Source organism: Methylobacterium sp. 391_Methyba4 (assembly GCF_029691625.1).
Classification (GTDB): Bacteria; Pseudomonadota; Alphaproteobacteria; order Rhizobiales; family Beijerinckiaceae; genus Methylobacterium; species Methylobacterium fujisawaense.
This window is the reverse complement of sequence record NZ_CP121475.1, coordinates 4985066-5097492: the sequence shown is the minus strand read 5'-3', so window position 1 is coordinate 5097492 and position 112427 is coordinate 4985066. Positions and strand designations below refer to the sequence as shown.

At 69.0% G+C, this 112427-nt stretch carries 105 protein-coding genes, 4 pseudogenes and 1 riboswitch (1 of these 110 cut by a window edge); of the genes and pseudogenes, 54 read left to right on the top strand and 55 right to left on the bottom strand.

All coding sequences use genetic code 11. The features are described from left to right. The first annotated feature begins 290 nt into the window (after positions 1–290). Positions 291–440 carry a hypothetical protein gene (locus P9K36_RS24085; protein WP_164706362.1) on the top strand — a complete coding sequence of 50 codons (150 nt, stop codon included), beginning with the start codon at positions 291–293 and terminating at the stop codon, positions 438–440. 142 nt (positions 441–582) lie between these two features. On the opposite strand, the gene P9K36_RS24080 is transcribed toward P9K36_RS24085, so the two are convergent. Then, positions 583–804, bottom strand: coding sequence for a heavy-metal-associated domain-containing protein (locus P9K36_RS24080; protein ID WP_278306106.1), 222 nt, complete (start codon positions 802–804; stop codon positions 583–585). 85 nt (positions 805–889) lie between these two features. Continuing rightward, positions 890–1762, bottom strand: coding sequence for a MipA/OmpV family protein (locus P9K36_RS24075; protein ID WP_051976115.1), 873 nt, complete (start codon positions 1760–1762; stop codon positions 890–892). Positions 1763–2047: 285 nt separating this feature from the next. On the opposite strand from P9K36_RS24075, the gene P9K36_RS24070 reads away from it, so the two are divergent. Continuing rightward, positions 2048–3520 carry an EAL domain-containing protein gene (locus P9K36_RS24070; RefSeq protein ID WP_278306104.1) on the top strand — a complete coding sequence of 491 codons (1473 nt, stop codon included), beginning with the start codon at positions 2048–2050 and terminating at the stop codon, positions 3518–3520. Positions 3521–3561: 41 nt separating this feature from the next. Here the strand turns inward: P9K36_RS24070 and P9K36_RS24065 are convergent, their stop codons facing one another. From P9K36_RS24065 to bla, 5 genes are all read right to left on the bottom strand, one after another. Then, on the bottom strand, positions 3562–4812 hold the full coding sequence (locus P9K36_RS24065; protein ID WP_278306103.1) for a porin: 1251 nt from the start codon (positions 4810–4812) through the stop codon (positions 3562–3564). Between the two features lie 251 nt (positions 4813–5063). Then, on the bottom strand, positions 5064–5912 hold the full coding sequence (gene panC, locus P9K36_RS24060; RefSeq protein WP_043356904.1) for a pantoate--beta-alanine ligase: 849 nt from the start codon (positions 5910–5912) through the stop codon (positions 5064–5066). A 140-nt stretch (positions 5913–6052) separates the two neighbouring features. Beyond that, positions 6053–6409 carry a hypothetical protein gene (locus P9K36_RS24055; RefSeq protein ID WP_043356906.1) on the bottom strand — a complete coding sequence of 119 codons (357 nt, stop codon included), beginning with the start codon at positions 6407–6409 and terminating at the stop codon, positions 6053–6055. A 67-nt stretch (positions 6410–6476) separates the two neighbouring features. Next, positions 6477–6962, bottom strand: coding sequence for a YbaK/EbsC family protein (locus P9K36_RS24050; protein ID WP_043356908.1), 486 nt, complete (start codon positions 6960–6962; stop codon positions 6477–6479). 11 nt (positions 6963–6973) lie between these two features. Continuing rightward, complete coding sequence (bla, locus tag P9K36_RS24045) at positions 6974–7852, bottom strand: class A beta-lactamase (RefSeq protein WP_278306102.1); 879 nt, start codon at positions 7850–7852, stop codon at positions 6974–6976. A gap of 123 nt (positions 7853–7975) precedes the next feature. On the opposite strand from bla, the gene mnmE reads away from it, so the two are divergent. After that, complete coding sequence (gene mnmE, locus P9K36_RS24040; RefSeq protein ID WP_278306101.1) at positions 7976–9301, top strand: tRNA uridine-5-carboxymethylaminomethyl(34) synthesis GTPase MnmE; 1326 nt, start codon at positions 7976–7978, stop codon at positions 9299–9301. A gap of 101 nt (positions 9302–9402) precedes the next feature. Here mnmE and P9K36_RS24035 read toward each other — a convergent pair whose 3' ends face one another. Beyond that, positions 9403–9882, bottom strand: coding sequence for a hypothetical protein (locus tag P9K36_RS24035; RefSeq protein ID WP_278306100.1), 480 nt, complete (start codon positions 9880–9882; stop codon positions 9403–9405). A 104-nt stretch (positions 9883–9986) separates the two neighbouring features. Continuing rightward, positions 9987–11609 carry an ABC-F family ATP-binding cassette domain-containing protein gene (locus tag P9K36_RS24030; RefSeq protein ID WP_075380955.1) on the bottom strand — a complete coding sequence of 541 codons (1623 nt, stop codon included), beginning with the start codon at positions 11607–11609 and terminating at the stop codon, positions 9987–9989. Between the two features lie 237 nt (positions 11610–11846). On the opposite strand from P9K36_RS24030, the gene P9K36_RS24025 reads away from it, so the two are divergent. Then, positions 11847–12107, top strand: coding sequence for a hypothetical protein (locus P9K36_RS24025; RefSeq protein ID WP_043384142.1), 261 nt, complete (start codon positions 11847–11849; stop codon positions 12105–12107). A gap of 87 nt (positions 12108–12194) precedes the next feature. On the opposite strand, the gene P9K36_RS24020 is transcribed toward P9K36_RS24025, so the two are convergent. Both P9K36_RS24020 and P9K36_RS24015 read right to left on the bottom strand, forming a co-directional pair. Further along, positions 12195–13106, bottom strand: a complete 912-nt coding sequence (locus P9K36_RS24020; RefSeq protein ID WP_043384038.1) for a neutral zinc metallopeptidase — start codon at positions 13104–13106, stop codon at positions 12195–12197. A gap of 143 nt (positions 13107–13249) precedes the next feature. Then, positions 13250–14140 (bottom strand): uracil-DNA glycosylase, encoded by an 891-nt coding sequence (locus P9K36_RS24015; protein WP_182592713.1) that lies wholly within the window; start codon positions 14138–14140, stop codon positions 13250–13252. A gap of 312 nt (positions 14141–14452) precedes the next feature. Here P9K36_RS24015 and P9K36_RS24010 point away from each other — a divergent pair, with 312 nt between their 5' ends. The 4 genes from P9K36_RS24010 to P9K36_RS23995 all read left to right on the top strand — a co-directional run bounded on the left by P9K36_RS24010 (position 14453) and on the right by P9K36_RS23995 (position 21389). Further along, positions 14453–16126 (top strand): electron transfer flavoprotein-ubiquinone oxidoreductase, encoded by a 1674-nt coding sequence (locus P9K36_RS24010; RefSeq protein ID WP_043353371.1) that lies wholly within the window; start codon positions 14453–14455, stop codon positions 16124–16126. A 154-nt stretch (positions 16127–16280) separates the two neighbouring features. Then, on the top strand, positions 16281–18149 hold the full coding sequence (locus P9K36_RS24005; protein ID WP_278306099.1) for a tetratricopeptide repeat protein: 1869 nt from the start codon (positions 16281–16283) through the stop codon (positions 18147–18149). Positions 18150–18497: 348 nt separating this feature from the next. Further along, positions 18498–19457: an OmpA family protein gene (locus P9K36_RS24000; RefSeq protein WP_278306098.1), complete on the top strand. Its 960-nt coding sequence runs from the start codon at positions 18498–18500 to the stop codon at positions 19455–19457. Between the two features lie 258 nt (positions 19458–19715). After that, entirely contained in the window at positions 19716–21389 is a 1674-nt protein-coding gene (locus P9K36_RS23995) for a formate--tetrahydrofolate ligase (RefSeq protein ID WP_278306097.1), read from the top strand. 33 nt (positions 21390–21422) lie between these two features. Here the strand turns inward: P9K36_RS23995 and P9K36_RS23990 are convergent, their stop codons facing one another. Next, entirely contained in the window at positions 21423–22790 is a 1368-nt protein-coding gene (locus P9K36_RS23990) for an 8-oxoguanine deaminase (RefSeq protein ID WP_043353330.1), read from the bottom strand. Positions 22791–22969: 179 nt separating this feature from the next. Here P9K36_RS23990 and P9K36_RS23985 point away from each other — a divergent pair, with 179 nt between their 5' ends. Further along, positions 22970–23524, top strand: coding sequence for a MarR family transcriptional regulator (locus P9K36_RS23985; RefSeq protein WP_043353328.1), 555 nt, complete (start codon positions 22970–22972; stop codon positions 23522–23524). Beyond that, on the top strand, positions 23515–24228 hold the full coding sequence (locus P9K36_RS23980) for a response regulator (RefSeq protein ID WP_107088733.1): 714 nt from the start codon (positions 23515–23517) through the stop codon (positions 24226–24228). Before P9K36_RS23985 ends, P9K36_RS23980 begins: the two co-directional genes overlap by 10 nt. A 16-nt stretch (positions 24229–24244) precedes the next feature. Here P9K36_RS23980 and P9K36_RS23975 read toward each other — a convergent pair whose 3' ends face one another. The 4 genes from P9K36_RS23975 to P9K36_RS23960 form a co-directional block, all read right to left on the bottom strand. Further along, complete coding sequence (locus P9K36_RS23975; RefSeq protein ID WP_043353327.1) at positions 24245–24481, bottom strand: hypothetical protein; 237 nt, start codon at positions 24479–24481, stop codon at positions 24245–24247. A gap of 102 nt (positions 24482–24583) precedes the next feature. Beyond that, on the bottom strand, positions 24584–25408 hold the full coding sequence (locus P9K36_RS23970; protein ID WP_043384026.1) for a hydratase: 825 nt from the start codon (positions 25406–25408) through the stop codon (positions 24584–24586). A gap of 28 nt (positions 25409–25436) precedes the next feature. Then, positions 25437–25910, bottom strand: a complete 474-nt coding sequence (locus P9K36_RS23965; RefSeq protein ID WP_043384134.1) for a VOC family protein — start codon at positions 25908–25910, stop codon at positions 25437–25439. A gap of 314 nt (positions 25911–26224) precedes the next feature. Beyond that, positions 26225–26554, bottom strand: a complete 330-nt coding sequence (locus tag P9K36_RS23960; protein ID WP_075382010.1) for a CsbD family protein — start codon at positions 26552–26554, stop codon at positions 26225–26227. Between the two features lie 630 nt (positions 26555–27184). Between P9K36_RS23960 and P9K36_RS23955 the strand changes: the two genes are divergently transcribed. The 4 genes from P9K36_RS23955 to P9K36_RS23940 all read left to right on the top strand — a co-directional run bounded on the left by P9K36_RS23955 (position 27185) and on the right by P9K36_RS23940 (position 31252). Next, positions 27185–27934, top strand: a complete 750-nt coding sequence (locus tag P9K36_RS23955) for an NAD(P)H-binding protein (protein ID WP_182592716.1) — start codon at positions 27185–27187, stop codon at positions 27932–27934. 31 nt (positions 27935–27965) lie between these two features. Next, complete coding sequence (locus P9K36_RS23950; protein ID WP_043384020.1) at positions 27966–28382, top strand: cupin domain-containing protein; 417 nt, start codon at positions 27966–27968, stop codon at positions 28380–28382. Positions 28383–28443: 61 nt separating this feature from the next. Then, a complete protein-coding gene (locus P9K36_RS23945) occupies positions 28444–29421 on the top strand; it encodes a sigma-70 family RNA polymerase sigma factor (protein WP_274926649.1) in 978 nt (325 codons plus the stop codon). Positions 29422–29560: 139 nt separating this feature from the next. Continuing rightward, a complete protein-coding gene (locus tag P9K36_RS23940) occupies positions 29561–31252 on the top strand; it encodes a HAMP domain-containing methyl-accepting chemotaxis protein (protein ID WP_278306096.1) in 1692 nt (563 codons plus the stop codon). 322 nt (positions 31253–31574) lie between these two features. On the opposite strand, the gene P9K36_RS23935 is transcribed toward P9K36_RS23940, so the two are convergent. Beyond that, positions 31575–32996 carry a voltage-gated chloride channel family protein gene (locus P9K36_RS23935; RefSeq protein ID WP_278306095.1) on the bottom strand — a complete coding sequence of 474 codons (1422 nt, stop codon included), beginning with the start codon at positions 32994–32996 and terminating at the stop codon, positions 31575–31577. Positions 32997–33037: 41 nt separating this feature from the next. Continuing rightward, positions 33038–33110, bottom strand: a riboswitch (Fluoride riboswitch). A gap of 230 nt (positions 33111–33340) precedes the next feature. Beyond that, positions 33341–34087, bottom strand: a complete 747-nt coding sequence (gene arsH / locus P9K36_RS23930; protein ID WP_043353686.1) for an arsenical resistance protein ArsH — start codon at positions 34085–34087, stop codon at positions 33341–33343. 50 nt (positions 34088–34137) lie between these two features. Between arsH and P9K36_RS23925 the strand changes: the two genes are divergently transcribed. From P9K36_RS23925 to P9K36_RS23895, 7 genes are all read left to right on the top strand, one after another. Continuing rightward, positions 34138–34497, top strand: coding sequence for a metalloregulator ArsR/SmtB family transcription factor (locus tag P9K36_RS23925; protein ID WP_043353685.1), 360 nt, complete (start codon positions 34138–34140; stop codon positions 34495–34497). Then, on the top strand, positions 34490–34927 hold the full coding sequence (arsC, locus tag P9K36_RS23920) for an arsenate reductase (glutaredoxin) (protein WP_043353683.1): 438 nt from the start codon (positions 34490–34492) through the stop codon (positions 34925–34927). The genes P9K36_RS23925 and arsC overlap by 8 nt, the downstream gene beginning before the upstream one ends. 34 nt (positions 34928–34961) lie before the next feature. After that, positions 34962–36257, top strand: coding sequence for an arsenic transporter (locus P9K36_RS23915; protein ID WP_043384014.1), 1296 nt, complete (start codon positions 34962–34964; stop codon positions 36255–36257). 7 nt (positions 36258–36264) lie between these two features. Next, a complete protein-coding gene (locus P9K36_RS23910) occupies positions 36265–37434 on the top strand; it encodes an MFS transporter (protein ID WP_053609601.1) in 1170 nt (389 codons plus the stop codon). Between the two features lie 536 nt (positions 37435–37970). After that, positions 37971–38288, top strand: coding sequence for a hypothetical protein (locus tag P9K36_RS23905; protein WP_236952735.1), 318 nt, complete (start codon positions 37971–37973; stop codon positions 38286–38288). Between the two features lie 57 nt (positions 38289–38345). Beyond that, a complete protein-coding gene (locus P9K36_RS23900) occupies positions 38346–39524 on the top strand; it encodes an efflux RND transporter periplasmic adaptor subunit (RefSeq protein WP_051976111.1) in 1179 nt (392 codons plus the stop codon). A 147-nt stretch (positions 39525–39671) separates the two neighbouring features. Next, complete coding sequence (locus P9K36_RS23895) at positions 39672–42845, top strand: multidrug efflux RND transporter permease subunit (protein WP_053609600.1); 3174 nt, start codon at positions 39672–39674, stop codon at positions 42843–42845. A 160-nt stretch (positions 42846–43005) separates the two neighbouring features. Here the strand turns inward: P9K36_RS23895 and P9K36_RS23890 are convergent, their stop codons facing one another. Further along, positions 43006–43824 carry a hypothetical protein gene (locus tag P9K36_RS23890; RefSeq protein ID WP_043384002.1) on the bottom strand — a complete coding sequence of 273 codons (819 nt, stop codon included), beginning with the start codon at positions 43822–43824 and terminating at the stop codon, positions 43006–43008. Positions 43825–43952: 128 nt separating this feature from the next. Here P9K36_RS23890 and P9K36_RS23885 point away from each other — a divergent pair, with 128 nt between their 5' ends. Beyond that, the gene (locus tag P9K36_RS23885) at positions 43953–44408 is read left to right on the top strand and encodes a hypothetical protein (RefSeq protein ID WP_043353674.1); all 456 of its coding nucleotides are present in this window, start codon (positions 43953–43955) and stop codon (positions 44406–44408) included. 104 nt (positions 44409–44512) lie between these two features. On the opposite strand, the gene P9K36_RS23880 is transcribed toward P9K36_RS23885, so the two are convergent. After that, positions 44513–45088, bottom strand: coding sequence for a phospholipase A2 family protein (locus tag P9K36_RS23880; RefSeq protein WP_107059924.1), 576 nt, complete (start codon positions 45086–45088; stop codon positions 44513–44515). 103 nt (positions 45089–45191) lie between these two features. Continuing rightward, on the bottom strand, positions 45192–45443 hold the full coding sequence (locus P9K36_RS23875) for a hypothetical protein (protein WP_081948690.1): 252 nt from the start codon (positions 45441–45443) through the stop codon (positions 45192–45194). Between the two features lie 293 nt (positions 45444–45736). On the opposite strand from P9K36_RS23875, the gene P9K36_RS23870 reads away from it, so the two are divergent. The 3 genes from P9K36_RS23870 to P9K36_RS23860 all read left to right on the top strand — a co-directional run bounded on the left by P9K36_RS23870 (position 45737) and on the right by P9K36_RS23860 (position 47513). Next, positions 45737–45997 (top strand): hypothetical protein, encoded by a 261-nt coding sequence (locus tag P9K36_RS23870; RefSeq protein ID WP_043353670.1) that lies wholly within the window; start codon positions 45737–45739, stop codon positions 45995–45997. Positions 45998–46254: 257 nt separating this feature from the next. Then, positions 46255–46506 carry a hypothetical protein gene (locus P9K36_RS23865; protein WP_043353668.1) on the top strand — a complete coding sequence of 84 codons (252 nt, stop codon included), beginning with the start codon at positions 46255–46257 and terminating at the stop codon, positions 46504–46506. A gap of 311 nt (positions 46507–46817) precedes the next feature. Beyond that, positions 46818–47513, top strand: coding sequence for a VIT family protein (locus P9K36_RS23860; RefSeq protein WP_043353666.1), 696 nt, complete (start codon positions 46818–46820; stop codon positions 47511–47513). Positions 47514–47603: 90 nt separating this feature from the next. Here the strand turns inward: P9K36_RS23860 and P9K36_RS23855 are convergent, their stop codons facing one another. Further along, positions 47604–47810 carry a hypothetical protein gene (locus tag P9K36_RS23855; RefSeq protein ID WP_043353665.1) on the bottom strand — a complete coding sequence of 69 codons (207 nt, stop codon included), beginning with the start codon at positions 47808–47810 and terminating at the stop codon, positions 47604–47606. A 940-nt stretch (positions 47811–48750) separates the two neighbouring features. Here P9K36_RS23855 and P9K36_RS23850 point away from each other — a divergent pair. Continuing rightward, positions 48751–49152, top strand: a complete 402-nt coding sequence (locus tag P9K36_RS23850) for an EF-hand domain-containing protein (RefSeq protein WP_043383999.1) — start codon at positions 48751–48753, stop codon at positions 49150–49152. Between the two features lie 672 nt (positions 49153–49824). On the opposite strand, the gene ftsH is transcribed toward P9K36_RS23850, so the two are convergent. The 7 genes from ftsH to P9K36_RS23815 form a co-directional block, all read right to left on the bottom strand. Continuing rightward, entirely contained in the window at positions 49825–51723 is a 1899-nt protein-coding gene (gene ftsH / locus P9K36_RS23845; protein ID WP_075380941.1) for an ATP-dependent zinc metalloprotease FtsH, read from the bottom strand. A 401-nt stretch (positions 51724–52124) separates the two neighbouring features. Continuing rightward, complete coding sequence (locus tag P9K36_RS23840) at positions 52125–54416, bottom strand: glycosyl hydrolase family 65 protein (RefSeq protein ID WP_043383996.1); 2292 nt, start codon at positions 54414–54416, stop codon at positions 52125–52127. Further along, complete coding sequence (locus P9K36_RS23835) at positions 54413–55138, bottom strand: HAD family phosphatase (RefSeq protein WP_043383993.1); 726 nt, start codon at positions 55136–55138, stop codon at positions 54413–54415. Before P9K36_RS23835 ends, P9K36_RS23840 begins: the two co-directional genes overlap by 4 nt. Before the next feature lie 223 nt (positions 55139–55361). Further along, a complete protein-coding gene (locus P9K36_RS23830) occupies positions 55362–56387 on the bottom strand; it encodes an NAD-dependent epimerase/dehydratase family protein (RefSeq protein ID WP_043383989.1) in 1026 nt (341 codons plus the stop codon). A gap of 144 nt (positions 56388–56531) precedes the next feature. Then, the gene (locus tag P9K36_RS23825) at positions 56532–57752 is read right to left on the bottom strand and encodes a hypothetical protein (protein ID WP_043383986.1); all 1221 of its coding nucleotides are present in this window, start codon (positions 57750–57752) and stop codon (positions 56532–56534) included. Between the two features lie 308 nt (positions 57753–58060). Continuing rightward, positions 58061–58807 carry an ABC transporter ATP-binding protein gene (locus P9K36_RS23820; protein ID WP_051976110.1) on the bottom strand — a complete coding sequence of 249 codons (747 nt, stop codon included), beginning with the start codon at positions 58805–58807 and terminating at the stop codon, positions 58061–58063. After that, the gene (locus tag P9K36_RS23815; RefSeq protein WP_043383985.1) at positions 58804–59934 is read right to left on the bottom strand and encodes an ABC transporter permease; all 1131 of its coding nucleotides are present in this window, start codon (positions 59932–59934) and stop codon (positions 58804–58806) included. The genes P9K36_RS23820 and P9K36_RS23815 overlap by 4 nt, the downstream gene beginning before the upstream one ends. Before the next feature lie 274 nt (positions 59935–60208). Here P9K36_RS23815 and P9K36_RS23810 point away from each other — a divergent pair, with 274 nt between their 5' ends. Further along, positions 60209–60430: a hypothetical protein gene (locus P9K36_RS23810; RefSeq protein WP_251982472.1), complete on the top strand. Its 222-nt coding sequence runs from the start codon at positions 60209–60211 to the stop codon at positions 60428–60430. A 386-nt stretch (positions 60431–60816) separates the two neighbouring features. Here P9K36_RS23810 and P9K36_RS23805 read toward each other — a convergent pair whose 3' ends face one another. From P9K36_RS23805 to P9K36_RS23795, 3 genes are all read right to left on the bottom strand, one after another. After that, entirely contained in the window at positions 60817–61062 is a 246-nt protein-coding gene (locus P9K36_RS23805) for a hypothetical protein (RefSeq protein WP_043356801.1), read from the bottom strand. 141 nt (positions 61063–61203) lie between these two features. Next, positions 61204–61791: a phasin family protein gene (locus P9K36_RS23800; RefSeq protein ID WP_043356803.1), complete on the bottom strand. Its 588-nt coding sequence runs from the start codon at positions 61789–61791 to the stop codon at positions 61204–61206. Between the two features lie 987 nt (positions 61792–62778). Next, positions 62779–63270, bottom strand: coding sequence for a response regulator (locus P9K36_RS23795; protein ID WP_075380933.1), 492 nt, complete (start codon positions 63268–63270; stop codon positions 62779–62781). 729 nt (positions 63271–63999) lie between these two features. Here P9K36_RS23795 and P9K36_RS23790 point away from each other — a divergent pair. From P9K36_RS23790 to P9K36_RS23775, 4 genes are all read left to right on the top strand, one after another. Continuing rightward, the gene (locus P9K36_RS23790) at positions 64000–65448 is read left to right on the top strand and encodes a DUF1254 domain-containing protein (RefSeq protein WP_043383978.1); all 1449 of its coding nucleotides are present in this window, start codon (positions 64000–64002) and stop codon (positions 65446–65448) included. A gap of 516 nt (positions 65449–65964) precedes the next feature. After that, positions 65965–66441: a BLUF domain-containing protein gene (locus tag P9K36_RS23785; protein WP_051045092.1), complete on the top strand. Its 477-nt coding sequence runs from the start codon at positions 65965–65967 to the stop codon at positions 66439–66441. A 397-nt stretch (positions 66442–66838) separates the two neighbouring features. After that, on the top strand, positions 66839–67780 hold the full coding sequence (locus P9K36_RS23780; protein WP_278306094.1) for a cobalamin B12-binding domain-containing protein: 942 nt from the start codon (positions 66839–66841) through the stop codon (positions 67778–67780). Between the two features lie 446 nt (positions 67781–68226). After that, positions 68227–68616, top strand: coding sequence for a TIGR02300 family protein (locus P9K36_RS23775; protein WP_043356817.1), 390 nt, complete (start codon positions 68227–68229; stop codon positions 68614–68616). Here the strand turns inward: P9K36_RS23775 and P9K36_RS23770 are convergent. Further along, positions 68591–68944, bottom strand: a complete 354-nt coding sequence (locus P9K36_RS23770) for a hypothetical protein (RefSeq protein ID WP_043383977.1) — start codon at positions 68942–68944, stop codon at positions 68591–68593. The two genes, P9K36_RS23775 and P9K36_RS23770, sit on opposite strands and share 26 nt — an antisense overlap. A 335-nt stretch (positions 68945–69279) precedes the next feature. Here P9K36_RS23770 and P9K36_RS23765 point away from each other — a divergent pair, with 335 nt between their 5' ends. Continuing rightward, positions 69280–69495 carry a hypothetical protein gene (locus tag P9K36_RS23765; RefSeq protein WP_244538926.1) on the top strand — a complete coding sequence of 72 codons (216 nt, stop codon included), beginning with the start codon at positions 69280–69282 and terminating at the stop codon, positions 69493–69495. Between the two features lie 144 nt (positions 69496–69639). On the opposite strand, the gene P9K36_RS23760 is transcribed toward P9K36_RS23765, so the two are convergent. After that, positions 69640–69849: a cold-shock protein gene (locus P9K36_RS23760; protein WP_043356824.1), complete on the bottom strand. Its 210-nt coding sequence runs from the start codon at positions 69847–69849 to the stop codon at positions 69640–69642. 272 nt (positions 69850–70121) lie between these two features. On the opposite strand from P9K36_RS23760, the gene P9K36_RS23755 reads away from it, so the two are divergent. Further along, complete coding sequence (locus P9K36_RS23755) at positions 70122–70400, top strand: hypothetical protein (RefSeq protein WP_043356826.1); 279 nt, start codon at positions 70122–70124, stop codon at positions 70398–70400. Positions 70401–70501: 101 nt separating this feature from the next. On the opposite strand, the gene P9K36_RS23750 is transcribed toward P9K36_RS23755, so the two are convergent. From P9K36_RS23750 to P9K36_RS23735, 4 genes are all read right to left on the bottom strand, one after another. Beyond that, the gene (locus tag P9K36_RS23750; protein WP_043383975.1) at positions 70502–71563 is read right to left on the bottom strand and encodes a YihY/virulence factor BrkB family protein; all 1062 of its coding nucleotides are present in this window, start codon (positions 71561–71563) and stop codon (positions 70502–70504) included. 292 nt (positions 71564–71855) lie between these two features. Beyond that, positions 71856–72671: a transglutaminase family protein gene (locus P9K36_RS23745; RefSeq protein WP_043383973.1), complete on the bottom strand. Its 816-nt coding sequence runs from the start codon at positions 72669–72671 to the stop codon at positions 71856–71858. A gap of 295 nt (positions 72672–72966) precedes the next feature. After that, positions 72967–74610, bottom strand: a complete 1644-nt coding sequence (gene groL, locus P9K36_RS23740; protein ID WP_091994949.1) for a chaperonin GroEL — start codon at positions 74608–74610, stop codon at positions 72967–72969. Between the two features lie 98 nt (positions 74611–74708). Continuing rightward, positions 74709–74996, bottom strand: a complete 288-nt coding sequence (locus P9K36_RS23735) for a co-chaperone GroES (RefSeq protein WP_043356833.1) — start codon at positions 74994–74996, stop codon at positions 74709–74711. Positions 74997–75346: 350 nt separating this feature from the next. Between P9K36_RS23735 and rsgA the strand changes: the two genes are divergently transcribed. The 6 genes and pseudogenes from rsgA to P9K36_RS23705 all read left to right on the top strand — a co-directional run. Next, positions 75347–76381: a ribosome small subunit-dependent GTPase A gene (gene rsgA / locus P9K36_RS23730; RefSeq protein WP_043388147.1), complete on the top strand. Its 1035-nt coding sequence runs from the start codon at positions 75347–75349 to the stop codon at positions 76379–76381. Between the two features lie 248 nt (positions 76382–76629). Beyond that, complete coding sequence (locus P9K36_RS23725) at positions 76630–77601, top strand: NAD(P)H-binding protein (protein WP_278307324.1); 972 nt, start codon at positions 76630–76632, stop codon at positions 77599–77601. A gap of 437 nt (positions 77602–78038) precedes the next feature. Then, entirely contained in the window at positions 78039–78539 is a 501-nt protein-coding gene (locus P9K36_RS23720; RefSeq protein ID WP_043388146.1) for a hypothetical protein, read from the top strand. Continuing rightward, positions 78536–78808 carry a hypothetical protein gene (locus P9K36_RS23715; RefSeq protein WP_043346403.1) on the top strand — a complete coding sequence of 91 codons (273 nt, stop codon included), beginning with the start codon at positions 78536–78538 and terminating at the stop codon, positions 78806–78808. Before P9K36_RS23720 ends, P9K36_RS23715 begins: the two co-directional genes overlap by 4 nt. A 39-nt stretch (positions 78809–78847) precedes the next feature. Beyond that, positions 78848–80005, top strand: coding sequence for an L-dopachrome tautomerase-related protein (locus P9K36_RS23710; protein ID WP_043388145.1), 1158 nt, complete (start codon positions 78848–78850; stop codon positions 80003–80005). Positions 80006–80416: 411 nt separating this feature from the next. Continuing rightward, positions 80417–80779, top strand: a pseudogene (locus tag P9K36_RS23705) (transposase); the annotation flags it as partial. Positions 80780–81579: 800 nt separating this feature from the next. Here the strand turns inward: P9K36_RS23705 and P9K36_RS23700 are convergent. The 6 genes and pseudogenes from P9K36_RS23700 to P9K36_RS23675 all read right to left on the bottom strand — a co-directional run bounded on the left by P9K36_RS23700 (position 81580) and on the right by P9K36_RS23675 (position 86123). Beyond that, positions 81580–82653: pseudogene (locus P9K36_RS23700) on the bottom strand (IS630 family transposase). Between the two features lie 104 nt (positions 82654–82757). Continuing rightward, on the bottom strand, positions 82758–83525 hold the full coding sequence (locus P9K36_RS23695) for an amino acid ABC transporter ATP-binding protein (protein ID WP_278306092.1): 768 nt from the start codon (positions 83523–83525) through the stop codon (positions 82758–82760). Further along, the gene (locus tag P9K36_RS23690; protein WP_043759967.1) at positions 83518–84174 is read right to left on the bottom strand and encodes an amino acid ABC transporter permease; all 657 of its coding nucleotides are present in this window, start codon (positions 84172–84174) and stop codon (positions 83518–83520) included. The genes P9K36_RS23695 and P9K36_RS23690 overlap by 8 nt, the downstream gene beginning before the upstream one ends. Further along, entirely contained in the window at positions 84171–84824 is a 654-nt protein-coding gene (locus P9K36_RS23685) for an amino acid ABC transporter permease (RefSeq protein WP_043346416.1), read from the bottom strand. The genes P9K36_RS23690 and P9K36_RS23685 overlap by 4 nt, the downstream gene beginning before the upstream one ends. A 45-nt stretch (positions 84825–84869) precedes the next feature. Then, positions 84870–85700, bottom strand: coding sequence for a transporter substrate-binding domain-containing protein (locus P9K36_RS23680; protein ID WP_278306091.1), 831 nt, complete (start codon positions 85698–85700; stop codon positions 84870–84872). Between the two features lie 3 nt (positions 85701–85703). Beyond that, positions 85704–86123, bottom strand: coding sequence for a RidA family protein (locus P9K36_RS23675; RefSeq protein WP_051044636.1), 420 nt, complete (start codon positions 86121–86123; stop codon positions 85704–85706). A 213-nt stretch (positions 86124–86336) separates the two neighbouring features. Here P9K36_RS23675 and P9K36_RS23670 point away from each other — a divergent pair, with 213 nt between their 5' ends. Next, positions 86337–87743 carry a PLP-dependent aminotransferase family protein gene (locus tag P9K36_RS23670; RefSeq protein WP_278306090.1) on the top strand — a complete coding sequence of 469 codons (1407 nt, stop codon included), beginning with the start codon at positions 86337–86339 and terminating at the stop codon, positions 87741–87743. A gap of 466 nt (positions 87744–88209) precedes the next feature. Then, positions 88210–89238 (top strand): IS110-like element ISMmg2 family transposase, encoded by a 1029-nt coding sequence (locus tag P9K36_RS23665; RefSeq protein ID WP_043758515.1) that lies wholly within the window; start codon positions 88210–88212, stop codon positions 89236–89238. 426 nt (positions 89239–89664) lie between these two features. Here P9K36_RS23665 and P9K36_RS23660 read toward each other — a convergent pair whose 3' ends face one another. The 6 genes and pseudogenes from P9K36_RS23660 to P9K36_RS23635 form a co-directional block, all read right to left on the bottom strand. After that, entirely contained in the window at positions 89665–90024 is a 360-nt protein-coding gene (locus P9K36_RS23660; RefSeq protein WP_043387783.1) for a DUF305 domain-containing protein, read from the bottom strand. A gap of 336 nt (positions 90025–90360) precedes the next feature. After that, positions 90361–90876, bottom strand: coding sequence for a cytochrome P460 family protein (locus tag P9K36_RS23655; protein ID WP_244539017.1), 516 nt, complete (start codon positions 90874–90876; stop codon positions 90361–90363). A gap of 142 nt (positions 90877–91018) precedes the next feature. After that, entirely contained in the window at positions 91019–91447 is a 429-nt protein-coding gene (locus P9K36_RS23650) for a DUF302 domain-containing protein (RefSeq protein ID WP_043387782.1), read from the bottom strand. After that, positions 91444–91782 carry an SH3-like domain-containing protein gene (locus P9K36_RS23645; protein ID WP_043387781.1) on the bottom strand — a complete coding sequence of 113 codons (339 nt, stop codon included), beginning with the start codon at positions 91780–91782 and terminating at the stop codon, positions 91444–91446. Before P9K36_RS23645 ends, P9K36_RS23650 begins: the two co-directional genes overlap by 4 nt. Positions 91783–91890: 108 nt before the next feature. Continuing rightward, positions 91891–92106, bottom strand: a pseudogene (locus tag P9K36_RS23640) (alpha/beta hydrolase); the annotation flags it as partial. A 29-nt stretch (positions 92107–92135) separates the two neighbouring features. Next, a complete protein-coding gene (locus P9K36_RS23635; RefSeq protein ID WP_043387780.1) occupies positions 92136–93023 on the bottom strand; it encodes an alpha/beta hydrolase in 888 nt (295 codons plus the stop codon). Between the two features lie 121 nt (positions 93024–93144). Between P9K36_RS23635 and P9K36_RS23630 the strand changes: the two genes are divergently transcribed. Next, positions 93145–94113 carry a LysR family transcriptional regulator gene (locus P9K36_RS23630; protein WP_244539016.1) on the top strand — a complete coding sequence of 323 codons (969 nt, stop codon included), beginning with the start codon at positions 93145–93147 and terminating at the stop codon, positions 94111–94113. A gap of 69 nt (positions 94114–94182) precedes the next feature. Here P9K36_RS23630 and P9K36_RS23625 read toward each other — a convergent pair whose 3' ends face one another. Together P9K36_RS23625 and P9K36_RS23620 are read right to left on the bottom strand one after the other, a co-directional pair. Then, positions 94183–95625 (bottom strand): aldehyde dehydrogenase family protein, encoded by a 1443-nt coding sequence (locus P9K36_RS23625; protein ID WP_244539015.1) that lies wholly within the window; start codon positions 95623–95625, stop codon positions 94183–94185. A 274-nt stretch (positions 95626–95899) separates the two neighbouring features. After that, positions 95900–96559 (bottom strand): TetR family transcriptional regulator, encoded by a 660-nt coding sequence (locus P9K36_RS23620; RefSeq protein WP_244539014.1) that lies wholly within the window; start codon positions 96557–96559, stop codon positions 95900–95902. A 136-nt stretch (positions 96560–96695) separates the two neighbouring features. Between P9K36_RS23620 and P9K36_RS23615 the strand changes: the two genes are divergently transcribed. Next, positions 96696–97664, top strand: a complete 969-nt coding sequence (locus P9K36_RS23615; RefSeq protein WP_043387778.1) for an SDR family NAD(P)-dependent oxidoreductase — start codon at positions 96696–96698, stop codon at positions 97662–97664. A 322-nt stretch (positions 97665–97986) separates the two neighbouring features. Here the strand turns inward: P9K36_RS23615 and P9K36_RS23610 are convergent, their stop codons facing one another. Beyond that, positions 97987–99240, bottom strand: coding sequence for an FAD-dependent oxidoreductase (locus P9K36_RS23610; RefSeq protein WP_043350446.1), 1254 nt, complete (start codon positions 99238–99240; stop codon positions 97987–97989). Positions 99241–100776: 1536 nt separating this feature from the next. Next, a pseudogene (locus tag P9K36_RS23605) lies at positions 100777–101136 on the bottom strand (transposase); the annotation flags it as partial. Between the two features lie 35 nt (positions 101137–101171). Here P9K36_RS23605 and P9K36_RS23600 point away from each other — a divergent pair. From P9K36_RS23600 to P9K36_RS23555, 10 genes are all read left to right on the top strand, one after another. Then, positions 101172–101360 (top strand): hypothetical protein, encoded by a 189-nt coding sequence (locus P9K36_RS23600; protein ID WP_051976278.1) that lies wholly within the window; start codon positions 101172–101174, stop codon positions 101358–101360. Then, a complete protein-coding gene (locus P9K36_RS23595) occupies positions 101360–101563 on the top strand; it encodes a hypothetical protein (RefSeq protein ID WP_170867529.1) in 204 nt (67 codons plus the stop codon). Before P9K36_RS23600 ends, P9K36_RS23595 begins: the two co-directional genes overlap by 1 nt. After that, positions 101527–101916: a DUF302 domain-containing protein gene (locus P9K36_RS23590; protein WP_244539013.1), complete on the top strand. Its 390-nt coding sequence runs from the start codon at positions 101527–101529 to the stop codon at positions 101914–101916. Before P9K36_RS23595 ends, P9K36_RS23590 begins: the two co-directional genes overlap by 37 nt. An 85-nt stretch (positions 101917–102001) precedes the next feature. Next, a complete protein-coding gene (locus P9K36_RS23585) occupies positions 102002–102958 on the top strand; it encodes a GlxA family transcriptional regulator (protein ID WP_043387777.1) in 957 nt (318 codons plus the stop codon). A 103-nt stretch (positions 102959–103061) separates the two neighbouring features. Next, positions 103062–103508, top strand: coding sequence for a (2Fe-2S)-binding protein (locus tag P9K36_RS23580; protein WP_043352353.1), 447 nt, complete (start codon positions 103062–103064; stop codon positions 103506–103508). 10 nt (positions 103509–103518) lie between these two features. Further along, positions 103519–105741: a xanthine dehydrogenase family protein molybdopterin-binding subunit gene (locus tag P9K36_RS23575; RefSeq protein WP_043387776.1), complete on the top strand. Its 2223-nt coding sequence runs from the start codon at positions 103519–103521 to the stop codon at positions 105739–105741. A gap of 13 nt (positions 105742–105754) precedes the next feature. Next, positions 105755–106549: an SDR family NAD(P)-dependent oxidoreductase gene (locus P9K36_RS23570; protein WP_043387775.1), complete on the top strand. Its 795-nt coding sequence runs from the start codon at positions 105755–105757 to the stop codon at positions 106547–106549. A gap of 41 nt (positions 106550–106590) precedes the next feature. After that, positions 106591–107646, top strand: a complete 1056-nt coding sequence (locus P9K36_RS23565) for an SLAC1 anion channel family protein (RefSeq protein WP_043387774.1) — start codon at positions 106591–106593, stop codon at positions 107644–107646. Between the two features lie 359 nt (positions 107647–108005). Further along, complete coding sequence (locus P9K36_RS23560) at positions 108006–108434, top strand: hypothetical protein (RefSeq protein ID WP_139239577.1); 429 nt, start codon at positions 108006–108008, stop codon at positions 108432–108434. Between the two features lie 370 nt (positions 108435–108804). After that, positions 108805–109911 (top strand): ring-opening amidohydrolase, encoded by a 1107-nt coding sequence (locus P9K36_RS23555; RefSeq protein ID WP_278306089.1) that lies wholly within the window; start codon positions 108805–108807, stop codon positions 109909–109911. A 392-nt stretch (positions 109912–110303) separates the two neighbouring features. Here the strand turns inward: P9K36_RS23555 and P9K36_RS23550 are convergent, their stop codons facing one another. Next, complete coding sequence (locus tag P9K36_RS23550) at positions 110304–111332, bottom strand: IS110-like element ISMmg2 family transposase (RefSeq protein ID WP_043758515.1); 1029 nt, start codon at positions 111330–111332, stop codon at positions 110304–110306. Positions 111333–111739: 407 nt separating this feature from the next. Between P9K36_RS23550 and P9K36_RS23545 the strand changes: the two genes are divergently transcribed. Beyond that, positions 111740–112427, top strand: the 5' portion of a protein-coding gene (locus P9K36_RS23545) for a DUF6065 family protein (protein ID WP_043352361.1). The gene runs 26 nt beyond the window's last position; 688 of the gene's 714 nt are visible here — the first part of the coding sequence; its start codon is at positions 111740–111742; its stop codon lies off the right edge, out of view.

Sequence of the window (112427 nt, the reverse complement as noted above, 5' to 3'; positions counted from 1 at the left end):
GTCAACGCATCCCCGTCGTCCTTCGCCAGACGCGGCCTTCATCCGGGTCGCCGGTCGAAGCCGCAAATGGATACGATATTCGGTGCGATCGAGGCGCCGAGATCTATCGTGACCTCAAGCATTGCTCGTGAAGGATGCGTGAGGACTTGGCTATCGTCGCTTGCCAGTCACCCCGGAGCGTGCAAGTCTTGCGCCGTGACTTCATCCTGAACGGACAGCGCCGTCCGGCAGGCTCACGAGAGGGGCTGTTTCGCCGCGTTGCGGGGCGACGCGGGATGAGGAGATTCGACATGTCGTCCCTGACGATCGGTCTGGGGGCCGCCTGCTGCGCGGCCGGCGCCGCCGCCCATTTCCTCGACCGCACCCAGCGCAAGGAAGGGCTGTTCGGCCTCGCGGGCTTCGCCCTGCTGCTGACGGGAATGTTCCTGAGCCGCTCCTGAGGGGGGTTCCTCGGAGGCCGGCCATCATCGTCCCGATACCTGCTTGGCCAGGATGACGGCTTGGCCAGGACGATGGAGCGCCGCGACATCTGCCGCCGCAGCCCGACACCCCGGATCCGGCGTTCCGGGACCCGACTCGGCGTCAGCCCGTCAGGGCCGTCGCGGTGTAGCCGGCCTTGGTCAGCGCCTCGGCGAGGGTGAGCGCCTGCGCGCCGGTGCGGATCGCCACCCGCCCGGCGTCCCGGTCGACCTGCACGTCGGCCGCGGGATCGATCCGCTTCACCGTGCGGGTCACCGCGGCGGCGCAGCCGTCGCAGGTCATCCCCTCCACCCGCATCAGCAGGTCGGTGCGCGTCTCGTCCATCCGGGCCTCCATCAGCCGTATCGCCTTCCGTCGTATCGCCGGGATGTCGGGCCCGGGTGCGACCGGTGCAAGCCGTGCGTGCGGCTCAGAACAGCGCAGGCATCCGGAAGGCGTAATCGATCCGCAGGCCGAACTGGTACTGATTGGGATTGCCGAAGGGTCGACGCACGAGCGGGCTGTTGCCGGAGGCGCCCAGGATGCGGGTGTAGCCGGCATAGGCCGTGTAGGCCCAGGTCTCGCTCTGCGTGTAGGTCACGCCGCCGAGCACGCCCGCCGAGTAGAAGCTGCGCGGGTCGTAGGGGGTGACGCGCCCGTTCAGCGCCGCCTCGATCGGGGAGACGCCGAAATACTTCCGGGCGTAGCTGGCATCGCCGATGTTCAGGCGCGGCCCGATGGAGAACAGGAATTTCTCCGCCGGGATCAGGTAGTCGGCCGCCACCGAGCCGACCGTGCCGTGGTGACCGTAGAGGCCCTGGCGCACCTCGACGCGGGTCCGGATGAACGAGACCGGGTAGAATTCCGCGAACACGCCCGGCTCCACCGCGAAGCGTGCGTCGCGGAAGCCGTACAGGTGCCGCCGGTCGTCGCCGTAATAGCGCCCCGGCACGAAGCGCGCGGTCGGGCCGATCCGGAACGACTCGGTGTCGAACAGCGACAGGCTGAACCCGTCATCCGGCGTCGAGAAGCGGCGCGGCTCGCCCACCCGGCGGATATCGATCGAGGGATAGCCGACGGCCGTGTAGTCGCTGGCGCCGGGATAGCGCGGCACGGCCTGGATCGAGCCGCTCAGCGTGACGATCCACGTATTGGGATCGATCATCGCGAAGGTCGGCGTGGTGCGCGGAAGATCTGCGCCGAGATCCGCGGCCTGCGGCGCCGTCGCGCCGAAGGCCGCGAGGAGCGCGCCGGCGCCGAGAACGGCGCGAAATCGGGAAGTACGCGGGGGGACGAACGTCATGGCCACGCTTTATGACCCTTTTTCATCCCCTCCGCATTCGCAAGCCGCGCAACCCTCCCCGGAGCGCCTCGCAATCGGATCCGCCGTGATGATTCCGCAACGTTCCAGCGGGCGCCGGCGTCACACCGCCCGGAATTAACAGGTGATGGCGCATCATCCTCATCCCGGAGCCTTGCCGGGCCCGGTGCGCCCGGCCAATGATCCAGTGATTCGGTTCGCGCCCGGTGGGGTTCGCTCGGGATGTCCCCCGGCGACCGGCGCGCGTTCCCGGCAGGTGGTTAGACGATGGTCCCGGTCCTCGGCCGGTATGCGGGGCTGTTGACGGTCGGCCTTCTCGGGCTCGTCGTGTTCGGGCCACTCGCGGTGTTCCTGCCGCTCTGGAGTGCCATGACGCTCGGCGCCGCCGCCGCCCTGGCCGGCGGTCTCGCCCTGACCCGTATCGCCACCCTGAAGGCGCGCTGCGAGAAGCTGTCCGGCGAGGTCGATCTGCTGTCCCGGCGCCTGCTCAAGGTCGAGACGGCGGGAGCCGGCGCCGCGGCTCAGCCGCGCCCCGAAGCCGCCGAGGCGGCGTTGCGGGCGCAGATCGAGGAATTGACGGTCGAATTCGGGTTGCTCAGCGGCATCGTGCGCGACCTCACCACCGTGCTGAGCGCGCAGGATGCCGAGATCGCGGCCCTCAAGGCCCGGCCGGCGGAGGCGCTCCGGCCGCAGCCCGAGGCGGCGCCCGGCGCGGCCCTTCCGGACGCCGCCCCGGCCCCGGCCCTGCCGCGTCCGCAGATGTCGGCCGCCCCCCCGCGCGAGGACGGGGCGCTCCGGCCGCAGGCGGTTCCGCCGGACCCGCAACCGGCCCCGAACCCGGCCCCATCCGTCCCAGCACGGCCGATCCCCCCGCGGCCGATCCCGCCCCGGCCCGCGGCTCCCCCCGTCGACGAGGCCGGTCTCATCGGCGCCTTCGAAGGGGACGGTCTGGAGATCCATCTGCAGCCGGTTGTCACCCTGCCTCAACGCAAGGTCGTGGCCTACGAGGCGCTGGCCCGGCTCCGGATCGGCGGCCCCGGCGTTCCGCCGGCCGAGCCCGAGGTCTTCCTGCCCGTGCTGGAGCGCTTCGGGCGGACCACCGAACTCGACCGCCGCATGCTGCAGCGGGCCACCATCGTGGCACGTCACCTCGCCCGGCGCGGCAGCGAGACGCTGCTGACCTACAGCCTGTCGCCGCTGTCGCTGTTCGAGCCCGGGCTCCTGCGCGAGCTCGCCCGCACCGCCACCGACGATCCGGCCCTGGCGGGTCTGACCATCGCCCTGCCGCAGGCGAGCTGGCGCCGTCTCGATGCAGGCCAGCGGGGCCTGCTCGCGCCGCTCCGGGGTCGGATCGGCTTCAGCCTCGACCGTCCGGACGACCTGCGCTTCGATGCGGCCGAATTCGCGGACCGCGGCATCGGTCAGGTCAAGGTCCCGGCCGAGATGCTGCTGCGCCCGCGCTCCGACCGGGGCAGCCTGTCCGACATCGCCGTGGAGGACATCGCACCGGCCCTGACCCGGGCCGGCATCCGCCTGATCGCCACCGGCGTCGCCGACGAGGCCGACGTCCCGGACCTGATCGACCTCGACGTGCCGTTCGCCCAGGGCACGGCCTTCGCGGCCCCGCGGCCGGTCCGGTCGGAGGTTCTGGCCGCCCCGCCCGTCGAGCAGCCCGTGCCGCCCCCGGAACCGACGCCCGAACGGCGCCCGTTCCGATCGGTCCTGCGCCGGGCGGTGTGACGGGCGTCAGCTGAGGCCGCTGGCTTTCCCGGCAAGCGCCGTCACCAGTAGATCTGCAGGCGTGCGATCACCGTGTCGACCGAGAACGGGGCCGTGCCCAGGGTCGTGGATTGGGCCTCCCCCGGCTGCACGCGCCCGTGAATGACGTTCCCGATCAGCCGCAGATTCGGCTCGGGATACCAGCTCAGGCCGAGGGTCACGTCCTGCTCCATGCCCCCGCGAAAGCCGCGGGCGTTCAGGTCGATGGCACTGTAGCGCGCGGCCAGTTCGAACACGCCGATCCCGCCGCGGGACACACGCTGCGCCTCCGGAACCGCCACGCCCCTGAAGGTCGCGTAGGTGGTGCCGCTCTGCGGCGTCAGCGCGTAGGCACGGCCTTCGCCGTTGAGCACGAGCGCCGCCTCGACATAGCCGCCCTGGAAGTCGAGCGCGGAGCCGGATTGTCCGGGGCCGCGGAACGGCTGCAGCGCCGCGTAGATGTATTCCGCCTGGATCAGGACCGGACCGCGGCGATAGGCGAATTCGGCCCCGAGCCGCGACACGCTGGCGGCATCGGGGAGATCGCCGGTGTCCACCAGGGGGCGCTCGAACAGGAAGGCTCCGGCGGGGCTCGAGAAGCCGAAGGCTCCGTCGGACCGCGACCGGTTGCGGACGATCCCGGCGAGGCCGAGATGCAGGGTCTCGTCGGCGGTCATGATCGGCGCGACGGTGGCGCGGGCCGCCACCGCGACACCATCGCCGTCGATGCCGTTGCTGGCGGCGTTGCCGAACAGGCCGGCCACCGCGGTCCAGGCCTGCCCGTGATGCCCGGCCGCGACGCCGAAGCGACGCTCCGGCACGAGGGCATTGGCCACCGAGCGCTCGACGAACAGGGTGTCGTTGTTGCTCTGCAGCCATTCCAGGCTGAAGGGCTCCTTCATGTTGCCGAGCGTCAGGATCGTGTCCGGCAGTCCCTTCCAGGCCACCAGCGCGTCGTTGATCGGCAGCATCGGGTCGGCGAAATCGTACTGGAAGGCGATCACCCAGTCGCGGCCGATGGTGAGCGTCGGCTCGATCCAGGCCCGGCGCACGGCGACGGTGTCGGGGAAGGCCTCGGGCAGGTCCGGCCGGCTGAAACCCGCCGCACCGCCGTCGATATGCAGCCGGCCGCCGATCTGGAGCTTCACATCGGGCGCGGGGAAGGTGAGGGTCAGCCCCTTGGCATCGACGCGCAGACGCTCGCCGTATGGGCCGGCCATCCCCTCGAACGCGTCCTCCCCGGCGCCCGCGGGCACCGCCAGGGCGAGGGACATGGCCAGGACGGCCGGAGCGGTGCGCGGTCCATTCACGGTCCCAGCAGAGAACAGGTCGGCCGGCCGGAGCCAATGAGCCGAGGCCGCAAAATCCGAAAAGTCCGAGGGCCGTGGCCAGACGGCCACGACGGCGCGCGCCCGGTCGAGGGGGCGGTCGAGGGGCCGGTCGAGGGGCCGGGGGCAACACCCGGCGGGACGGCTGTGGGGTGCATTCCCCCGATCCCCGCGCCGCAGGCCCGGGGCCGGCCAGCCTACACGGCGCGGTTGTCGATCAGCCGGGTCCGGCCCAGAAAGGCGGCGGCGAGCACGCGGGCCGGGCCGTCGACCCGTTCCACCGGCGCCAGGGTCCGGGCGTCGCAGACCGCGAGATACTGGACCCGGAACCCCGCCGCCTCCAGCGCCGCCCGCCCGGCGGCGATCCGCCCGGCCACGGGGGTGCCGTTGCGGGAGGCCGCCGCGATCTCACCCAGGACCGCCTGAAGCTTCGGGGCGACGGCACGCTCCTCGGCCGAGAGGTAGCGGTTGCGCGACGACAGCGCGAGGCCGTCGGGCTCCCGCACGGTCGGCACGCCGTGGATCTCCACCGCGAGGTCGAGATCCGCCACGGCCTGCTGGATCACCCGAAGCTGCTGGAAATCCTTCTCGCCGAACAGGGCGACGTCCGGGCGGACTTGGTTGAGGAGCTTGGTCACCACCGTGGCGACGCCGGCGAAATGGCCGGGCCGGAACGGGCCGCACAGGCCCTCGGTCAGGCCTGCGACCTCGATCCGGGTGGCGAAGCCCGGCGGGTACATGGTCTCCACGCCGGGCGTCCAGGCGGCATCCGCGCCGGCCTGCGCGAGCAGGGCCAGATCGGTCTCCAGGTCGCGGGGATAGCGGGAGAAATCCTCGTTGGGGCCGAACTGGGTCGGATTGACGAAGATGCTCGCCACCGTCCGGCGGCCGATCCGCCGCGCCTCGGCCACGAGGGCGAGATGCCCTTCGTGCAGGGCCCCCATGGTCGGGATCAGGACGACGCGCTCACCCGCCGCGCGCCACGCGGCGACGCATCGGCGCAGGGCTGCGAGATCACGGAAGGGCTGAAGGGTCGGCTCGGGCACGGGACGGGCTCCGGGGGAGGGCAGGGCCGGTCTAGAGCATGATGCGGAGCGGTGGAATCCGGCACTCCGATCAGCCTGCGTGAACACGGGCCTGGATCTGCCGCGGCGACGCGGTCTCCGGAATGGCGCGTGTTTCGGCGTCAGGGGCAGTAGGGCAGGAGGGAGCGGCCGAAGGGATCGTCCACGCCGGGCGGCGGCGTGAAGCCGTAATAGCTCGGATGCCCCAGGCCGTACTCGGAGCCGACATAGCTCGGATCGTCCGGCGCGTTGGTGGGCACCGGCACCCGGCGGGGCGTGCAGCCCACCGGCACGGGACGGGACCGGACAGCGTAGACCGGGCGGCGATCGAGCCCGTCGTTGCGCGGGAAGAAGCGCGGGCTGGCCCCCACACCCGTCTCGGCGGTTCCGCGGATGTCGAGATCCGCCCCGCGGGCCGATCCCGCGAGCAGCAGGACGAATCCGAGCGCCGTCATCGCCCTTCGTCCCGTCTTCCGCATGCCGTACCCGTCTCCGCCGGAAGGCGTCACCGTGGGGCGGCAGGGTAAACGGATGATTACCGCGCGCTCACGTGAGCGGTACGACGAGGGCCTTCAGGGCGCCGACAAGATCGCCTTCGGTCAGGCGGATCTGCAAGCCCCGACCGCCCCCGTTCACGTGGATCTCGGCCGCCGGGTCGGTCAGCGATCCGGCATCGATCGCCGTCGGGACAGGCCGCTTCTGCCCCAGGGGACTGATGCCGCCGACATGGTAGCCGGTCAGCCGCTCGGCATCGGCGGGCTTGAGCATGGCCGCCGCCTTGCCCGAGAAGGCGGCGGCGACCCGCTTCATCGACACCTCCTTGTCGGAGGCCACGAGCAGGCAGATCGTCCGTCCGTCCACGGCCGCCATCAGGGTCTTCAGGATCCGTCCGGGCGCGACCCCGAGCGCCTCCGCAGCCTGCAGGCCGATGCGCGGGGCGTCCGGATCGTACGCATAGACGTGGAGGCTGTGGCGGATCCCGGCCTTGTCCAGGGCGAGCGTCGCGCGGGTGGTCTTGGCGGGGGTCTTCATGGGTCGTCCGGTCAGGCTGCCTGTGCTCGCGCGGCGATGAGCCGGCCGATTTCCGCGTAGGCCGCCGCGTAGGTCTCCGGGGACGCCGTCGAGCCGGTGACGTAGACCGCCACGACCACCGGTGCACGCCCCGGCGGCCGCAGGATCGCGATGTCGTTGACCGAGCCGTTGTCGCCGCTGCCTGTCTTGTCGCCCACGATCCAGTCGGGCGGCAGCCCAGCCCGCAGGCGCTTGCGCCCGGTCTCGCAGGCGATCATCCAGGCTTCCAGCCGGCCGCGCGACGCCGGCGACAGGACGGTGCCCAGGAGGATCCGGCCCAGGCTCGCCCGCATGGCGTCCGGCGTGGTCGTGTCGCGCGGGTCACCGGGGAGCGCCGTGTTGAGGGTGGGCTCCGTCCGGTCGAGGCGGGTGATGGGGTCACCGGTGCCGCGCAGCCATGCGGTCAGCGCCTCGGGGCCGCCGAGGCTCGCCAGGAGCAGATTGGCGGCGCTGTTGTCGCTCCACACGATCGCGGCCGCGCAGAGATCCGAGACGGTCATCTCCCCTGTCCCGGCACCGGTCTCCAGGGCCTTCCGGGTCACCGGCGCGTAGCTCAGCAGGTCGCCGGAACCGTAGGCGACGATCCGGTCGAGGGTCTCGCGGCCGGTATCGACCCGCGCCAGCACCGCCGCCACCGCCAGCACCTTGAAGGTGCTGCACATCGGAAAGCGCGCGTCCGCGCGATAGGCGGCGAGGACGCGGTCCGCCGTGGCGGCCGCGATGCCGAGGCGACCGTCGAGCCGACGCTCGAGGGCGCCCCAGTCCGGCTCAGCCTCGGCGGCCCGCAGGGGCAGGGTGAAGGGCGCGGCGAGCAGGCCGAGGCTGACGGTGCGGCGGGTCGTGACGAGCATGGCGCATCCGGGTTCGAGGGCGCGACACCGCAACCCGGCGCGGCACCGCGACGCCGGAATGGTATAGGGCACCTGCGCCTGTTTCACGTGAAACTCTGCCCCTCCGCACGACCCTGCCGGATCATGACCCAAGCCGAGACCCTCTTCGCACCGGCCAGCGGCTTCGGCCGCGCAGCCGTCGCGGTGATCCGCATCAGCGGTCCGGCCGCGCGCGACGTGCTCGTCGCCCTTTGCGGGAGCCTGCCGCCACCCCGCCGGCTGTCCCTGCGAAGCCTGCGCGATCCGGCCGACGGCACCGAACTCGATCGGGCTCTGGTGGCCTGGTTTCCGGGGCCGGACACGTATAGCGGCGAGGACATGGCCGAGCTGCACCTCCATGGCGGTGCGGCGGTGCGGATGGGCGTTCTCGCCACGCTTGCCCGGTTTCCCGGGTGCCGCGCGGCCGAGCCCGGCGCCTTCACCCGTCGGGCGGTCCTCAACGGCCGGATGGATCTCGCCGCGGCCGAAGCCGTCGCCGATCTGATCGATGCCGAGACCGAGGGCCAGCGCCGGCAGGCCCTCCGTCAGCTCGACGGCGCCCTCAGCCGGCAAGTGGCCGCGTGGCGGGCGGAAGCGGTCGATTGCCTCGCCGCCGCGGAGGCGGCGCTGGATTTCGCCGACGAGGGCGACGTGGACGATGCCGGGCTCGACGCCGCCTTGTTCGGCCGCGCCGCGCGGCTTCGCGCTGCGATCGCCGGGACCCTGCGCGACGGGCAGAGGGGCGAGCGCCTCCGCGAGGGCTTCACGGTGGTGCTGGCCGGGGCACCCAACAGCGGCAAGTCGACCCTGCTCAATGCCCTCAGCCGAAGGGACGTGGCGATCGTCTCGGACCGTCCGGGAACGACCCGCGACGCCATCGAGGTGCGGCTCGATCTCGGCGGCCTGCCCGTCCTGCTGGTCGACACGGCCGGGCTCCGGGAGACCGCGGAGCCGATCGAGGCGGAGGGGATCGTGCGGACGCGGGCGCGGATCGATAGCGCCGATCTGGTGATCGCCTTGGTGCCCCCCGACGGGGCGGTTCCGGAGCTCGGGCCGACCCGCACGCCGATCCTGACGGTCCGCACGAAGGCCGATCTATTTGCCGGCTCAGAAACGGAACGGGAGTCGGACGGTCCGGCCGTTTCGGCCCGCACCGGCGCCGGCATGGCGCGGTTGCTGGATGCCATCCAGGCTGCGGCCGAATGCGGTCTCGGCACCGGCGATGCGCTGATCACCCGGGCCCGGCACAGGGCGGCGCTCGAAGCCTGCGTGGGCCATCTCGACCGCCTGCTCGAAGGCACGGGCGGATTGCCGGAGCTCGCCGCGGAGGATCTGCGTCTCGCTGTCCGGGCGCTGGGCGAGGTCGCAGGCCATGTCGGCGTCGAGGATGTGCTCGATCGGTTGTTCAGCGGCTTCTGCATCGGAAAGTAGTTCTATAGCCGGCAACTCAAAGCGGCATTCGGCGCGGCTTTCCCGGTTTCATCGCCGGTCGTGCCGCGCTGGGACCGGGATGATCGGCGGATGCGGCGCGCCTACTGGGGGATCCGCAGGATCCGGGGCCGCCAGATCCCGAGCGCGACATTCGCGGTCGCGACCGCCAGCAGCACCCAGAGGGTCCCGCGTTCGCCGGGGAGCGACACGGCCAGCACGGCGGGATCGACGAGGCCGGCCAGCGCCCGGGCGCTCTGCTCCGCCTCCTGCTTCATCGGTCCCTGCACGTAGACCAGGCCGCCCTCGAACATCAGGACCCCGGTGGCGAGCTTGAGCCATGCCCAGCCGGCCTTCAGAAAGGCGCGGTTCAGGGCCATCGCCAGCAGGCCGGACATCAGCGTCACCGCCAGGGCGGGCAGGAAGATCCAGGTGGCCACGGCCCCCATCGCGCCCCGCATCGCCGCGTATCCCGCCAAGGCGGATGGCGCGGGCGCGAGGCTCAGCATGACCACCAGGGACGCCATCGCCCCCAGCAGCCCGGCGGATCCCATCGTGTGGAGGAACTTCAGCAGGCGTCGCACGGCATCTCACCCGGGGCCGTTTCGGCGCAGCCTAGCGTGGGGCCTCCCGGGGGGATAGCGGCGCGCCGGTCGCACCATACCGGGACGGGATCCGTCCGCGCCCGTCAGCTCCGCAGGCCCGGCGCCTCCTGGCCGGTGCGGGCCACGTATTCGGTGTAGCCGCCGCCATACTGGTGGATGCCCTCCGGGGTCACCTCCAGCACCCGGTTCGAGAGTGCGGCCAGGAAGTGCCGGTCGTGGGAGACGAACAGCATCGTCCCCTCGTAGTTGGCCAGCGCCTCGATCAGCATCTCCTTGGTGCCCATGTCGAGGTGGTTGGTCGGCTCGTCGAGCACCAGGAAGTTCGGCGGATCGTAGAGCATCAGCGCCATGACCAGCCGGGCCTTCTCGCCCCCCGAGAGAACCCGGCAGCGCTTCTCGACATCGTCCCCCGAGAAGCCGAAGCAGCCGGCCAGCGCCCGCAGCGAGCCCTGTCCGGCCTGCGGGAAGGCCTCCTCCAGGGTCTGGAACACGGTGCGGTCGCCGTCGAGCAGGTCCATGGCGTGCTGGGCGAAGTAGCCGAGCTTGACGCTGCCGCCCACCGTGACCGAGCCGTCGTCGGGCGCGGTGGTGCCGGTCACGAGCTTCAGGAGCGTCGACTTGCCGGCGCCGTTGATGCCCATCACGCACCAGCGCTCGCGGCGGCGCACCGAGAAGTCGAGGCCCTCGTAGATCGTGCGGCTGCCGTAGCGCTTGTGCACGCCTTTGAGCATCACGACGTCGTCGCCCGAGCGCGGCGCCGGCTGGAATTCGAAGGCCACCGATTGCCGCCGCCGGGGCGGCTCCACGCGCTCGATCTTGTCGAGCTTCTTCACCCGGCTCTGCACCTGGGCGGCGTGGGAGGCCCGGGCCTTGAACCGCTCGATGAAGGCGATCTCCTTGGCCAGCATGGCCTGCTGGCGCTCGAACTGCGCCTGCTGCTGCGCCTCGTTCAGCTTCCGCTGGCCTTCGTAGAAGGCGAAGTCGCCCGAGAAGGTGGTGAGCGCGCCGCCGTCGATCTCGATGACCTTGGTGACGATGCGGTTCATGAACTCGCGGTCGTGCGAGGTCATCAACAGGGCGCCGTCATAGGCCTTCAGGAAGGATTCGAGCCAGATCAGGCTCTCGATGTCGAGGTGGTTGGACGGCTCGTCGAGCAGCATCACGTCCGGGCGCATCAGCAGGATGCGGGCCAGCGCGACGCGCATCTTCCAGCCGCCCGAGAGGGCGCCGACATCCCCGTCCATCATCTCCTGGCTGAAGCTGAGGCCGTCGAGCACCTCCCGCGCGCGGCCCTCCAGGGCGTAGCCGTCGAGCTCCTCGAACCGGGCCTGGACCTCGCCGTAGCGCTCGATCAGGGCGTCCATCTCGTCGGCCCGGTCCGGGTCGGCGAGGGCCGCGCCGAGCTCGGCGAGCTCGGCCGCCACCGCGCTCACCGGGCCGGCGCCGTCCATCACCTCGGTGACGACGCTGCGGCCGGACATCTCGCCGACATCCTGGCTGAAATAGCCGATCGTGATGCCGCGGTCGGCGGCGACCTGCCCCTCGTCGGGCTGCTCCTGGCCGATGATCATCCGGAACAGGGTGGTCTTGCCGGCCCCGTTCGGGCCGACCAGCCCGACCTTCTCGCCCCGCTGCAGGGCGGCCGAGGCCTCGATGAAGACGAGCTGCCGCCCGTTCTGCTTGGTGATCTTGTCCAGGCGAATCATGAAGTGCGGGCGCGGTGTCCGGGAATGGGGCTCCGGGGCGCTTACGGCATCGATCGAGACGGCGCAAAGACGGGCGCGGCCGCGGGGCCCTGCATGGCGCGCAACCGTGACCGTCATCCGGTCGCCGTACGGCTTTTCTGCCCGATTCCGCGAGCTAAGTCGTTTCCCTGCCGCTCCAGCCGCCGCTCCGGCGTATGGTGCCGGGCTTGGCCGTGGCGGACGCCTTTGAGGACGATGATGTTTTGCGGTTGGTGGACGACGAGCCTCGACATGGCCATGCTCGGCCTGGAGGCTCAGGGCGTGATCGCCCAGCGGATGGCGATGTTCGCCCTCGGGGGGCCGGCCGCGCAGGTCGAGGCGCAGCTCATGGTGACCGAGAAGATGCTGGCCGCCGGCGAGGCGGCTCTGATGCTCGCCGCGGGGGCCTCGAACGGCAAGGTGATCCGCAGCTACCGGCGGAAGGTCCAGGCCAATGCCCGGCGCCTGAGCCGGGGGTGAGGCGGAGTGCGCGTCTCCCTCCCCCGCGAAGAGGGGAGGGAGGGCGTATGTCAGGTCCGGACGAGGCTCTCCGCCCCGCCGCACACCTCAGTTGTTCGCCGTCCGGAACGTGTCGCAGGCCTTGGTCTGGCCGCTCTTGTAGCCGGCCTTGAACCAGCGCTGGCGCTGGGCCGAGGAGCCGTGGGTGAAGGAATCCGGCACCACGTAGCCCTTCGAGCGCTGCTGCAGGGCGTCGTCGCCGATCTGGGCGGCGGCGTTCAGGGCCTCGTCGATGTCGCCCTGCTCCAGCTCGGCGTACTTGTCGTTGGAGTTCTTGGCCCAGACGCCGGCGAGGCAGTCGGCCATCAGCTCGATCCGCACCGAGAGGGCGTTCGCCTCGGTCTTGCTGGACGCCTGCTGCTGGCGCGCCTGGACCTTGCCGAGGATGCCGAGCACGTCCTGGACGTGGTGGCCGACCTCGTGGGCGATGACGTAGGCGTAGGCGAAATCGCCCTTCACGCCGAACTTCGAGGCCATCTCCTTGAAGAAGCCCGTGTCGAGATAGACCTTCTTGTCGAGGGGGCAGTAGAACGGGCCCATCGCCGCCTGGGCCGAGCCGCAGCCCGAGCGGGTGCCGCCGGTATACAGCACCAGGGTCGTCGGCGTGTACTGCTTGCCGGTCTGCTGCGGCAGGATCTGGCTCCAGACGTCCTCGGTGTTGCCGAGGATTTTCGAGGCGAACCGGCCGCTCTCGTCCGTCGGCGCCTGCCGCCGCTTGGCCTGGGTCTGCGGATCGACCTGCTGCTCCTGCTGGCCGCGCCCGCCGCCGATCCGCTCGGCGCCGCCGATCAGGATCGCCGGGTTGATGCCGGTGAAATAGCTGATGATCAGCAGCACCACGATGGTGCCGATGCCGAGCCCGCCGGCGCCGCCGCCGGGAAAGCCCATGCCGCCGCCGCCACCGCCCTCGCCCCGGCGATCCTCGACGTTGTCGGAGCTGCGTAGATCTTCCCAGCGCATGGTTGGGTCCCGCCATCAATGCTGCGCCGGCCGCCTCGGGCAGCCCACGGTTTGCTATGCGTCGCTATGTCCGGCCGACGGTGGACCAGCGGCGGGAACGAAGCTCTAATGGCGGGAGGGGAGACCCGGTTCCGCCCACGTGGTCAAGCTTTCCCGTCGAGAAGGGCGCGCAGGGATCGGAAATCCCGCCATGCGAGACGCTTCTGCACCGGCTGGCGCAGCAGGAAGGCCGGGTGGAGGGTGGCGAGCAGCTTCACCTCGCGGTTGGGCAGCTTGTAGGGGAACAGTCGGCCGCGGGTCCGCAGGATGCCATCCTTCGTGCCGGTCAGCGTCTGGGTCGCGGGCGCGCCGAGGCAGACGATGAGGTCCGGATCGACCAGCTCGATTTGGCGCTCCACGAAGGGCCGGCACACCGCCACCTCCTGGGGCGTCGGGTTGCGGTTGCCCGGCGGGCGCCAGGGCACGATGTTGGCGACGTAGGCGCTGGTCCGGTCGAGCCCGATCGCCTTCATCATCTTGTCGAGGAGCTGGCCCGAGCGGCCCATGAACGGCTTGCCGATCCGGTCCTCGTCGGCGCCGGGCGCCTCGCCGAGAAACATCACCCGCGCCTCGGGATTGCCGTCGGCGAAGACGAGGTTCTTGGCGGTGAAGCGCAGCGGGCAGGCGTCGAAATCGGCGAGGATCCGCTCCAGCTCGTCCAGTGTCTTCGCCTGCCGCGCCCGGGCGCGGGCGTCGCTCGCGGCTTCGTCGGGCTGGGCGCTGGCGGCGCGGCCGAAGGTCCGCGACGGCGCGGCGGGCGGCGGCGAACCGGGGGGCGGCACGAGGCTGCCGGCGGTCGGGCCGGCGGTCTGGCCGACGGGCGGGTCGGGGGCCCGGCGCGGTGCGCGCAGGGTCGGCGCCGGCGCATCCGCCTCGCTGAACCGGTCGTGCGGCCGCTCGTCCAGAACCGCGTCGGCACCGGCCTCCACGTGGAAGTCGAGATAGGCGATCAGATCGGCTTGCGCGTCGTTGGGGCTCGGCATGGAGAGGAGCATGTGGGAACGCCGCGGCCTGTGGACAACTCTCGAAACCCGCCGCCCGGGCAAGGTCTTGCGTGACGGAACAGCGCGATCCCGCGGGCCCCGCCCCACCCGCCGTCTGACCGGCATGCCGGGTTGCGGACGGGGTGGGATCGTCCGGCACCCGTCACATGTACCGCCCCGTGCGGCAAAGGGAACTTTGCCTTAAGCCGGATCTTCGGCAACTTGCCTTTCTAGCTTGGAATCGCTTGAGACGGCAGCAGGGATGCCGGCCCACCGCGGATCGGGGGCTGGAAGAAGACTGGAAAAAGAAAAGGAGAGGCGAGGATGGCGCTGCCCGAACGCGAGAGCATGGATTTCGACGTGGTCGTGGTGGGCGCCGGCCCGGCCGGCCTCGCCACCGCGATCCGCCTGAAGCAGCGCGCCGCCGAGATCGGCGAGGAGATCAGCGTCGTCGTCGTCGAGAAGGGCTCCGAGGTCGGCGCCCATATTCTCTCGGGCGCGGTGATCGACCCGATCGGCCTCGACCGGCTCCTGCCCGAATGGCGCCAGGACCCGGAGCGGCCGCTCAAGACGGAAGTCCAGCGCGACGAGTTCATGATGCTCACCAAGAACAGCGGCATCACCCTGCCGAACCTGTTCTTCCCCAAGCTCATGTCGAACCACGGCAATTTCGTCGGCTCGCTCTCGAACGTCTGCAAGTACCTGGGCGCGCAGGCCGAGGCGCTCGGCGTCGAGATCTATCCGGGCTTCCCGGCCTCCGAGGTGCTGTTCGACGACAAGGGCGCGGTGGCGGGCATCGCCACGGGCGATCTCGGGATCGGCAAGTCCGGCGCGCCGCGCGAGGACTACACCCGCGGCATGGAGCTGCGCGCCAAGTACACGGTGTTCGGCGAGGGCGCCCGGGGCAACCTGACCAAGGGTCTGATCCAGCGCTTCTCGCTCAACCGGCACAGCGACCACTTCAAGTACGGGCTCGGCGTGAAGGAGCTCTGGCAGCTCGCGCCGGGCAAGTTCGAGCCCGGGCTCGTGCGCCACACCATGGGCTGGCCGCTGCCCAACAAGGCCGGCGGCGGCTCCTGGCTCTACCATTTCGACGACAACCTGCTCTCGGTCGGCTTCGTCACGCACCTGAACTACGAGAACCCGACCCTGTCGCCGTTCGAGGAGTTCCAGCGCTTCAAGACCCATCCGCTGATCGCCGAGACCTTCGAGGGCGCCAAGCGCATCGGCTACGGCGCGCGCGCCATCATGGAGGGCGGCTGGCAATCGGTGCCGAAGCTGGTCTTCCCCGGCGGCTGCCTGGTCGGCTGCTCGGCGGGCTTCGTCAACGTGCCGCGGATCAAGGGCTCGCACAACGCGGTGCTCTCCGGGATGCAGGCGGCCGACGCCATCGCGGACGCCCTGAAGGCGGGCCGCGCCGGGGACGAGCTCACCGCCTACGAGGCCGGCTGGCGCGACAGCCCGATCGGGCAGGACCTGAAGGCGGTGCGCAACGTCAAGCCGCTCTGGTCCAAGTACGGCACGCTGGTGGGCGTCGGCCTCGGCGGGATCGACATGTGGGCGACGAGCATCTTCGGCGCCTCGCCGTTCGGCACGCTCAAGCACGGCAAGCCCGACCACGCCTGCCTCAAGCCGCTCTCCGAGGTGACGCCGATCGTCTACCCGAAGCCCGACGGCAAGCTGACCTTCGACCGGCTCTCCTCGGTCTACTTGTCGAACACCAACCACGAGGAGGACCAGCCGCCGCACCTCAAGGTCCGCGACCTGGAGCTGCAGAAGCGCTCCGAGCACGACGTCTATGGCGGGCCGTCCGGCCGCTACTGCCCGGCGGGCGTCTACGAGTGGGTGGCGGATTCCGCCGCGAGCGACGGGGTGCGCTACCAGATCAACGCGCAGAACTGCGTCCACTGCAAGACCTGCGACATCAAGGATCCGAACCAGAACATCGACTGGGTGACCCCGGAGGGGCCCGGCGGGCCGAACTACCCGAACATGTGAGGCGCCCGGACCGGGCCGGGAGGACGCGGCGTCATCCTTTCGCCTTGCGGGGCTGGCGGGATGGGTTCAGTGTCCCCAGCGTTTTTTCGGGGATGCCCCGCCATTCTCGCGCCCGGCCCCTGACGGGCCGGCGCCCAGGAGCCGCGATCGGTTCATGATGATCACACGCGCCCGCCGGAGCGTCTCGGCGCTCGCCCTTCTGCTCGCCGCCGGGCTGCCGCAGACCGTGCTGGCCGCGCAGCCGAGGGAATCGACCCCGGTGCTCGACTACGAGCCCGCGGATTCGCTGGAGGGCAACTTCCTCTCCGCCTACATCGCGGGCGCGTCCCGGGACACGGCGGCGGCGGCGACCTTCTACCGCGAGGCGGTCAAGGCCGATCCGCGCAACGCCGAGCTGGTCGAGCGCGCCTTCATCTCGCTGCTCGCCGACGGCGCCCTGCCGGACGCGTTCCGCACCGCCGAGAAGCTCATCGCCCGCGATCCCACCAACGGGCTCGCCAACCTCTCGCTGGGGGTGCGCCAGATCAAGGCGGGCCAATGGGCCGCCGCCCGCCAGAACTTCTCGCGCAGCGGCCGCGGGGCGGCCACCGACCTGACCGCGACGCTGCTCACCGCCTGGTCGTATGCCGGCGCGGGTGACGGCAAGAAGGCGCTGGAGACGGTCAACAAGCTCCGGGGCGAGCGCTACTACAACACCTTCCGCGACTACCATGCCGGCCTGATCGCCTCGGTGACCGGCGACAACGCCGAGGCCGAGCGGCGCCTCAAGGCCGCCTACGAGGCCGACCGCAACACCCTGCGCATCGTCGACGCCTATGCCCGGATGGAGGCGAGCCTCGGCCGCACCGATCTGGCGATCCAGGCCTATTCCGACTTCGACCAGCTCTCGCCCCGCCACCCGCTGGTGCGCGACGCCCTCGACAAGCTCAAGGAGGGCAAGCCGCTCACGCGGCTGATCGGCACCGCCCAGGAGGGCGCAGCCGAGGTGCTGTACGGGCTGGGCTCCGCGGGCTCGACGCAGGGCGACGAACTGCCCGCCGTGATCTACCTGCGGCTGGCGCTCTACCTCGCCCCCGACCACGCCCTCGCCCGGCTGACGCTGGCCGACACGCTGGACCGGATGAAGCAGCCCGAGCGGGCCAACGAGGCCTACGCGCAGATCCCGGCCGCCTCCCCGCTCAAGCTCAACGCCGACATCCAGATCGGCCTGAACCTGGAGCAGATGGGCAAGGGCGACGAGGCCCTCGCCCATCTCGACGCGGCGATGAAGGCCCACCCGGACGACATCGACGTCATCACGGCGCTGGGCAACGTGCAGCGCGCCCGCAAGAAGTACGAGGAGGCGGCCGCCACCTACACCCGGGCCATCGGCCTGATCGGCGACCGGCCGCAGGCCAATTACTGGACGACCTACTATTTCCGCGGCACCGCCTACGAGCGCGCCAAGCAGTGGCCGAAGGCCGAGGCCGACCTGAAGAAGGCCCTGTCCCTGGTGCCGGCCAACCAGCCGGCCGCCAAGGCGCAGGTGATGAACTATCTCGGCTATTCCTGGGTCGATCAGAACGTCAACATCGACGAGGCGTTCAAGCTGCTGCAGCAGGCCGCCGATGCGAGCCCCCGGGACGGGATGATCGTCGACAGCCTCGGCTGGGCCTATTACCGCCTCGGCCGTTGGGACGATGCGGTGCGCGAGCTGGAGAAGGCGGTCGAACTGAAGCCCGGCGATCCGACCATCAACGACCACCTGGGCGACGCCTACTGGCGTTCGGGCCGGCGCCTCGAGGGCAAGTTCCAGTGGCAGCACGCCAAGGATCTGAACCCCGAGCCGGACGACCTCACGCAGATCAACGCGAAGCTGAAGGACGGTCTGCCCGACATCGAGAAGCCGACCGCCACCGCCGAGACCGTGCCGGCCCCGGTCGCCGCCCCGCACAACGCCGAGAACCCGGAATTGCCGAAGGGCGCCCCCCAGCCGCACGAGGCGCCGGGCGCCGCCGACAGGGCCAAGAAGTCGGGGGGCTAGCGCCCCTCTCCCGATCCGGCGCGCTGGCGGTCCGCACCTCGTTCGTCACGGCGGTGCGGCGGCCGGCGCCGCCCGCAGCCGACGCTCGGGCGCGCCGTCCCGAAGATCCGCAAGGCGGCTTCGGGCCGCAAGGGCAAGATCTTCGGCCTCCGGGCATGAGCCTGCGCCCGTTCAGGCTCCCGGTGCCTGCGTAAGATCGCCGGTATTCTGCACCCGACATCCCGTCGCGCCGTCCTGCAAAGCGCAAAGACGAACGGGATTCTCTTGGGGACCGTAGCTCAAGAGGCCTAATTGCCTGACGATCCGGGCCCGCTAGGCTCGCGCCTCCGCAACCTGTCGGAGTGGATCGTGAAAGCGCTGAAGCCGGTCTGGATCCTGCTGGCCCTCGCCTGTGCGGCATCCGGAATCCCGGCCGATCCTGCGAGCGCGCAGGACAAGGTGTCCGGGCCGGCTGCGTCCATCCTGGAGGCCGTCCCCGTCTCGAACGCGCCGCTCGGCGGCTTTCCCTACTTCGCGCTCCCCGACGGCTACCAGCCGCTGAACCCGCCCGAGACCCGCGCTTTCGGGCATTTCCTGTTCTGGACCGGCACGGCGCTCCACGAGGTCGAGGGCAAGGTCTTCCTGTCCCTCATCGGCACCAAGGACGGCAAGACCTACGCATCCTATGAGCTGAAGAAGAATATCGAGGCCGTGCTGACACAGGCCGGCGGCCGGAAGATCGCCGACAGCAGGATCCCCGCCACCCTCACGGAGACGCTGCCCGAGGACATCCGGATCGGGATGTATGAGGGCCTGGGCAATGTCTACAACGAGCCGGTGCAGACCTGGGTAATCCGCCGGCCGGACCGGCAGATCTGGGTCCATTTCGTGCCCGGCAGCAACAACGCGGCCTGGACCATCCTGGAGACCAAGCCGTTTCTCCAGACCGCCGCCCTCCTGCCCGCCGAGCAGCTGAAGCAGGACCTCGACACGACGGGAAAGGCGGTGATCCAGGTCAACTTCGCCACCGACAGGACCGAGATCCTGCCGGCCTCCGCCCCGCAGATCGACGCGGTGGCGGGCCTGCTGCGGACGAATCCCGGCCTGCGGCTCGCGATCAACGGCCATACCGACGAGACCGGAGCCGCCGCGCACAACCAGGCCCTGTCCGACGGCCGTGCCAAGGCGGTCATGGCGAAGCTCGTCGCCGCCGGCGTCGCGAGGGATCGGCTGAAGGCCAGGGGCTTCGGGGCGTCCAGCCCGGTCGCCGCCAACGACAGCGCGGAGGGACGGGCGAAGAACCGGCGCGTCGAACTGGTCAGGTTCTGAGGGCCGAGGCGCCGATGGCAGGCATCGACCGGTCGTCTCGCTGGTCCGGACCCGCTCCGTGCGTCGGAGCTGGGGACGTCGGGGGCGACAAGAGTATTTTGTCCGCCATATCATAAAAATCGACGCGCATTTTCCCGGGCTTTGACGCACAGTGCGCAGCCGTTCGCGGGCGGCCAAGCCGCAGCCCGCACGGCAGGAGATTCGCACGGCAAGAGCCGGCGGGCGGGCATCGCGCCCGCGAGTCAGGGAGGAAGGCCCATGCCGTCAGATATCGAGATCGCCCGCGCCGCGACCCTGAAGCCGATCGCGCAGGTCGCCGAGAAGCTCGGCATCCCGGATGACGCGCTCCACAATTACGGCAAGCACATCGCCAAGATCGACCACGGCTACATCGCCGGGCTGGAGAGCCGGAAGCCCGGCAAGCTCGTGCTGGTCACGGCGATCTCCCCGACGCCCGCGGGCGAGGGCAAGACCACCACCACGGTGGGCCTGGGCGACGCCCTGAACCGCATCGGCGAGAAGACCATGATCTGCCTGCGCGAGCCGTCGCTCGGGCCGTGCTTCGGCATGAAGGGCGGCGCCGCCGGCGGCGGCAAGGCCCAGGTCGTGCCGATGGAGCAGATCAACCTGCACTTCACCGGCGACTTCCACGCCATCACGTCGGCCCACAGCCTCGCGGCCGCGCTGATCGACAACCACGTCTACTGGGCGAACGAGCTCAACATCGACGTGCGCCGCATCCACTGGCGCCGCGTCGTCGACATGAACGACCGGGCTTTGCGCCAGATCACCCAGTCGCTCGGCGGCGTCGCCAACGGCTTCCCCCGAGAGGACGGGTTCGACATCACGGTGGCCTCCGAGGTGATGGCGGTGTTCTGCCTCGCCAAGGACCTCGCCGACCTGGAGGAGCGCCTCGGCCGGATCGTCATCGCCGAGACCCGCGACCGCAAGCTCGTCACCCTCAAGGACGTGAAGGCCATCGGCGCCATGACGGTGCTGCTCAAGGACGCCCTGCAGCCCAACCTCGTGCAGACGCTCGAGGGCAACCCGGCGCTGATCCATGGCGGCCCCTTCGCCAACATCGCCCATGGCTGCAACTCGGTGATCGCTACAAGGGCCGGCCTGCGGCTCGCCGACTACACGGTGACGGAGGCCGGGTTCGGCGCCGATCTCGGCGCCGAGAAGTTCCTCGACATCAAGTGCCGGCAGGCGGGGCTGACCCCCTCGGCCGTGGTGGTGGTGGCAACCATCCGCGCCCTCAAGATGCATGGCGGCGTCGACAAGAAGAACCTCGGGGCCGAGAACATCGACGCCCTGGAGAAGGGCTTCGCCAACCTCGCCCGGCACGTGACCAACCTGCGCGGCTTCGGCCTGCCGGTGGTGGTCGGCGTCAACCACTTCTACGCCGACACCGATGCCGAGCACGCCAAGCTCAAGGAACTGTGCCGCGAGCGGCTCGACGTCGAGGCGATCACCTGCCGCCACTGGGCGGAGGGCGGGGCCGGGGCCGAGGAGCTGGCCCGCGCGGTGGTGAAGCTCTCCGAGGCCGAGCCGGCGCCGATCCGCCACGCCTACGAGACGGAGAGCCGCCTCTCCGACAAGATCCGGGCGATCGCCACCAAGCTGTACGGGGCCGCCGACATCCAGATCGAGACGAAGGCTCAGGCCAAGCTCGCCACCTTCGAGAAGGACGGCTACGGCCACCTGCCGATCTGCATGGCCAAGACCCAGTACTCGTTCTCCACCGACCCGACCCTGATGGGCGCCCCCGAGGGCCACATCGTGGGCGTGCGCGACGTCCGGCTCTCGGCCGGCGCCGGCTTCGTGGTGGCGATCTGCGGGGAGATCATGACCATGCCGGGCCTGCCCCGGGTGCCCGCCGCCGACACGATCCGGCTGGACGCCAACGGGCAGATCGACGGGCTGTTCTGAGGATCACGCGCGGGGCGGGTCAGGGCTCGCCCTCTACACCGCTCCGAACAGGTCCACCGCCAGCCGGGAATGCGCCTCGCGCAGCATCCCGGTATCGACCCCGAGCGGCTGGCCGTCGATCACCCGCCAGCGGCCCGCCACCATCACCCGGTCGGCCCGGGTGGCGCCGCACAGGACCAGAGCCGCCAGCGGGTCGTGGGCGCCGGAGAAGCGCAGCTCGTCCAGGGTGAACAGGGCGAGGTCCGCCTCCCGGCCCGGCTCGATCCGGCCGATATCGGTGCGGCCGAGGCAGGCGGCCGAGCCTTCGGTGGCCCAGCGCAGGGCGTCGAGATGCGTCACGGCCTCCGCCCCGTAGGTGAGCCGGTTGATCATCAGGGCGTGGCGCACGCCTTCCATCAGGTTCGAGCTGTCGTTCGAGGCCGAGCCGTCGACACCGAGGCCCACCGGCGAGCCCGCCGCCTCCAGCTCGCAGGTGCGGCAGCGGCCCGAGGCCAGGGTCATGTTCGAGGTCGGGCAGTGGCAGACGCCGACCCCGGCCTTGCCGAGCCGGGCGACCTCGGCATCGGTGAAGTGGATGCCGTGGGCGAGCCAGACCCGATCGTTCAGCCAGCCGACCTCCTCGAGGTACTCCACCGGCCGGCAACCGAACATCTGCTGGCAATAGGCGTCCTCGTCCAGCGTCTCGCCGAGATGGGTGTGCAGCCGGCTCCCGTGCCGGGCGGCGAGCGCCGCGCTCTCGCGCATCAGGCGCCGGGTCACCGCGAAGGGCGAGCAGGGGGCGAGCGCGACCTGCACCATCGCGCCGGGGGCGGGGTCGTGGAACAGGTTCAGCACCCGCTCGCAATCCGAAAGAATCGTGTCGTCGTCCTGGGTCAGGCTCTCGGGCGGCAGCCCGCCCTCCCGGTCGGACAGGCTCATGGAGCCGCGGGTGATCGCGGCCCGGATCCCGAGGGCCCGGGCCTCCGCGACCTGGACGTCCATCGAATCCTCCAGCCCCTTCGGGAACAGGTAGTGATGGTCGCCCGCCGTGGTGCAGCCCGAGAGCAGCAGCTCGGTGAAGGCCACCTGCGTGGCGAGCCGGAACGCCTCCGGGGTGATCCGCCCCCAGACCGTGTAGAGCGCCTTCAGCCAGGGAAAGAGCGGCTTGTTGATCGCCAGCGGATGGGCGCGGGTCAGCGTCTGGAAGGCGTGGTGATGGGTGTTGATCAGCCCCGGGATGACCACGTGGCGCGAGGCGTCGAAGGTCTCGTCCACGGGCGCGGCGGGTTTCGCGCCCGCCGCCACGCATTCGACGATCCGGGTGCCCGCCACGACGATCCCGCCCCCGGCGCCCTCGGCCAGGATGGCGCGCGGATCGCGGATCCAGAGGCGTCCCGGTCCCGGTTCAGCTGCCTCGGCCATGTCCGTCCGCTCCCGTCGATCGAGGATCCTGCGTAGCGGAGGGGCCGGACCGGCGGCAATCCCGCTTGAGGATCGCCGCCGGCTGGCGCCCCGGCCGGCCCGGTCAGGGTTGACGGGCCCGGGCCGCCTTGAGAAACGTCATGGGGACTGACCTATCACCCGTTGGGAGCGGCCGCGCCGTGACACGGACAGCCCCGCGCGAGGCGATCTTCGCGGCGAAACCCGTCCCGGGCGCCGCGCCGGCCGCCCTCGGCAGCGACGACCTGATCGAGCTTCTGTTCTTCGCCTACCGGGATTTCGTGGGCGATCCCGACCGGATCCTGGCCGCCTACGGCTTCGGCCGGGCCCACCACCGGGTGCTGCACTTCGTCGACCGCTATCCCGGCCTGACCATCGCCGAACTCCTCGACATTCTGCGCATCACCAAGCAGAGCCTGAACCGGGTGCTCAAGGACCTGATCGGGCAGGGCTACGTCGCGCAGAAGCCCGGTTCCAGCGACCGGCGCCAGCGCCTCCTCTACTGCACCGAGGCCGGCGCCCGTCTCGCGGCCGACCTCACGCGGGTCCAGGCCCGCCGCCTCGCCCGGGCGCTCGCGGCGCCGGATGCCCGGGGCTCCCCGGAGGATTTCCTGATGGCGATGATCGAGCCGGAGGACCGCCCGGCGGTCCAGCGCCTGATGGCGCGGCGCGGGGGCGGGAGCGACGGGCGCGTCGCCGGGGAGGAGTGCGCGTGAGCAATGCCGCCCGGGCCGACCTGCCCGACGAGGCGCCCCACGTCCTCGTGGTCGACGACGACCGCCGGCTGCGCGAATTGCTCGCCCGTTACCTCACCGACCAGGGCTTCCGGGTCACCGCCGCGGCGAGCGCCGCGGAGGCCCGGGCCCGGGCCCAGAGCGTCGTGTTCGACGCCATGGTCCTCGACGTGATGATGCCCGGCGAGAACGGCTTCGACTACGCCCGCAGCGTGCGCGAGACGTCGCGTGTGCCGATCCTGATGCTCACCGCCCGCTCCAACCCGAACGACCGGGTGATGGGGCTGGAGATCGGCGCGGACGATTACCTGCCCAAGCCCTTCGAGCCGCGGGAGCTGACGCTGCGGCTCAACAACATCATCAAGCGCAGCGTGCGGCCCCGCGCGGCGGCCGCCGAGGCGGTGACCTTCGGGCCGTTCGCGTTCCGGGTCGACCGGGGCGAGCTGCGCCGGGACGACGAGCTGATCCGCATCACCGAGCGCGAGCGCGAGATCCTGACGATCCTGGCGATGGCGGGCGGCGCCAATGTCGAGCGCGAGCAGCTCGCCGGCCCGGGCGGGGCCGCGGCGGAGCGCACCGTCGACGTGCAGATCAACCGCCTGCGCCGCAAGACCGAGGTCGACCCCGCCAATCCGGTCTTCCTGCAGACCGTGCGGGGCGTCGGCTACCGGCTCGCGGTGGATTGAGCCGGAACCGGGCGGCTCAGACCACCCGCGGCTCGTCGCGCTTCAGCTTGAGGGCCTTGGCGATCCGGGTGGACAGGCTGCCCACGACGGCGAGGGTGGCCGACGGGTCGACCAGAGGGCGGACGGCCTCCAGCGCCTCCGCGGCGCTGGGCTTCATCACCGCGTAGACCGTGGCGCCGGATGCCGGGCTGGAGCCCTGCACGGTGACGGAGACGAGGAAGGTCGTGTGGCGTCGCCGCAGGCGTCCAGGCATGGCTCAGCATTTGGCATGTCGGCTAACCATCACCAATGCCAGAGTCCCGGAGCCGGCCCGGGAAACGACACGATCCTGGCACGATAACCCGTGCCGGGTCTTTCAGATCAGGGCAAGGTCGATGCCGGGAAGCCGCAGCCCGTCGAGCCGCGTGCTCCAGTGCTGGCCGGAGGCGACCGGAAGCGCGTCTGTCAGCGTGCCGGTTGTGACGACCGTGCCGGCTGCGAGCGGCGGGGCGACCGGATCGTTAGCCAGCGCATCGACCAAGTGCGCGAGGGCGGCGAGCGGTCCCGTCCCGAGGACGCTGCGGCCGCCGCCCCGGTCGGCGACGGCGCCGTCCCGCAGCAGGTCGACGGTGAAGCCCGCGAGGTCGCCGATCCAGCCGCGCCGCGCGGCCGCCGGAACCGGCACCCGCTCGCCCACCACCAGCAACCCGTGCAGCCCGAAGGCCGCCACGGTGTCGGGCGCCGCGAAGCGCCAGCCCGGATAGAGCGACTGCACGATCTCGAAGCCGCTCGCGGCCCAGTCGAGGCAGGCGATCAGCGCCTCGGCATCCATGCCGGGTTCCGGCGCGCGTGCCAGACCGAACACGATCTCCGGCTCGATCCGGGGCTCGACGAAGGCCGCGAGGGGCACCGGTCCGCCCAGGGCGGCCCGGTCGCGCAGGGTCGTGTCGTAGACATGCCCCCAGATCGGCGCCCGGACGCCGTACCGCTCCCACAGGGTCGTGTTGGTGAAGCCGATCTTGTAGCCGACATTCCGCTCGCCGCGCCCGGCCCGCAGGCTCCGGATCGCCTCGGCGACCCGGTAGGCCGCCGGCAGGTCGAAGGTCGGATCCCAGCCGGTCAGCGGTGCGATGGGGCGGCGATGCTCGTGCGCGGCCAGGATGGTGCGCGCGTGGGCCGCGGCGGATATCGGCTCGGTCATCGGCAACAGGGTCCAGGCCGACGCGACGTCATCCGCGCCGGGCCGCCTCGATCGCGGCGACGTCGATCTTCCCCATGGTCATCATGGCCGTGAACGCGCGCCGGGCCTCCGCGCCGCCGGCCGCCAGCGCGGCGGTGAGCACGCGTGGCGTGATCTGCCACGCGATGCCCCAGCGATCCTTGCACCAGCCGCAGGCGCTCTCCTGCCCGCCATTGTCGACGATGGCGGTCCAGAGCCGGTCCGTCTCCGCCTGGTCGTCCGTCGCGATCTGGAACGAGAAGGCCTCGCTGTGCCGGAAGGCGGGACCGCCGTTCAGGCCGATGCACGGGATGCCGGCCACCGTGAACGCCACCGTCAGCACGTCCCCCGCCTTGCCCGACGGGTAATCGGCCGGTGCCCGATAAACCGCGCCCATGGCGCTGTCCGGAAAGGTCGCGACGTAGAATCGGGCGGCCGCCTCGGCCTCCGTGTCGTACCAGAGGCAGATCGTGGCCTTGGGAATTTCGCTCTCGCCGAGCGCGTTCCGGGCGTCCTGATCCTCGGCGACCACGCTGGCCATTGCGGTGCCTCCCTTGCCGTTCCCGTGCCATGCCGACGCGCGGGCCTCGCCGCCGGCCGACAGGGGCCGCGGCATGCCCCCATACAACCATGAGATGTCGACCCGGCAAAGACCGACACGCGGGACCGGCCGGTCGGGTTGGCCGCACGGATTTGCGTCGCCCCGCGATCGACCGCGCGGGGCCCGCGAGCGGCCCCGCCTGGGAGATCCGCTAGGACCACGCCGCCGACGGTGTCGATGCGAGCGGGCGTCGCGGCTCAGAGCTTGCTGACGAGCAAGCCCAGACCGAAGCCCGCGAGCCCGGCGACGAGCAAGGAAGCGTGGGGCCAGGCGACGGAGGTCTGGTGACCTTCCCACGCGTAGGCACGGCTCCGGTCATAGGCCTCCGCGGCGTGGTCCGAGATCTCGTCGGCCGCGTGCCGGACCGCGTCCTTAGCCTGACCGTAGAGGTTCTCGGCGGTGCCCTGCGCTTCGCGGAGCCGGCCCTCGACCGCATGGCGGTTCGAACCGGCGAGGTCGCCAACCGAGCCCTGAACCGTGCCGCCGAACGCGCGCGCGGCCCCCGTGATCCTGTCCGTGTCGATCATCGCGCTGCCCTTCACATCCTGTCTCGGGCTGGCATCGGCTGCGGTCTCGCAAGCCAGACGCCCACCCTCTCGCGACGGGTGCAACGGCGGCCTCCTCCAAGCGTTCCGGCGAGCGGTCCAGTCCAGCGGGTCCAGGCTTCCGCCACGGACCCTGGCCATTCCGGGATGGCGCGCTGTCCCCTCGGGGTCGCGCGGAAGGCGATATCGGTTGAGCCGCACGCGACGCCGGCGCGGACGCCTTCAATCGGGACCCTGTGCGGATCGGCGGTTTGGTCGGAGGCGCGGACGTCGCCGAGCCGGCGAAGGGCGTCTGAGGCCGTCCGGTCGCCCGCGGGCGCATCTGTGCCGGCGCCGACACGGGGTCGGCGAGACCGTCACGGGACTGGCCAGGACTGTCCGCTGGAACGCCCTCCGGGTCGGCTTAATGGGGGAGGCCCGGATCGACCCCGTGACGCTCAGCCCGGAGGGGGGCTGGCGTCCGGTCGTGGCCATGGACGGCGTCCCACGCCGCGGCATCGCCTTTTTCTCCGACGGCATGTCACATCCCGCGTCGTCCCCTCGTCTTGACGTCGAACGAGCGCCTCAGCGGCACCCCGCCGCGCCGCCCGGTTCACGCAGGAGACGCGCGTCATGAAGATGGTTGTGATCGGCGGGAGCGGGTTGATCGGCAGGCAGTTGACCGCCGAACTCGGCCGCAGGGGACACGAAGCCGTCGCCGCCTCCCCGCGGACGGGCGTCGACGCCCTGACGGGTGAGGGGCTCGCCGAGGTTCTCGTCGGCGCCGAGGTCGTGGTCGACGTCGCGAACGCACCGTCCTTCGAGGATGCGGCGGTGCTCGATTTCTTCGAGCGGTCGAGCCGCAACCTCCTGGCCGCCGCGCGTCGGGCCGGCGTGACGCACCATGTCGCCCTCTCGATCGTCGGCACGGATCGCCTGGACGGGAACGGATACTTCCGGGCGAAGGTTGCGCAGGAGCGGCTGATCGTGGCGTCCGGCCTGCCCTACACGATCGTTCGTGCAACCCAGTTCTTCGAGTTCGTCGCCACGATCACCGCGGCGTCGGTCGTGGGCGATCGCATCGTCGTCCCCGACGCCGATTTCCAGCCCATCGCCGCCGCCGACGTCGCGGCCGCGCTGGCGGAGGTCGCCGTCCACGAGCCCCGCAGCCGGACGATCGAGATCGCCGGACCGGACAGGCTGCCCTTCCGCGACTTCGTCGCCCGATGCGCCGCCGCCGCCGGCGACCGCCGGGCGGTGTCGGCCGACCGCGGCGCACGGTATTTCGGCGCCGCGCTGGAGAAGGGCTCGCTCGTTCCCGAGGACGCTGCCGCGGCGCGCCTCGGATCCACGCGCTTCGCGACCTGGCTCGCGACCGTCTGACGGCCTCCCTCACCACGCTGGACGAACCCCCATGGTCAAAGCACTCATCCTCTCCGCTTGCCTGGCCGGCTTCGCGCTCCCGGTCGGGGCGGCGGAGCTGCGGGCCGGCGAGGCCCGCGTCACGACGATCTTCGACCACCCCCTGCCGGGCATCCCCGGCAAGAGTCTGCGCGGCGTCCTCGTCGCATACGGGCCGGGCGGGTCCTCCCCCGCCCACAGGCATGCGCGCTCCGCCTTCATCACCGCGACGGTGATCGAGGGCGCGATCCGCAGCCGCATCAACGACGGGCCTGAGCAGATCTTCCGGGTCGGCGAGAGCTTCGTGGAGCAGCCGGGCGACCACCACGCCGTGAGCGCCAATGCCAGCGCCACGGAGCCGTCCCGCCTTCTCGCGGTGTTCGTCGTCGATACGGACGACCGCGACCTGACCGTGCCGGACCGGCGGTGACACTCCCTCCGGCCGCGTGCGAGGATCCCCGGGTCTCGCCATCGCTCCGCAGACAGATCCCATGCCGCCGACCGACACGCAGACCGACGCGGCGACCGCCACCTTCGAGGCCCATCGTCCGCGCCTCCTGCGCATCGCCTACCGCATGCTCGGCTCCCGCAGCGAGGCCGAGGACATGGTGCAGGACACGTGGCTGCGCTGGATCGCGGCGGATCGGGGCGCGGTCGCGGCCCCGTATCCGTTTCTGGCCCGCATCGTGACCCGGCTCTGCCTCGACCAGATGAAGTCGGCCCGCGCCCGCCGGGAGACCTATGTCGGCGCCTGGCTGCCGGAGCCCCTGGTCGAGACGGGGGAGGACGGCGTGGACGAGGACGATCTCACGCTGACGCTGATGATGGCGCTGGAACGCCTCTCGCCCCTCGAGCGCGCAGCCTTCCTGCTCCACGACGTGTTCGGCATCCCGCTCGGCGAGGTGGCGGACACGCTTGATCGGGAGGCGGCCGCCGTGCGTCAGCTCGCGGTGCGCGCCCGCCGGAACGTGCAGTCCGCACGGCCGCGCTTTCCCGTGGCGCGGGAGGAGGGCGAGCGGATCGCCCACGCCTTCTTCGCGGCCTCCGCCAGCGGGGACATCGCGACCCTGCGCACGCTGCTCGCGGAGGACGTGGTGCTCTGCTCGGACGGCGGCGGCAAGGTCCTGGCCTTTCCCAACCCCATCGTCGGGTCGGAGCGCCTGCTCCGTCTCTTCGCGGGCGTCCGGCGCAAATGGGGGCCCGAGCGGGCCGCGATGGTCGCGCCGGTCTGGATCGACGGATTGCCGGGATACATCAGCCGGGAACGCGGCGATCTCCTCCAGACGACCGCGCTCGCCATCGAGAACGGTCGGATCACCGCCCTCTACATCACCCGCAACCCCGACAAGCTCCGCCATGTGCTCCGTCAGGTCCTGCCCCCTGTGGCGGGCGCAGCCGGCACCGGGCCGCATGCGGAGCCGCAACCGCGCGAATCCGCGGAGCGGCGCCCGGGAGGGGCGGTTCCTTGACCGCATCGCCGAGAGCGGCCGCGCATCGGCCCGGCCCCGAGGCCCCCGGAATCGCGCTGGCTCTCTCCGCATCACGGAAACTTGAACCGAAATTTAATCGTGTTCGTTGACGTTTCGCCTGATGCACACAGGTGGAACCATGTCCTTGCTCTCCAACGCTAAAATATTGACAAAGCTGTCAGCGGTCATCGTGCTTATCGGTGGAGTGATCGGTGGCTGTATTTGGTTTGCGCAGGCGCGGATCGGCCAGATCGATAAGGCCTACAGTTCTTTCATCGATCGCGATGCGAAGGCGGTTGCAACGGCGCGTCGCCTGAATCGCAGCGTCTTCGAGATGAATTACTGGGTGTATCGCATCCTCGCTGAGACAGACGAAGCTCAGATGAAGGTGGCCAACACTGGATTCGACGACGCCATCCCCACCCTGACAAAGGCTCTGGCCGACCTGCGCCGACTCGCGCCGGATTTCGGCGCGCGCATCGACGAGCAGGCGGCCCGTATCCATCAGTTCGTCCAGCAGGTCTCCGAGGTTCGCCAGCTCTGCCTGGCGGGCCGGAACGCCGAGGCTCTCGCGCTGGTCCATCGTACGATCGACCCGACCTTCGTCGCCCTGGTGCAGGGCAGTTCGAAGCTCGGGAACGACATCGATGGCGCGATGGAGAAGGGCTCGGCCGAACTGACCGAGCAGACCAACGCCACCCGCATCTCCCTGGTGTCGTTCAGCGCGCTCGGCTTGCTGGTCGGGCTCGCTGCGGCCGCCCTCGTGACGATCGTCGGCATCACGCGCCCGCTCGGCAGATTGGTCGTCGTCCTGCGACGCATGGCGCAAGGGGAGATCGAGGCGGAGATCCGGGAGGCTGGCCGGGGCGACGAGATCGGCGCGGTCGGCCGGGCGGTGGAGGGGATCAAGGCCCTGGTCGCCCGCAAGGCCGCCGAGGAGGCCGAGGTCAAGCGGCTGGCCGACGCGGCCGCGGCCCAGGCGCGCCGGCGCACCATGATCGAACTCGCCGACGGGTTCGAGCGGTCGGTCGGCGGCGTCGTCGGCATGGTCTCGTCCTCGGCCACGGAGCTGCAGGCCACCGCCCGGCAGATGACCGCCACCGCCCAGGAGACGGCCTCGCAATCCACCACCGTGGCGGCGGCCGCGGAAGAGGCCGCCGCCAACGTCCAGACCGTGGCCGCCGCCGCGGAGGAGCTGGGCTCGTCGGTGCAGGAGATCGGCCGGCAGGTCACCGGCTCGGCCCGGCTCGCGCAGTCGGCGGTGGGCGAGGCCGACCAGACCGCCGCCCTGGTCCAGGCGCTCAGCCAGACCGCCGCCCGGATCGGCGACATGGTCGGGATGATCTCCGGGATCGCCGGGCAGACCAACCTGCTGGCGCTCAACGCCACGATCGAGGCGGCGCGGGCCGGCGCCGCGGGGCGGGGCTTTGCGGTGGTGGCTGCCGAGGTGAAGGCGCTGGCCGAGCAGACCGCCAAGGCGACCGAGGAGATCGCCCGGCAGATCGGCGCGGTGCAGGAGGTGACCGGGCAGGCCGTGACGGCGATCGGCGGGATCACCGGGCGGATCCGGGAGATCGACGGCGTGGCGACCTCGATCGCCGCGGCGGTGGAGCAGCAGGGGGCGGCGACGCAGGAGATCGTGCGCAACGTGGCGCAGGCCTCAACCGGCACCACCGCGGTGACCGGCACCATCGCGGGCGTCGCGCAGGCCTCCGAGGAGACCGGCGCCGCGGCCAGCCAGGTGCTCGCCTCCGCCTCCGAACTCTCGCGCCAGTCCGAGCATCTCGGTGCCGAGGTCGCCCGCTTCCTCGCAACCGTCCGCGCCGCCTGACGAGCCCCTGGCCGGATCCTCCCGGTCCGCCCTCCCGGCGCGGGCCGGCTCCGCCGCTTGCGGGCCGGCCCGACGGCGGTGCAGGGGCAGGGCGCGGATTGCGGGGGGCGTGTGGCGCCCATTGAGACCGGGGCGTCCTCGGCCGACGGCCTTGAGCAGGCCGTCGGCCTTCGCCTGCACGACCCGTTCCCGGCAGAGGGGCCTGGAGCCCCCCAGGGACGGGCTTGGCGTGGTCGAGCCCTGTCGGCGCACGTCATTGAGATGCCCGCACCGTCCCGATCCCGGCCGGGACGACCGGACGCGTCGAAGCCCTGGGGCGCACCTATCTGTCGGGGGCCGACACGGGGGCCGACACGGGGGCCGACACGGGGGCCGGCGCGGTCAGCCGGGCCGCGCGGTGCGTACGCGCATGGCGCAGGGTGGCGTCCGGCGGCAGAGTGCCCACGGAAACCTTCGGGACGGCGATGCGCTGGGACAGGTAGATGCCGCTGTGCCCGGAGCACAGGTAGGCCAGGAAGCAGGCGGTCGCGATGTAGACGCCGTGCGTGGCGCCGAACAGCTCGATACCCATCAGCGTGCAGGCCAGCGGCGTGTTGGCCGCTCCGGCAAACACGGCGACGAACCCGAGGCCGGCCAGGAGATCCACCGGCGCCCCCAGCACCCCGGCCAGCGCGTTGCCGAGGGCCGCGCCGATGAAGAACAGCGGCGTGACCTCGCCGCCCTTGAACCCGGCGCTCAGGGTGACGACCGTGAACAGCATCTTGAGCGCCCAGCTCCAGGGATGCACCTCCGGACCGAAGAAGCGGGCGATGGTCAGCCCGTGCGGATCCGCCGACCAGACGCCCAGTCCCAGATAATCCCGCGTGCCACAGAGGTAGACCAGGGCGATCACCGCGAGGCCGCCCGCCACGGGGCGGAGGGGCGCGAAGGCGATGACCCGCTTGCACCATCCGCCGAGCATGTGGTTCGCCTCGGCGAACACCAGGCCGGCCAGTCCGAAGGCCACGCCTGCCACCGCGACCTTGGCCAGGAGCAGCGGCTCGACCATGTGCGTGCCGACGGCTCCGGCGTGGTCGTCGATACGGTAGACCCCGTGTTCGATGCCCCACAGCTGACAGGTCCAGTCGCCGACCACGGCCGCGACGAGGCAGGGCACGAGGGCCGCATATTCGACGCGTCCGACAGCGAGGACCTCGAGCGCGAAGACCGCGCCGGCCAGTGGCGTACCGAAGACGGCGCCGAACCCCGCGGCGATCCCGGCCATCAGCATGATCCGGAAGCTCGGCGCATCCAGGCGGACCGCCTTGCCGAAGGCGCTTGCGAGGCTGCCGCCCAGTTGGACGGCCGTGCCTTCGCGGCCCGCCGATCCGCCGAACAGATGCGTGACCACCGTGCCGAGGAAGATCAGCGGCGCCATGCGCAGGGGCACGCCGCCCCCGGGCACATGGATCTGCTCGACGATGAGGTTGTTGCCGCCCTCCACGGATTGGCCGAAGCGATGGTAGAGCAGCCCGATAGCCAAGCCGCCGAGCGGCAGGAGAAACAGCAGCCCGGGATAGGCGAAGCGCGCCCGGGTGGCCGCATCGAGGCTCCAGAGGAAGGCCGCGCACAGGGAGCCCACGGCGGCGGCCATGGGCAGCAGAACCAGGATCCAGCGCGCGACCGAGACGGCATGATCGTGCCGCGTGCGGACAAAGGCCGCTACGTTGAAGCGTGTAAACAGATTTCGGAAGGTTGCGCGCATGACATCCCCTTGATGCGACGCCGCAAGACTTTGCGGGATCGCAAGAAGTAGGAGTCATCAGCCTGACGGCGGTTCGGCCTTGATGGCCCGGCAGACACCATTGCCGTCCTCGAGAGATACGGGACCCCTCCGAACCGCGTCAAGGCCCTTCGTCAAGGTCCTTCGTGCAGGCCTGCGGCGTGCGGGGGGCGAACCCGTCGCTCCCCCGAGGGTGGACGCGGCGACAGCGGATCCGGTCGACCCTCGGGGCGCCGGGACCCGCACAGACCTGCCCCACGGGCGGCCGGTGGCCGCCGCGATCACGACGGCGCCCGCGTGGACGGTCGCATCGGCGGCGGTGTGTCTCAGCGCTTCACAAAGCCGATGTCGGCGGCCACGGCGCTCAGCCGCTCCGGCGCGCGCTCCTTCCGCTCGCTGTAGCGGTCGACGAGGTCGTCGGCCCGCTCCCGGGTCAGCAGCGTGAACTTCATGAGCTCCTCGCACACGTCCACGACGCGCTCGTAGAGCGGCCCCGGCTTCATCCGGCCGGCCTCGTCGAACTCCTTGTAGGCCATCGGGACCGACGACTGGTTCGGGATCGTGATCATCCGCATCCAGCGGCCGAGAATCCGCAGGCTGTTCACGGCGTTGAAGCTCTGCGAGCCGCCGGACACCTGCATCACGGCCAGCGTGCGGCCCTGGGTCGGCCGCACGCTGCCTTCGGAGAGCGGCAGCCAGTCGATCTGGCTTTTCATCACGCCGGTCAGCGTGCCGTGCCGCTCCGGCGACACCCACACTTGGCCCTCGGACCAGATCGAGAGGTCGCGCAGCTCCTGCACCTTCGGATGATCGGCGGTCGTGTCGTCGGGCAGGGGCAGGCCGTGCGCGTCGTAGATCCGCACCTCGCCGCCCATGGCTTCCAGGAGCCGGGCGGCCTCGTAGGCGAGGAAGCGGCTGAACGAGCGCTCCCGCAGGGAGCCGTAGAGGATCAGGAACCGGGGGGCGTGGGTGAGCGGCTTGACCGCCTCCAGGCGCGCGCGGGTCGGCACCACGAAATGCGCGGCGCTCAGGTTCGGCAGGCCATCGGTGAAAGGCTGGCGCGGCTTGTCCAAGGTTCAGCTTTCTTGTACGTTCAAAGAGTGATTTGAAGATTGTAACGAATATGGACGAGCCGCAAGCCCTCGCCGCCTTCGCGGCCCTCGCCCAGGAGCACCGTCTGCGCCTGGTGCGGGTGCTCGTGACCGCCGGCCCGGACGGGCTGGCCTCCGGCGTGCTGGCTGAGGCGGTGGGCGTCTCCGCCGCCACCGTGTCCCATCATCTCAAGGAACTGAGCCACGCGGGCCTGGTCGCATCGCGGCGCGCGGGCCGCTCGATCATCTACAGCGCCGCCTACCCGGCGCTGTCCGGCCTGATCGCCTTCCTGATGAAAGATTGCTGCCAGGGCCGCCCGGAGGTCTGCACCCCGGCGATGGCCGCCCTGGCACCCTGCTGCCCCGCCCTTGGAGAGACCGCCCATGCCTGAGCCGTTCGACGTCGTGATCTACCACAACCCCGAATGCGGCACGTCCCGCAACACCCTCGCGATGATCCGCAACGCCGGCATCGAGCCGCACGTGATCGAGTACCTCAAAACCCCGCCCGCGCGGGCGCTGCTGGTGCAGCTCCTGGCCCGCGCCGGTCTGTCGGTGCGTGCGGTGCTGCGGGAGAGCGGCACGCCGTTCGCGGAGCTGAACCTCGGCGATCCCGCGCTGACGGATGCGCAGCTCCTGGACGCCATCGCGGCGCACCCGATCCTCCTCAACCGCCCGCTGGTGGTCACGCCCAAGGGCGTGCGCCTGTGCCGACCGTCGGAAGCCGTGCTCGATCTTCTGCCGGTGCAGCAGGGCGAGTTCGTCAAGGAAGACGGTGAGCGGGTCGTGGACGAGCACGGCCGCCGCGTCGCCACGGCCTGAGCCTCACACCGATCCATAAGACGAAAACGCCCGGATGCTCGCGCTCGCCATTTTTCTTGCCACCCTCGTGTTCGTCATCTGGCAGCCCAGGGGCCTCGGGATCGGATGGAGCGCACTGGCCGGCGCGGGGGTCGCTCTCGCCGCGGGCGTGATCCATCCGGGCGACATTCCGGTGGTCTGGCATGTCGTCTGGGACGCCACGTTCACCTTCGTGGCGCTCATCATCCTCTCCCTGCTGCTCGATGAGGCCGGGTTCTTCCATTGGGCGGCCCTGCACATCGCCCGCTGGGGCGGCGGCCGGGGCCGGCGGCTGTTCCCGCTGGTCGTGCTCCTCGGCGCGGCCATCGCGGCGGTGTTCGCCAACGACGGCGCGGCGCTGCTGCTGACGCCGATCGTGCTGGCGATCCTGCTCCGGCTCGATTTCAAGCCGGCGGCGGCCCTGGCGTTCATCGTCGCCTGCGGGTTCGTGGCGGACAGCACCTCCCTGCCGCTGGTGATCTCCAACCTGGTCAACATCGTCTCCGCCAACTTCTTCGCCGTGACCTTCGGCCGGTACGCCGCCGTGATGGTGCCGGTGAACTTGGTGTCCCTGGCGGCGACGCTGCTGGTGCTGTGGGCCTATTTCCGGCGCGACGTGCCGGAAGCCTACCCGGTCGATGCCCTCGAACGCCCGGCCGACGCGATCCGCGATCCGCTGGTGTTCCGGGCGGCGTTCCCGCTGCTCGGCGTGCTGCTCGCCGCCTACTTCGTCACCGCGCCGTTCGGGGTGCCGGTGTCGGCCGTCACCTGCGCCGGCGCGGCGGTGCTCCTGCTGCTCGCCAACCGGGGCGGGATCATCCCGATCCGCAAGGTGCTGACCGGCGCCCCCTGGCAGATCGTGCTGTTCAGCCTCGGCATGTACCTCGTGGTCTACGGCCTCCGGAACGCCGGCCTGACCGACGCGCTGGCGAAGGGCCTGGTCTGGCTCGCCGGCCACGGCCCGTGGGCCGCCACCATCGGCACCGGCTTTGCCGCCGCGATCCTGTCGTCGCTGATGAACAACATGCCGAGCGTGCTGATCGGGGCGCTCGCGATCGAGCGGGCGCCGGACCTGTCGCCGCTGACCCGCGAGCTGATGGTCTACGCCAACGTGATCGGCTGCGACCTCGGGCCGAAGTTCACGCCGATCGGCAGCCTCGCCACCCTGCTCTGGCTGCATGTCCTGGACAGCAAGGGCCAGAGGATCACCTGGGGCCAGTACATGAAGGTCGGTCTGGTCATCACCCCGCCCGTGCTGCTGGCCACGCTGCTGGCGCTGGCGGCCTGGCTGCCGCTGCTCGGTCCCCGGTAGGCCGCGCGTGTCCGGGGGGAGGCGCTGGCCGGTGATCTCCGCCCTCGGCGTGATCGAGATCCTCGCCTGGGGGTCCTCGTTCTACCTGCCCGCCGTGCTCGCCGGCCCGGTGGCGGAGAGCACCGGCTGGCCGCTGGCCTGGGTGGTCGGCGGTCTGTCCCTCGGGCTCCTCGTTGCCGCGTTCGCCGCGCCGCATGTCGGGGCGGCGATCCACCGCCACGGCGGCCGTCCGGTTCTGGCGCTGGCGGCGCTGCTGCTGGCGGCCGGCCTGATCACGCTGGCCGCCGCGCCGGTCCTGCCGGTCTACCTGGCCGGCTGGCTTCTGCTGGGGCTCGGCATGGGCTGCGGCCTGTACGATCCGGCCTTCGCCACCCTCGGGCGCCTCTACGGGGCGGCGGCACGGCCGGCGATCACCACCCTGACCCTGTGGGGCGGGTTCGCCAGCACCGTGTGCTGGCCGCTCTCGGCGTTCCTGGTCGCGCAGGTCGGCTGGCGGGGCGCCTGCCTCGCCTATGCCGGCCTGCATCTCGGGGTCACGCTGCCGCTGGTGCTCCTGCTGATCCCGAACCCGCCGGCGGCGGCGGCGGAGCACCGCGCGGCGCGCACCGGCCCTCTGTCCGCCGCCGAGCGGCGGGCGTTCCGGCTGTTCGCCGGGGTGCTGGTCCTCGGCGGCGCGATCATGGCGCTGGTGTCGGTGCATCTGCTGACGCTGCTGCAGGCGCGGGGCGTGGCGCTGGCGTCCGCCGTGTCCTACGCGGCGCTGATCGGCCCGGCGCAGGTCGGCGCCCGCATCGTGGAGATGTCGTTCGAAGGGCGGCATCACCCGCTCTGGACTCTCACCGCCGCCCTGGGCCTGGTGGCGCTGGGTTTGGTGCTGCTGGCCCTGAGGCTGCCGGGCGTCGGGATCTGGCTGGTGCTCTACGGCGGCGGCAACGGGATCTATTCGATCGCGCGGGGCACGGTGCCCTTGGCCCTGTTCGGTCCGGTGCGCTACCCGCTGGTGGTCGGCCGCCTGGCGCGGCCGGGGCTGGTCGCGCAGGCGCTCGCCCCGCCGGCCGGCGCGTTCGTGCTGACCCAGGCCAGCCCGGAGGCCCTGTTGTGGCTCTTGCTCGCCCTGAGCCTCGCCAATCTCGGGCTGGTCGGCGCGCTGTGGCATCTCCACCGCGCGGAGCGGTGAGACGGCGGCCAAGCCGACAGGCAGGGGATCGCGACACCGGCCCCGTCCCGCCGGCCGACGGGAGGGGGGATCGCGCGACCGCGACGAACCCTGCATGTTCGGCTGTTCGGGGCTCGGTCCATCGTCCCACTCCGCCGGGTCCAAGATCGGCCGATCCCCTCGCCTTGGCGGCGCCCGTCTTTCACAGGTGAATCATCGCGGGCCGTCGATCCTGGGCGCGCCGAAATACCGTGATGCAGGTGTATCGTTGGGTCTGTTGCTGTCCCGTATCGGTTGGGACGTTTAAATAAGACGTAAATACATCGTGTGCCCGATCTGACGGGGGATCGCGGGATTCGGTAGTCCGCCTTGGTTGATAACAATTTTTGAGGCCATGGCTCAGCTGCGAAATGTGCTATCGATAGATCACAGGCGACCGAATCGGGCCCGTTTGCGCATCGAACCTGTATTGTCGCAGGGCGGGGCATCTGTGTTGGGCCGCCAAAGTCAGGATCGACCGGGTTGTCCGGTTGGCGCGCTGCGCGGGTGTGTCGATCATGATGTTTGCCGTTCCTGCCCTGCTGATGGAGCTGGCGTTGGCGACGCCGGTCTCGGACACGATGCCGGTCTTCGACGTTCACGGCAGCTGCCGGGCGGCGACGCAGCAGATGACCCTCGATGCCGGCCGGCAGAAGCTCTGCCTCGAGGATGAGGGGTCGGCGCGGGCCGAGGTCGAAAAAAAGTGGTCCAGCTACCCGGCCGGTGACCGGACACGCTGCGCGGCGGAAGCGCAACTCGACGGCCTGCCCAGCTATGTCGATCTGCTCGAATGCCTGACCCTCGCCCGGGAAGCCAAGGCCGAGGATGGTCAGTAGCCGCGGCAGGACCGAGGCCAAAGACCATCCGTAACGATCTCAGGTTGAGGGCCGGCCGTGCCGATCGTGCTGCAGCTTCCCGGATCCGTCCGTCTTCTCGCCCTCGCGGCCATCGCCGGATGCGCCGCCGGTTGCCGCGATTCGAACCAGTACGTCCCGCCACCGCCGCCCGGCGTCTCGGTCTCGCAGCCGGTCGTGCGCACGGTGACGCGCTACTTCGAACTCACCGGCAACACCAAGGCGTTCGCGGCCGTCGATCTCGAGGCGCGGGTCCAGGGCTTTCTGGAGGCGATCACCTACAAGGACGGCGCCGTGGTGAAGGCGGGCGCGCCGCTCTTCGCCATCCAGCGCAACACCTACGAGGCGCAGCTCAAGCAGGCGCAGGGCGCCCTGGCGGCGCAGCAGGCCGCCCTGGCGAACGCCCAGTCCGAATATCAGCGCCAATCCACGCTGGGGCGGCAGGAATTCGCCTCGCAGGCCCGGGTCGAGGACGCGAAGACCAAGCAGGACCAAGCCAGCGCCGCCGTCATGGAGGCGCAGGCCAACCTCGACATCGCCACCATCAACCTCGGCTACACGCAGGTCTCCGCGCCCTTCGACGGCGTGGTCACCAACCACCTGGCGGATGTCGGGGCGCTCGTCGGCATCAGCGGGCCGACCAAGCTGGCGCAGCTCGTCCGCATCGATCCGCTCTACGTCTACTTCAACGTCAGCGAGCAGCAGGTGCTGCTGGTCAAGCAGCACCTGCGCGCGACGCAGCAGCCGCTGGGCGATCTGGCCAAGATACCGGTGGAGATCGGCCTGCAGACCGAGACCGGCTATCCGCATACCGGCCGGCTCGACTACCTCGCGCCGCAGGTCGATCCGTCCACCGGCACCCTGCTGGCCCGGGCGCTCATCGAGAACGGCGATCACGCGCTCCTCCCGGGCCTGTTCGTGCGGGTCCGGATCCCGGTCGGCCGCGACGACAAGGCGCTGCTGGTCCGCGACGACGCCATCGGGACGAACCAGCAGGGCAGCTACGTGCTCACGGTCGGGGCCGACAACACGGTCGCGCAGCGGGTGGTGACGCTCGGGGCGCGGGACGGGCGGTACCGGGTGATCGAGGCGGGGCTCGCCCCCGGCGACTGGGTCGTCACGGACGGCATCCAGCGAGCCATCCCCGGGGCCAAGGTCGCACCCCAGAAGTCGGCGGTGGCCGAGGCCTCCCCAAGCCCGGCGCCGCTTCAGCGGTGAGACACCGGCCGGTGCGCCCGGCCGAGCCCGCGAGACCGATGGTCCAGGGCACCGATCCGCCCGGTCACCGGAGGCCGGCATCCGCCCATCCGCGGCCCGCCGATGCGGCGGACCGCCCCTGAGACGCCGGCACCGAGGGCCAACGGCATGATCTCGCGCTTCTTCATCGAGCGGCCGGTCCTGGCCAACGTGCTGGCCCTGATCATGGTGCTGGTCGGCGCGGTGTCGCTCCTCAACCTGCCCGTGTCGCAATACCCCAACGTCGTGCCGCCGACGGTCCAGGTCACCACGCGCTATCCGGGTGCGAGCGCCCGCACGGTGATCGACACGGTGGCGCTGCCGATCGAGCAGCAGGTCAACGGCGTCGAGGGCATGCTCTACATGCAGTCGACCAGCGCGAGCGACGGCACCTACACCCTCACGGTCACCTTCGCGATCGGGACGGACGGCGATCAGGCGCAGGTGCTGGTGCAGAACCGCGTCGCGATCGCGATGTCCTCGCTGCCGCAGGCGGTCCAGGTCCAGGGCGTCACGACCCAGAAGAAATCCACCGCAATCCTGCAATTCGTGACGCTGTCGGCCACCGACGGGAAGTTCGACAGCCTGTTCCTGTCGAATTACGGCGTGATCAACGTGCAGAACGAGCTGGCCCGGCTCCCCGGCGTCGGCAACGTCACAGTGTTCGGCGCCGGCCAGTACGCGATGCGGATCTGGCTGGACCCCGATCTGCTCCAGGCCCGGGGCCTCACCCCCGACGCCATCATCAACACCGTGCAGCAGCAGAGCCAGGAGGTCACCGCCGGGGCCCTGGGGATGCCGCCGGTGCCGACCGGACAGGATTTCCAGTACACCCTCAACATCAACGGTCGGCTGAACGACGCCCCGGACTTCGAGAACATCATCATCAAGGCGGACGCGCAGGACGGCGGCCGCATCACCCGCCTGCGCGACGTCGGCCGGGTCGAACTCGGCGCGCAGACCTACAGCCAGTCCTTCACCCTGAACGGTCAGGCCGCCGCCGGCATCGGCATCTACCAGCTGCCGGAGGCGAACGCGCTCACGGTGGCGAACGCCGTCGGCACCCGGATGGCCGAACTCGCCAAGACCTTCCCGCCGGGCCTCGTCTACGCCATCCCGTTCGACACGACCGCGTTCGTCCAGGCCTCGATCCACGAGGTCTACAGGACGCTGTTCGAGGCCGCCGTGCTGGTCCTGATCGTCATCCTGGTCTTCGTCCAGGACTGGCGGGCCATGCTGGTGCCGGCGACGACGGTGCCGGTGACCATCATCGGCGCCTTCGCCGCCATGGCGGCGATGGGCTTCAGCGTGAACCTCTCGACGCTGTTCGCCATCGTGCTGGCGATCGGCATCGTGGTGGACGACGCCATCGTGATCGTCGAGGGCGTGGCCCACCATATCGACGAGGGCCTCTCGCCCCGGGCGGCGGCCGAGAAGGCGATGGAGGAGCTGTTCGGCCCGATCATCGGCATCACCCTGGTGCTCATGTCGGTCTTCGTGCCGGCCGCGTTCCTCCCCGGCCTGACCGGGCAGCTCTACAAGCAGTTCGCCCTGGTGATCGCCGCCACCGCGCTGATCAGCGCGATCAACGCCGCCACGCTGAAGCCGACCCAATGCGCCCTGTGGTTGCGCAAGCCGGTGCCGCCGGAGAAGCGGAACCTGTTCTACCGCGGCTTCAACCGCGTCTACGGGGTCGTCGAGGGCTGGTACGCCCGGCTGATCGCCCACATGGTCCGGCGCAGCGGCCTCATGGCCGTCCTCGCGCTCCTGCTGATCGGCCTGGCCGGATGGGGATTGACCCGCCTGCCCACCGCCTTCCTGCCCACGGAGGATCAGGGCTACGTGCTGATCGGGGCCCAGCTGCCCGACGGGGCCTCGAAGGAGCGCACCGACGCGGTGATGCAGCGCATCAGCGCGCAGGCGAAGGCGACGGCCGGCGTCGACAACGTGCTCACCATCAGCGGCATCTCGGTCCTCGATTCCAACGCCACCCTGCCCAATGCCGGTGTCGCCTACGTCGTCCTCAAGGACTGGGACGCCCGGGCCAGGGAGAAGGGCCAGGATCTGCGCAGCCTCTACGACCGCTTCAACACGATGCTGGAGGGCGTCGAGGACGCCGCGACCTTCGTGCTCATCCCGCCGCCGATCCAGGGCATCGGCAATGCCAGCGGCTTCACCATGCAGGTGGAGCTGCGCAACGGCGACTTCGATTACCCCCTGCTGGAGAGCCTCGCCCGGACGATCGTCGCCGACGGGAACGCGCAATCGGGCTTGCGGAAGCTCAACACCTCGTTCCGGGCCGGCGTGCCGCAGATCGCGATCGCGGTGGACCGGATCAAGGCCGAGGCGCTCGGCGTCACGGTCGGGCAGGTCTTCTCGACGCTCTCGAGCTACGTGGGGTCGTCCTACGTCACGCAGTTCAACAAGTTCGGCCGGACCTTCCAGGTCTACGTGCAGGCCGCGCCCGATTACCGGCTCCGCCCCGAGGACGTCGAGAACCTGAAGGTGCGCGCCGGCAACGGGGCGATGGTGCCGCTCGGCACCATCGTGGAGATCAAGACCGTGCAGGGCCCGTCCCTGATCAGCCTCTACAACCTCTACCCGACCGCCACGATCGTGGGCGGGGCGGCGCCGGGCTTCAGCTCCGGGCAGGCGCTGGACCTGATGCAGCAGATCGCCGCCAAGGTGCTGCCGCCGGGCACCGGCTATGACTGGACGGCGATGTCGTACCAGGAGAAGGCGGTCGGCGCGCAGATCTACCTCGTGTTCGGGCTCGCCATCCTCCTCGTCTACCTGGTCCTGGCCGGCCAGTACGAGAGCTGGATCCTGCCGCTGGCGGTCCTGCTCGGGGTGCCGCTGGCGCTCCTGGGCACGGTCGGGGCGCTGCTGCTGCTCGGCGTCGCCAACAACCTCTACACGCAGATCGGCCTGATCCTGCTGATCGCGCTGGCGAGCAAGAACGCCATCCTGATCGTCGAGGTCGCCCGCGAGAAGCGGCAGGCCGGTCTCGACATCGCGGCCGCGGCCGTGGAGGCGTCGCGGCTGCGCTTCCGCCCGATCCTGATGACCTCGTTCGCCTTCATCCTCGGCGTCCTGCCCCTCGTCACCGCCTCCGGGGCCGGCGCTGCCGCGCGCAAGTCGATCGGCATCACGGTCTTCAGCGGGATGCTGGCCTCGACCTGCCTGGCGGTGCTGTTCGTGCCGTGCTTCTACGTCATCCTGCAGCGCGTCGAGGAGCGGCGCGCGCAGGGGCGGCAGCCTGTGCCGACCGGGACCGCATCCTCGGCCCCCGAGAGGGTCTGACACCGTGACGGAGGGCGCGCATCCCGGATTGCGTCGGGTCCCGGGGGGCGGCGTGGCGGGTCCAGCCTGACGCCGCCGCGAGGATTTCGGCTCCTGGCGCGTCCCCCGCAACAGGGCGGTCGAGCGTACCGCGACACCGGGGATCGGACGCCCCGCCGCTTCACCGCGTGACGATGCCGGGCTCCTTCGGACTGGGCCGGCGCTGCAGGATGAGAAGCCCGGCCGAGTAGATCAATGAGACGAGGAGGGCGGCACACAGGGCGGCGGCGGCACCGAGGGCCTGGACCGTCAGGTGAAGCGTGAGCAGCGCCAGGCCGAAGCCGAAGACGCCCCGGATCGCAATGCTGGCCAAGCGTGCCATCGCGCCCCCGCCGATCCGGCGATGCAGGATCACGAAGGTGCTCGTCAGGGTGACCGGAAAGGCGGCGACCACCCCGGTCCGCGCCGGTCCCAGGGCCGAACTGACAGCCAGGACAACCGCCACGAACAGGGCCACGGCCGTCGCTCGGGCCAGGAGATGCACCGGTCGCGGCCGCGCGACGACCGCGCTCCGGACGAGGGAGGTTCGCACCGCCTGCCGGGTCGCGACGGCCCCCGCGCCATAGACGAGTGCGTTGAGCCCGAGGGCCGTCAGCGGCGTCCAGGACGCGGCGGATACGGGGATGGCCACCGCCAGCCATGCCAGCGTCGCCGGACCGAGGGTCGAGCCCAGATCCCGGCCGCTGGCCCGCAGGGCGTAGACGGTCAGGAACAGGCCCGTCGCCGCATTGGCGGCGAAGCCGTTGAGGGCCGCCCCGGCGACGAAGTCGGTATCGTGTTCCAAGGCCATGAACACGTAGGCCGGCCCGGCCGAGACCGGCAGGCTGACGATGAGGGCGCCCCAGACCGGTCCGAGGAGTTCCGCCAGCACGGAGGCCAGCACGACGACGGTTCCCGAGGCCAGCGCCCGGACCAGGGCTGTTACCCATATCGCTGCCACGGCCGCTTCCCCGGCATCGCACCGCCGATCCGGATCGACTTCGGAGCCGCGGCTTCGCTATCACGGGCGCCGGGCCTGGGCCAAAGTCACGGGCTCCGACAGGCGCCGGCCCCGACCGGAGATCAGCCATGCGACAGCTCCCCCGACGCCCGATCCTGTTCCTGCTGGCCGGGCTCGCCGCCGCCCCGGTCTCCGCCGCCGAGACGGGCAGGGGGCACCGCGTCGTGTTCCAGGTGGACACAGCCGACCCGGCCACGATGAACCTGACGCTCAACAACGCCACCAACGTGGTCGATCATTACCGCGCCAAGAACGAGGCGGTGGAGATCGACATCGTCGCCTTCGGGCCGGGCCTCGCCATGTATCGGGCCGACAAATCCACCGTGGCCGACCGGATCGCGCATTTCGCCGAGTCCGGCTTCCCGTCGAAGATCCAGTTCTCGGCCTGCAACAACACCAAGACCGCCATGGAGAAGGCCGAGGGGCATCCGATCCCGCTGCTGCCGCAGGCGACGATCGTTCCCTCCGGCGTCGTGCAGATCATGGAGCGGCAGGAGCAGGGGTGGAGCTATGTGCGGCCGTAGGGTGATCTGCCGGCGCGCGGCCTGCGCCGCCGCCGGTCCCGCGGCGGTGCGGGACGGGCGCGACTTCCGAAGTCCCGGCCGAGGAGCCGGTCCACCGACCGGGATCAGGGGGCGCGGCAGTCCATCGCGGCCGTCGCCTCGATCACGCTGAGGGCCCTGCGCCGGACTTCCAGCGTCACCTTCGGGCTGTCCGAGACGATGGAGGCCTCCCGTTTCAGCGTCGCGTCGCAGGCGCATGAACTGTACCCGGCCGTGTCATAGCAGGCATCGTGGCGCATGCATGCGGCGTCCAGGTCGTCGGTCGGCGGCAACCCCTCGCCGCGCTGCCCCTTCCCGCAATAGTTGCCGTGAAACAGTTCCTTGCCGGCAATGACTTGGCCAAGCTCGCCCTTGGGCGGGGCCGGCGCCTCGGCGCGGCCGCCCGGGTTCAGGTCGTTGGCCGGGCCGCCGGCCTTGGATCCGGACGAGCGGAGCGTCTTCGGGATATCGGACCGTTCGTCGGGCTCGTTCAGCGCCCCGCCGGCCCGCCCGTTCGGATCGGAGACATCCGGAAGGGGCGGGGGCGGCCCGGGGCGAGGCTCCCCGTCTTCGGCGGATGGAGGCGCCACAGGCGCCTGTGCGAGCGCACCCTGAGAGGTCAGGACGACAACCGCGAGGACAATCGCACGGACGAGGGTCATGACCGGTCCCGATGGCTAAGGCGCAGGCGCGCGCAAGGTGTCTCGGCCCAAGCGGGGTGCGGTCTGCCCGGGCCGGCGAGGCGAGGATATGCCCGCGACGGATCTAGTAGCGGTTGTCCCGGTACCCGCGGTAGCGACGCTCCTCGAAGACGCGCGCATCCCTGCGGCCGTAGCCGCCCATGTCGCGATGGCGGCGATACCCGTGCGCGGGCGCCCATGCAGGCGGGCCGCCGGGGCGGAAGCCGCGTTCCCCACGGGCCCAGGGCGGATCGGCCAGGGCGGCGGACGAGGTCCCGAGAACGCCTCCCGCCAAGGTCAGTGCGCCGAGCAGGAACAACGTTGGCGTGCGAAACATGGAGCCTCCCTCGCAGCGGGGTTGGTCCCGGTGCGGCTCAGATACGGCGCTCGGGGCAAATCCGTTCCACGCGCCGCGCAGCACCATGGGCCCATGCGACGACTGAGATGCGCGGTTTGAGCCGGCCAGACGTGCGACAGATCGGCAGGAACAACCTCAAAGAATTTCTTTAGTATTGAGGTCGGCGATATCTCCGGTCTTCGAACATCGGGCGATACTTTCGAGACATCGTTTTTTTCTGGAACGGTCGCGGCCACCCTGCCGTTTAGGGGCTCCAACACAGGAGACGCTCAATGCGAAGCTTCCCGATCATCATTCTCGCCACTCTCGCTCTCGGCGGCAGCGCCATGGCCGCCGAGCAGGGGGCTTCGTCCAAGGCGCCCGGCCACGAGATGCAGGACCGCGGAAGCCGGGCGGGGAGCCCCGGCGCATCCGGCTATGCTCCCGGACACGAGATGAAGTCCGGCGGGATGGAATCGACCGGTTCGACCACGCGGACCGGCGGCACGGCTACCGGTACGTCCGGCACCGGTTCGACCGGAACCCACCGCTGACGCACCTGCTGCGCCCCTTCCGGCCCTGTCGGCCGGTCGGGGCGCAGTTCCGCGGGCGGTCGGAATCTCCAGCGCGGTCATCGTCGCCCTTGCACCGCGCCAAGCCACAGATCCGCTGAGGGCCCCGTCCGGAACGCCCGCCGGGGCACCGTCCGGCGCCGGCTGTCCGGGCCAACGCCGACGGGCCCGCCGGCGTGCAACCGCTTTCGACCCATTCGACTTACCGACCGGATTCATCGAGCCGAAGGGGCATCGCCATGCCGATACGTTTGGTCACGACCGTTCTGTTTCTGTCCACCGCGGCAACCTCCGTCTGGGCCGCGCCGATGTCCGCCGACGAGAAGGCGGCGTTCCAGCAGCAATGCATGGGCGACTTCACGACCTTCTGCGGCGACCTGACCCCGGAGGATGGTCCCGGAACACAGGCCTGCTTCGAGAAGAACATGGCGAAGCTCTCCACCGGCTGTCGGGAGGCCATACAGAGCTTCAAGCAGGCGAAGCGCGGCTGAGCCGTCGGCCGCTCAGCCCGAGCGGGCACGCCTGGCGCTGCCGGGACAGGCGCGCAGCCGAAACCGTCGGGGCTTTGGAGGGGGGCTTTGGAGGGATGACCCGCCGGGTGTGACCAGGGTCCTGCCGATCTCCTCGCGCCGGCGGGGTCGGCCGTTCCATCTGGCTCGGGCCCGGCGGAAACGCCCGGCCTGAGCGGGCTTCTCTGCGCCACAGCCGCTTCGGCGCATCGCCACCTCTGGCACGAGCGCGCCCTGCGTCGCATACTTCCCGGCAGCGGCAGATCCACACCCGCCGAGAGAGGCTGACGCCGATGCGCGCGCGCCATGCGGAAAGCCACCTGATCGAGCGCATCGGCTGGTTGCGTGCCGCGGTGCTGGGCGCCAACGATGGGCTCGTATCCACGGCCAGTCTGATCGTCGGCGTGGCGGCCTCCGCCGCCGCCGCCAGCGATATCCTGGTCGCCGGTACGGCGGGCCTCGTCGCCGGCGCGATGTCGATGGCGGCCGGTGAGTACGTCTCGGTGAGCTCCCAATCCGATACGGAGCGGGCCGACCTCGCGCGCGAGCGGCGCGAGCTCGAACAGGACCCGGCGGCCGAGCGGGAGGAGCTTGCGGGGATCTACGTCTCGCGCGGCCTCGACCACGATCTCGCGCTGAAGGTCGCCGACCAGCTGATGGCGCGGGACGCCCTCGGCGCCCATGCCAGGGACGAACTCGGCATCTCCACGTTCACCACGGCGCGCCCGATCCAGGCTGCGCTGACCTCGGCGGCGACGTTCTCCGCGGGCGCGGCCATGCCCCTTCTCGTGGCCGCGGTCTCTCCGGCCGACTATCTCGTCGTCTCGGTGTCCGCAGCTTCGCTGACGTTCCTCGCTGTGCTCGGGGCGTTGGGCGCGAAGGTGGGCGGCGCAGCGATCCCGCGGGCGACCGCGCGGGTTGCGTTCTGGGGGGCCCTGGCGATGGCGGTCACCGCGGGGATCGGGCATCTCGTCGGCAAGGTTGTGTGACCGCTCGGCCGGAGACACGGCGGAGGCGCAAGCCAAGGATCACGGAGCGCTGGGCGGCATTGCTGTTGCGCGCGTTACGCAGCGTCGGGCTCAGCGCGAGCCGATCTGCCCGACAACACGGTCAATCTCATCGATGACGCTCACCAGGAGTTTCGCCTGCTTGTCCAGATCGGCGACTGCCGGGCGGCCCGGCGTGTCCGTCGTCCACCAACGACCGTTATCGATGACGTCGACCAGCCGGCCGAGGCGGGCGTGCTCACGTTTCAGGGTGTCGATAAACTCCTTGCCGCTCTGCATGGACCCCTCCCTCTTGGACGGCCGAGCCGAGACTTGCCCCCGGAGCGGACCGCTTGAACGTGCGCAATCCCTTGTGTCGGCAAGGGAAGCGGCGATGGCCAGGGCCTTGATCCATTTCGGTTTGTTGAGACGGATACTGGCAAATAGCGACGTCCGACGCGACGATGACGTCGCGGCACATGGCATCCGGGCAACTGCCGCCGCGTCGGTCGTGCACCGGAGACGACCGCGACGGCGCGCGCCGAGGCTTCGCGCTGGGCAGAGGTGACTCTGGCGGGGTCGGGTTCAGGCCGTGCGGGTGCCGCGGTGGTCGCAGTCATGATGAGCCTACCTGTTCGCGCTCCAGCGACCGGCCGATCGAAGTCGAACTCGCATACAAGGTCAGCCTCGCGTCGTTGAGCCAGATCAACGCCAGGCCGCTGTTCCCGAGTCCGTTGCGAATGCGCGGATTGCTGCCGGCACGGTGGACACCACACTCAGCGGGTTCGGGCCGGTTCTCGAACTCCACCGGGCCTGCGGGAGCCGAGCGTCGCGTGCCACCCGGCCGCTTTGTCGAAGCGCGGGGGGCGGAGCGGCATCAGCGGAGCGGGTCTGCCCCTGCGCCGGATCGCCAGGACGGGCGCAGCCGCCACGACGCATGCCGTCATGCGCGCCTGCACCGCCGGTCTCGCCATCACACCCCAACCGGGTATCGGTGACACCCCCAGCGGGCCCCGCGAGGGACTTCGATGGCCGGGGCGCATCCGGCGCCCAGGACGTGGCGATGCCGACGGAATGGCATGCCTCAGATCGAACGCCGATCCTGAGGTCCTGAGCGGTTGATCAACATCAATGTGTGACCCCTCGGGGCAGGTAACCTGAATTCGGTTGCGCCCACGGCCGACCGCATCGCTGACGACATTGCGCGTGACGAGGGACATCTCTCGCTGGGGAGGGTTTCATGACGCTGGCGACACTGGTGCAGGTGACGGCCCTCACCACACTCCTCGCAGCCGGCTCGCTGTCCAGCGCAGGTGCTCAGACATCAACGGGCCCGGAGAACACGCCGGACCCAGCCTCCCCGCCCAACCGACCCAGCATGATGGGGCGGGGCATGATGAGCGGCATGGGAGGACTGGGCCATGGCGGCATGTGTGGCATGATGGACCACATGATGGACGGGATGATGGCCGGCGGCCTCCGAATGCGGATGATGTTCGCGATTGCGGATACGGACGGGGACGGTTCTCTCTCGTTCGACGAAGTGACGGCTATCCATAAGCGTCTCTTCAACGCGGTCGACGCCAACAAGGATGGAAAGGTGACCCCCGAGGAGCTTCGGAAATTCTTCTCGGATCGGTAGTCGAAGCTCACAGCAAGCCGCAGAGACCGAGCGGGACCAGCCCGCGCAGCCGCCACCTCGTCCTCCGCCCAGCCCGGCCTTGGGCCGGCGATGAGGCGGGTCGGCGATCCCATGAGGCATGAGCGTGCCGGCGCACCCGGCGCCTTCCACGGGCGAAGGGTCGGGGTGCGGGCGCGCGATGAGGTGCGGATCGGAGGCCGACCGCAGATGGGGCGCCGCCGCCATGGCCACGCCGTTCGGCGAGCCCGGCGCCACCCGTGTGACCGGCACCCGGCCTTCGCCGCGCCGGCCGGCCGGCGGGTCGATCCGCCGTCCCGGTGACCCCGCCTCGAACAGCGCCTCCGGGACCACGCGCGGGACCACGCGCGCGTGGGCCGCCGCCCATGACACAGATATGCTCAAGCATCTCCTCATCGTGCCGGTGGCCGTCGTCGGCGGCTTCCTCGTCGCGACGGGGTGGCCCGCCGCCCCCGACGCGTTGCGGGCTCTGCTGACCGGTGCGCGGCATCCGCCCAGGATCGCGGGCCCGGGGGGGACGCCGGCGGCTGTTCCAGAGCCGGAACGGGCCAGGCGCGTTCGCCTCACGGACGATCAGGTCGCCAAGGCCAGGATCCGCCCCAGACGGCCTTCCGGTCCTGCCGGCCGCGCCGTCGGCCCGGATGGCCGCCGGCTTCATCGGTCGGTGCCCTGCTTCGCATCGACCGGCAGCCGGACGACCGGCGCGCGCCGCCGCTCGGGCTCGGGAGACGGGCCTCGTTCCGGGCCCGGCCTGAGCGCGGGAAACTCCGCCGCCGTCACCGTTTCCACGTCGAGGAGGAGCGCGGCACCGCCCTCCAGATCCTGCCGCCGCCGTCTCAGGATCTCTGTCGCCGTCTCGAATGCCCCCGCCACGATGTCCCGGCCGGCAACGTCGATCTCGCGAGCCGTCAGGTCGGACGCGTTCGGCCGGTCGCTGCCGATCTCGGACAGGAACGGGTTCGCGGGTGGCAGATAGGTGCGCTGGCCGACCTCCGGCGTCATCCCGTGCCGGGTCACCATCTCCAGCGCGATCTGGGTCGCGCGCTGCAGGTCGTCCGCGGCACCGGTCGAGACATCCCCGTCGAAGACCAGCGCCTCGGCCGCACGGCCGCCGAGCAGGACCGCGATCCGGTTCCGCAGCGCGCTCGCCGTGATCAGGAACCTGTCCTCGGTGGGACGCTGGATCGTGTAGCCGAGCGCCCCGACGCCGCGCGGGATGATCGAGACCTTCAGGACCGGATCGACACCCGGCAGGCTCGCGGCAACGAGGGCGTGTCCCATCTCGTGGAACGCCACGCGCCTGCGCTCCTCCGGCCCAAGCACGCGGCTGCGCTTCTCAAGCCCGGCCACGATCCGCTCCATGGCGGCCGTGAAGTCGGCATAGGTGACGTCCGCGCCGCCGCGCCGGGTCGCCACGATGGCGGCCTCGTTGACGAGATTGGCGAGGTCGGCACCGGTGAATCCGGGCGTGATGCCCGCCACCTCGTCCAGGTCGAGCTCCCCGGCGAGCCGGACCTTGCCGACATGCACCTTCAGGATCTCGACACGGCCCTTCCTGTCGGGGCGGTCGACGAGCACCTGCCGGTCGAAACGGCCGGGCCGGAGGAGCGCCGGATCCAGGACCTCCGGCCGGTTCGTTGCAGCGAGAAGGATCACGCCGGTGGTCGGGTCGAACCCGTCGAGTTCCGCGAGGAGCTGGTTGACGGTCTGCTCGCGCTCGTCGTGGCCCCCCAGGATCTGGGTGCCGCTGCGGCTGCGGCCGAGGGAGTCCAGTTCGTCGATGAAGATGATGGCAGGCGCGGCCTCGCGGGCCTGCTCGAACAGGTCTCGCACCCGGGCGGCGCCGACGCCGACGAACATCTCGATGAATTCGGCCCCCGAGATCGAGAAGAACGGCACGCCGGCCTCGCCGGCGACGGCGCGCGCGAGCAGCGTCTTGCCGGTGCCCGGCGGCCCGACGAGCAGGATGCCCTTCGGTGACCGCGCCCCGAGCCGCCCGAAGGACTTGGGATCCTTGAGGAAGGCGACCGTTTCCTGCAATTCGGCCTTGGCCTCGTCGACGCCGGCCACGTCCTTGAACGTCACCTTCGTGTCGGTCTCGACATAGACCTTGGCCTTCGATTTTCCGATGGCCATGAGGCCACCGAGGCCGCTCCGCCCGGACACGCGGCTGAAGAGGGCGCGCCACAGAAAATAGACGGCGAAGGCAGGCAGGATCCAGGAGAGGAGGCCCGTCATGAAGCCCGTGGATGGGGCTCCCTTGACCACCACGCCCTTGGCCGAAAGCCTGTCGGCGAGGGCTGGATCGACGCGCGTCGCCACCACGTACCGGTGGCCGTTGTCCGCCGGCTCCTTCAGCGTGGCCGCAATCCGGTCGGTGCCGACGGTCGCCTCGGCGATCTTTCCCTGGGCGACCAATTGCTCGAACTGACTGTAGGGGATCGCGTCCGTCTGGCTGAAGCCGACCCAGAGATCGTGGACGAGCAGGACGCCGAAGGAGGCCGCTGCCACGGACCAGAGCGCCCAGCTCAACTTGCGCTGACTCGGGTCCATGAGCGCCTCCCACGTCGCTTCGGGAAGTGCGCCGTTCGGCCGCTCGTCGCTTTGCGCCAGCTCAAATGTCTCGGCCCGTCTGCGACCGCCGCGCGGGGTGGCGACATCCGTCGGTCGAGCGGGCTTAACGCGCAGCCTGTTCGGAGCCGCGGTCGAACGCGGCTCCGCATGACGCCGCAGCGAACCTCCGGTCGCCCCACGCGGACCGGCATGGGGGGCGGCTGCCGTCCGTGACGGGCAACCGTGCTTTGCTGGCTGGATCGGCGCCGAACCCATCGCCGATCAACATCCCGGGGATGGCCCCTCGGCGTGCGTCGCGGCGGGGATCGCTCACGGAGGGGAGAGGGCGGGCGGTCCCGGTCCCGCAACCGAGATCCGCCGCCCGCTCCAGGACGACGGTCTCATCCGCCGACGCCCTTGACCGTCAGGGGCCGGTCCATCGCGATGACGAAGGCGGCGCCTCCGGCGAAGACCGTCATGGGAGCCCCCCGGTCGAGGGCGACACGCAGCACACGGGTCGTCCCGTCTATGGCCACGGCCAGGTCCCGCCCGCGCCACCGGATCCTGAAGTCGAGGCTCTGCCAGTCGGCCGGCAGGCACGGATCGAAAGCGAGCCCGTCAGCCCGCAGCGACAACCCGGCGAAGCCGAGGATCGCTATCATCCAAACCCCGCCGAGGGCCGCGACGTGGATGCCGCCGCCGATCGCCACATGGGTGTCGGCGAGATCGATTGCCGCGCTTCGGCGGAAGTAGCTCAGCGCTGCCTCGGCACGCCCCAGCCGCGCGGCCGCGAGGCCGTGCATGGCCCGGCTCAGGGAGCTCCCGTGCCCGCATCGGGGCTCGTAATGGTCGAAGTTGGTCCCGCCGCTCGCGCCCGGAAAGGCCTCGGGCAGGAGGGCCAGGAGCGCGACGACGTCGGCCTGCTTGATGACCTGCGCCCGCTGCGTCCGCTCGCGCCCCAGCACGACATCCATCGGCACCGAGCGCCCGGCATAGGCGTTCAAATCGACCGTCTCCAAGGCCGAGAAGCCCGCGAACTGCTCGAACAGCCCCGTGGCCGGATCGAAGCCGGTGGCGATGGCCTCCGCCGCCTCACGCCAGTGCGCCAGTTCCGCCTCGCCGAGGTCCAGACTCCGCGCGAGGCGCGCCCACGTCTCCGGCCAGCGGGCCTGCACGAGGGCGGCGACGTCGAGGCCGCGCGCGATGGTCCACCGGGCCATCCCATTGGTGAAGGCGTTGTCGTCCACGCCCTCGTGATACTCGTCCGGCCCGATGACCGTGCGGATGTGACGTCGGCCGTCCGCCTCCAGCGCCGCACGCCAGGTCCAGAAACGAGCCGTCTCCAGGATGATCTCAGCCCCAGCCTCCTGCAGGAAGGCTTCGTCCTCGGTCGCCTGCCAGTATTGCCACACCGCATAGGCCACGTCGGCGCTGATATGCTGCTCCTGGCTGCCGCAGAGGACGTCCAGGATCTTGCGGTCCGGGCCGACCGTCTGGGCGGGCGTGACCTCCGACCCGCTATCGGCCGATTCCCAGGCGTAGAGGGCGCCCCGACAGCCCATCTGCGCGGCCTTGGCGCGGGCCGCGTCCAGGGTGCGGAAGCGGTACATCAGGAGGGTGCGCGCGGCCTCCGGCCAAGTCAGCGCGTAGAAGGGCACGAGAAAGATCTCGGTGTCCCAGAAGACGTGGCCGCGGTAATCGTCCCCCGTGAGGGCGCGGGCTGCGACGGAGACGTGCGGGTCTTCCGGATTCGCCGCCCCGTTCAGGTGGTAGATGGCGAAGCGCAGTGCGGCCTGGGCGGCGGCGTCACCCGTCACCCGGATGTCGCTGCAGCGCCAGCGCTCGGCCCAGGCCGCCTCGTGGCGGGCGAGGATGCCGCGCCAGCCGAGCGTGCGCGCGGCGGCCAGTTCCTTGCGGGCCCGGGCGCCCGCATGGACGTCGGTGGCGTGGTGGCGGGTCACCGCGATGATGCGCCGGAAGGTCACGATCTGGCCCGGCTGGGCGGTCCAGCTCCAGTTCCAGGTCAGGTCGCCCCGCATCACGGGCTGACGCTCGATCCCGTCGACCTCCAGGGAGGCCGCCGCCGCGATGGCGAGGCTCCGGCCGGATCGCCAGGTGCGCCACGCCTTCAGGTCGAGTTCCGCCCGTTCCGGCGCGAGTTCGAAATCCGTGGGCCCGAACGCGGCCTCGAAGGTGAGGTCGCTGACCCCGCTCTCGATCCGAAGCTCGATCACCTGCATGCCGATCGCACGCGCGTGCAGCGACACCAGCCGCAGGGAGCGCAGGCAGACATCGAGCGGGGCGTTGCAGGTCTGGCGGGCCTCCATGAACAGGGCCCCCCGTCGCATGTCCAGGGTCAGAGCCCGCGAGGACCGGTCCGGGCAGCGCATGAGCGGGCCGTCCGGCAGGAGGATGCGGACCTGCGTCCAGTCGGGGGCCGGCACCAGTTCCGGAACCACGCTGTCGGGCGTCGGCGTGTCGAACAATCCGGCGACGTAGATCCGCGGCGGAACAGCCCGGCAGGCGCCGAGATGGGAAGCCAGCCCGCCCCGCACGCCGAGAAAGCCGTTGCTGAGGGCGAAGCGGGTTTCGAAGGTGCTCTCCCGCAGCAATTCGTATCCGGTCTCGCGCAGCAGCCAGGACGGATCGCCTCCAGCGATCATGTCTTCGGCCAAGGTGTCGGCCACGCTCATGCGGCATCTCCCGAAGACGGCGGCGCGATATGCTCGATGCAGATCTCGTCGAAACTCGTGACCACCCGGTCGGCCCCCGCTGCCCGCAATCCGTCGGCGTCGCCGAGGCGGGCGATGCCGATGGCCGTCATGCCGCCGGCCTTGGCGGCCCGGATGCCCACGGGGGCGTCCTCGGCCACGAAACAGCGGGCCGGGACGACCCGCAATTCGGCGGCGGCCAGCAGAAAGATCTCGGGGTCCGGCTTGCCGTGGCGCAGGGCGCGGCCGCAGATGCGGGCCGCGAACGCGTCGAGCAGCGTCCGGTCCGGGCTCAGCGGCACCGCGCGCATCATGGCCTCCGCGTTCTTCGAGGACGAGGCCGCCGCCAGGGGCCAGCCCCGGTCGGCGAGGGCCCGGACGAAGCGGAGGGCGTCCGGAAAGGCCGTCACGCCCTCGGCCGCAACGATCCGCTCGAGACAGCGCTGTTTCGCATCGGCGTAGGCCGACACGAGGCGCTCGGTATCCGGTAGACCCAGCGCGGCGAGGGCCGCGCGGGCGCCGTCGATCCGGGCCTTTCCGGCGACCTGCGCCTGATACAGGGCGGTGGTGAAGGGCCGAGGATCCGCGACGCCGGCGAGCGCCTCGCGCCAGGCACGTTCATGCGGGGACGCCAGCAGGACGCCGTCGACGTCGAAGATGAAGGCGGGGGCGCTCGGGCGGCGCGTGATCGGTGGAGGCCTCATCCCGTCGCTCTCCCGGCCGAGTGGCGCGTCCTGCGGATCAGCCATCTCCCGGTCGCGCCGAAGACCAGAACCGACCTGGCGTCGGCGCGGGAGAGCATCCGGCCGCCGATTGTCAGGAGCGCCAGTGACTTGCGGGCTGGGCCGGCCTCGAGCCTCTCCGGCGACCGATGCGCGTCCGGCAGCCCGCCTGCCGGCGACACCCCGCTCGACGGCATCGGGCCGATCAGGACGCAAAGCCGGTGCTGCGGGCCGGTGCGGCCACATCCGCGCGCGGGACGGACCGCTCGGTGAGCCATGCGACCGCCAGCGCCAGTGCTTCGTCGATCGGTCTGGGTTCGTAGCCGAGTTCCCGGCGCGCCTTGCTGTGGTCGAACGCCGTGGAACGCAGCGCAAGGCGCACGCCCTCGCGCACGGCCACCGGACTTCGGTGGGAGATATGATCGGCGAACCACTCGGCAACGATGGCCACCGCCATCGCGAGGCTGCCCGGCAACGCCATGGACGGCATGCGTCGGCCCGTCATCCGCTCCAGCCTGGAGAGGAGCTGCCGCAGCGGCACGTTCTCGCCGCCCAGCACGTAGCGCTGCCCGGCCTGTCCCTTCTCCCCCACCAGACGCAGCCCCTCGGCCACGTCCCGGACATCGACGAGGTTGAGCGTGCAATCGAGGAAGAACGGCGTCTGCCCGGTCAGGAAGAGGGCGAGCATCGCCGCGGGCGGCGTCATGTTCCAGTCGTCCGGTCCGATCGGGACCGTGGGGCTCGCGATCACGACATCGCGGCCCGCCTGCGCGGCGGCGAACGCCGCCTGCTCGGCCAGACATTTCGATCGTGTATAGGGACCGGCCATCCGGTCCAGGGATGGGAGATCGCCGTCGCGCACCCGCGCAGCATCCCGAAACCCCGTGAGCAGCACCGCCTCGGTCGAGCAATGCACGACCCGTGCGGCAGGCGGCGCTGCGGCCAGCAGGCGTTCCGTGCCCTCGGCGTTCACGCGGGCCAAGGCACCCCGCTCGGGGGCCCACAGGTGCGCGTCGCCGGCCAGATGATAGACGCGCGCGATCCCGACCATCGCGGACGACAGGGCGGCGGCATCGAGAATCGAGCCGCGGCGATACTCGGCGTCAGCCGAAAGGCCACGCGGGTCGCCACAGTCGAGCACGCGCACGCTGCGCCCTGTGGCAATGATCGACTGGACGAGATGGCGGCCAATAAAGCCGCATCCACCCGTAACGAGATCGACGGCGGTCATCGGATTTCTCTGGAATTCGATGCGATGCTGATGTCCCGCTCATTTATTGCGTTGATCTCGATCAATTCCGCCGGTGTATTGGTGCGGAATTGGCGGCCAATACAATGCAGCGATTGGGCGGCCCGGGTCGGGCGAGCTGGAGGCTTAGGCCAGATCTCGAATGTGCCGCATCGCTTCGGGTGTCAGGAGGTGAGTGCCCCATCCCTGCCGCACCATCGCCCCGGCGCAGGCCGGCCGCGCGAGGAGCATGAGCGCCGCACCCACCACCGGCAGGACGCTCAAGGGATCGAGACGCACCGGCGTCAATTCTTCGCGCGCCTGCGCGAAGGGTCCTGGGCGGCCGACAAGCTGCAGGATCGACGCGACGAGGTTCCGCCGGCGGGCGCCCCGAAGCGCCGCACCGAGGAGGACTTGCAGGGCGAGCCGCGTGCGCACCCCCGGCCGACCCATGCGGCCGGGCGCGATGCTGTGACCGGCAGATACGCGGACCAGCAGGTCCGCAAGGTTGAGGCCCGCGAGGCTGGCGGCCATCGGCTCGACGAGGCGCGGGTTGCCGTCGATGTAGAGCGGGCGCTCGCCGCGGTCGTCCGTGAAGTAATCGACGGACAATGCGCCGTGCCAGGACAGATGGGAGCCGATCTTTGCAAGATCGCTGGCGACATTGGGGCGATGAACGCTTTCTTTGAGCGCCGCGCCGCCGCCTGCTCCCTCGACGAGCCTGCGCGTGGCGTGGAACCCGACGAGCCGCCCCTCCTGGAAGACGGCCTGCGCCTGCTCGAGGGGCGCGGACACCCATGCCTGCACGAGGATCGGCTCGCCCGGGGTCGCCACATGCGCGAGTTCGGCCGCGGCACGGTCCCGGTCCGCCTCGCAACGGATCAACCAGGTGCTGCGGCTCGCCGTGCCCAGGGCGGCCTTCACGACGAACGGGTAGGCCGCGTGCTGGGCGAGGCTGCGCGGATCGTCGAGCAAATGTGTTGGGGGCTGTTGCAGGCCGAGCTCGGTCAGCAGGCCGCGAAAACCGAGCTTCGTCAGGACGCGCTCGTAGCTTTCGAAGGCCGGAACCGCGAACGCAACCCGTGGGCGCAGTTCGTCGGCCAAGCGGGCGACGAGGTATCCCTGCTCGTGGATGGGCAGGAGGACATCGAATCTCTCCCGCGAGAGCGTCTCGTGGAGGAAGTGTCGAAACCCCTCCGGATCCGTGCCGAGGGGCGGGCAGCGATAGCGGCGGACGACCAAGCGCGAGAACCGCCCGAGGCAGATCCGGGCCGGATCGCAGTAGGCGACCTCGTGCCCGGCGAGCGCCAGGGCCGTGATGGCTTGGCGCGCAGACGTGCTGCTGCCCTCGGTCAGGAGAACGCGCATGCGGTGCTCGTCGCCTCCAGGATGCTCGGCGGCATGCCCGTCGCGCCGAGGCCGTCGAAGCCGGTGTCGATGCCCGTGTCGATGCCTTCAGGGCAGAGCGTCCGTCAGCGCCAGGACGCGCTGATGGCGGAGGCCCGTTATGGTCCGGATACGGGCGCCTCGCCGCGACGAGCAGACGGACACGGCTGTCGCGGCGGGGGTACGCATGGCCGGTTGCGAAGCCACCGCGCCCCGGGCTCGCGGACGTCCAGAAGACCGCCTGCCGCGCGCCACACCCGCCCGGCCGCGATGATTCTGCCGCCTGTCGATCATGGGCGGCCGGCCCTCTGCGAACCCACGGTCCGGGCATGCGTCTCGCAGTCGTCCGCGTCCGGCCGTTCCTCGCGCGTGATCGCCCCGTCCTCGATGTGCACGATCCGATCGGCGAAGCGGAAGAGACGCGCGTCGTGCGTCACGACGAGGACGGCCCGCCCGCGCTGCTTCGCCGCCGATGACAGGATGGCCATGATCGCCCGACCGTTTTCCGAGTCGAGAGCGGCCGTCGGCTCATCCGCGAGGATGACGGACGGATCCGCGACCAGCGCCCGCGCGATCGCGACGCGCTGCTGCTCGCCGCCGCTCAGCTCGCGCGGGAACGCGTTCAGCTTGGCGGAGAGGCCGACATCGGCGAGGACCGCGGCGCTCTTCGCGGTCGCCCTGGGGCCGCGCTCGCTGCGGATATCGAGGGCGAGCTGGACGTTCTCCCCCGCGGTGAGCGTGGAGAACAGATGGTAGGATTGGAAGACAAAGCCGATGTGCCGCCGCCGGATGGCCGCCAGCGCCTCCGGCCGGGCGTCGCCGGTCGGGACGCCGCAGACCCGCACGGTCCCGCTCGTGGGCGTCAACATGCAGCCCAGGATGGACAGCAGGGTCGTCTTGCCGCTGCCCGAGGGCCCGACCAGGACCGTCAACTCGTGGGCGCGGACGACAAGGTCGAGCGCCCGCACCGCCTCGACGCGCGTCGGCCCCTGCCCGTAGGTCTTGCACACCCGCGCGGCTTCGATCGCGGCGCTCATCGGGTGAGCACGCTCGCGGGATCGACCCGGATGATCCGGACGATGGAGGCGATGCCGGAGGCGACGCACATGAGGAGCGTGAGGGCGAAGGCGACCGCCACCAAGGCGGGGGTAATAATCACCGGGGCGACGCTCGTCGCGGTCAGACGCTCGACCCCGATACTGATTACGGTCGCCACCGAGAGACCGATCAGCGCGTTCACGAGCGCCTGGAAGGCGATGACCCTGTAGATGTATCGGTTGGAGGCACCGATCGCCCGGACCATCGCGAATTCGTAGAGGTGCTCCTTCGTGCTGGAGTAGAGCGTCTGCGCGATGATGACGGTCCCGACGATGATGGAGAGCAGGGCGCCCGCGACGAGAGCCGCGCCGGCCCCCGTCCGGTAGAGCCAGAAATTCAGGGACCGCGCGCGAAACTGTTCCGGCGTGAGCGCCTCCATGCCGGAGACACGCGCCTGCGCCTCCTGCCGGATGCGCGCGATATCGGCCCCCGGCTTCGCCCGGATGAGGAAGTACGTGACCAGATTGGCCGGTAATCCGACATAGGATCGGGCGCTGCGGAAATCGGTGAAGACGTAGGGCCGCGTCGTGAAGGAGCGCAGGCCGGAGGTGACCACCCCGACCGTCACCGGGTGCCCGCGAACCTGTGCCGTCTCGCCGCGCGCAGACACGCCCAGCTGGTCTGCGTAGGACCGTTCGAGCGACACGGTGCCGGCGGTCGCGAGATCGTCGAGGCCACCCTCCACGATGTTCCACGGCGCCAGGCCACCGACCGGGTCGGATGCGATGATGAAGATCCCGATCAATCCGCCGTCCGGCGGCAGCCAAGCCGAGAAGCCCGCCACCACCGGGACGGCCTCCGACACCCCGTCGACGGCGCTCAGCTCCTGGCGCATCTCCGCGTCGAGAATCGAGATGTCCTCGAAGTACTGCGTTCCTTTCGAGACGATCCAGAGATCGGCTGCGGTGTGATCGACGATCAGCGTCACCATCCGCCCGAAGCCGTAGAACAAGCCCATCTGCACCAGGATGAGGACGACCGAGAGCACGATCCCGGTGACGGCGGCCACGAACCGAAGCCGATCCTGAAGCAGATTCCGGAGCGCCAGCGTCATGACAAGCGGCATTCGCGTGCTCGATATGTGCCATTGTCATGTAAAAATCAGCATAAATTGCCAGTAATTAGATTGATATGGATCAATTGCGGTGCCATGGCTCTGTATTCACATTCGCTTTGATCTTGATCTGGAGGGCGATATGGGCCGCGCGTGGTGTGTCGCCGGGGCGGCGGCAGCGATGGTCCTGGTCGGTTCCCGCGCTTGCGCAGAAGACGCTTTCGAGGGGCGATACCTGCAGAACCGGCCATGCCGTGGCGACAGGACCGATCCCCCGAGCCTGAGGGTGACGATCACACCGCAGCAGATCACGTACGCGGGCGGAACCTGCGCGATAAAGACCAGGCGCGGCGAAGGGAGCAGGCTCATCTTCGGCGTCGCGTGCCGGTTTCGCAGCGGCATCACGATGGGATCGGACATCGTCTTTACGCGCCAGCGGGGCGGCGTCTGGCACATGACCCAGGGGGATGGGGATTTCGAGGCCGACATCTACAGGTGTCCGGACTGAATCCGAGCCGTGGCTGAAGGGAGCCGGACCTGCTGTCGCCGCCACGTCGAGGCCCCGGCGGTGAGCGCTTCTGCACGACGATCACCGGAGCCTACCTTGTGTGTCGCGGCCCTCTGCAGGGTCACGGTCTCTCGCCCGCCTCAGTCGGGCCATGGGCTGCGTGTGCGTTTCACCTGGTCAGGCGCGCCGACTCGGGTAAGCCGTTTCCGGCCCTGCTCCGACAGGTCACCGAGTGTCTCAGTCGGGTGGTTTTGCGACAGCCTGCTTCTGGGCAAGGGTTTGGAAGACGCAGACGCGGCTGCGGCGGCGACACGCCCGGCTCCCACGTCTGTGCGCGCTGCGTGAGCCTCACGGATTGCCCGAAGGCGATTGCCGGCCAATCCCGATCAGGTCGCCGTGAGACGCTTCTCGTTCGCAGCCACGTGCTCACGGTAGCGGGCGACAACCACGTCGACCGAACCTCCGGTCATCAAGGTGCCCGAGGCCTCGATGAATGCGCTGATTTTCTCGCTGACCATTCGGTGCGCCTCAAGCTGACCGTCGGCACCGCCCAATGCGAGTTTCACAAGCCGAAGTTCGACGACTCTTTGCGCCTCGAGAGCGAGCAGGGTCACGGCATAGGGGTTGTACATCGCGCACTCCGAGCCACGCCGCACGAGAACCGACACGACTGCGACAAACGAAAAGGGCGGCCGAAGCGACCGCCCTCGGGTTGATTGCCGGATCGAGGAGGATCGCTCGACCTTCGGTCCGGCGTCTCAGCGCACGCGCGCTCAGCCCTGCTGCGCGATGCCGGAGAAGGTCTTGCCGGCCTCCTCGATGGCGCGCGCCGAGGTCTCGGAGAGGGCTTTGCCGTCCTGAACCATGGATTGCAGCCCCTCACGGACGAGCTCGCTCTGGATCGCGGAGTACTCCTGCACCGATTTGGCGCGAGCCAGCTTGTTCAGGCCGTCGAGGTTGCGCTGCCACTGCTTCTGGCTCAGCGAAAGCCAGATCCGTGACGTGTCCTGGAAGGCCTGGGTGATCACGGTCCCGCAGCGAACGACTGCTTCCATGTTCTGCTTGGACTGCCGAGCCAAGCGCTCGCTGCCCTCGCCCGTGTAGCCGAGGGTGCGGCTGAAGCGATCCGCGGCTTGGCGCGCTTGGTGCGAGGCCGTCTCGACGCCTTTCTGCACGATGTGCTGGGTGTTCTCCGCGGCGCGCTCGTTGAGATCGACGAACTTGTTCACACCGTCGCGAGCGGCGTCGGCGAATTGTGTGGTCTGCTCGGCGGACTTGTCGGCGTTGGCCTTCAGGGTCTCGGCGGCCTTGTCGAACTGCCTGTTGTGCCTGTTCTGGTCAGTGTTTTGATTGGATGTCATTGTAAATTCCTGTCCTATAATCGATTGGCGATGTCTGCTCTGCGAAATTCAGATGCCAATCGGGATGCGGGGATAGTTATTTATCCCTCTTATTGCGCCTCATTTAAATCGTGCGCCGGATCATATAAACAATGTCTGAAATGAAGATTTGATCCAAATAATGATCCGTGATTTTCCAGAACGGAGATACTTAAATGATAAGTCGCTGATTGCGCTGCACAATAAAAGTTTCGGCAGGATGCACTGCGGTCAGGGTGGGTCGCGTGAGACCGCGACGGCGTATTGGGCGCAGGCCATCCCGTGGTCGCCAACGGCTTGCGAGGCGCTCGCGAGCCCAGGGCTGCCGCGATGCGGTCGTCAGCGGCACGATCCTCGCGGTCGACGCCGCCGATCATGGTCAAGCTGTAGTCCGGCCCCGGTCGGGAGAACCGCCCGAGATCGCCCGTCAGCGGAGCCGCCGCGGGCTTCGGCGCGGGCGTCGAGCGGCCCTTCGGCGCCTGCCGTCTGACGTTCCGCGGGTCCGTCTCGCGAAGCTCGGCCGCCAGGACGTCGACCCTTGCCGGAGCGATCGTGATCCGCCCCGGGTCCCGCCGGCCTCCTTGCCGACGCTCGGCACGCGCTCGCCGTCGCACGCGGTGATCGCGACGAGCTTGGCCATGCGGTCGAGCACGAGCGTCCGGTCGTCGGCGGTCCCGCCGGCGGCATCGAGCGCCCTCTCGATCGCAGCCGTGTTCCGCGCGCGGGTGGCCAGGTCGCCCCGGGTGGCCTCGCGCTCGGCCTGCTTCCGGAGCTCCGTGGTGATCGAGGCGTTCGAAAGGTCGCGGACCGGCAGCGGGCTCTGTCCGCTTCGGAGACGCCAACGAAGGACGCCGGATCGGTGAGACGGGCGGGTTTGCGATCGTCTGCCTGCGAGCGACGACGCCTCAAACCGAACATCGCCTCGGCCAAACTGACGGGCTTCAGACCTGGCCGTGATGGAAGCAGGGGTTACGTCTTGTCCGGCTCGGTCGAGGGGCCGGCAACGGTTCCCAGGCCGTTGCCCAGGTCCACTCCCCTGTGAGGCGGTACTCCGCTCGGCAATACGGGGGCGGTTGCGGGCGCCTCCTGCACCTGTGCGAGGCCGGCGTCCACCTCGTGGATGAGGTCTGCAAAGTCGTAGGGCTTGCTGAGCAGGCGTGTGCCCGGCGGCAGCGCCCGCTGAAGATCCGATCCGGCTCCCGAGGTGACAATGATGCCGACGGCGGGCCAACGGTGATGAACGAGATGGGCAAGGGCAACACCATCACCCACGATGCCGCGCCCCGTCACCAGCATGCTCACCGGGGTCGGTCCTTCGAGCACCGCCAGCGCCTCGGCGGCTGTGCGGACCTCTATGGCCTGAAAGCCAACATCCTCCAGCATGTCGGCCGTGACCATACGGACAAGTTCATCGGCCTCGGCGATGAGGATGGCTAAAGGCCTGCTGTCAGACACAGACATGCTCCGCGTGATCAGGGCGGGAGCGCTCGCTGCTCTCAGGCACTGACGGCCGGGTCCGAAGCCAGTGATTCCCCCTTATGCGCCAATTGTCCGCCGGGCGCGATGACCTTGGTTGTGGCAGCGCGTCACCCGAGGGCGCGCCCTGGTCCGGCCGCCTTTCGCCCAGAGCCGAACTTGCCGGACGGCCCGAATGGCGTCTGTGGACTCCCCTGCTTTCGGGGCGTCCAACAGCGGGCCGAAGGGCCGACATGGGTCGGCAGCGGACGGACCGCGCGGGGTGGGTTTCTGCCGGTCTGCTCCAGGGCGCAGAGACGTTGGAGCGGGCCTTGCCCTCCCGCTTGCTCACGACCCCAAGCAGCCGATCCCACCGGTAAAGATTGGGCATGCGGATGAAGACCAACTCCGCCGGTTCGCTATGGGGCGCCTTCAGCAGACCGCCGTTTGTGGCCGCTTCGAACTGGAGCGTTCCGCTAGGACAAGCCTTACTGGACTGTCAGACACACAGTGCGCTTCCGGGTCGAGCCAAGCCGCTGTCCCATTCGGTCAAGCTGCCGTGCTCAGCTTCGGTATGCTGCCGCGCGCCGCGATCCGATGTGGCTCTCGACGGTTTCTCTGTTCTGACGGTCGGCAAAGCCGGTCCGGCGAGAGGGCGCTGCATTCGGCGCGTCTAGGGGATCGAGATTTTTCCTGAAGCCGCCTGCCTGAGCGGGCAATTCCGAGGAGACGGTCATGGATGTCACCAGACGGATCTTCGCCGCCGGCGCCGCTACGATCCCGTTCGTCGGCTCGGGCCTGCCTCTCGCCCGGGCTCAGAGCACGGCCCAGGACGCGCCACTCATCGGCAACAACGCGGTGGCCGATCCGATCGAGCTGGCGACGGACGCCTATGTCTACGGCTACCCGCTCGTCACCATGGAGATGACCCGGCGCGTGCTCACCAATGTGGCGGCGCCTGAGGGCAAGAACGCCCCGATGGGCCAATTCGCCAATCTGCGCGAATATCCAGACGCGAAGTTCCGGGCCGTCACCGCACCAAACGCGGATACTCTGTACTCCAGCGCCTTCATCGATGTCGGGACAGAGCCCCACCTTCTCAGCATCCCGGAGGAGGACGGCCGATACTATCTCATGCCGATGCTGAGCGCCTGGACGAACGTGTTCGCCGTGCCGGGCAAGCGCACGACGGGAACCGGGCCGCAAACCTACTTCATCGCCGGACCCGGCTGGAGCGGCAGCGTGCCGTCCGGCGCCAAGCTGATCCAGGCGCCGACTAACCTGATCTGGATCCTTGGCCGGACCTACTGCACGGGGGCTCCCGAGGATTATAGGGCCGTGCACGCGCTGCAGGACCAGTACCGGCTCATCCCGGCGAGCGCGGCCGGCAAGCCGTACACACCGCCTCCGGGGCGCGTCGATCCGAGCGTCGACACGAAGACGGCAGTGCGCGAGCAGGTCAACCGCATGGATGCGACGACCTACTTCAACATGCTGGCCACCCTCATGAAGGACAACTCGCCGGCGCTCGCCGATGGGGTTCCGGTCGCCAAGATGGCCTCACTCGGCATCGTGCCGGGCCAGCCCTTCGATCCCGCACGCCTGCCGCCTGCCACCCGCGAGGCAATCGCGCAGGCGCCGAAGGAGGCCATTCCTCGCATCATGGGACACATGAAGACGGCGGGACAGCACGTAAACGGCTGGACCTTCACGACCAACGGCGGCGATTACGGCAAGGATTACCTGCAACGCGCTCTGGTGACGGCGGTCGGGCTCGGCTGCAACTTGCCGCAGGACGCAGTCTACCCGGTGGCCATGGTTGATGCCGCGGGCCGTCGGCTGACCGGCGCCTCGACCTACGTGATGCGTTTCCCGGCCGGCGAGCTGCCGCCCGTCAACGGCTTCTGGTCGCTGACGATGTATGACGCGGACTACTTTTTCGTCGACAACCCGATCAACCGCTATTCATTGAGCCCGCGCGACAGCCTCAAGGCCAACCCGGACGGCTCGGTTGATCTCCTCATCCAGCATGAGAGCCCTGGCCCGCAGCGGGAGGCGAACTGGCTACCTGCCCCGGCCGGGCCTTTCATCCTGATGCTCCGCACCTACTGGCCGAAGGACGTCCTCCTGAACGGCTCCTGGGCGCCGCCGCCGGTCACCCGCAGCTCCAGCGCCACGCTCTAGGCCGCACGGCCGGATCCCTGCCCGAGAGGCAGCGCTCCATAAGATCCAATCCGCGAACGTCCGCCTGCGACGGTGACGCAGTCCGTTGCGACCGCCCCGCCGAAGGCCGGCTCCTCACCCCGAGCCGAAGTCGCTTTACCGCAGGCAAACGTCTCCTTTGAGGACGAGACGAACGCGGTCCTGACGACCGAGATGGGTCGAAACCTGCAGGGCCGCTCAGGGCGAGAGCGGTCCGACCGCTTTCGGACCGCCAGGCAGGGAAGCCGACGTCGGTTCCGCGCCTGCACACGACCCATGGCAGGCCAATGGCAGGCCCGTGACAGGCCCGCTTCGTCGTCACCGCATCGGCCTGATCGCGGGTGAGCACGCTGATGGCCGGTCGATCCGCAGCACCTTCGGTGTCCGCGTGATGGCCGGGGCGACCAAGCTCAATGCCAAATCCGGTTCGTTGCGCTATCCTGCCGCTGACGCGCCGGGGGGAACGCCCTGCTTGGCATAGACGGAAAGAGCCCGCTCATGTTCGATGAATACGGCATTCCACGCGGCGCTGAGTTGAACGAAGTCCCGCTGCCCGCGCTGTATCATTTCGTCTATTGCAGCCGTGCCGCCGACGGCGTCGACGACGCCGAGGTCGGCCGCATCGTCAAGGCGGCCCAGCTCCACAATCTCGCGCATGGCATCACCGGGGTCCTGGTGTTCGGCAGCGGCGTCTTCTTCCAGTGGATCGAGGGGCCGGCTGCCCAGATACACAAGCTGATCGCGCGCCTGCATGGCGATTCGCGCCATTACGATGTCGTTTCGCTGAGCCAGAGCGAGGAAGAGCGAGAGCGTCTCTATCCGGACTGGGAGATGGAGAAGGTCGAAGCCGAGGACATCCGCATGGTCCTGACGGACGCGCTTGAAAGCGCCGAAGACAAGAGCAACATCGCGGCCCTCAAGCGGATTCTCAAGCAACTCGATTCGGGACCGCTCGATTCGCTGGGACGAAGCTGATCGGGCCAGCCCGTAACATCCAGTCCGGCGCCCGATCGGCGTTGTGGGCCAGGACTTCGATGGGCTCCATTCGACCTCGACCGAGCGTCGCAGAGCATCCCGTTCTCCAGGATCGACCGCGTCGCCGTGGCGAACCTCCATTCCAGTCCCTGCGGCTGCGCGGTTGGGCCCGCGAGCCAGTCCGACCACGCAACGACCCTTCACGGGCAAGGGGGCGCGCGATCGCCTGTCTAAGCCCGAGCCCGACCGTTGTCTCGCCCGCGCGCAAAACTTTGTCTTTCGGCCAAGCCGGGCCGCGTTGTCTTATCCCAGGAAATTTGACTTAGCCTTTACATCCGCGCTGACAACAGTTCTCATGCTGCGCAGCGATCGATAGGCCAGCAAGGCCGCCGACGCTGTGGCGCCGGGGGGGACGATGCAGAATTTCGGTTCGTCCGACCATCTGGGGGGCGACGGTCTCCCGCACGATACCGAACGTGCGACCGAGGCTCGTCGGCTCTATGCGCGCAAGCGTGCCGCCGAGGCCGCACGCGAGCGCTGCCTGGCCCTGGGGCAGGTCGTCCAGACCGAGATCATCCCGCAACTGGTTCTGCGCCATCGCGGTTTGGCGACCGAGGGAGCCATACCCGCCTTCAAACCAGACGCGGGACAGATCGCGGCCTTCACCGATCTCACGCTCGCGACGGACGATGGGGCCGTCATCGAGGCTTTCTCGGCCCTGGTGGCGGCCGGCCACCCTGTCGATCGCCTGTTCCTCGATCTCCTGGCCCCCTCCGCGGCTCTCTTGGGCCGGATGTGGGACGAGGATCTGTGCGACTTCGTCGAGGTCACCACGGGCGTGGCCCGTCTCCAACGGCTCGTCGCGCGTTTCCGAGCCGCGCCGGGGACCGCCTCGCGCGATGATCGGCGTCGTCTGCTCCTGATGGGCGCTCCAGGTGAACAGCACACGTTCGGCGTGCGGATCGTCGAGCAATTCCTGCGTCGGGCAGGCTGGGCCGTGTCGATCGGCCTCTCCTCCAGTCCAGAGGAGATCGCCGCTCTGGTGGCGTCCGAATGGTTCGGCGTCGTCGGTCTGACGCTCAGCAGCGAGACGCGCGTCGACCAGCTCGCCACGGCGATCCGCTCCGTGCGCGATGCGTCGAGCAACCGAGCCATCTGCGTGATGGTCGGAGGACCGATGTTTCTGCAGCAGCCGGACCTCGTCCAACGGGTCGGAGCGGACGCATCCGCGGTGGACGCGGCGACGGCCGTGCTACTCGCGCAACGACTGCTCGATCTTGCGGCCGACGAGGCCGGGACGTCTGGAGCAGACGCGGTTGCGACCGAGTGCGGGGCCTGACACCGGCGCAGGAGAAGCAAGGCCCCATCAGCCTCCCTGCGGCTCTGAGGGGTCAGCCTGCCCCCCGGCATCCGGCCGATCGAGCCTCGGAATCGCTCTCAGGGGACGGGCGCGAAGCGGCCGACTGGGGCGGCCCGAAGACGGTCCCTGTGCCGTCTGGCGAAGGGCCAGGGGCCGCTGACTACCCCGGGGCGACGTTGCCGGGCGGCCTGGGAATGGCGGCGTCCGAGAGCCGACGTTCAAGCGGTCGGTCGGGCGGGCGCGTGTCTGCCCCCTCGCGGGGTCAGCCAGGCCGTCACCGGCAGCGGGACGTCTGCGGGCGGGCAAGCCGCTGCCCGGATCCGATCCAGACTCGCGTTGGGCAGGGTGATCCGCCGCCATCTATGATAGACGAGCCGGAGAGTGCGCTGCCCGTCCAGCGTGGAACGTCCTTTTGGAGAGTCGCAGTGGCACGTCCGGACCTTGGTACGAAGCGCATTTGCCCGGTGACGGGCAAGAAGTTCTACGACCTCAACAAGACCCCCGTGATCTCGCCCTACTCTGGCGAGGTCGTCCCCACCTCCGTGTCGCCGTCCTCCGCCCGAGCGGCCGCACCCGTGGTGGCGCGCAAGGAGACGCCGGTCGACGATGAGGAGGAGACGGACGGGCCGGAACTCGTGTCACTGGATGAGGCCGAGGCCGAGGAAGCCGACAAGGACACCGATACCGAGAGCGATGACACGCTCGATATCGAGGACGACGGCGACACGGTCGAGGATGACACCCTCGTGGTCGACGAGGACGACGAGGACACCAGCGACCTGATCGAGGTCAACGACGACGAGGACGATCAGTAGCCGCGCTCAAGCGGATCGCCCGATCCGCCGAACGCTGATCCCTCGCAGGGTCTCGGCGGCCGATCGATCGGGCCGTCGGGCGGCCCATGAGCAGGGCCGATCGCACCGCCATGCGACGGGACGGCTCGTCGCTGTCAGGATCGACCACGGTCGCGGACGCGAAGGCGTGCGCCGCGACGGCCGCAGCCAGATCGAGACTATGGTCCGGCCCGATCGGATGATTCTGCGTCGTCGGTTCCGCGAGGTAGACGTCGATGGCGGCACCGACGTCCTCGATGGCGATGCGCTCGGCGGTTACGAGATCCCAGAGCGTGGCATCGTCCGACATCGGCGACGTCCCATACCGCGCGCGACAGGCCGCAACGACGTGACAGCGAGGACACCCTGATCATCAAGGAGCCCCAAGGGCAAGGCGGTCGCCGGGGGGGCACCCCACGGAACACCGCGGCTCTCGCACAAGGCCGATCCTGCGGCTCCTGCACGGTCTGCTGTCGAGCCCTGGAGATCAAGGCCCTCGACAAGCCCGCGGGGATCCTGTGCCGCCACAACACCGGCACGGCGTGCGGGATCTATCCCGAGCGCCCTGAGGCCTGCGCCCGCTGGGATTGCCTGTGGCGCAAGATCGGAGCCCTGCCGGATGACCTGAGGCCGGATCGGTCGGGCGTGCTGTTCTCGTTGGAGAGCCGGCCACCGGTCGCAGAGGCTCCCGACGCGGCCTGCATCGTCGGTCGCGCGGTGGACGGGGCGCAAGCCTTCGACCGAGGAGCGGTGGCGGAGGCCTTCGCCATGTTCGTTCGCGAGGGGTCGCTGCCGGTGTGGAAGGCCTCCGACCGGGAGGCCACCCTGGTGAGCCGGGGCGGGGCGGTCCCGGCGCGGTGACATCGGTGGCGAGCGGTCCCGCCCAGGTCGTCGCTTCAGCACCGCAAGCCGATACCCGATTCGGCCCGCGATGCTGATGTTAGGCGGATCTGGTCAGCCGATGCCGAACGGCGCGCGCCGGCTGTGATCCCCACGAAGGACGGCTCAGGCGCCCTTCAGGTTGGCGGCGCTCTCCTTGCCACTGCGCCGGTCGGCTTCGACGTCGTAGGAGATCTTCTGCCCCTCGATCAGGTTGCGCATCCCGGCGCGCTCGACCGCCGAGATGTGGACGAACACGTCCTTGCCGCCGTCGTCGGGCTGGATGAAGCCATAGCCCTTGGTCTCGTTGAACCACTTCACTGTGCCGGTAGCCATAGCGTTAACCCTGGTCGTCGGCGCGCCAACGCGGCACGCCGTGAGCTTCGAACCGGCCGGATCAGCCGACCGTTCCATGCGCGGCACCGATCAGACGGCGTTGAACCGACGACCGCACGAACCGTGACGGCGTTTTCCGGGTTCGCTCCGGCCGCCCATCATCTGGGCTATCATTGCGGCTCAGGGAGGCGCAGGATGCCGGTCGACGGATCGCGTGCCTCGAGCGCCAGCAGCTTGGGGCTGGTGTTCACAACGAGAGCGGGCAGGCGCGAATGGCAGACGTCGTAAGCTTCCCGGCCAGGCGCCATTCGTCCTGTGCGCTCTCGCCGTACCGGGCCTACCGGTTCGCGCCGGATGGGAGCGTCAGGTCGACCATCCCGATCGAGGCCGCCAGCGACGCAGACGCGACGGAACGTGCCCTCTGCCTGAGCGACGGAGACCGCGTCGAACTCTGGTCGCGGGCCCGCTTCATAGCCCATGTGGGACCCCTGGACGGTCCGATCGCCACCTCGATCGCGCTGATTGAGGACGAGCCGTCGCCGGATCCGTGAGCGCGGCTTTTCGCGCGTGACGCTCAGCCGGGCGTGAGATCCCGACGCCTGCGACAGGCCCGAGATTCAGGCCGGTCCTCTTGACCGTGCCGGCACCCCATTCAGCCCTCGGTCGGTCCGATGGTGTCGGCCGCATGGGCCTCGCGCGAGCCGAGCGGCTTCGGCTGCCCCCGCGTGCTGTCGCGCGCCGTCTGGCGTTCGATCTCGGCGTTCAACTTGGCCCCCAGAAGCACGATCACGACCGAGAACCAGATCCACGTCATGAACCCGACGCCTGCGCCGAGCGAACCGTAGATCCTGTTGTAGCTGTCGAAGCTGGCCACGTACCAGGAGAACGAGACCGAGGCACAAACCCAGGTGATGGCCGCGGCGACGCCGCCCCAACTCACCCACCGCCACTTGGCCTCGCGCCGGCTGGGTCCGTACCGATACGTCACGGCCAGGCCGATGCTGACGAGGATCAGCAGCCCCGGCCAGCGCACGAGGCGCAGCGTGACGTCGGTCAGCACACCCAGGCCGAGCTGGTCGAGCGCGAGCGGCAGGATGACGACCAATCCGGTGGCCGTCAGGGCGAACACGATGCCGCTCAACGTGAACAGGAAGGTGGTGGCATAGAAGCGCACCAGCGAACGCTTCTCCCGCTCCCTGTAGATCACATTGAGCGCATCGAAGAGGGCGCTCACGCCCGAGTTCGCACTCCAGAAGGCGATCAACACGCTCACCAGCGAGGCCGTGCTGAGCGCGCCGGCGCTCTGCTGGGCGACGCGTATGAGCTGGTCGGACAGGAGGGCGAGGACGCCGCTCGGCAGGACGCCCGAGAGGAGGCTCAGGTGCTCGCTGATGACGTGCGGGTCGGAGAACAGGCTGTAGACCGACACGATGGTCGCCAAAGCCGGGAAGGTCGACAGAAGGGTGAAGAAGGCGACGCCCCCGGCCGTGGTGAAGATGCGGTCGCGCGGGAAGGAGTACAGGATCCTCCAGAGGACGTCCTTCCACCCCAGGGCCGGGATCTGGGCCGGATCATCCGCGGTTCGCCCGCGACCGGGTTCGCGCGCGCGGCTCCGGGCGCGGCTGAGGCTTCCCGTGTCAGGCCGGCGCGTGCTGACGGAGCGCCAATCCTCGCCCTCGTCCTCGCCCTCGTCGTGGTTCTGGTCCGGGCTCACGAGGGATCCTGCGCAGCGCCTTGACCCGGGCGCACTCTACGTCGTTCCGGCCGGCCGCCAATCGCGTCGGCCGTTGCGCCGCATTGAAGCAGACCTTCGGCGTCAGGCCCATCATCGCCATGCGTCGAGGCCCGCCCGAGGTCCCGCAACGGACACGGAGCGCGCCGGCCGGGAAGCCGGGTCGCCCGCCCGTTCCTGCCTTGTCAGATCGACGGCTGCGCGACGCCGCAGCGCCACCATCCTGCGGTCGATCGGCTGAATCGACTGTGCTCGGCTTCGATACGGCGCCGGTTCAGGCTGGGCCGGGCGCTTCTTCCGTCGTCACGCGAAACCCGGTGAGATCGTTGGGCCCGAAGGTGAGCGTCAACGGCACGTCCGCGGCGTCGCGCCCATAGGCGATCAGGATCCGGCCGATCCGGGAGCTGTTGTTGCGAGGGTCGAAGGTATGCCAACGGCCACCGAGATACACTTCCATCCAGGCGGCGAAATCACCGGGCGCATGCGGCAGCGGCAGGCCGATGTCGCTGACATAGCCGTTGCAGTAGCGCGTCGGGATGTTGAGGCAGCGGCAGAACGCGATCGCCAAATGCGCATAGTCGCGGCAGACGCCCCGCTGCTCCTCGAAGACATCGAAGGCCGTGCGGGTTGCACGCGCGTGCTCATACCCGAAGGCGATCCGATCATGCACATAGTCGCAGATCGCCTGCACCCGTCCCCAGCCGGGCGGGACATGTCCGAACAGATCCCACGCGATGGCGGAGAGGCGATCCGTCTCGCAGTACCGGCTGCCGAGGAGAAACAGCACGCTGTCCGAAGGCAGCTTCTCGACCGGGATCTCCGGAGCGTCGAGTTCCTGCAGATCCCCGCTGCCGTGGTCCCGCACGACCGTGTCGGTCTTGAGCATGAAGCGCCCCGCCGGAGCGACCATACGGGTGCACCAATTCCCGAAGCTGTCGCGATAGCCCTCCAGGGGAACGGCCGGGCTCGTGATCAGGTAATCGGGCCGTTCGAGGTCAGGGAAGCGCGATGCGTGGACGTTGAGCGTCGCGATGACGGGCGTGGGCTGCGGAAACTCGTAAGTCATCTCGCAGCCGACAAGAATGCGCATGTGCTCTCTCCTCGATGGCAACCGCGAGATCGGCGCGGGTCATGCCGACAGGACGAATTTCGCAGGGCCCTCGTCGGCGCGATCGCCCTGCGAGCCAACGCATCCGTCACGAGGATGAGGCGCCCGGAGCGAACGGCACAAGCTTGCCGGTTTCAGCCCGGCGGAGGCGGCAGCGGTCGATAGCGAGAGAAGGTCGGTCCAGCCGGTCGATCCACCCCCTCGTGTTGCGCCGAAGCGCCCTCCGGCGATCCGCCTGTCGGCGTGCCGGAGGGCGCTTCGGACCTGTTTCGGCCGGTTAGAAATCCATGCCGCCCATGCCGCCCATGCCGCCGCCGGCGGGCATGGCCGGAGCCTCCTTGCGCGGCGCCTCGGAGATCATCGCCTCGGTGGTCACCAGCAGGCCGGCGACCGAGGCCGCGCCCTGAATGGCCGCGCGCACCACCTTGGCCGGGTCGACGATGCCGGCCTTGAGCATGTCGACATACTCTTCGGTCTGGGCGTTGAAGCCGTAGGTCTCCGAGCTGTTGGCCAGGATCTTACCGACCACGATCGAGCCCTCGACGCCCGAGTTCTGGGCGATCTGACGGATCGGGGCCTCGAGAGCCTTGAGGACGATCTTGATGCCGGCCTGGACGTCGGGGTTGTCGTTCGCGAGCCCCTGGACGGCGGCCTTGGCGCGCAGGAGCGCGGTGCCGCCGCCGGGGACGATGCCTTCCTCGACCGCCGCGCGGGTGGCGTGCAGCGCGTCGTCGACGCGGTCCTTCTTCTCCTTGACCTCGACCTCGGTCGAACCGCCGACGCGGATCACCGCGACGCCGCCCGCGAGCTTGGCCAGACGCTCCTGGAGCTTCTCGCGGTCGTAGTCCGAGGTGGTCTCCTCGATCTGCGCCTTGATCTGGCTGATCCGGCCCTCGATGTCGGCCTTCTCGCCGGCGCCGTCGATGATCGTGGTGGTCTCCTTCTCGATCCGCACGCGCTTGGCGCGGCCGAGCATCGGGAGCGTCACGTTCTCGAGCTTGATGCCGAGGTCCTCGGCGATCATCTGGCCCTTGGTCAGGATCGCGATGTCCTCGAGCATCGCCTTGCGGCGGTCACCGAAGCCCGGCGCCTTCACGGCCGCGACCTTCAGGCCGCCGCGCAGCTTGTTCACCACCAGGGTGGCGAGCGCCTCGCCCTCGATGTCCTCGGCGATGATCAGGAGCGGCTTGCCGGTCTGGACCACGGCCTCGAGCACCGGCAGCATGGCCTGGAGCGAGGAGAGCTTCTTCTCGTGGATGAGGATGTAGGGATCCTCGAGCTCGGCGACCATCTTCTCCGCATTCGTGATGAAGTACGGGGACAGGTAGCCGCGGTCGAACTGCATGCCTTCGACGACGTCGAGTTCGGTCTCGGCGGTCTTGGCCTCCTCGACGGTGATGACGCCCTCGTTGCCCACCTTCTGCATGGCGTGGGCGATCATCTCGCCGATCTCCTTGTCGCCGTTGGCGGAGATCGTGCCGACCTGGGCGATCTCCTCGGACGAGGCGACCTTGCGGGAGCGCGCGCCGATATCCTTCACGACCGCGGCCACGGCCAGATCGATGCCGCGCTTCAGGTCCATCGGGTTCATGCCGGCGGCGACGTACTTCACGCCCTCCCGGACGATGGAGGCCGCGAGAACGGTCGCGGTCGTCGTGCCGTCACCGGCGGTGTCGCTCGACTTCGAGGCCACTTCGCGCACCATCTGGGCGCCCATGTTCTCGAACTTGTCGACGAGCTCGATCTCCTTGGCGACGGTGACGCCGTCCTTGGTGATGCGCGGGGCGCCGAAGCTCTTCTCGATCACGACGTTGCGGCCCTTCGGGCCTAGCGTCACCTTCACCGCACTGGCGAGCAATTCGACACCGCGCAGCATCTTCTCGCGGGCATCGACCGAAAAGCGAACGTCTTTGGCGGACATGGTGGAGCACTCGTCATCTGTCGTTTGGCCCTGAGGCGCGCCACAGCGGGCGCCTCGAAGGGCAGATCGTCGTGAGGCTCTGAGCGGCCTGATCCGCGCTAGGCGACGATGCCCAGGATGTCGGATTCCTTCATGATCAGGAGGTCCTGACCGTCGATCTTGACCTCGGTGCCGGACCACTTGCCGAACAGGACGCGGTCGCCGGCCTTCACCTCGAGCGGGTTGATCTTGCCCGCCTCGTCGCGCACGCCCGGTCCTGCGGCGACGACCTCGCCCTCCTGCGGCTTCTCCTTGACCGTATCGGGAATGATGATGCCGCCCTTGGTCTTCTCCTCGCCTTCGATGCGACGGAGGACCACGCGGTCGTGCAGCGGACGGAATTTCATCGTGGTATCCTGATCGTTCCCAAGCGAGATCCAACCGACATGATTGGCGCTGTCGCGGGAAAGGCTACGGCGAGACTGTCATCGCCGCCCGATCGACGCATTGTTAGCACTCACCGAGTGGAAGTGCTAATCTTATGAGTGGGCCGGAGACTGGCTCATCCGGGCATTGGGGCGCGCGCCTTCGCGGCCGCTCCCGATTGACCCGCGCGGCGACACGACCGTCCGCCTCCCGTGGGTATGGCCAAGGGAGGCGGCGCAGGGAGACGGCGCAGGCCGACGGTCCTTGCACTCGGCCGGGCATCGACGTGCGCCTGGCGGTGGAGGGCTGGCCAGGCGCAGGATGCCATGTCATGGGCAGGGCGGTGATCGATCATCCCCCTTCCTTCCAGCCCCTGTCGCTTGCAAGCTTGGGCTGGTCCGACTTCTTCGAAGTCCAGCGTGAACCCCACGAGGCCGATCTCGCCCCGATGCGGATCGCGACGCTTCACCGGTCTCGCTTGACCGCCCTGTCGGAGGCCGGATCCGTCGAACTGACGCTCGCGATCCACACCAGCACGAGCGACTTCACCGTAGGCGATTGGGTTCTCGTCGATCCGCGAACCCAGACCGTGCATCGCCGTCTCAGCCGCAGGACGGTCATGGAGCGCCGCACCGAAGGCAGCCGGACCCTTCAGGCCGCGGCGGCCAATGTCGACACGCTGTTCATCGTCACCTCCTGCAACGCCGATTTCAATCCGGCGCGACTGGAGCGCTATCTGGCTCTGGCCAATCAAGGCGGCACAATTCCGGTGATCCTCCTCACCAAGGCCGACACGACAGCCGATCTGGGAACCTACCAGCGCCAAGCGTCCGAGTTGCAGCGCGGGCTCGACGTCGTAACCCTCAACCCCCGTCTCTCCGCGGCTGCAGACGCCCTCGCTCCGTGGTGTGGGCTGGGGCAGACCGTGGCGCTGGTCGGCTCCTCCGGCGTCGGCAAATCGACGCTGGTGAACACGCTGGTCGGTCCCGGTCAGGCCCAGGCCCAGCTGACCGGCGGCATTCGCGAGCACGATGCCAAGGGACGCCATACGACCACGTCGCGTTCGCTGCATGCCATCGCCGACGGCGGCTGGGTCATCGACACGCCGGGGATGCGCACGCTGCACGTCAGCGGCGCCGCGGAAGGGATCGAAACGCTGTTCGCCGAGATCATCGAACGCGCGCCCCTGTGCCGATACCGCGACTGCACCCACACAAGCGAACCCGGGTGCGCCGTGCAGGCTGCCGTCGCGGACGGCAGCCTCGCACCTGAGCGGCTGATCCGTTGGCGCAAGCTGTTCGACGAGAACCGGACCAATACACCGACACCGGCTGGTCCACGCAGCCACCGACGTCCTCGCAGGTAGGCTGCGGCCCTGACTGTCCCGCTGCCGCGAGAGCGGGCGCCGGCGGCGCGCTCCGTGCTATGACGCCGGCATGACGCGCTGACCCTTCGCCCACACCCGTGGCAATCCAGGCTGCGAAGGCGGCCTCCTGTTCGGGTGGATCGATACGGTCTCGTCACAACGACCGGACATGCCGGAACCCTGAGTGGCTGGATAAGGTGAGCGTGACCGGAGACCAATCGGACGCGTTGCGCCCGCGACGCGTCGCCGTGCTCGGTGGCACCGGGACGATCGGGCGCGCGACGGTGCGCGCGCTGGTGTCACGGGGCCATGACGTGGTCTGCTTCGTCAGGCGTCGCGCCGACATCGACGACCCGTCAGGGCCGCCCGCTTGCTCCCGACTGCCTCCGGGCGCGACCGCAAGGGTGGTGGATGTGACCGATCCATCGTCCCTCGCCGAGGCGGGTTTCCGCGGCGAGCCGTTCGACGTCCTGGTCTCGTGTCTCGCCTCGCGCACGGGCTTGCCCGACGACGCCTGGGCGATCGATTATCGCGCGCATGTGAGTGCGTTGCATGCCGGGAAGGCGGCCGGCGTGACCCACGTCATCCTTCTCTCGGCGATCTGCGTCCAGAAGCCGGTCCTGGCGTTCCAGCACGCCAAGCGCGCGTTCGAGGGCGTTCTGGCCGGGTCGGGCCTCGATTACACGATCGTACGACCAACGGCCTTCTTCAAATCACTGTCGGGGCAAATCGATCGTTTGAAACGCGGGAAGTCGTTCCTGATTTTCGGCGACGGCACGCTGACGGCCTGCAAACCGATCAGCGACGACGACTTGGGCACCTACATTGCCGAGTGCCTCGACGACCCGGACCGGCGCAATCGCGTGCTGCCGATCGGCGGCCCGGGCGAAGCCGTGACCCCGAAGGCGCAGGGCGAGCAGCTCTTCGCCTTGCTCGGGCGCGAAGCGCGATTCACGCATGTGCCCGTGGCCCTTCTGGACGTCATCATAGTCACTCTGGCCATGCTCGGACGGCTGGTTCCGACCTTGGCAGCCAAGGCCGAACTCGCGCGCATCGGGCGCTACTACGCGACGGAATCCATGCTCGTTCTGGATCCGGTGACGGGGCAATATGATGCGCGCGCCACACCGTCGACCGGCTCTGAAACTCTCTTCGACTATTATGCGCGCGTGATCCGAGGCGAGGCCGTTGCCGAGCGCGGCGACCACGCCGTGTTCTGACGGCGCGCCGTCTGGACGCCCGCAAGCGGGCCGCAGGGCCGCCCAAGCGGGGCGGAAGCCGACGCGCCGACCGGCGTCAGCTTCTCCGCTTCACCCACGTCGAGGCAGCCTGACCATCGTCGGCCGGAACCGGCGGGCGCCGGTGATCGCCTGAGAGCCTTGGTCGGGTGGATTGCGGCCGGCCTGCTCCCGAGCCGGGGGTGGCGCGAACAGGCACGTCCGGCGCGTCCTCGCGCGCCTGACCACAGGTCTCCCGGGGCTGCTGCTGCAACGGGGCGTGGGCGGTCGCGGACCACGTTGCCGACCGGTCTTGGGGCGGATCTGCCAGCCATCGCCTGCCGGGGTGACCGGGCGAATGTGTCTCAGATCGACAGCCCGGCTTGGAGAACGATGTTGGGTCCAGGACCGGACCGACGTGTGAGACGAGGATGTCGTTCATGAGGGTTGCACTCTTCGCCGTCGCGGCCTGCCTGGCCTCCCCCCTGGGCGCCGCCGAGGATGCGGGACAGACGGTCGCCAGCGAGGGCGACTGGGTGCTCAGGAAGGCCGGTCACCCGTCGAGCGGGGACGCTGGCTGCATCCTGGCGCCGAAGACCCGATCGCGTATCCAGATCGTCGGCGACCGGCTCGAGGTGACGGGTCTGCCGAAGAATTCCATCCTCAACTATCAGTATCGGATCGACGACGGGCCGGTGTCGAACGCAATGTTTCCCACGGCGCAGATGCAGGAAATCGGGGTGATTTCGCTGAATGGCGATGTGCTCAAGAGCATCCTGAACGGCCGACGCTTCAGCATCCGCCTGCTCGACAGATGGCACGAGGCCATCACGGAGGAGATCAGCCTCGCCGGCCTGCGCAGCCTGCGCGACCAGCGCGCGGACGCCTGCAAGTCGTCAGGGGCCGAGGGACAGCCGAGCCGAGCGCCCGGCTCCGGGTGAACGCCTCGGTCCCGTTCGGCACCCAGGTCATCCTGCCGGTTCGGCCGCGATCTCTCGCGGCACATCCGCGGATGCGCGTCGATCTCGCCGAGCACAAGGGCCTGTCCGGCGACGTGGTGCGCCTGATGGCGCTCGGCGGCGCCGGCCTCGCACGGTTCGGCCGGTCCTACGTCTCCGCGGATCTCGCCGCAGGGCGGCTCGCGCCGGTGCTGGAGCCGTTCAGTCCCGCCATTGCCGACCGGTGCCGACGTCTTACCTGCTGCGCCTAACGACAGGCCTCGACGCGGCGTCGGGGGGGAGAGGACATCATGAAGAGTCTCACCGCCACCCTGGCGGCGGCATTGTCCATCGCGCTTGCGAACGACGCGACGCGCGCGGCCGAGCCCTCCGCCGCGCCGGCGCCTGCCATCGAGCAGGTCGCACAATTCGACGGCGCCATGCCGACGGGCATCACTGTCGCGCCCAACGGGCGGATGTTCGTGAATTTCCCGCAATGGGGCGACAACGCGCCCTTCACCGTGGGGGAGGTGGTGAACGGGACGACGGTGCCCTATCCCGATCTCGCGACGAACCAGCCCGATCCGGCCGCCCCGGCCGCGCATTTCATCTCCGTGCAGAGCGTCGTCGCCGACGGCGCGAACCGGCTCTGGGTGCTGGATACGGCCGCGCCCGGCTTCCGCCCGCCGCAGCCGGGCGGTGCCAAGCTGGTGGCGATCGACCTCGCCACGAACACGATCGTCCGTACCATCGTCCTGCCCGACAGCGTCGTTTTGCCGACGACCTATCTCAACGACGTCCGCTTCGACCTGCGCCAGGGCGAGGCCGGCGTCGCCTACATCACCGACAGTTCCAACGCCGGCATTGGCGGGATCATCGTGGTGGACCTCGCCACCGGAAAGGCATTCCGCCGCCTCTCCGGCCATGCGAGCACCGCGCCGGAGCCCGACTTCACCCCCGTCGTCGATGGCGAGCCGCTGATGAACCGCCCCGCCAACGGGCCGGCGAAGCCGGTCCGCGTCGCCAGCGATGCCATCGCGCTCTCGGCGGACGGGTCGCTGCTCTATTACGGCCCGCTCTCCGGCCGGACGCTCTATGCCGTGCCGACCGCCGCCTTGCGCGATCCCCGGGTGAGCGAGGCTGATCTCGCCGGCCAGATCCGCGACATGGGCGCCAAGGGCGCCTCGGACGGGATCGCCGAAGACGATCGCGGCCGGGTCTTCGCCGGCGATTACGAGCACAACGCCATCCGCGTGCTCGACCAGGGCAAGTGGTCCACCGTGGTCACCGATCCGGCCATCAGCTGGCCCGATACGCTGTCGATCGGGCGCGACGGTTACCTGTACTTCACCGCCAACCAGTTGCACCGGCAAGCGGGCTTCCACGAAGGCCGCGACCTTCGCCGGAAGCCCTACGCGGTGCTGCGCATCCGGATCGACAGCGGGCCCGTCCTCCTGACCCGCCCCTGAGACCGCGTCGCGGCTGAGGCCTGCGCCGGATCGCGTGGACGTTCTCCGGCGACAGATCCGACGCCCGGCTGCCGTGATGACGGACCTCGCCGCGCCTCGCCGCGCCGGGGAGCCTTCTCGAGGGGGCGAGATCGGCGAACCGAAAAGCTGCCCGGCATGACCCCGTGCCAGAGCCTCCCCACGACCTTGAGCGCGGGGGCGCTGCCGCCAAGCTCCAGGGCCGGAAGCTGCGGCGGCGGGGACGGTTCCGGGATCCGCCCGTTCGGCTCCATGGATCCGCGTTGCGGCGGTGGATGATCGGCGCGCGAGAAAGCACTCTTGATCGCGTCATGCTGGCGTCGGATCTGCAGGATCCCGTCCGCCTTTTGCGGTGTCCCGACGTCGAAGCGGGCCGGCGGCTTTCGGCCAAGCCAAGCGGCGTGCATCGCCGGCGTCTCGACGCGCCGGGTGGACGATCTCGTGCGGGCCATGGGTCTGTCGGGCATCTCGAAGTCGTCGGTGTCGAAGCTCTGCAAGGACATCGAAGAGCGCGTGAACGCCTTCCAGCAGCCCGATCAGGACGCGGCGCGCACCGCTCTCCAGCATCCGGCCGAGCAACTCCGTAATCGCTGGCCGAAACTGGAGGACCTCATCGAAGGCACGGGCGACGATGTTCTGGCTCGCCTCAGCTTCCCGATCCGGCATCGGACGGAGCTACATTCGACGAATCCGTTGGCGGCCCTCACCCCGACGCTGACCGACGACACCATCACCCTTCCACCGCGAGCCGCCTGACGATGGCCGCGCCCATTCCATCCCGCAAGTCCACCGCATTGACGGACGAAGCCGATCAACTCGCATCGGATGCGCGAGCGGGACGTGCTGGGGTTTCAGCCACAGACCTGAGGCGGTCCGCCGCATTTTGCCAAAGGGGAACCGAGATCACATCTCACGCGGTTCGTCCTGAGCCTTCGACATCGGCCGCGACATGATCGCGGGTTTAGCTCCATGGCCTCCATCAAAATTCGTGCGTCCGCTGACGGGACCTTTGCGGTCTGCCGGAATGGATCCGCCGTCGCCTCTGGCCTGACTCGAGCCCAGGCCGACCACCTGGTGACGGTGCTCGGCTGGATTTCCTGAGGCCACCGAGATCCCTCCCGCCGCCTGCACTGGATGTGCGAGCGGCGTTCATCGGGAAGAGCCGGTTTGGATTGAAATGTCTCGAATCAGACATTAGGCCGCCGCCGCCGGCTTCAGGCTGGCCGTCCACGTCCGCCTACCGTTCGCCCCTCAGCGACAAGGGCGGGCGTGGATGCCAAGGGGGCGCGAAACGCTAACCCCCCAAGCTCGGCTGCGTCGTCGCTGGCTTGGCGAACCCTCGCTGAAACTTCCTGCTCCCCCACGCCGTAGCGTAGGCGTTCCAGGCCGACGTGGAGGCGCTGCGGTGACGTTGATCAGTCTGGCTTGCTTCGTGGCTGGAACGGCTTCAGCCGCGGCGTCTCTCATCAGCGACCGTCTGCGCGTCATTCTAGAAGCCGCGGGTGGCTCCTTGTTTTTGGTCGGCCTCTGCGTGCTCGGCGCAGAGCTGCCGCTGTTCAGATAGGGCCCACCGCAGCCTCTGGCGCGCTGACCCAGACCGATGGTTCAGGGGATCGGCTGACTGCGGCGAGGATGTCGGTGGCGGAATTGGTCCAGACGAAGGGTTTGGCGCGCCGAGTGTGCTCGGTGATGTCGCGTTTGATCGCCGCCTGCAGGTCGACGACGCTGGTGAAGGAGCCGCGTCGCAACCGACGACGGATCAGCGCCGGGAAGAAGCCCTCGGCCGCGTCGAGCCACGAGGCCGATGTCGGCGTGACGTGGAACGTCCAGCGCCGGTGGCGGGCGAGCCTGGAGCGCCCCTTCGGGTGTTTGTGCGTGGTGACGTTGTCGAGGATCGCCTGGATCGCCTTGTCGGACGGGACGGCGGCCTCGACGGCGTCGAGGGACCGGATGAACTCACGGTTCCGGTGGCGCTGCATGCCGCGGCCGAGCACCGTGCCCGCCAGGACGTCGAGGGCTGCAAACAGCGTCGTGGTGCCGTGACGGGCATAGTCGTGGTTCGGGCGGCGGGATGGCCGGGGGCGAGCGGACGGTCGGGGCGGGTGCGCTCCAGCGCCTGGATCCGGTTCTCCTCATCCTGAGCCGGTCGAAGGATCGTCGATGGACAGCACCACCGCGTGGGCGGGTGGGTCTTGTGTCGTGGCCAACCACGTCTTCGACCTGGGCGGCGAGGGCCGGATCGCGCGAACGCTTGAAAGCGCGCAGCCGGTGCGGCCGGAGGCGGTGAGCTTTCCGGATCCGCTGCACGGCGCGTAACGAGATCCCCACAGCACGGGCTACGGCACGGCCGGTCCAGCGGGTGACCTCGCCCGGCGGCTCCCCGCAGGTCAGCGCCGGCACCCCGGCGACCGTCTCTGTCGAATGGGGTGGTGCCCCGGTCGGGCGCGTCTTGTCGCGCAGCAGACCTTCGACGCCCGCCGGGCGACGTCCTGGACGCTCAGGCGCTCGGCCGAGAGCAGAACGATGCGGGCGCGCCGGACGTGCTCGAGCGGGCGAGATCGATCCTCAGCGATCGCAGAGAGCCAGGCCGTGTCGGTTGCCGTGGGAAGCGCGCAGACGGTCTGAGCCATTGCCCAGGCGCGTCCAGCTGATCCCACTCGTGAATCCTGCGTCCGCGTCGCTGCACGAGCGCTCGCTCAAGATGACATCGTACTGCGAGAACTCATGGTGACCGTCAATGTCGGAAGATGAACCGTCGGGCCCGCTCGGACTGAGGATTGGTGAAGAAATCCGTTGGCGCCGCAATCTCTCGGATGCGGCCCCCGTCCATGAAGACGATTGTGTCGGCGATTTCGCGCGCGAAGCTCATCTCATGGGTTACGATCACCATGGTCAGCCCCTCCCGCGCAAGCTCGCGGATGACGCTCAGCACCTCTCCGACCATCTCGGGGTCGAGGGCGCTGGTGGGCTCATCGAAGAGGATGACCTTGGGCCTCATGGCGAGCGCGCGACTGATCGCGACGCGCTGCTTTTGACCGCCGGACAGCGTGTGCGGGTAGACGTCGGCCTTCTCGGTGAGGCCGACACGGGCCAGGATCGCGCGGCCCTCCTCCTCGGCCTCTCGCTTGGGACGGCCGAGGACGTGGACCGGCGCCTCGGTCACGTTGCCGAGCACGGTCAGATGCGGCCAGAGGGCGAAGTGCTGGAACACCATGGCGATGCTGGTTCGCGTGGACGCCAGCTCGCGCCGTGCCATCGGCCTCGTGGCCCTGCCATTCCCGCTCCGCCCGATGGGCTTGCCGTCGATGTGAACGGAGCCCGCGCTCGGCTCCTCAAGCCAGTTGAGGCAGCGTAGAAAGGTCGACTTGCCCGAGCCGCTCGGCCCCAGGATGCAGGTCGTCGTGCCGGGCGCGAGGTCGAGGTCGATGTCACGCAGGACTTCGAACCCATCGAAATCCTTGCACAAACCCCGGACCGAGATCGCGGCGTCAGTCTCAGCCATAGCGTAGCTTCCTCACCCGCTCCATGCGGCGCACGCCCGCCTCGATCACGAACGACATGAGCAGGTAGAGACCGACCGCGGCGGCGAACGGCTCGAAGGGCGTGAAATGGTTCGCACTGACGAAATTCGCCGCGAAGGTCAGTTCCTGCACCGTGATGATCATGAGGAGCGCGCTGTCCCGGATGGTCGTGATCACTTGGTTCCCGATCACCGGGGCAGCGGTTATGGCGACCTGGGGCAGGATGATGCGCCGGTAGATCAGGCTGCGGGACAGGCCGAAGGCGTGCGCCGCCTCGATGTTGTCCGGAGCGACGGCGCGGAAGGCCGCCCGAAAGATCTCCGCGAGGTAGGCCGTCGTGTAGACCGTGAGCGACATCAGTCCGGCCCACCAGGGATCGAGTCTGAGGCCGAGCTCCGGCAGGCCGTAGTAGACGACGTAGGCGAGCAGCAGGAACGGCACGCACCGCAGGAGATCGACGGCCTCGGCGAACAGGCGGCGCAGCGGATCCGGCGCCTCCGTGAGCACGACGGCGCCGAGGATGCCGATCGGGATACTGAGCAGGAGGCACCCCAGTACGAGCGACAGGGTGTTGGCCGCCCCCCAGAGGAAGACGTCCCGGCTCTCCCAGACGACCAGAAGTCCGTTCACGGGCGCGCCAATCCGAAGCGCCGGGCGATCCTGCGCTCGACGACGCGCTGGCCGCGCACGAGCGTCGCGATCAGCGCGGTGTAGATGAGCGTCGCGACGAGGAAGGGAGGCAGCGGCTCGTAGGTCTCTGCGCCGATCCGGCCGGCTGCGCGGGTGATCTCGACCACCCCGATAACGGCCACGGCTGGGGTGCACTTCAGGAGGATCGTGACCTCGCTGACCAGGGGCCCGAGATTGGCCCGCCAGATTTGCGGGAAGACGATGCGGATGAAGGTGGCTCGCTCCGACATGCCGAAGGCGGCAGCCGCCTCACGTTGATCCCGGGGAAACGTCACGAGTGCCGAGCGCCAGATCTCGCTGCTGAACGCCGCCGTATTCAGCGTGAGCGCGACGATGGCGGCCGGAACCGGTTCGAGCTCCAATCCGGCCGCCGGCAGGACGAAGTAGACGAACAGGACGAGCGTTACGAACGGCGTCGCCCGGACGAGGCTGACGAAAGCGGCGAGAAGAGCCGGGACCCCGGGGATGCGGCCTTCACGCAGGAGCGCGAGGAGGAGGCCCAGGGGCAGGCTCAGCAGTATGCTGACCGCTGCCAGCGCGGCGGTAACCACCGCGCCGTCGAGAATGGTGCGTATCGCTGGCCACGTCATGGCCGTCACTCTCCGCGTCCGGGTCTGTCGCCCCGCGCTCCCAGGCTACTTGGTCGGTGCGGACGGCATGTCCTTGAAGGCCCGGCCGAGCCACTTCTCCTGCAGAGCGTAGAGCTCTCCGCTCGCGCGCACCTTCGCCATGAACTGGTCGAGGTAGGCCAGGAGGCCGTCGTTCCCCTTGGCGACGGCCCAGGCCGCATAGGTCGGCGCGCCGACCGCCTCGCCCATCCTGAAGCGCTTCGGCTGGTCCTTCGTCAGGCTGACGAGGTTGACGACGCCATTGATCACGTAGTCGAGCCGGCCATTGGCGAGGTCCTGATATGCCTCCGGCAGCGACGTGTACTGCACCACCTTGCCGAGCTTTCCGCCTGTCTTCGCCAGCGTGGGTTCGAGATCGGCCAGGGCCGCGTAGGACGCGCCGCCGGACTGCACGCCGACCGTCTTGCCGGCCAAGTCGGGGACACCCTTGATCCGGGTCTCGGCCGCGCGGACGACGTAGTATTGCGTCGCTTCGGCGATCGGCATCGTGAAGCTCAGGCTCTGGATCCGATCGGGGGTGATGACGGCCGCCGTCAGGGCCACGTCGTATTTCCCGGTCGCGACCCCGGCCAGAAGCCCCGTCCAGGGTATGATCTGCTGGTCGATCTTGAACGGCGCCTCCTTGCGCAGCAGCGCGAGGAGGTCGTGGTCGAGGCCCATCGGCTTACCGTTCTCGACGTACTCGAACGGCTTGTAGCTGTCCTCGGTCGCGACGACCATGGACCCCTTGGCCTTGATGTCGTCGAGGCTCGCCGCAGAGGATTGGGACGCCCCGACGCTCAAGCTCAGCGCCGCCGCGGCGGCGATGGCGAGGATCTTGTCCCGAACGGAAGCCATGGCTCAGTCCTTTTGCTCGCTCGACGAAAGGGATGGCGCGGCGCCCCGACGGGCGATCAGGTCGATCTCGACCAAGGCATCGTAGGCGAGCCCCGTCGTGCCTACGCAGGTTCGCGCCGGCAGGCGGTCGTGTGGGAAGAAGGATTTGTACGTCGCGTTGAACGCCGCGTAGTCGCGCTTGAACTCCGTCAGGAAGGCCCGCGCGACGACCACGTGCTCCAATCCCAGGCCGAGCCCGGCCAGGATCGTTGTGAGGTTGGCCATGACGTTGCGGGTCTGCGCCTCGATGCCGTCCGGCAGGAGGCCGGGGTTGGACGGCGTGTCTGGCATCTGCCCCGTGACGAAGACGAAGCCGTCGACCTCGACCGCGTGACTGAAGGGAGCGACCGGCTGCGGCCCGTCGGAGACCATGTGGAAGAGCATGGCCGACGGGTCTGATTCTGGCTTCGGCACCGCGATCTCCGTTCCGCAGGCTTGCCCCGCGTGATGTCCCGGACCCAGGGTCGGGACCGTATTGTCATGATCAAGTTAGGCGACATTGTCGGACCTGGCGCGCGGATATGAGCGGCATCGCGCTTGAATTTCGGTCGTGGCTGCGGTCCGACCGAGACAATGTGTAGGACAATCGGTGCAGGTATGAGTCGACCCGGATGGATCGATGCCGTCGAGCGGACGGCCGGGGCTCGCTATTCGGCCATCGTCGGCGCGGTCGAGATCGCGCTGCGGGCCGGCGTCTTGCGACCGGGCGATCGGCTGCCGCCGCAGCGCGACTTGGCCGCATGGCTGTCGCTCAACATCGGGACGGTCAGCCGGGCCTATGCCGAGATGCAGCGGCTGGGCCTTGTCAGAGGCGAGGTCGGCCGCGGCACCTTCCTCAACCCAGTGCAGGATCCGGACGGACCGCCATCCCTTCGGGAGCCGGTCCCACGCCAGACCTTCGTCGACCTGTCCCACAACTTCCCGGCGCATGCGATGCATCACCCTGCGCTGGCGCTGATCCGCCCCGAACTCGACGGCGCCGTCGATCTCGGGGGCCTGCTCGCGAGCCAAGTCGACGTCGGTCTTCTCAGGCATCGGACCATTGCAGCACGATGGCTCGGTCGCTTCGGGATTGAAGCCCGGGCCGACGAGGTGCTGGTGACCTGCGGCGGCCAGCACGGCCTGCTGCTCTCCCTGATGGCGCTGACGCATCCGGGCGATGCCGTCCTGGCCGAGGAGCTGAGCTTCTACGGCCTGAAATCCGCGGCCGGCATGCTGGGTCGCTCGCTGGTTGGGGTCCGCATGGATCGCGAAGGCATCGTGCCCGAATACCTCGACGTGGTCTGCCGCCGGACCCGAGCGAAAGTCCTCGTCTGCACGCCGACGCTGCACAACCCGACCACCGCCACGATGTCGGACGAACGGCGGCGGGAGGTGGCCGAAGTCTGTGCACGCCACGACGTCCTGATCGTCGAGGATGATGTCTACGGCTTCCTGCCCGACCCCATCCTGAGACCGCTGGCTGCGTCAGCGCCGGACCGGGTCGTGCACATCTCAAGCTTGTCGAAGCTTGCGGGCCCGGGATTGCGTATCGGCTTCCTGCGGGTGCCCCGGCAGCTGGTCTCTGCTTTCGGTATCGCGCTGCGTGCGACCACGCTGATGGCATCGCCATTCAACGCGGAATGGGCGACGCGCCTTCTGGAGTCGCGGCGGATCGATCAAGTCGTCGCCGCGATGCGTGCGGAAACGCAAGCGCGGCAGGCGCTCGTGGCTGGTCTCCTGCCTCGGCAAGCCATCCTCACCCAACCGAACGCGTACTATTTCTGTCTGAAGTTGGGGAACGGCTGGTCGGCGGAAGCCTATACGCAGGCCGCGGAGGAAGCCGGGGTCGGGGTTACGCCGATCAGCTTGTTCGAGGTGTCGTCGTTGTACCAAAGCGATACCGTCCGGGTCTGCGTCAACGCAGCGCCCGATCGCGAAACGCTTCGAGAGGCACTGGAGAAATTGGCGGGCCTGCTTGAGGCGGGTGCACCGCCTACGGTTCGATTCAGGGGCGCGGTGTGAGACGGGGCTCCACCGCTTCGGTCCCCTGACGACGCGTCACGGGGCGTCGACATCACGCCGGAGCGATCGCGCGCCCTTCGAATTCCTGCGAATCTCCGCCAACCAGCACGCCGCCGACGCGGTGCTCCGGCCCGCCCTGACGTGAGATCTGTCTGGCTCGACGTCCGCTTCGGAGGCGTTGTCCATCGGTTTTGACCGTCCGGGTTGGGCGCGAAGCCGAATGTCCGGTCCTGCGCATTTGCGGGCCGGCGTGACGTAGCCTGGCCGATAGCGGTTCGTCTGCTTCGGAGACGGGGTGGCGGAAAAGCGGCCGAGCTCCTGCCGACCCGGCCCGGTCGCGCGGGCTCGTGCGACAGCCGCCGGAAAGCAGATGGGGTGGATGGCTCCCGCTCCGACTGACGGCATCTCGGTGCCAAGATGTGGTCGCTGCCGAAGCAGCAGCCACGCTCATGCAGGAGCCATCCCCATGGAGATCACCACCGTCGGCATCGATCTGGCCAAGAGCATCTTCCAGGTCCACGCCGTCGACGCAGCTGGGCACGTCGTCGTGCGCAAGGCTCTGAGGCGGGCGCAGGTCGTGCCGTTCTTCGCCAAGCTGCCGCGCTGCCTGGTCGGCATGGAGGCGTGCGGCACGGCGCATCACTGGGCCCGGGAGCTCATGAGCCTGGGCCACGACGTGCGGCTGATGCCGCCGGCTTACGTGAAGCCGTATGTGAAGCGCGGCAAGACCGATGCGAACGATGCCGCTGCAATCTGTGAGGCGGTCACGCGCCCGAGCATGCGCTTCGTGCCGGTGAAGTCGACCGAGCAGCAGGCGGCGCTGGCGCTGCACCGGACGCGCGACCTGCTGGTCAAGCAACGCACGCAGTTGGTGAACATGATCCGCGGCCTGCTCGCCGAGTTCGGGATCGAGATGGCGCGGGGCCTGCGGCACGCGCTCGAACTGGCGGCCCGGCTCTCGGCCGGAGACGCGGCCGAGGTGCCGCCGCTCGCCCAGCGCGTGGTGACCGGGCTGGCCGATCAGATCGGTGCCGTGCAGATCCAGCTCACCCGACTGGAGAAGGAGTTGCTCGCCTGGCATCGGGACAGCGACCTGTCGCAGCGCCTGGCGACGATCCCGGGTGTCGGCATCGTGTCGGCAACCGCGTTGGCCGCCTCGGTGAGCGAGCCCGAACGCTTCCGCTCCGGTCGGCAGTTCGCGGCCTCGTTGGGCCTGACACCGCTGCAGAACTGCAGTGGCGGCAAGGAGCGCCTGGGCCGGATCTCGCGCATGGGCGACCGCTACCTGCGCCGGCTGCTCGTGGTCGGCATGACCTCTCTGATCCGGCGTGCGAAGACGACACCGACCTCGGTCGACCCGCGGCTGCCGGCGCTGCTGCAGCGTAAGCCGGTGCGCGTGGTGACCGTTGCGGCGGCCAATCGCACGGCGCGGGTCGCCTGGGCGATCATGACCCGCGGCGGCACCTACCGCGCACCGGCGGCCACGGCCGCCTGACAGCACGCAGAGGAGACGTTTCCAGGTTGCGAGGACGATGAGAGTTGATGGCGAACCGGTCAGACCGGGAGCCGGGACACCCCGCCGCTAGTCCAGGGCGTCATAGCCCGCAAAGCAGAGTGGGACCCAGCTCGCGGATCCCATCAGGGCCAGCGGTCAACATGAACGACTGCATCGACAGGCCGGACACAAGACTGCACCCGACCAACCCGTCAGAAGCTCAATTCGCCACTTGCAATGCGGGAGCCATCCACACAGGACCTCGGGAACATTCGCCGCGGATGGCGGCGATTGTGGCCATTTGATCGAGGGTGCCGTCGCGGGCGGCTGGCATTTCGGCCCCCTGGGCGGACGGGACCTTCATCGGGGCAGCGTGCTCGGACCGCCCCGGCTGCCTGCCCCGGCGGCCTGCCCCGGCTGCGGCGGTTACTTGCCATGCCGCGTCAGCCACGCCTCCATGTCGGAGATCTCCGTGGCCTGGGCGGCGACGATCTTCTGGGCCATCGCCTTGGTGGCGGGATCCTTGGCGTGTTTCAGTGCGACTCCCGCCATCGCGACCGCGCCTTTGTGATACGGAATCATGTGGGCGTGGAAGTCGACCTCGGGGTCGCCGGTCGAGGGAATGTCCATGTCCCTCATCATCGCCGAGTCGGCGACCTTGAACTCTCTGGTGGAGGCGTCGTCCTCCGCGTCAGACTTCATCGAGCCCATCTCCATGCCGGCCATGGAGCCGTGATGATGGTTCGCACCCTGCGCCAGGACTGGGCGGGCCAGCCCGGTCGACAGCCGCGCGACAGCGAGACGTTTCGGTTTCGGGGCAGGAGGTTTCCTCTCCAGGGTGGAGGGCCTCGAGTTTTCCGCTGTCGGTCACGCCTCTCGGGCTCGTGAGTTGCACGGCGCTGTGCGGGCTGTCGTCCAGCGCCGCGGCCTTGCCGGTCGGGCGACTGCCGTCGACCAGGTCCGGGGGCGCCTGAGTGGGCCTGCCGCCGACTACCAAGACGAGGATGCTGAAGTCGGTCGCCGCGACCGATTTCCGATCCTCGGCAGGCAGGAACGACAATCTCGGATTATCGGGTTTCGCTAATTATGGAGCTATTCGAAGATTAACGTTGAGTAAATATCTTATTGCCGCACCAATGGCGGCTCTGAATGTGCATAGCGTGTAAAGACAAAGTCACGGTCTGCTGAGACGCGAGCGTGGCATGGCGCGCAGGTCTTCATCAGGTCTTCGCTCCGATTGGGCTTGCCTCCTTCGAATTGGCCGTATCCCCATCCGCCCGTATCGGCAAATTTTTCAGAGTCCTTGACGCTGAACTGCACGTTCGTCGGGGATCCGGGAACGAACGATTGTGTTTGGCCGAAAACCGCATCGTTTTCTGCGGACGACACATACTCCCAAGCCAATCGCGCGATGATAGCGCCATCCGGGAATGGGCGCGTTCCTTCCCGATATGCCTTGATCGCGATGTCGTTTCCGAGAACGGCACGAATGTCGTTGAGCTGACCCGCTTCGTGCGCCACGCTGATCAATTGCCAATCGCGGTACCCTGCAGGAAGTCGAATGCCGAAGATCGGTGAAGCATCGTCATCAGCGCTTCCAGTCGGCCATGGCGTGAAGGCCCCGATGCAGGCGCCCATGATGCAGGCCCCTAATCGAAGCGTCGCAGTTCTCATGGTGTCCTCCCCTGGACCCTGTGCTGAACCATTTCTCGATTGATAAAGCGCCGGTATTTGTCGTCCGATCCATGTAGTGGCCTCAGTAGAGGCCGCCACACGCGACTCAAAGCGCTCCACGTGGTTTCGCCGCGTCGGTTCCAGAAGCCTGTAGCACGCAGGCCTCGACCAGCCGCGAGAGAGCCTCTGCGACACGCCTCGGATTGCTGTCCGTCAAGCCGTGACGCTCCGCCAGCCACAGGGGGTCGTCGTAACCGACCCAAGTCCGGTCCGCCGGATCACACCACACGAGGGCGCGCAGGGGCAGGTCAACGCCGATGGTTTGGTTGGCCTGCATCAGAGGCGTTCCGCCTTCCGCCCTGCCGAACACGAGCAGCTGGGTCGGCCGTAGATCGAGGCCGGCCTGGACCGCCGCGGCCGCATGATCGAGTCTGAGGAAGACCGCCAGGCCGCGCTCCGCCACGGCGCGGATAAGGTTGTCCATGGTCTCGCCGGGCCGGAACTGGCTCTCATGCTTGATGAAACCGGCCGTCATGGGCGAGGCTCCTGATCCCAGCGAGCCGCCACCTCGTCCATCTCGGCCGCCAGTTCGCTCGGGGTCAGGATACGTTCGGCGAACAGGATGTTGTCGAACGCGGCGATCCACCGCCCGTAATAGCTGAGCGCGCCGACCCTCTCGGCTCCAAACGCCTCGCTCCCCCTGCGCTTCTCCTCCGTTTTGAGGATCGTGTGGAAGTCGAGCACGTCGGCGCGGGCGTGGCAGCGTTTCTCCCAGGGCTCAAGTTCGTGTTCGGTCCGCTGAATGAGCTCACCGTCCAGGCCGCCGATGTCGTTCGGCAGCCGCTTCAGCAGCATCTCGGTCTGGGTCATCGGTCGGCTCCGGCGATTGGGACCCCGACGGGCGCCACGCCGATCATCGTGTCGCGCGTGACGAGGGCAGCCAGTTCCCCCTCGCCCCAGCCTTCCGCCCCCGCCCGGGGTATCGCGGTCGTTGCCGGTCCAGGGCTGGCTGGAGCGGCCGTGCCCACGCCTGTCATGCGCGATGCAGCGGTACCCCTGGCGGCCGAGGAAGAACATCTGATCTTCGAAGGCGTCGGCGCTGAGAGGCCAGCCGTGGCTGAAGACCACGGCTTACCCCTCGCCCCAGTCCTTGAAGTAGATTTCGGTGCCGTCCTCGACCGTGATCGTGCCCATTCGCGGTCCCCTCGCGTGCCCTCTGCACCTCAGCGACCGGCAACGTTACGGTCGAGGAAGTCCCGAATCATGGGCGCCATGACGTCGAGCTTGTCTTCGAGGGCGAAGTGCCCGGTATCGAGCAGATGCAGCTCGGCGTCGGGCAGGTCTCGCAGATACGGATGCGCGCCGTCGGCCGGGAAAATGGTGTCGTTCCGGCCCCAGACGATCAGCGTCGGCGGCTTGCGCTCGCGAAAGAAGGCCTGGAATTGCGGGTAGAGCGGTACGTTGGTGCCGTAGTCGCGGAAGAGGTCGAGCTGAATATCCTTGTTGCCCGGCCTGTCGAGCAGCACCTGATCGTGCAGCCAGTTGTCCGGATCGATCCGGGTTACATCGGCCACGCCGTCGACGTACTGGAACTTCGTCGTTTCCGGCGCGACGAGGACCGTAAGAGCCTCGCGCCGTTCCGAGGTATCCTCGCGCCAATAGGCCTTGATGGGATCCCAGAACGCCTTCAGCCCCTCCTCGTAGGCGTTGCCGTTCTGGACGACCAGCGCGGTGACGCGTTCGGGATGCTTGAGCGCGAGCCGATAGCCGACCGGGGCCCCGTAATCCATCACGTACATGGCGTAACGGTCCACCCCCAATCGGGAGAGCAGTCCGTCGACGATGTCGGCGTAGTGCGCGAACGTATATGCGAACTCCCGGTGGTCGGGCGCATCGCTGCCGCCGAAGCCCGGGTAGTCGGGTGCGATGACACGGTAGCGGTCCGCCAGAAGCGGAATGAGATTGCGGAACATGTGCGACGAGGTCGGGAAGCCGTGCAACAGCAACACGACCGGAGCATCCGACGGGCCCGCCTCCCGGTAGAAGACGTTCACGTTTTCGACCCGGGCTGCGCGGTAATAGGTGACCGGAATGCTGGTGAGATAGGTCACGTAGCCCCCTTCGCATCAAATCACTTGATCGAATTTAACGTATTGCGATCGACAGCAGAACATCTAAACTGCGAAATCGCTGATTTCGCGGGGCGGAACAATGATCGACCGTCTCGATGCGATGCGGGTGTTCGTCACCGCCCTGGACGAAGGGAGCCTCGCATCCGCTGGCCGACGCCTCAATCGCTCGCCCGCCGCCGTGACACGGGCCATCGCGGCTCTTGAGAGCCATGTCGGAGCCCAGCTCCTGCACCGGACGACACGACAATTGCGGTTGACCGAGGCCGGCGAGCGATACGCCGCCGTCTGCCGTCGGGTGCTGACGGATTTGGAGGAAGCCGACCTCGCCGTTACCGGGAACCGGGTTGCCCCGCGCGGCGTCCTGACCGTCACGGCGCCGGTGATGTTCGGGACACGGGTTTTGCGCCCGGTCGTGGGTGAGTTCCTGAAGGCATACCCTGCAATGCAGGTCCGCTACCTGCTGCTCAATCGGATGACGAACCTCCTCGATGAGGGCATCGATGTCGCGCTCCGGATCGCCCCGTTGCAGGAGGCCAACGTGATAGCGGTACGCATCGGCGAGGTGCGCCGCGTTCTGTGTGCGTCGCCGAAGTATCTGGCGGGCCGGCCGCCAATCAGGTCCCTGTCCGATCTGGCGCAGCACGACTTCATTGGTATCGAGCCCACGAGCCCGGACGATATCTGGAGCTTCCCGCCCTTAGACGGAGCCAGAATTCCCCGGACGGTCCGGGTCAAGCCGCGCCTGATGGTCAACACCGACGAGGCCGCCGTCAGCGCGGCGGTCGACGGCGAGGGCATCGCCCGGATCTTCTCCTATAAGATCCAGCACGAAGTCACGGGCGGCAGCTTGGTCGTTCTGCTTCCCGAGGCCGAGCCGCCTCCGGTGCCCGTACATCTCATCACGCTACCGGACAGGATGTCGCTCGCCAAAGTGCGGGCCTTCATGGACTTCGCCGCCTTCCGCCTCAAGGCCGACTTCGACTGCACCCGGTTGCACCCCAAAGACCGCCATTCCTCCCGGGACCGGCTCGACGCCGAGGTCTCGCGCCGGAGATTGACGCCGAATTGAAATGCCGCCGGCCGGCCGTCGAGATATCCATGATTGGTCGCGGCGTGGATCTCGCGGCGTTCCAATCCTTCACCGCCTCAACCGCGGATCGTCCTGCGTGACGCGGCTGCGCAGCGTGTAGACACCGCTTCCGGACAGGATGGCACTCCGGGCGAGAAGACGGCCGCTCTGCCAGTTCGACAGCCCGAGCTCGGGCTGGTTCAGGGCGTATTGCCCGTCGACCCATCGGGTGAACCCGTCGCCCACGAAGGGCGCGTTCACCGTGTCGTAGAAGCGCCGATGCGCCTCGGGGTCCTGACTGATCAACGATGCGGCGAAACGCGGGCTGTGGCGATTGAACAGCGTCACCGCGTGATCGAGGTCATCCACGATCTTCAGGCTGACCTCGGGCGTGTCTTCCCATTCCCACTCGTGTCCGAGATCGTCCTCGGACTGGATCTCCGTCAGCGGCTCGGTGCGTTCGCCTTCGGCGCGCCGGACGCGGACGGTGGCGGTACGCCAGCCGTCCGGCAGGACGGTCTCGTCGCCTGCCACCGCGTGTAGTTTGCATCCGAAGCCGCGTGCGCGGCCGGCGGATTCCAGGGCCGCCAGGAAAACCGGCACCAGATCCGTCACCCGGGCGCGATGGATGCAGCACACGTTCAGGGTGTTGCAGACCTTTCGGTCCAGAGACGCGTCGACAGCCGCGGAGAAGCGCTCCGCATCCGCATCGCGGTCGGCAATCATCCACGCACCGCCGGTTCCGTGCAGGCTGACCGCCGTGCCGGCCTGTCGTGCGACGCTCCCGAGCTGGGCGACGGCCCGACCCGACCCGCGCGCCACCGCCAGCGAGAGCCGACGGTCAGCGAAGAGGGCCCAGCCTGTCGACCGTTCCGCGCTCTCGACGAGCGAGATGGCTCCGGGCGGTAGGCCGGCCTCATCGAGCGCGGGAACCAGGGCGTGCCGCATGATGGCCTGTGCGGTGCCGAGCGCGTCGCTGCCGATGCGGAAGACGGCCGTGTTGCCGCTGCGCAGGACGCCCGCTGCATCGGCGAGCACGTTCGGGCGCCCCTCGAAGACGAAGCCGACCACCCCGAGCGGTGCCGCCACCTGCGCGATGGTCCAGCCGGGATGGTCGATGCGCTCGACGACCCGACCGCGCAGCGTCTCGCTGTCTCGCCACGCCCGCAGGCCCGCGATCATATCCTGCCGCATCCGGTCGGTGGCGACGAGCCGGGTCGTCGAACGGCCGCCACTCTGGGCGCGCTCGACATCCTGCCGGTTCGCCTCGGCGATGGCATGCCAAGCCGAAGGGTCATCGAGGCGCGCGGCGAACCGGTCGAAGAACCGCTCAATCGCCTGATCCGGTACGGCCGACATCGCCATGAAGGCGGCATGCGCACGGTCCACCGCGGCGGCCGCCAAGGCGATCTGAGCCGCCGGGACGTGGAGGAGGTCTCCGGTCTCCTGCAGGACCAGCAGATGGTCACCGGGCTGGAAGGCCTCCGCCAGTTCCGGCGTGATCACGGTCACGCGGTCACCGCCAAAAGGCACAGGAGTTCCCGATACGAGGCGCGCGAGGGTCGTCGTCATGGGAGCGGGCATAGGGCGATCTCGGTGTGGAAACCAAGCCGTGTCGTCGTTGAAAGCGACCCCTCGATCGAGCGGTGTGACGCCGGGAGGCGCGCCAAGGGCTTCTCGGTCGCTCCGAAGGGATCCGGTCGGCGGAAGGAGCACGGCCCCGGCATCACCATACCGGGACGGTGGTGACCCAATCGCAGCACGCCTCCCGCCCGGATCCACGCGTTCACGGCGTTGATCGGCGAGATTGGCGATGGGGGGCGCCCTTGGCCCAGGCCGCAATCGAGCGTCCCGCTTCGTCGCGACCGGACTTTTCAAGACCGGTGACCAAGATATCGACGAGGCGCATGGCCGACTGCCTCCGGTCCGGCCCGGAGCTGATGTTGGCCACACTGGCCACCGCCCGCAGCAGGTCGAGCGGCTCCATGCCCAGTTGGATCTCCCCCGCAGCGACCGCGCGGTCGCACAGCATGGCCATGGCCTGCTTAATCTGGGCGCCGGATGCCGCATACAGGCCGGCCGGCCCGTCGGCCACCGCATTGAGGGCCTCGGACATGCCTTGCTTGGTCGCCATGTAGTCGACGAACACCAGCATCCATTCCCGCAAGGCCTCAGTCGGGGAACGGGTGGCTGTGAGCCGTTCCGCGGCCTCGGCGAGATGGGCGGTCTCATTCCGGTAGACCGCCTCGATCAGGGCGTCGCGGGTCGGGAAATGACGGTAGAGCGTGCCGACCCCCACGCCTGCCGCGCGCGCGATCTCCTCCAGGCCAGCGGCCGCGCCCTTCTCGGCGAAAGTCGTCTTGGCCGTGTCGAGCAGCCGGAGGCGATTGCGCTGGGCGTCGGCGCGCGGCCTGCGGGCTGTCACACGAGGTTCCTCGTCGTCCACGGGCGAAGCGCCTCTTGCTAAACGGAGGGTCGCTCCGTATTTAAACGGAGGCAACCTCCTCTTATCGACTCGGAGGCCGGCGAACAATGGCGTCGCGGGCGACGGGCGAGGTGTGTCCACCGACAAGGAGAGCACCATGGCCGCAACATTCGGAGCGACCTCGACCACCGAAGAGGTGCTCGCCGGCGTCGATCTCAGCGGAAAGCGCGTGCTCGTCACGGGCGTCTCGGCCGGGCTTGGCGTGGAGACGGCCCGCGCCCTCGCGGCGCACGGGGCGCATGTCGTCGGCACGGCGCGGGATCTCGCCAAGGCCGCGGCGGCGACTGCCGTAGTCCGCGATCAGGCGGCGCATGGCGGAAGTCTCGAACTGGTCGCGCTCGACCTCGCCTCGCTGGCCAGCGTCCGTGCCTGCGCCCACGCCTTGCTGGCGGACGGCAGGCCGTTCGACGTCGTCATCGCCAATGCCGGCGTCATGGCCACGCCGCTGGGTCGCACGACCGACGGCTTTGAGACGCAGTTCGGCACGAACCACCTCGGCCACTTCGTGCTCGTGAACCGGATCGCGTCCTCGATCCGGGACGGTGGCCGGCTGGTCATGGTCGCCTCGTCCGGTCATCGCTACGCGGGACCTGATCTGGACGATCCGGGCTTCGAGCGTACGCCTTACGACCCGATGGTCGCGTACGGGCGCTCGAAGACGGCCAACATCCAGTTCGCGGTGGAGTTCGACCGGCGGCACAGGACGCGCGGCGTGCGGGCGACAGCTTTGCACCCCGGCGGCATCGAGACCGAACTCGGCCGGCATTTGGGCCAGGGCGCCGTCGCCCAGTCGGTCGAGAGGATCAACGCCGACCTCGCTGCGGCCGGCAAGCCGGCATTTGCGTGGAAAACCATCCCTCAAGGAGCTGCCACATCAGTTTGGGCGGCTTTCGTGGCGGCGGCGGAGGCCGTCGGCGGCCGCTATTGCGAGAACTGCCACGTGTCCGAGATCACCGACGGGTTGATCACGCCCGTCAGCGAGGGCGTGCGCTCCTACGCTTTGGATCCCGAACGCGCGCGTGCGCTCTGGGCTAGAAGCGAGGACATGGTCGGCGAACGGTTCTGATATTGCAACCCGGCACCTCCGGGCCGGACCAAGCCGAACATCGGATGTCCGCCTTTGAAATCTGGCGCCTCGAAGCGGACAGGTAGAAATCAACCCTGCGTGGTCCTCCCGCTCCGACCCATGCCGGCCCTGCTGACAGTCGTCGGCGCGTTCCGAACGCAGCCATTCAGCGGCCGCTTGGCAGCTTCGGTTCGAGGCGCAATCCGGACCGTCGGCTTTCGCGCAGCGGCCCAGTTACCACTCGTCTCCCGGACGGGACACGCGCGTGGGTCTGCAGGAAGACCGAGATCAGTCGAAAGAGCGGGTTTTGCAAATGGGGCTTCTAGCCGGTTGTCGCGGGGCGCGCCTGGATCACGGGCGCGGCCGCTGCCAGAATTGAAGCGGCGTCGCGTGTGAGGGGAGGGTAGATGCGGCTGCCATTGATGAGGCGCTTGGTAGCTTTGGCCGCTGCTCCGTCGGCAATTAGGCGGTCGCGATCCCAGCCCGACGTGTAGACTGCCCCCCACGCGCCGAGATCGAGCACAGTTACGTAATCAGGTGCCGCGAACGGCAAGCAAAGATCCGACCGTCCTGCGAGATCGTAGACTGCATTGTTCCCTGCGAAACGACCCATCGGGCGCGCGTGTTGGCAAGACATCACCGTGGTGTGTCCCGCATCGTCGGCTGTGGCCACGGCCACGTCGCCGGCCGCGAACACGGCCGAAATCCCGATGACCCGCATCATCGCGTCCACGGGCAACCGACCGAGTGCGTCGTGCGTCACGTCTAAATCCTCGGCGAGGGGATTTGCCCGCATGCCCGTGGCACAGATGACCGTCAGCGCCGGGATGTACGTTCCATCACTGAGCGTCACGCCCGTCGAATCGATCGTGGCAACGCCGGTGCCGCTGATGCATTCGACGGCAGCTGCGGCGAGAGCCTGTCGAATCGCCGGCATTGCGGCTCCGCCCATCGTGGACCCAACCTCGACAGAGCGGTCGACCAGCAGCGTGCGAACCGGGCCAGTTGCTCCGGCCCGATCGCGGGCAGCCGCGAGGCGAGCAGGCAACTCGCAGGCGAGTTCTATCCCGACCAAACCACCGCCGATCACGACGGCGGTCCAGCGGCCGGCTTGGTCCGGCCTCGATCCGCAGCGGCCCAAGTCTCGGAGGTGACTCGCGAGCTGGCGCGCGCCGCCAAGCGTATCAACGTCGCAAGCCAGATCGACGCCTGGTATCGGCGGCCGGGTCAGCCGGCTCCCGGCGGCGAGAATCAACCTGTCGTATTCGAGCGCTATCGGCTCAGGTTTGTCCGCGACGCGCACCATCAGACGACGACCGGCGGCGTCGATCTTGGTCACGCTGCCCTCGATCCGGTCGACGTCGATGGGATCGAGCACCTCGTCCAGTGGCACGGCCAGGGGCGTGAGGTCGGTCTCGTAGCATCGCACCCGGATAGAGTGGAACGGATCTGGCGCAACAAGGGTGATCGCGACCTGGTCTGTCAGCCCGAGTTCGACGCGCGCCCGGGCAGCAGCCGCGGCGCTCCAGAGGCCGGCAAAGCCGCCGCCAACGACGACGATGGTGCGTTTGGCCATTGGGATCTGCCCCCGCATCCGGTCTATTCAAAACAATGATAGCAGATCGTGAATGGCGGCCGTCGAATTCACGTGGGGCCTTAACTGGACTGAGGCCATCGCTGGGATGGATCGCAAGCGGACGGCGCGGCGCACTCCGTTTCCAGCGATCGCTGCTGGTCTGCTGACCTGCGGACATGCACTCTCGGCGGTCCTGTCGCTGCACACCCATGGCAGCCGTCCGGCACCTTCAGCGCAAGGTAACGACCAGATCCCGGCCTTTTGCCCCGAAGCGGACGTTTCCTCTCTGAGTCAGCTTGGCCATCGGTACTGATCAGCCTCGATGTTTGTGGCAGACGAACGAGGCCGCGTGTGATGGATATGTCGGTGACGGAGATCTACTCAACCTCTCGATCGCCTATGGCGTGATGTTTTTCCGCTACAGTTGTTTCTGGTGCAACGCTCATACGCCTTGAAGTTTCGTCCGCTCCAATCCGGCGTGTTTGCCATGCAGGCCCAAATGCATCTCTGGGTGTCCATCGGATCTTCTTTTGACAATGCCGGCGTTGTGATGAGGATCCCTAAGATGAATGCCGCCGGAAGTTTCAGATTTTGCATGTCTTGCTCCAAGGAAACAAATTTTAGACGATCTTTGGTTTGGGGCGATTTTTAAATATTGAGTGACGTGATTCTGGGTGACGTAAATCGCTTCCAATATATGCCTGCCTTACAAAAACGCGACAATGCACCGCAACTTGGGCCGATTCGATCAAATCAGTCTTCGATTTAATACATGCCAAATGAGATTTGACAAGCTGCAATCGGTGATTGGGGCTGATCCAATTCTTACTCGAACGGGCAGATTGAATGGCCTGATGATTTAGACAATCGAAATCGGACAATAATATTTGACTGGTGCCGGCTGTGTCGCTGTCCGCTCCCTCGAATCGATCTATCGAAGATAATTCGATAGGTTATCATCAAGTTTATTTTGTATAACAATTTTTTTATTGCTATAAAACGATCTTCGCAAGATATATAGAGTTCCGCGATTGAGCGCGACGGTCGCATCTGGTCCCAGTAAACCTCGCGCACAGTCGAACGATCGCAAGGATGAACGCTTAAGTTAATCTGCGTTTATTGGATAGTTTAGAATATAATCGGATAATAACAGCGTTGTCGTGACGCTTTACCTGTGACCGGATGTGGAAGATCACCGAAGGAGAGTTCATCCATCGTTATTTTGTTTATTCACAGGCTTGTTATAGAGCTGCCGTTTCTTCCTAATAACTCAATTTGCGACCGCTAAAATTCGTTGATTGTTACGGGCGGCTGTAAATGGATCAAAATTATTAAGCTTTCCCGAAGTTCTCGTTCCTCCGAGCGCCGCTGATGGGGCTTCCCGCGACCGCGGAGCTTGCTGGTGAAGCTGACGGCGGCCGGCTGGATTTGCGAAGGCGCATGGCTTCAATTGGCGAATGGCCGCCGAGAAAAGCCGCGCTACTGGACGTGGTCGGCAGGATCGTTCCAGCGAGGATTTATACCAACTCTCACTGATCAGAACCCATGAGCCCAGGCCCGCAGGCCGATGGACATGATGCGCCAGGGCTGGTCCTTGAGCGTGTTCCAGGCGCCGCGGCACTGATCGAGGATGGCCTCGTATGACGCAAAGATCCGGTTGCCGAGCCAGTTCTCACGGATGAACTGCCAGAGGTTCTCGACCGGGTTCAGTTCGGGCGAGCGCGCTGGCAGCGGCAGCAGCGTGATATTGGCCGGCACGATGAGCTTCTGGGTCAGGTGCCAGCCAACCCGATCGAGCAGCCGCACAGCGTGCGCACCGGCGGTGACGGCCCTGGCGATCTCGGCCAGATGCAGGTTCATCGCCTCGGTGGTACAGCGGGGCATGACGAGCCCGGCGGACGGTCCGCCGCCGCGACGGCTTCGAGACCGTGGTGCGCGCGCTGATGGCGGAATCCGGCTTCGCGACCACCGAATCCCCGCGCACCGGCGATGTCGGCCTCGTCGCGCACCCGCGCGTCGGGCCGGCCTGCGCGATCCGCTGCCCGCTGGGCTGGGCGGTGAAGAGCCCCGCCCACCTCGCGCTCGGCCCCTGGCCGGCCCGCGTGGCCTGGCGCGTCTGATGCCGGCCGCGATCGGCGCCGCCCTGATCGGCGAGCTGGCGCTCGGCGCCACCGCCGAACTCGTCGTCGGCGACGCGGTCGTGACGGTCGGCACCGTGGCCCTGCAAAACGGCGCCCAGGCCCTGCTCGGCTCCGACAAGCGGGCCGATCCGCCTTGGAGGCTTCGGTGCCCGTCATCGACCGCGATTACACCAAGTTCTTGAAAGCCGGGAAGGTGGATGAGGCGCGCGATCTCCTTGAACGGCAGACGCCTCTCTCGTTCTTCGGCTCTCGGGACCATGGCGATGGGCTGCTCACCGCTGGGTTGCGCCGGAAGGCCGTCCAGTACGACATCGGCAATCCGCTGACGGCTGCGTCGATGACCCGGCACGCCCTCTCGGCCGCCTTGTACGCGCCGATCCGGGTACTTCTGCGTGAGGATGACGACGATAAGATTGCCTTCGAGTACGACCGTCCGGTCGGTACCCTCGGCCAGTTCGGGAATCCGCAGGTCGATGGCGTCGCCGGCAAACTGGATGAACTCCTCAGGCGCGTGCTCACTGCGGCTGCCGAATGAAGTCAGGCCCTTGTATGCGTCGCGGATCGGCCCAGCCTCGGCTTCCACGCGGCGCACGATGGGAAACAGTTGAAAGGTTTCCGCAATGGCTGGCGTCCGCCGCATCGGGCTCGTGCTCTGCCCGGATTTCGATTTCATGGGCTTGGCCGTGACCTCGCCCTTCGCCGTGGCCAATCGATACGTCGCCGACACGACCTACGACATCCACGTGCTGTCGGAGGCGGGCGGGCTCCTTCGCTCGGGGTCCGGCCCTGCCGTCGAGACCGAGCCGCTGAGCGAGCCGTCCGCCTTCGACACGATCATCGTCGCCGCGGGCATCAGCCTGCCCGAGCCGAGCCCAGATCTCGTCGCCTACCTGCGGGAGGCGGCCCGTTCCACGCGGCGCCTGGCGGGCCTGTGCCTCGGCGCCTTCGCCCTGGCCGATGCCGGGCTGCTGAGCGGGCGGCGCGCCACGACCCACTGGCGCTACGCGCCGCAGTTCCGCGCGCGCTACCCCAACTGCGCCCTCGACATTGACAAGATATACGTCGCGGACGGCAACCTCTGGACTTCCGCCGGCATGTCGGCGGGCATCGATCTCGCCGTCGCCATGGTCGAGCGCGACCACGGCCGGCAGGTGGCCCGCACCGTGGCGCGGGGCCTCGTCATGGAGCGCCGTCGCGCCGGGGGCCAGGCCCAGCACTCGGCCCTGCTCGATTTCGATGCGCCGAGCGACCGGATCCAGAGCGTCCTCGCCTATGCGCGCCAGAACCTGCGGCGTCCGCTGACGACCGAGGATCTCGCGGCGGTCGCCTGCCTCAGCCCACGCCAGTTCACCCGGGCCTTCCGGACCGAGACCGGCGTCTCGCCGGCCAAGGCCGTCGAGGCCATGCGCGTCGAGGCCGCCAAGCACATGCTGGAGCAGAGCCGCCTGCCCATCGAGCAGATCGCCGCCGCGGCCGGCTTCGCCAATCGCGAGCGGATGCGCCGGGCATTCCTGCGTGTCCAGGGCGACGTCCCGCGGGCGATCCGCCGGACTGCGGGTCCGCTCGCCGTCGTCTGACGCGGCGGCATGTCCGAAAACGAGGCAAATATGACGTAGTGGGTGCCGAGACCTCTGCTTAAGCATGGCCTTAGGGTCTAATTACTGTCGGGGAGTCGCGGTCATGGTGAGCCTGACGATTAACGGTCGCCACTATTCCGTCGACGCCGAGCCCGATACTCCGCTGCTTTTCGTCCTACGGGATACGCTCGGCCTGACCGGCACAAAATATGGCTGCGGCATCGCCCAATGCGGGGCCTGCACGGTCCATCTCGACGGACAGGCGACGCGATCCTGTCAGGTGCCTTTAGAGAGCGTCGGCACCCAGGCCGTCACGACCATCGAGGCAATCGAGCAGGACGACGTCGGCCGGAAGGTCGTGGAGGCCTGGGTCGCGTTGCAGGTGCCGCAATGCGGCTACTGCCAGTCCGGCCAAGTCATGGCCGCCACCGCCTTGCTGAAGCAGACCCCGCACCCGACTGACGGCGACATCACAGAGGCGATGACGAACCTCTGCCGCTGCGGCACCTACAACGCCATTGCCGCCGCCGTGCGGCAGGCCGCCGCCTGAGGAGTCCGCGATGCATCCGCTCCTCCGCCCCGCAGCCCCCTCCCGCCGCCGAGTCCTCGCGGGGGCCGGCGCTGCCCTCGTCCTCAGTGCCCTCCTGCCCGCGCGAAGGACCCACGCCGAGGCGCAGGGCCCCGCCGAGGGGGCGGGTGCCCTCGCGCCGAAGCCGGGGACGCGGGTGGCCGCCTTCCTGGAGATCCATCCGGACGGCACCATCAAGCTGCTCAGCCCCTTCGTGGAGGGCGGCCAGGGCATCGCCACCGGCTTGGCGCAGATCGTCGGCGAGGAGCTCGACGTGCCGCCCTCCCGCTTCGTCGTGGAATGCGCGCCGCCCGGACCGGACTACGCCGTCGTCAACGGCATCCGCATGACCGGCGGCAGCTTCTCGACCCGGTCGAGCTACGAGATCATGCGCCGCCTCGGCGCGACCGCCCGCGACCTGATGATCCGCGCGGCCGCGGCCCGGCTCAAGGTGCAGGACGGCGAACTCACCACCCGCGACGGTGTGGTGCTTCACGCGGCAACGAGCCGCGTCCTCTCCTACGGCGACCTCGCCGCCGATGCCCTGAAGCTGAAGCCGAACGAATCCGTCCCCCTGCGCGACCCGGCGACCTTCCGCTACATCGGCCAGCCCGTCCCCCGCCTCGACGTGCGGGACAAGTCCACGGGCCGGGCGATCTACGCCATCGACCAGACAGTCGAGGGCATGCTCTACGCCGCCGTGCAGCACGCGCCGCGCCTCGGCACGGAGCCGATGAGACTCGCGAACGAGGCCGAAATCCGAGCCATGCCAGGCGTCCATTCGGTGCACCGCGTGCCCGGCGCCGTGGCGGTCGCCGCCGACAGCTGGTGGCGGGCGCGCAAGGCGGTCGAGGCGCTGAAGGTCGAATGGTCGGCCGCCAAGCCCAGCGGCATCGACACGGTCGCTGCGGATTTCTCGTCCGACGGCATGCTCGCGGCCCTCAAGGCCTCGGCGGATCCGGGCCACATGGCCGAGGAAGAGGGCGACGTGGCCGGCGCCTTCGCCAAGGCCGCCAAGGTGGTGGAGGCGGAGTACGAAGCCCCCTACCTCGCCCACGCGCAGCTCGAACCGCCCTCGGCGATCGCGCGCTTCGACCGTGACGGAACCCTCGATGTCTGGCTTCCGAACCAGATGCCGGAGGTGTTCCAGGCCGTGTCGGCGAAGGTCGCCGGGCTGCAGCCGGCCCAGGTCCGCATCCACTCGCCGATGCTCGGCGGCTTCTTCGGCCGGCACTTCACCTACGACGCCGGCAACCCGTTCCCGCAGGCGATCCTGCTCGCCAGGGCTACCGGCCGCCCCGTGAAGGTGCTGTGGTCGCGCGAGGAGGAATTCAGCCGCGACGCCGTGCGCCCCCTGAGCTTCAGCCGCTTCCGCGCGGCCCTCGACGCCTCGGGCCAGCCGACGGCGATCGAGGCGCGCACGGTCGGGGAAGGCCCGATCGGCCGCTACTTCGGCATGATGATGCAGACGCCCGTCGACCCGTCGGCGGTCGAGGGCATCGTCGAGAAGCCCTACGCCGTGCCCAACCGGCGCATGACTTTCACGAAGGTCGCCCATCCGGTCAACATCGCGTTCTGGCGCTCGGTCGGGCACTCGATGAACGATGCGTTCTACGAGAGCTTCCTGGACGAGGTCGCCCAGGCCGGCGGCCAGGATCCGTTGGCCCTGCGCATGGCGCTCCTCCAGGGCAGCGCCCGGCACCGCACCCTCCTCTCGACGGTGGCCGAGATGTCCGGCGGCTGGCAACGCGGGCCCTACCGCGCGGAGGGCGGGATGCGCGCCCGCGGCCTCGCCATGGCCTCGCCCTTCGGATCGGAGACGGCGACCATCGCGGAGGTGTCAGTGGAGGGCGGCGAAGCCCGCGTCCACAACCTCTGGATCGCCTTCGACCCCGGCAGCATCGTGAACCCGGCCATCGTCAAGGCGCAGGTGGAATCGGCGGCGGCGCTCGGCCTGTCCTCGGTGCTGTTCGAGCAGATCGTCTACCGGGACGGCGTGCGGCAATCGCAGAACTACGACACCTATCCTGTCCTGCGGCGGGAGCACATGCCGAAAGTCCATGTGCGCATCGTCGAGAGCGGCGCGCCGATGGGCGGGGTCGGTGAACCGGGCCTACCGGGCGTGCCGCCCGCCGTGCTCAACGCCATCGCGGCGCTCACCGGGCAGCGGATCCGCGCGCTGCCGGTCGCCAACAGCAAGCTCACCGCTGCCTGACGAGGTTTTGACCATGACACCGCACACAGGCACGGCCCTCGTCACGGGCGCATCGTCGGGGATCGGCGCGACCTATGCCGATCAATTGGCCGCCAGAGGCCACGACCTCGTCCTCGTTGCCCGTGACGCCGCCCGCCTGCGGGCGGCGGCCGAGCGCATCGGGCAGGCGACCGGCGTGGCCGTCGAGGTCCTGCCCGCCGACCTGACGCGACCAGCGGACCTCGCAACGGTCCGGCATCGCGTCGCCACGGACGCGCGCCTCGCGCTCCTCGTGAACTGCGCCGGGCTCGGGCCTCTCGGGCCGTCGCTCGACAGTCCTGCGGATTTCTACGACGGGATGCTCGACCTCAACGTCCGGGCCTTGCAGACCCTGACCTTCGCGGCGGCGAAGGCCTTCGCAGACCGCGGCAGGGGCGCCATCGTCAACGTCTCCTCGGTCGTGGCCCTCATCCCGGAGCGCTTCAACGCCGGCTACGCCGCCCAGAAGGCCTTCGTGCTCGCCCTGACGCAGGGGCTCGCGGCCGAGATCGGCGGCAAAGGCGTGCAGCTCCAGGCAGTGCTGCCCGGCGTCACCCGCACCGAGTTCTTCGACAGGGCAGGCGCGGATATCGGGCAGATCCCCGCGGAGATGATCATGGAAGCCCGCGACCTCGTGGCGGCGGCCCTTGCCGGGCTCGACGCGGGCGAGGTTGTGACGATACCCTCTCTGCCGGATCCTGCCGATTGGCAGGCCTTCGAGGCCGCCCGGTTCCATCTCGGCCCGAACCTGTCTCGCCGGGCGCCAGCCGCCCGATACGGTTTCGGCTGACAGCACTGGCCTACGGGGCCTGCGTGGAGGACGAACGTTCGATGCTGCAGGTCGTCTTGGAAGAGCAGAGTACGTCGGACTCCGAAGCCACCCTGATCGCCCATCGTCCGCCGGAGCGACCGAAGGGTCCGGGCGGCTGGCGGCAGGTGGAGGCCCTGCCCATCGGCCTGTTTGCGGCGGTGATGGGCCTGACCGGCCTGAGTGTCGCTTGGACGATGGCGCATACCCGGTACGGCGTCCCCCTCTGGCTCGGCAAGTCCATCGGGCTGATGGCCTGCGCCGCTTTTGTCGCCCTCGCGGCGGGCTACGGCACCAAGGCTGTCATCGCGGCCCCGGCGGTGAAGGCCGAATTCCGCCATCCCATCGCGGGCAACCTGTTCGGCACGCCGCTGATCAGCCTGCTCCTCCTGCCGATCCCCCTGGCGCCCTTGAGCCTCACCCTCGCGCGCCTGCTCTGGATCGTGGGTGCCCTCGGCATGACCCTCTTCGCGTGGTGGGTCGTGACCCGATGGCTGAGCGACCGGCAGCAGGCCGCGCATGCGACGCCGGCCTGGATTGTGCCGGTCGTCGGCCTCCTCGACGTGCCCCTTGCCCTTCCGGTTCTGGGCCTGCCGCCGATGCCGGGCGTGATGGTGTTCTCACTGGCCGTGGGACTGTTCTTCGCCGTGCCCCTGTTCACGGTGATCCTGTCCCGCCTGCTGTTCGAGCCCCCGCTCCCTGCCGCCTTGCAGCCGTCGCTCCTGATCCTCGTTGCGCCCTTCGCGGTGGGGTTCTCGGCATATGTGGCCACGACGGGAACGGTGGATCTCTTTGCGGAGGCGCTCTTCGCGGTCGCCGTGTTCCTCCTCGCCGTACTGCTGCCGAAGCTTGCCCGCTTCGGGCGGAGCTGCCCCTTCCGCGTGTCGTGGTGGGGCGTGAGCTTCCCCCTCGCCGCAGCATCCGTCGCGACCTTGCGGGTCGCGACGGCGCAACCGGGCGCGGCGATCGACATCTTCGCTGTCGGCCTGCTCACGCTCGCAACGGCGGTGATCGGATGGCTGCTCGCCCGGACCCTCGTCGGACTCGCCCGCGGGGAGCTGCGCACGCTGGCGCAATGACCGGCGAGGGCGACAGGTCCCGGCTCACCCGCGACGAAGAGTTTGAACGTCCACATTTGATAGGCTGCGAGAGCTGGCTGTGTGGCCGCAAAGGGTGCGTCACTGCCAGCTTAGAGGCGGAACTAGCGTTCGGTTACAGGAGCCGCACAAACGCTCTTAAAGGACTGCGTTGGATCGCTTCCGGAATGGCGGCTTGGGGTGGTTTTCTGCCCGGCCGCTTTGCGGCAGCCATGCATGAGAGCGGACATCGTCGACACGCGCTCTGGCGACCGGAGACAAAAATGGGTGCAATAGCGCTGATAGAAGAAGTTAAGCGATGGGCTTTAATGTGCGGCTAGCTTTGCGACCGAGATGCCGACATGAACCGCATTGCAATGACAGGGTTAATTCTATCCGGTGGGATAATCGCGCTCGCTCCATTTGTCCCGTGGAAGCAATTGGCGGCGCATGGAGTAGTTCGAAAATATCATATCATTCAAGTGGCCCCAACGACATTTACTGAAACGAAATCGTTCGGATCCCCAGTAGTGCACAAAATTTTACAGGCGAAAATTCAAACTTCTACAGCTTCGAATACCGAGGATTTAGAAATATACGCTAAAAACTTCTTCGATGGAGAGCTCAAACATAAGGCCGACGAACAGCAGATTGAAATGGTATGGATTACTTTCTACTTCGCGGATACGCCTGACCAAATGAGCGGTATGGTGCGAACTTTTCGCGATATATACATTCGCGATAATGGAAATTGGCAGCGGTTCCAAAAACCTACTGGTCAACGCACATAAAGCTCTACAGACTACCCGAGATCGAAGTTGTCAGGCGACTGACGAATGGCTGCTTTCGGGGCAGCCGCAACGGCGGTCCGGACGGCTGGGTTGGGTCGCTTCCGGAACGGCGGCATGGAGTGGTCTCGAGACGGTCTGCTTCTACTGCAGATCGGGCCAATGTGCTGGTTCGGAGTCGGGAGCCGATCGACGAATTGCTCCGTCCGCGCGGTAGAAGGCTCAGGGCCTCTCCGAAGATGGTCCGGTCTGTGCTTGCCCCTGCTGGCCACCCGATCGTGTCGGTCCCTGTCGTCGCTGGGCGCGCGGCCGGACGATGGGTTTGCCCCCAATGGAAGGGCGGCGCCCCTTCTTACTCCACCCCGGTTCCCCCATGCCCGAATGCCTCGTCTTCCGCGTGCCCGCGCAGCATCCCGCCGACGTCTCCCAGGTAATGGGCCTCGTCGCTTCCGGGGCGGTGGAGGTGACCGAGATCGTCGCGATCTTCGGCAAGACCGAGGGCAACGGCTGCGTGAATGACTTCACCCGGCAGCTTGCGGTGATGGCCCTGGAGACAGCACTCGCCACCGCCCTCGGCTGCACGGCGGCGGAGGTCGGAGCGCGGATCGCCCTCGTCATGTCCGGCGGCACCGAAGGCGGGCTGTCGCCGCACTTCCTCGTCCTCGCCCGGCGTGACGGCCCCGCGGTGCCGGTGGGCAAGGCGCTCGCCATCGGCACGGCCTTCACCCAGGAGTTCCGGGCGGAGGCGATCGGCCGGATGGCGCAGGTCGAGGCGACTGCGGCGGCGGTCGGCCGGGCCATGGCAGAGGCGGGGCTCACCGATCCCGCCGACGTGCATTTCGTGCAGGTGAAGTGCCCGCTCCTGACGAGCGCTCGGATCGCCGAGGCGGCCGCCCGGGGCCACGGCGTGGCCACACACGACACCTACGCCTCGATGGGCTTATCCCGCGGCGCCTCGGCGCTCGGCATCGCCCTCGCCCTCGGGGAGGTCGACCGCGAACATCTTACGGATTCCGCCATCGGCACCCGACGCGATCTTTTCTCCGGCCGCGCCAGCTGCTCGGCGGGGATCGAGCTGATGCGCAACGAGATCATCGTGCTCGGCAACTCCCAGGGCTGGACAGGCCCGCTCGCCATCGCCCACCGGGTCATGGACGACGGCATCGACCTGCCCGCGATTCGGGGGGTGCTCACCGACCTCGGCTTCCTGGAAGCGGGGCAGTTGCCGCCTCATGACTCGGAGCGCGTGATCGCCCTGCTCGCCAAAGCCGAGCCCTCCCATGACGGCCTGATCCGGGGACGGCGCCACATCATGAACGACGACAGCGATATCAACGCCACCCGGCACGCCCGCGCCTTGGTCGGCGGCGTGGCCGCTGCGGCGATCGGCCGGACGGACCTGTTCGTCTCCGGCGGCGCTGAGCATCAGGGGCCGGATGGCGGCGGGCCGGTAGCGGTCATCGCCCGCGTGAGGGACTGAAGCCGTGCGCGGGGCCGCAGAAGTGCGTCCGCTTTGCTGAGGGCCACGCCCCAAAGCAAGCTGGTAGCGCTCGGCCAGCTCCCGCGGCGCCAACGCGCCTCCGACTGCCTCCGATGGCTGGATACCTGCTAGTCCTGTGTGGATGGCTCCCGCATTGCAAGTGGCGAATTGAGCTTCTGACGGGTTGGTCGGGTGCAGTCTTGTGTCCGGCCTGTCGATGCAGTCGTTCATGTTGACCGCTGGCCCTGATGGGATCCGCGAGCTGGGTCCCACTCTGCTTTGCGGGCTATGACGCCCTGGACTAGCGGCGGGGTGTCCCGGCTCCCGGTCTGACCGGTTCGCCATCAACTCTCATCGTCCTCGCAACCTGGAAACGTCTCCTCTGCGTGCTGTCAGGCGGCCGTGGCCGCCGGTGCGCGGTAGGTGCCGCCGCGGGTCATGATCGCCCAGGCGACCCGCGCCGTGCGATTGGCCGCCGCAACGGTCACCACGCGCACCGGCTTACGCTGCAGCAGCGCCGGCAGCCGCGGGTCGACCGAGGTCGGTGTCGTCTTCGCACGCCGGATCAGAGAGGTCATGCCGACCACGAGCAGCCGGCGCAGGTAGCGGTCGCCCATGCGCGAGATCCGGCCCAGGCGCTCCTTGCCGCCACTGCAGTTCTGCAGCGGTGTCAGGCCCAACGAGGCCGCGAACTGCCGACCGGAGCGGAAGCGTTCGGGCTCGCTCACCGAGGCGGCCAACGCGGTTGCCGACACGATGCCGACACCCGGGATCGTCGCCAGGCGCTGCGACAGGTCGCTGTCCCGATGCCAGGCGAGCAACTCCTTCTCCAGTCGGGTGAGCTGGATCTGCACGGCACCGATCTGATCGGCCAGCCCGGTCACCACGCGCTGGGCGAGCGGCGGCACCTCGGCCGCGTCTCCGGCCGAGAGCCGGGCCGCCAGTTCGAGCGCGTGCCGCAGGCCCCGCGCCATCTCGATCCCGAACTCGGCGAGCAGGCCGCGGATCATGTTCACCAACTGCGTGCGTTGCTTGACCAGCAGGTCGCGCGTCCGGTGCAGCGCCAGCGCCGCCTGCTGCTCGGTCGACTTCACCGGCACGAAGCGCATGCTCGGGCGCGTGACCGCCTCACAGATTGCAGCGGCATCGTTCGCATCGGTCTTGCCGCGCTTCACATACGGCTTCACGTAAGCCGGCGGCATCAGCCGCACGTCGTGGCCCAGGCTCATGAGCTCCCGGGCCCAGTGATGCGCCGTGCCGCACGCCTCCATGCCGACCAGGCAGCGCGGCAGCTTGGCGAAGAACGGCACGACCTGCGCCCGCCTCAGAGCCTTGCGCACGACGACGTGCCCAGCTGCGTCGACGGCGTGGACCTGGAAGATGCTCTTGGCCAGATCGATGCCGACGGTGGTGATCTCCATGGGGATGGCTCCTGCATGAGCGTGGCTGCTGCTTCGGCAGCGACCACATCTTGGCACCGAGATGCCGTCAGTCGGAGCGGGAGCCATCCACCCCATCTGCTTTTGGACAGTTCGTGCATACAAGCGGGCCTTCCTGGCAGGCTACGCATCGGCGACCTCGAAGCTCTGCGAGCCGCCCGAGACCTGCATCACGACCGGCGTCCGCCCCTGCGTCGGCCGCACCGAACTCCCAGGGCCACTTCCGTTTCGACCCAAGTGCGGGAGCGCGTCTGACATTGAAGGTCTTCAGCGTCGTGGCGGCGCGGTTTGTCGGCAAAGCCAGCGTGCGATCACATGGTGGTGCTTCACGCCGAACCGTACCTCCGATCCCCCTATCTTCATGGGCGACATCGAAGGGACGGTCGAGAATGCGACAGGTGAAAGTCAGGCTGATGGAGTCGGGTCTGCGCCCCCGGCGGACGCGCTTGGAAATCCCCGGTTGGGCGGGCGATCCCGAGCCCCGCACGAACGGTTCGCAGGAATATGCCTGGCACTGCATCCCCTTTTCGGAGGCGGCCAAGGGCGGGATCGAGCTGTTCTACCCCTACGACAGCGAGCTGCGCGTGAGCACTCGGGACGGAAAGCTGGTCTTCGAGGGAGCGTTCGCCGAGCCCGGCGAACCAGGGCCGCAAGGGCCGCCGTTCCGGAGCTTCGGCGACGCCTACTACACCTACCAGATCCTCATCGACCTAAAGGTGGATGAAGGTTGGGCGATCAAGACCGAGACCCACCCTCGCTTCTACACCGACCGGACCGGAACCGTGCCGGTCGCGGTACCGGCCCTGATCCGGCACTGGTGGCCGATGATGTACTTCATGGTGTTCAAGGCCCCGGACGAGGGCCGCACCCACGTGTTCCGGAAAGACGAGCCGTTCATGCAGGTCACCGTCGTCCCGGCCGAGGCCGACTTCGAGCTTGTGCCCATGTCCGAGGAAGAGGCGGCCGAGCGCGAACTCCAATCGCGGCGCATCTACGCCAGCCGCGAGACGCTGGCGGCGGACTCGCAGTGGACCTCGGCGACCCACACCGTCTTCGACGGAACCTACCGGCGCATCC

What these genes read in the sequence shown, in the direction of transcription:
- P9K36_RS24085 (WP_164706362.1), top strand. Translation starts at nt 291, where the DNA reads ATGTCGTCCCTGACGATCGGTCTGGGGGCCGCCTGCTGCGCGGCCGGC.
- P9K36_RS24080 (WP_278306106.1), bottom strand. Translation starts at nt 804, where the DNA reads ATGGACGAGACGCGCACCGACCTGCTGATGCGGGTGGAGGGGATGACC.
- P9K36_RS24075 (WP_051976115.1), bottom strand. Translation starts at nt 1,762, where the DNA reads ATGACGTTCGTCCCCCCGCGTACTTCCCGATTTCGCGCCGTTCTCGGC.
- P9K36_RS24070 (WP_278306104.1), top strand. Translation starts at nt 2,048, where the DNA reads ATGGTCCCGGTCCTCGGCCGGTATGCGGGGCTGTTGACGGTCGGCCTT.
- P9K36_RS24065 (WP_278306103.1), bottom strand. Translation starts at nt 4,812, where the DNA reads ATGTCCCTCGCCCTGGCGGTGCCCGCGGGCGCCGGGGAGGACGCGTTC.
- P9K36_RS24055 (WP_043356906.1), bottom strand. Translation starts at nt 6,409, where the DNA reads ATGCGGAAGACGGGACGAAGGGCGATGACGGCGCTCGGATTCGTCCTG.
- P9K36_RS24050 (WP_043356908.1), bottom strand. Translation starts at nt 6,962, where the DNA reads ATGAAGACCCCCGCCAAGACCACCCGCGCGACGCTCGCCCTGGACAAG.
- bla (WP_278306102.1), bottom strand. Translation starts at nt 7,852, where the DNA reads ATGCTCGTCACGACCCGCCGCACCGTCAGCCTCGGCCTGCTCGCCGCG.
- mnmE (WP_278306101.1), top strand. Translation starts at nt 7,976, where the DNA reads ATGACCCAAGCCGAGACCCTCTTCGCACCGGCCAGCGGCTTCGGCCGC.
- P9K36_RS24030 (WP_075380955.1), bottom strand. Translation starts at nt 11,609, where the DNA reads ATGATTCGCCTGGACAAGATCACCAAGCAGAACGGGCGGCAGCTCGTC.
- P9K36_RS24025 (WP_043384142.1), top strand. Translation starts at nt 11,847, where the DNA reads ATGTTTTGCGGTTGGTGGACGACGAGCCTCGACATGGCCATGCTCGGC.
- P9K36_RS24020 (WP_043384038.1), bottom strand. Translation starts at nt 13,106, where the DNA reads ATGCGCTGGGAAGATCTACGCAGCTCCGACAACGTCGAGGATCGCCGG.
- P9K36_RS24015 (WP_182592713.1), bottom strand. Translation starts at nt 14,140, where the DNA reads ATGCTCCTCTCCATGCCGAGCCCCAACGACGCGCAAGCCGATCTGATC.
- P9K36_RS24010 (WP_043353371.1), top strand. Translation starts at nt 14,453, where the DNA reads ATGGCGCTGCCCGAACGCGAGAGCATGGATTTCGACGTGGTCGTGGTG.
- P9K36_RS24005 (WP_278306099.1), top strand. Translation starts at nt 16,281, where the DNA reads ATGATGATCACACGCGCCCGCCGGAGCGTCTCGGCGCTCGCCCTTCTG.
- P9K36_RS23995 (WP_278306097.1), top strand. Translation starts at nt 19,716, where the DNA reads ATGCCGTCAGATATCGAGATCGCCCGCGCCGCGACCCTGAAGCCGATC.
- P9K36_RS23990 (WP_043353330.1), bottom strand. Translation starts at nt 22,790, where the DNA reads ATGGCCGAGGCAGCTGAACCGGGACCGGGACGCCTCTGGATCCGCGAT.
- P9K36_RS23975 (WP_043353327.1), bottom strand. Translation starts at nt 24,481, where the DNA reads ATGCCTGGACGCCTGCGGCGACGCCACACGACCTTCCTCGTCTCCGTC.
- P9K36_RS23970 (WP_043384026.1), bottom strand. Translation starts at nt 25,408, where the DNA reads ATGACCGAGCCGATATCCGCCGCGGCCCACGCGCGCACCATCCTGGCC.
- P9K36_RS23960 (WP_075382010.1), bottom strand. Translation starts at nt 26,554, where the DNA reads ATGATCGACACGGACAGGATCACGGGGGCCGCGCGCGCGTTCGGCGGC.
- P9K36_RS23955 (WP_182592716.1), top strand. Translation starts at nt 27,185, where the DNA reads ATGAAGATGGTTGTGATCGGCGGGAGCGGGTTGATCGGCAGGCAGTTG.
- P9K36_RS23950 (WP_043384020.1), top strand. Translation starts at nt 27,966, where the DNA reads ATGGTCAAAGCACTCATCCTCTCCGCTTGCCTGGCCGGCTTCGCGCTC.
- P9K36_RS23945 (WP_274926649.1), top strand. Translation starts at nt 28,444, where the DNA reads ATGCCGCCGACCGACACGCAGACCGACGCGGCGACCGCCACCTTCGAG.
- P9K36_RS23940 (WP_278306096.1), top strand. Translation starts at nt 29,561, where the DNA reads ATGTCCTTGCTCTCCAACGCTAAAATATTGACAAAGCTGTCAGCGGTC.
- P9K36_RS23935 (WP_278306095.1), bottom strand. Translation starts at nt 32,996, where the DNA reads ATGCGCGCAACCTTCCGAAATCTGTTTACACGCTTCAACGTAGCGGCC.
- P9K36_RS23925 (WP_043353685.1), top strand. Translation starts at nt 34,138, where the DNA reads ATGGACGAGCCGCAAGCCCTCGCCGCCTTCGCGGCCCTCGCCCAGGAG.
- arsC (WP_043353683.1), top strand. Translation starts at nt 34,490, where the DNA reads ATGCCTGAGCCGTTCGACGTCGTGATCTACCACAACCCCGAATGCGGC.
- P9K36_RS23915 (WP_043384014.1), top strand. Translation starts at nt 34,962, where the DNA reads ATGCTCGCGCTCGCCATTTTTCTTGCCACCCTCGTGTTCGTCATCTGG.
- P9K36_RS23905 (WP_236952735.1), top strand. Translation starts at nt 37,971, where the DNA reads ATGATGTTTGCCGTTCCTGCCCTGCTGATGGAGCTGGCGTTGGCGACG.
- P9K36_RS23895 (WP_053609600.1), top strand. Translation starts at nt 39,672, where the DNA reads ATGATCTCGCGCTTCTTCATCGAGCGGCCGGTCCTGGCCAACGTGCTG.
- P9K36_RS23885 (WP_043353674.1), top strand. Translation starts at nt 43,953, where the DNA reads ATGCGACAGCTCCCCCGACGCCCGATCCTGTTCCTGCTGGCCGGGCTC.
- P9K36_RS23880 (WP_107059924.1), bottom strand. Translation starts at nt 45,088, where the DNA reads ATGACCCTCGTCCGTGCGATTGTCCTCGCGGTTGTCGTCCTGACCTCT.
- P9K36_RS23875 (WP_081948690.1), bottom strand. Translation starts at nt 45,443, where the DNA reads ATGTTTCGCACGCCAACGTTGTTCCTGCTCGGCGCACTGACCTTGGCG.
- P9K36_RS23870 (WP_043353670.1), top strand. Translation starts at nt 45,737, where the DNA reads ATGCGAAGCTTCCCGATCATCATTCTCGCCACTCTCGCTCTCGGCGGC.
- P9K36_RS23865 (WP_043353668.1), top strand. Translation starts at nt 46,255, where the DNA reads ATGCCGATACGTTTGGTCACGACCGTTCTGTTTCTGTCCACCGCGGCA.
- P9K36_RS23860 (WP_043353666.1), top strand. Translation starts at nt 46,818, where the DNA reads ATGCGCGCGCGCCATGCGGAAAGCCACCTGATCGAGCGCATCGGCTGG.
- P9K36_RS23855 (WP_043353665.1), bottom strand. Translation starts at nt 47,810, where the DNA reads ATGCAGAGCGGCAAGGAGTTTATCGACACCCTGAAACGTGAGCACGCC.
- P9K36_RS23850 (WP_043383999.1), top strand. Translation starts at nt 48,751, where the DNA reads ATGACGCTGGCGACACTGGTGCAGGTGACGGCCCTCACCACACTCCTC.
- ftsH (WP_075380941.1), bottom strand. Translation starts at nt 51,723, where the DNA reads ATGGACCCGAGTCAGCGCAAGTTGAGCTGGGCGCTCTGGTCCGTGGCA.
- P9K36_RS23840 (WP_043383996.1), bottom strand. Translation starts at nt 54,416, where the DNA reads ATGAGCGTGGCCGACACCTTGGCCGAAGACATGATCGCTGGAGGCGAT.
- P9K36_RS23835 (WP_043383993.1), bottom strand. Translation starts at nt 55,138, where the DNA reads ATGAGGCCTCCACCGATCACGCGCCGCCCGAGCGCCCCCGCCTTCATC.
- P9K36_RS23830 (WP_043383989.1), bottom strand. Translation starts at nt 56,387, where the DNA reads ATGACCGCCGTCGATCTCGTTACGGGTGGATGCGGCTTTATTGGCCGC.
- P9K36_RS23825 (WP_043383986.1), bottom strand. Translation starts at nt 57,752, where the DNA reads ATGCGCGTTCTCCTGACCGAGGGCAGCAGCACGTCTGCGCGCCAAGCC.
- P9K36_RS23820 (WP_051976110.1), bottom strand. Translation starts at nt 58,807, where the DNA reads ATGAGCGCCGCGATCGAAGCCGCGCGGGTGTGCAAGACCTACGGGCAG.
- P9K36_RS23815 (WP_043383985.1), bottom strand. Translation starts at nt 59,934, where the DNA reads ATGCCGCTTGTCATGACGCTGGCGCTCCGGAATCTGCTTCAGGATCGG.
- P9K36_RS23805 (WP_043356801.1), bottom strand. Translation starts at nt 61,062, where the DNA reads ATGTACAACCCCTATGCCGTGACCCTGCTCGCTCTCGAGGCGCAAAGA.
- P9K36_RS23800 (WP_043356803.1), bottom strand. Translation starts at nt 61,791, where the DNA reads ATGACATCCAATCAAAACACTGACCAGAACAGGCACAACAGGCAGTTC.
- P9K36_RS23795 (WP_075380933.1), bottom strand. Translation starts at nt 63,270, where the DNA reads ATGTCTGTGTCTGACAGCAGGCCTTTAGCCATCCTCATCGCCGAGGCC.
- P9K36_RS23790 (WP_043383978.1), top strand. Translation starts at nt 64,000, where the DNA reads ATGGATGTCACCAGACGGATCTTCGCCGCCGGCGCCGCTACGATCCCG.
- P9K36_RS23785 (WP_051045092.1), top strand. Translation starts at nt 65,965, where the DNA reads ATGTTCGATGAATACGGCATTCCACGCGGCGCTGAGTTGAACGAAGTC.
- P9K36_RS23770 (WP_043383977.1), bottom strand. Translation starts at nt 68,944, where the DNA reads ATGTCGGACGATGCCACGCTCTGGGATCTCGTAACCGCCGAGCGCATC.
- P9K36_RS23760 (WP_043356824.1), bottom strand. Translation starts at nt 69,849, where the DNA reads ATGGCTACCGGCACAGTGAAGTGGTTCAACGAGACCAAGGGCTATGGC.
- P9K36_RS23755 (WP_043356826.1), top strand. Translation starts at nt 70,122, where the DNA reads ATGGCAGACGTCGTAAGCTTCCCGGCCAGGCGCCATTCGTCCTGTGCG.
- P9K36_RS23745 (WP_043383973.1), bottom strand. Translation starts at nt 72,671, where the DNA reads ATGCGCATTCTTGTCGGCTGCGAGATGACTTACGAGTTTCCGCAGCCC.
- groL (WP_091994949.1), bottom strand. Translation starts at nt 74,610, where the DNA reads ATGTCCGCCAAAGACGTTCGCTTTTCGGTCGATGCCCGCGAGAAGATG.
- P9K36_RS23735 (WP_043356833.1), bottom strand. Translation starts at nt 74,996, where the DNA reads ATGAAATTCCGTCCGCTGCACGACCGCGTGGTCCTCCGTCGCATCGAA.
- rsgA (WP_043388147.1), top strand. Translation starts at nt 75,347, where the DNA reads ATGGGCAGGGCGGTGATCGATCATCCCCCTTCCTTCCAGCCCCTGTCG.
- P9K36_RS23720 (WP_043388146.1), top strand. Translation starts at nt 78,039, where the DNA reads ATGAGGGTTGCACTCTTCGCCGTCGCGGCCTGCCTGGCCTCCCCCCTG.
- P9K36_RS23710 (WP_043388145.1), top strand. Translation starts at nt 78,848, where the DNA reads ATGAAGAGTCTCACCGCCACCCTGGCGGCGGCATTGTCCATCGCGCTT.
- P9K36_RS23695 (WP_278306092.1), bottom strand. Translation starts at nt 83,525, where the DNA reads ATGGCTGAGACTGACGCCGCGATCTCGGTCCGGGGTTTGTGCAAGGAT.
- P9K36_RS23685 (WP_043346416.1), bottom strand. Translation starts at nt 84,824, where the DNA reads ATGACGTGGCCAGCGATACGCACCATTCTCGACGGCGCGGTGGTTACC.
- P9K36_RS23680 (WP_278306091.1), bottom strand. Translation starts at nt 85,700, where the DNA reads ATGGCTTCCGTTCGGGACAAGATCCTCGCCATCGCCGCCGCGGCGGCG.
- P9K36_RS23675 (WP_051044636.1), bottom strand. Translation starts at nt 86,123, where the DNA reads ATGCTCTTCCACATGGTCTCCGACGGGCCGCAGCCGGTCGCTCCCTTC.
- P9K36_RS23670 (WP_278306090.1), top strand. Translation starts at nt 86,337, where the DNA reads ATGAGTCGACCCGGATGGATCGATGCCGTCGAGCGGACGGCCGGGGCT.
- P9K36_RS23665 (WP_043758515.1), top strand. Translation starts at nt 88,210, where the DNA reads ATGGAGATCACCACCGTCGGCATCGATCTGGCCAAGAGCATCTTCCAG.
- P9K36_RS23655 (WP_244539017.1), bottom strand. Translation starts at nt 90,876, where the DNA reads ATGGGCGCCTGCATCGGGGCCTTCACGCCATGGCCGACTGGAAGCGCT.
- P9K36_RS23650 (WP_043387782.1), bottom strand. Translation starts at nt 91,447, where the DNA reads ATGACGGCCGGTTTCATCAAGCATGAGAGCCAGTTCCGGCCCGGCGAG.
- P9K36_RS23645 (WP_043387781.1), bottom strand. Translation starts at nt 91,782, where the DNA reads ATGACCCAGACCGAGATGCTGCTGAAGCGGCTGCCGAACGACATCGGC.
- P9K36_RS23630 (WP_244539016.1), top strand. Translation starts at nt 93,145, where the DNA reads ATGCGGGTGTTCGTCACCGCCCTGGACGAAGGGAGCCTCGCATCCGCT.
- P9K36_RS23615 (WP_043387778.1), top strand. Translation starts at nt 96,696, where the DNA reads ATGGCCGCAACATTCGGAGCGACCTCGACCACCGAAGAGGTGCTCGCC.
- P9K36_RS23610 (WP_043350446.1), bottom strand. Translation starts at nt 99,240, where the DNA reads ATGGCCAAACGCACCATCGTCGTCGTTGGCGGCGGCTTTGCCGGCCTC.
- P9K36_RS23595 (WP_170867529.1), top strand. Translation starts at nt 101,360, where the DNA reads ATGCCGGCCGCGATCGGCGCCGCCCTGATCGGCGAGCTGGCGCTCGGC.
- P9K36_RS23585 (WP_043387777.1), top strand. Translation starts at nt 102,002, where the DNA reads ATGGCTGGCGTCCGCCGCATCGGGCTCGTGCTCTGCCCGGATTTCGAT.
- P9K36_RS23580 (WP_043352353.1), top strand. Translation starts at nt 103,062, where the DNA reads ATGGTGAGCCTGACGATTAACGGTCGCCACTATTCCGTCGACGCCGAG.
- P9K36_RS23575 (WP_043387776.1), top strand. Translation starts at nt 103,519, where the DNA reads ATGCATCCGCTCCTCCGCCCCGCAGCCCCCTCCCGCCGCCGAGTCCTC.
- P9K36_RS23570 (WP_043387775.1), top strand. Translation starts at nt 105,755, where the DNA reads ATGACACCGCACACAGGCACGGCCCTCGTCACGGGCGCATCGTCGGGG.
- P9K36_RS23565 (WP_043387774.1), top strand. Translation starts at nt 106,591, where the DNA reads ATGCTGCAGGTCGTCTTGGAAGAGCAGAGTACGTCGGACTCCGAAGCC.
- P9K36_RS23560 (WP_139239577.1), top strand. Translation starts at nt 108,006, where the DNA reads ATGAACCGCATTGCAATGACAGGGTTAATTCTATCCGGTGGGATAATC.
- P9K36_RS23555 (WP_278306089.1), top strand. Translation starts at nt 108,805, where the DNA reads ATGCCCGAATGCCTCGTCTTCCGCGTGCCCGCGCAGCATCCCGCCGAC.
- P9K36_RS23550 (WP_043758515.1), bottom strand. Translation starts at nt 111,332, where the DNA reads ATGGAGATCACCACCGTCGGCATCGATCTGGCCAAGAGCATCTTCCAG.